The organism is Porphyromonas sp. COT-052 OH4946 (assembly GCF_000765965.1).
GTDB classification, from domain to species: Bacteria; Bacteroidota; Bacteroidia; order Bacteroidales; family Porphyromonadaceae; genus Porphyromonas; species Porphyromonas gulae.
Window position 1 is genome coordinate 1 of sequence record NZ_JQZY01000014.1, and the last position, 115,343, is coordinate 115,343.

Consider the following 115,343-nt stretch of genomic DNA (forward strand, 5'->3'; position numbering starts at 1 on the left):
CTTTTGTATCTGCTCAAAATAATAAGCGAAAAGCTAAGCGAGAGACCATCGATGAATGACTTCTCTCTTGCAAATGCTTTTTAAGGGATGACTAAATACACCTTTGTCTGACGCAAGAGTGTCGAGCGTAATAAGGCTAAACTTGAAGAGAAAATTAAGGTGTTGCTTGAGCAGGTGGACGATGTCATCGCCCAAGATCAAGAGTCCCTTGAAGAGGTTGTCGAGCTTTCTCCGGAACTTCTGGGCGAGATAGCCCAAGAGCTGAATACCTCACTCGAGATCAAGCAAGCAGAGGCTAAGAGTAAAGAAGAAAAGGCAGAGGTACGCAGAGGCGTAAGAGGCAACTCAAAGAACTGAACGAACATCGCACTAAATTGGCTCATTACAATGCCCGCTTGAAGAGAACCGGGACACGTAATTCGATGTCTAAGACCGATCCCGATGCGACGTTTATGCGCATGAAGGAGGATGCGATGAACAACGGCCGGACTAAGCCCGGATACAATCTGCAGGTAGCCACCAATGAAAAATTCATCACGGCCTTTGACTTCTTCCCCAACCCCACCGATACACTGACCTTCCCAGCCTTTCTATCCTCAATACAGGAGCGTTATGGACATTACCCACAAACTGTAGTGGCCGATGCAGGCTACGGTTCGGAGGAAAACTATCATTTGATGCAGCAACTTGATTGTCAGGCTTATGTCAAGTATAATCGTTTTCATCTGGAGCAACGCCCGCGCTACAAACCCAATCCCTTCCATCCGGCAGAGAATTGCACAGATTGTCCGCTGAGAGGATTATGCTTTAAGGCCAAGGGCAACAGGATTATTGAAGTGAATCATCGCCTCAATGCATACAAAGCTCAGGCTAGAGATCGGCTTACTTCTGAGCAAGGGTTAGAGCACCGCAAGCGACGATGTATTGAGCCGGAGGCAGTCTACGGGCAATTCAAGGCCAACATGGGGTATCGCCGTTTCAGACATATGGGTTTAGAGCTGGTAAAGATGGACTTCGCCTTTCTAGCTATGGCCTTTAATCTGAAGAAACTATGTGCTAAGGTTGCTCGAAAGGAGAAAAACACTCTGAAAACACCTATATCAACCTTCAATCTCGGCCTCATACGCTTCTACCTCCTCGAAAGACACAAAAATATCCCTCAAAGGCTAAAACCGGTGGCTTAACCAACCCCAAACCAAAATAAATGGGGCTGCGCCAAAAATGAATTTTGACACAGCCCCTTCATTTCTTTGTTTGAAGCAATAGATTGGGTTATACGATTGTACGACTTAAAGCAAGAATCTATTGCCCCCACCTTCTGAATAGGCTTGATTACAGAGCTGTACAAATCGCTTTACAGGGCTATCTTTTCATATTGCAGCACACGGCACTCTGCCAATACACACTTTTCGCGAGGCACTCCCAATATCTTTCCTGAAATCGGCAAGAGGAGAAAAAACAAGAGAAGAGAACTGAGGCTGCAGTTTGAGCAGAAACAAATGAATACGTGTAGAAACAGTAGAGGCTGTGTCGCTAAGGATGGAATCCTTGCTGCACAGCCTCGATTTTGTTATGAGGACGTATTTTATACGCTTAGTTCTCGCGGTCTTTCTCTTCCTTGATGTCCTGAACACCGAGAGGCAATGACCAGTCTGCCGCACTCATACGCATGTAGTTACGATAGCGCCATTGGGCATTTTCGAACGCAGCGTCGAAAAGCTGTTCGGCATCCTCGGGGAATTCCTTGTACAGCGAAGCATAGCGGACTTCGCCTTTGAGGAAGTTCTTGAATTCGCTCCAGTTCGGTTCTTTGCTATCCATCTGGAATGGATTCTTGCCCTCTTTCTCGAGTTCGGGATTGTAGCGCCAGAGGTGCCAGTAGCCACATTCAACGGCTCTCTTACCTTCGGCCTGAGTCTTGCCCATACCGCTCTTGATACCGTGTGAGATACAGGGCGAGTAGGCGATAACGATAGAAGGCCCATCGTAGGCTTCCGCTTCGCGGATAGCTTTGAGCGTCTGTGCCGGATTGGCTCCGATAGACACTTGTGCCACATAGACATAGCCGTAGGTAGCAGCAATCATGCCGAGGTCTTTCTTCCTGATACGCTTACCGGCTGCGGCAAACTTGGCTATAGCTCCGATCGGAGTACTCTTGGACGACTGTCCTCCCGTATTGGAATAAACCTCTGTATCGAGAACGAGGATATTCACATTCATGCCGGAGGCAATCACGTGATCCAAACCACCGAAACCAATATCGTATGCCCAACCGTCTCCACCTATGATCCACTGTGCACGCTTGATGAAGAATGAATCGACACGGCCGATTCTCTTGCAGATGTCACAATCACAAGCAGCGACAAGAGGTTTGATCTTATCGGCAAGAACTTTGCTGGCGGCAGCATCCTGACGCTTTTCTACCCATTCTCTCAAGAGAGCTTTCAGCTCGTCCGAGCAGCAGGGAGACTGCTGAGCTTCTTCTGCAAGATTCACAAGGCGACGACGCATCTTCTTATATGCCAAGTGCATACCGAGACCAAACTCTGCATTGTCCTCGAACAATGAATTGGCCCATGCCGGGCCTTCGCCGCGCTCGTTTTTCGTGTAAGGAGTAGAAGGAGCCGAAGCAGAGTAGATGGAAGAACAGCCTGTAGCGTTAGCCACCGTCTGGCGGTCTCCATAGAGCTGGGTGATCAGCTTCACATAGGGAGTCTCACCACAACCGGCGCATGCACCCGAGAACTCAAAGAGCGGGGTAGCAAACTGCGAGTTTTTCACATTGGCCGCGATGTCCACCAAGTGTGCCTTGCTGGTCACGCCGGAGATCATCTTATCCCAGTTCTTTTGTTCTTCGTACTGCTCCTCGATAGGCTGCATGGTCAGAGCCTTGCCATTCTTATTGCCCGGACATACATCCACACAGTTGCTACAGCCGAGACAATCCATTACGTTCACCTGGATGCGGAAGCCCATGTCGGGGAACTGTTTTCCGACAGCCTTGAGCACCTTAACGCCGGTTTTCTCCTCTTCTTCCTTGGTGAGGACGAACGGACGAATCGTAGCGTGAGGACAAACGTAGGCACATTGGTTGCACTGTACGCAGTTGTCAGCTTCCCATACAGGAACGAATGCTGCCACACCGCGCTTCTCTGAAGCAGCTGTACCGGCATCCCATGTACCGTCTTCACGTCCGAGGAATGCAGATACGGGGAGGTCGTCACCGGCCTGCGCATTGATCGGACGTACCACATTGTGCACAAAGTCCGTGTCACCTTCGTGGCGTACCACAGGATCATCGGGCAGGTCAGCCCATTCGGGTTTCACCGTTATCTCTACCACATCGCCACCTCGATCCACTGCGGCGAAGTTCTTATTGACTACGTCTTCACCCTTCTTGCCATAGCTCTTGACAATGAATTTCTTCATCTGCTCTACAGCCAGATCGTACGGGATCACGTTTGCAATCTTGAAGAATGCCGACTGAAGGATGGTATTCGTCCTGTTGCCTAGTCCGATCTGTTGTGCTATGGCGGTAGCGTTGATCGTGTAGAATCGGATGTTGTTCTTCGCCAAATAACGCTTTACCTTGTTGGGCAGATGTTGTTCTATATCCTCCGGAGCCCAAATCGAATTGAGTAGGAAAGTTCCTTTTTTCTTCAGACCTTTCAGCACGTCGTACATACGCAGATAGGCGGGCACGTGGCAAGCCACGAAGTCCGGTGTCACCACAAGGTAGGTAGAGCGTATGGGTGTATCGCCGAAACGAAGGTGCGAGCAGGTGAATCCACCCGACTTCTTCGAGTCGTAGGCGAAGTAGGCTTGACAGTATTTATCCGTATTGTCACCGATGATCTTCACCGAGTTCTTGTTGGCACCGACCGTACCATCGGCACCAAGACCGTAGAATTTGGCTTCCACCAATGAAGGATTGTCGAAGATCAGATCTTCTCCGAGAGGCAGAGAGGTGAACGTAACGTCATCCACGATACCTACCGTGAAGTGGTCCTTCGGAACGTTCAACTTCAAGTTGTCGAACACGGCCTTCATCTGTGCCGGAGTAGTATCCTTGGACGAAAGACCGTAGCGACCTCCGACGATCAGCGGAGCATTCTCCATACCATAGTAGCAATCTCTCACATCGAGGTAGAGCGGTTCACCCGTTGCTCCGGGCTCTTTCGTCCTGTCGAGTACGGCTATACGCTTCACGGTCTTCGGCATAGCAGCCAAGAAGTGCTTGGCGCTGAAAGGACGGTACAGGTGTACGCTGAGCAGACCGACTTTCTCCCCTTTGGCACGGAGGAAGTCTATCACCTCACGAATAGCCTCCGTCACCGAACCCATAGCGATGATCACATGCTCGGCTTCGGGATCTCCGTAAAAGTCGAAGAGGTGGTAATGACGTCCCGTGACCGTAGCCAGCTGATCCATATAATACTGAACAGCTTCGGGCACGGCATCGTAGAAGCGGTTGCATGCTTCGCGGTTCTGGAAATAGATGTCGCCGTTCTGTGCCGTACCGCGAGTTACGGGCGACTCAGGATTGAGAGCTTGCTTGCGGAAACGCTTTACATCGTCCCAATGGATGAATTGGGCTAAGTCCTCATTGTCGAGAGCTTCGATCTTCTGGATCTCGTGAGAGGTTCGGAAACCATCGAAGAAGTGAATGAAAGGGATTCGGGTACGCAGCGTTGCCAAGTGTGCCACACCGGCCAGGTCCATGACTTCCTGCACGGATCCGGTACAGAGCTGAGCAAAGCCGGTCTGACGTGCAGCCATGACATCCTGATGGTCGCCGAAGATGGAGAGGGCATGAGAGGCAATCGTACGTGCCGAAACGTGGAAAACACAGGGTAGCAACTCTCCTGCAATTTTGTACATATTCGGAATCATGAGCAATAGGCCCTGTGATGCCGTAAAGGTTGTGGTTAGTGCTCCTCCCTGCAACGAACCGTGAACTGCACCGGCTGCACCGGCTTCGCTTTGCATCTCCTGGACTCTTACCGTTTCGCCGAAAATGTTTTTACGGCCGGCAGCAGCCCAATCGTCCACGTACTCAGCCATCGTAGACGAAGGTGTAATCGGATAAATGGCAGCCACTTCGCTGAACATATAAGCTATATGTGCAGCGGCTTGGTTCCCGTCACAAGTTAGGAATTTTTTTTCTTTAGCCATTTTGGTTTTTAGTTATAAAAAGTAATAATTCGGTCTTGTATTCTAATTAGCAACTCTGAAACAGAGTCGGTTGTTGCGGATGCATCGGCTCTGTCCATATTCTTCGTCTGCACACTAAGGAATCAGAGCAAAGTGAGGACAAGCGGATGCCCCGATCGACCTTCATAGCCCGTTGCCCTGCTTTTAGTACAGGAATCCGAAGAGCCAGAGGGGGATCATGTTGCGCGTACCGCTGCGCATGTTCTGGATGGCATAGTAGCGGTCGGGTCTGTAGCGACGGCTCATCTTCTCATCTATACAGAACTGATATTGGCGATTCACGCAGAATGCGATTTGAGATCGAGAACCCAAACATACTTCGTTGCGACTCTTGACCTGATTGAGGAAGAATGTTTTGAGTACGTCTATATAGTTGAGAGGTTCCGGCTGGATTACGTATCCCACATTGGTATTGTCCAGATAGATCATAGCCGGCTTCTTGGCACCCGTCTCCTCTTCGCGGTGAAGCTCCTTGATCAGTCTGGCTTCGGACAGATACTTCAGATAGTTGGTTATCGTCGTGCGAGAAGTGTCTACTTCCTTCGCAATGTTCGATATGTTGAGCGATCCGGGAGCACGTTGTCCCAGCAGGTAGAGCAGCTTGCGCAGTTTGTGCAGGAATCGCTGTTCGATCTGTCGGATGAAAAGCACATCTACTTCAAGCGTCATATTGAGCGTTTTCAACAGATTCTCCGAATAGTTCTTATCCTCCATGAATATGGGATAGTATCCATGGTGAAGATAGTCCTGAAACCAGTCAAGAGGATTCACCTGCTCGAGGATTCGTGGAGCTATCTGTTCGTGGTTGGACACGATCTCATCGAAGCTGTAAGGCTGGAGCGACAGCCCTGTTTTGAGATTGAGAAATTCGCGGAATGAAAAACCGTTCAGAACGTACGATGTAACCAGTCCGTTCAGCTCGGGATTTTCTTCTTTCAGGCGCATCACCGTAGATCCTGTAAAGACAATGCGCAAGTCCGGATATAGCTCCATACACTGACGCAGCTCTACAGACCAGTTGGGATATTTGAATACTTGGTCGAGTAGCAGTGTCTCTCCACCCTGTTTGACAAACTCACCGGCGAATTTCACCAAAGATTCTGTAGTGAAGTAGAGTTGATTCAGATTGATATACAGGCATTTTCTATTGCCTATACCGAAGTTTTCGCGTGCATAGTCGAGGAGGAACGTGGTCTTCCCCATGCCTCGTGCACCCTTGATACCGATCAGTCTGTCGTTCCAATCGATCTCATCCATCAATCCCCTACGCAGCGAAGGTGATAGGTTGCGTAGCAAGTTGTCGTGTATTTTGAAAAAGTTATTCATGATTGGGTATCGCAATGTTTAGGTAACAAAGATAGTATAGTTTTTCTATTTTGCAAAACAGACTTTACAAAATAGGCGCAAAATCCCCGATCGAGACCTTTTTATTACAAATAAAAGGTGATAGCCGCACTGCGAGCCACAAATGAACCGACAATACCCATAGCCGAACGGAGTATCGAAAGAAGAGGGCGATGGATGGCAGACGAATTCTTTCAATACGTATAACAAGCTTATTTGACAAAGGATGCAAGAGGCAATGTTCTATAATCTCGCTTTAGGATATTTACGCACCAAAATTTTTCCTTTAATTCGTTCTGAAAAACGTGGCGCGAGAAAATTTTCGTTCCGCATGGAAACAAAAAAATTCTCGCGCCACGTTTTTACGAACGACAATAGAGCCGATTTTGGAACCGAGACGGCAATGTGAGCAGCATGACTCACGAGTCGTTTTTTTCCTCTCGCAGGATAGGATATTTCCTTAGCCGAATACGAAGGAAGCGACACTGCCCGATTCGTGGCAGAAAGCATGGTTTTCATTCCGGCAACGAGGTGTCGCATGATGAGGGCAAGCCCGATCGTAATGCCGCCGGCACGTTGTTCTAATCTGCACCTGCGATCAAAGATTGGCTGTTTGGGAAAAAGCATATAAATTTGGCAGGAAATTTCAGAGTTTCACACCTAACACCACATCAGAACATGGCTGTCTTCATCAATGAAGTTTCCAGGACGTTCGGCGAATATCTTCTTATTCCCGGCCTCACTACAGAACAGTGCACTCCCCAAAACATCTCTCTTCAGACTCCTCTCATTAAGTTCGATCGCGATGAGAGTCCCCGTATCAAGCTGAATATCCCATTCGTTTCGGCCATCATGCAGTCGGTCTCCAATGATACACTGGCTATCGAATTGGCACGCAACGGGGGACTTTCGTTCATCTTCGGATCGCAGAGCATAGAGAGTCAGGCCGAAATGGTTCGTCGTGTGAAGAAGTTCAAGGCCGGATTTGTCACCAGCGACTCCAACCTCAGGCCGGACAATACGCTGGCCGATGTATTGGATCTGGTCAAAAGGACAGGACATAATAATATAGGTATCACTCACGACGGTTCGCCCAACGGCCGCCTGATGGGTATCGTCACGAGCAGAGACTATCGTGTCAGTACGGACTCGCCCTCGAAGCCGGTCAAAGATTTTATGACGCCGTTCGAGAGACTTACGGTGGGCAAGCTCGGCATTACGCTGAGCGAAGCCAACGATATTATTTGGGAAAACAAGCTCAATACGCTACCGATCATCGACGAAAATCAGAATCTGCAGTATTTCGTTTTCCGTAAAGACTACGACAGCCACAAGAACAATCCGCTCGAACTCTCCAACTACACGGACAAGACCCTCCTCGTAGGTGCCGGTATCAATACGCGCGACTATAAGGAGCGCGTGACTGCACTGGTGGAGGCCGGTGTGGATGTGGTGTGCATCGACTCTTCGGACGGCTATTCCGACTGGCAGAGCAATACGATCCATTGGATCAAGGAGAAATACGGAGACAGCCTGCCCGTAGGTGCAGGGAATGTGGTCGATCGCGATGGTTTCAACTTCCTGGCCGAGGCCGGTGCGGACTTCATCAAAGTAGGGATCGGAGGAGGCTCCATCTGTATCACACGTGAGCAGAAAGGGATCGGTCGCGGTCAGGCAACGGCTGTAATAGACGTAGCCAAGGCTCGTGACGACTACTACCAACGCACCGGTACTTACGTTCCCATCTGTAGCGATGGAGGACTCGTACATGACTACCACATGGTACTGGCATTGGCCATGGGTGCCGATTTCCTGATGATGGGACGCTATTTCGCTCGATTCGACGAGTCGCCGACCAAGAAGATGAAGATAGGCAGCAATATCGTCAAAGAATACTGGGGCGAAGGCTCGAACCGCGCTCAGAACTGGCAACGCTACGACAGCGGCGGCACCGAGACGCTCAAGTTCGAAGAAGGGGTGGACAGCTATGTCCCTTATGCCGGTAAGATGAAGGACAACCTGCTCATCACACTCGGCAAGATCAAGGCTACGATGTGTAGCTGCGGTGTCATTACCATTCCGGAGCTGCAAGAGAAAGCCAAGATTACCCTCGTGAGCAGCACCAGTATCGTCGAAGGCGGTGCTCACGACGTCATACTCAAAGACCGCGGATGATAACGATCCTGGGGCCTACGGCATGCGGCAAGACACGTCTGGCCGTAAGCCTCGCATATCGGTTGGGAACCGAGATCATCAGTGCCGACTCGCGACAGATATACCGCGGCATGGACATCGGCACAGGCAAAGACTTGGCCGACTATCAGGTGGGAGGGATTACGATCCCTTGCCACCTGATCGATATAAGACCGGCAGGGGACAAATACAATCTCTTCGCTTACCAGCACGACTTTCACCAAGCCTACGCATCGATCCTCGCTCGCGGCATGGATCCGATCCTCTGCGGAGGTACGGGTATGTATATCGAAGCCGTGCTCAAAGGCTACCACCTCCCCGATGTTCCGCCCAACCCCTCGCTTCGTGACCGCTTGCAGGGGAAGACTTTGGCAGAGCTGACTCATATACTGGCTGCATACGGCCCTCTGCACAATAAGACGGATGTGGACTCGGCGCAGCGGGCTATCAGGGCTATCGAAATAGCCGAATTCATCAAGAACAATCCGGTCGAAAGCACCGAGTTTCCTCCTATCGACAGCCTGATCATCGGTCTCGATCTGGATCGTGACACCCGACGCAAAAGGATAACGGACAGGCTCCATGCCCGTATGCGCGAGGGTATGATAGAAGAAGTCAGGGGTCTTCTCGACAGTGGTATTCCGGCCGAAGATCTGATTTATTACGGGCTTGAATACAAATTCGTCACCCTGTATCTGACAGGGCAGACAGACTACGAATCCATGTTTACCGGACTCGAAACGGCCATTCACCAATTCGCCAAACGCCAGATGACATGGTTTCGTGGCATGGAACGTCGCGGATTCGTCATTCATTGGATAGATGCCCTGCTTCCTGCGGACGAACAGTGCGAAGCCGTCATGAAACTCTACGAAGCCGGAGAGTAACGGCTTTTTCTGACAAGCTCCTCTTTTTTCTGCCACGTGCAAATGACAGTTTGCACAATCCTGCCATTCTGACAGCGAAACCGGCATATTCCGACAGGAATCCGTCAGGAAATCGGCATTGGTATGCCTATTGACGTAAAAAATTGCGGAGCTACATAAGAGGCTTCCTATTGTACAAGCAAACAATCAACTAACAATAACAAACTAAGCTACAATGAACATCAAACCATTGGCAGACCGCGTACTTGTAAAGCCGGCTGCCGCAGAAGAAAAGACAGTGAGCGGTATCATTATTCCGGATTCGGCCAAAGAGAAACCTCTCAAGGGTGAAGTAATCGCTGTCGGGAACGGCACGAAAGACGAAGAGATGGTACTCAAAGCAGGAGACACCGTACTCTACGGCAAATATGCCGGCACTGAAATAGAGCTGGAGGGTGAAAAATATATCATCATGCGCCAAAACGATGTCTTGGCAATCATCTAATTCTCAGAGACAATAACCTACAATAAAGAATAAAGACTATGGCAAAAGAAATCAAATTCGATATGGAATCTCGCGACCTTCTGAAGAAGGGCGTGGATGCACTGGCAAATGCCGTTAAAGTTACCCTCGGACCGAAAGGACGTAACGTTATCCTCAGCAAGACGTACGGCGCTCCGCACATTACCAAGGACGGTGTGAGCGTAGCGAAAGAGATAGAATTGGAGTGCCCGTTCGAGAACATGGGTGCCCAGTTGGTGAAAGAAGTAGCCTCCAAGACCAATGACGACGCCGGTGACGGTACGACTACGGCTACGATCCTCGCCCAGAGCATTATCGGCGTGGGTCTGAAGAACGTGACGGCAGGAGCCAATCCGATGGATTTGAAGCGTGGTATCGACAAGGCCGTAAAGGCTGTGGTAACCCACATCGCAGGTATGGCCAAGGAAGTGGGCGATGACTTCCAAAAGATCGAGAACGTAGCCAAGATCTCCGCCAACGGAGACGAGAATATCGGTAGCCTCATTGCCGAAGCCATGCGCAAGGTGAAGAAAGAAGGCGTTATCACCGTAGAAGAAGCCAAGGGAACCGACACTACGGTAGAAGTAGTGGAAGGTATGCAGTTCGACCGCGGCTATATCTCTCCCTACTTCGTGACGAATACGGATAAGATGGAAGTGCAAATGGAGAATCCTTTCATCCTCATCTATGACAAGAAAATATCCGTACTGAAAGAGATGCTCCCGATCCTCGAACAAACGGTTCAGACGGGCAAGCCCCTCCTCATCATTGCAGAGGACATCGATAGCGAAGCACTGGCTACCTTGGTTGTAAACCGTCTGCGCGGCAGCCTCAAGATCTGTGCCGTGAAAGCTCCCGGATTCGGCGATCGTCGCAAGGCTATGCTCGAAGACATTGCTATCCTGACGGGCGGAACAGTCATCAGCGAAGAGACCGGCCTGAAGCTCGAAAATGCTACGATGGACATGCTCGGTACGGCTGAGAAAGTAACGGTGGATAAGGACAATAGTACTATCGTTAATGGAGCCGGAGACAAAGAAGGCATCGCTTCACGCATCACGCAGATCAAAGCTCAGATCGAGAATACGACCAGCGACTACGACCGCGAAAAACTGCAAGAACGCCTGGCCAAGCTCGCCGGCGGTGTAGCAGTTCTTTACGTGGGTGCCGCCAGCGAAGTGGAAATGAAGGAAAAGAAGGATCGCGTAGAAGATGCTCTGAGTGCAACGCGTGCTGCGATCGAAGAGGGTACAGTACCCGGTGGCGGTACGGCATACATTCGCGCCATAGCTGCTTTGGATGGTCTCAAGGGAGAGAACGAAGACGAGACCACCGGTATCGAAATCGTAAAACGCGCCATCGAGGAGCCGCTTCGTCAGATCGTAGCGAATGCCGGTAAAGAAGGTGCCGTTGTGGTACAGAAGGTGAAAGAAGGCAAGGACGACTTCGGCTACAATGCCCGCACGGATGTCTTCGAAAATCTCTACACCACCGGTGTTATCGACCCAGCCAAAGTAACGCGTGTAGCATTGGAAAATGCGGCTTCTATCGCAGGTATGTTCCTGACTACGGAGTGCGTTATCGCTGACAAGAAAGAAGACAATCCTGCCACACCGGCCATGCCCGGAGGTATGGGAGGAATGGGCGGCATGATGTAAGCATGAGTCCAAGAAGGATGCTTTTTTGATTCCTTTCGAAAAAACATCCTCATTACAAGCCGAAGGCTGTGCAGAGGGTTCTCCCTCACTGCACAGCCTTCATTTTTGCACACTTAACGCACGGTCTTCTCAAGACATTGCAACGAACAAATCCGGCACAGCTGCTCCGAGAGAGGAGGCTCCCATCCGAGCATACATGGATACAGATAGGGATAAAAGACTGTGCAATCTCTTGGGCTATCGCTCAGAATCTGCTCCTTTCAAGCTCTTTAACTAAAAATTCGAGAGAAATTACACGCCTGCAAGGGTTGTGTAAATCAAAAGATGTAGTATCTTTGCGATTGTATTCGGGCAACCCCTTGTACTACGGAAGTGTGGGTGAGTGGCTGAAACCAACAGTTTGCTAAACTGTCGTACGGGTAACTGTACCACGAGTTCGAATCTCGTCGCTTCCGCATTAGAGAGAGAAAAGGTCGGTTTTTATCGGCCTTTTCTCTTTTTTTAATCTGCCTTTTCCTTGTGTTTTCCGTCAAGCGAAGCACTAATAATGTCCCTTATTTCTCTGCTATCGGCATCGATCTATAGCCATTGGTCGTATTCTTACCGAGAAATGCTTTTTCCGAGGCTTTGGCTTTGTTGAGTTTCCATCGTATTTTTGTAAGCAATGAAAAAGGCTCTTTTTAAGGATTGGGCTATACTCAGTCATCTCGCTCTGATACTCATTATTGGCTATCTCCTGATCTCTGTGCTTCACTTAGCCCCTACTCTGTTCGGGTACGGACAGGAAGGCTTGCCGTTGCTATTGGCGACAAGCTTATTCAGCGTTGTGGTATTCGGGGGAGGGGCTGTATGGCAAGCCTTTTTATTTTCAGACAGGCCTGCATCTTTTTTGGGCTTACAACCGTATCAGATCGATTGGCACAAAATAGTATTGCTGTTACTCTCTTATGCCGGATGCCTTTTGGCCGTAGTATTAACGACCAAAGGCATAAAGCTCCTTCTACCCTTTCTCCCTCCGGCTTGGCAAGAAGAAATCGACCGTAGCGGTACCCATTATACAAGTCTGATAAAGGAGATGATGCAGGGAGGCAAAGGATGGGCTTTGCTTGCTATCGCAATAATACCGGGCATTACGGAAGAATTGTTTTTTAGAGGAGCCGTATTGCGCTGGATGCGTCGTGTTACTCGCAATAGATGGCATGCTGCCGTTTGGCTGACTGCCATCGTTTTCAGCATTGCGCATCTCGAACTGATGGGATTTTTTCCCCGAATCGTCTTGGGTGCTTACTTGGGTTATGTCTATTATCATACGCGCAGTATATATGCTCCTATGGCTCTACATGTTTTGAATAATGCTATCGCCTTATGCTCCCTTTCCTTAGACAGATAGCTGCCCACTACTACGAAGAGTACGGCGAAGATATTCACCGACTTTGTTTCGTCTTTCAGGGAAGACGAGCCAGCCTTTTTTTCAAACGCCATTTGTCGGAGATTAGCCCAAAGCCTTTGTTTGCACCTCGTACCACGAATCTGAAGGATTTGCTGCTGGGGCTGTCTCCCTACAAAGAGCTTGACAGAACGGCCTTGCTATTCGAGCTATACAATACTTACAAAGAGATATGGCCTGAGATGGAACCTTTCGATCAGTTTATTTTTTGGGGCGATATTATCCTGAAAGACTTCAATGAGATAGACAAACACCTCGTATCGGCCAAAGCCTTGTACAGCAATCTGAAAGACTTTCGGGAGATGGAGAACGATTTCTCCTTTTTGAGCGAAAGACAGGTAGCAGCCATTCGCAGTTTTTGGGAATCCTTTTCTCCGGCAAGCGGCAAAATGGAGAATGGATGTCAGCAGAGCTTTCTGGACTTCTGGAAGCTATTATCTCCACTTTATACTCGGTTCAACCAACGCCTTGCAGACCAAAGCAACGGATACCATGGGATGATCCTTCGTCATACTGCTGATCGCCTCCGGCAAAGAGAAACATCGGTACGAGAGCTGCTCTCATCCGCAGACAGAGGGGGGAATATGCATCCTGATAGATATGTCTTTGTCGGTTTGTTCGCCCTTTCTCCTGTCGAGGAATATATTCTCGTTCGTATGAAAGCGGAAGGGATATGTGATTTTTGCTTTGATGATGACCTCTCTCTATTGCATTCGGCAGGTAATCTTTCCCGCACTATTCTGGATCATAACAAAGAGATTTTCGGGCAACAGACTCCGTGGCGAGAGTCTTCCGAGAACGGTCGAACAGGCTCATCGGAAGACAAACCGGCTCCTGATATCAGGATCATACGTACCGCCTCCGAGATTGTTCAGGCCAAACTTTTGCCGCAGCTGATCGAGGAGTTATACCCTGAAGGCTATTCTGACAAGGAAGGAATAGAAACAGCTATCATTCTTCCCGACACACGAATGTTGATGCCCGTATTGAGCAGTCTGGCTGAGACTGTAGGACGTATCAATGTGACTATGGGCTATCCTCTCTCTCAGAATGCCATTTCCATTCTTGTCGAGAAGTGGATCAAAGTACAGGCAGAAATCCGTCTTATTCAAAAAGTTCCTCATTTTCGGACGGATGCTGTTCTTGACTTGCTCAATAGTGTTCTTCTCGCTCCCTTATTGACTGATCATTCGCGTGCTCTTCTCTCGGATCGGGAAGTAAGCAAGCAGTACTACGTACCGGAGGAGAGACTTTGGGGCGATGAACTGACCGATCTGCTTTTTAGCCGACCGGATAGTGGACAGCAGCTACTCGACCGGTTGTTCCTGCTCCTTGAAAAAATTGCCGAAAGCATGCTCTTCCAACTAACCGATTCGGAGTATGACCAATCGGAACAGACCAATAATATGGAGCTGGAGCAGATCTATCACTATCGCAATATGCTGAACAGGCTCAGAGGACTGGTCGAATCCTATGCCATGGATATGTCAGTTCGTTCTGCGGCTCTTCTGTTGCAAGGATTGGTATTCGGAGTGAGCATCCCGTTCGAGGGAGAACCTCTGGTAGGCCTGCAAATCATGGGAATAGATCAAACGCGAACTTTAGATTTCAAACACCTGATCATTCTCTCTGCCAACGAGGGTAAACTTCCATCGCGTGTCTATGAAACGACAATGATACCTTACACATTGCGAAGAGGATATGGACTTCCGGTCAATGAGGTAAACGAAGCCACCCAATCTTATGATTTTTTCCGTCTCATTCAGCGAGCCGAAAGTGTAACGATGCTGTACGATGCTCGTTCGGACCAGCTTGGAGGAGGAGAGGAGAGCCGTTATATCCGACAGATGCGTTTCCTTTTCGATATGTCTCTAAAGGTACAGGAATTGCACCTGACAGGTTCGCTTCCACATACTCCTGCTATATGTGTCAAGAAAGAGGGAGATGTACTGACGAGACTGCACCGATTCCTCGAATGCGAGGACGAAGAATCATTCGATCCGGAAGAACGTCTGTCTGCTCTTTCGGCCAGCAGCATCAATACATATGTGGCTTGTCCTCTTCGTTTTTATTTTGAAAACGTCAGAGGGATACGAGAGGAGAATGCTTCCGATGAACTGATGGCTGCCAATGATTTCGGCACCGTGGTGCATCGTGCCATGGAGTTGATCTACAAGCCTTGTTGTGGTGGTGGGATAGTTTCTTCGGATATTTTATCTCGGTGGTTGGATCCGAAGAATGCTACTATCGCGAGGATAGTAAGGCAAGCATACACAGAAGAATATCTCCGATCGGCCGATACTCAGAGAGCTTTGTCGGGATTGAATCATCTTTATTGCATCATGATAGAGAAGTATGTGCGACGGATCTTGGAGCATGACAAATCATTGGCTCCCTTTCGCTACATAGACTCAGAGCGCAAAGTCAAAGGCAGCTTCTCTCTTAGCAATGGTAGCCGAGTGCAGCTACACGGAATCATAGATCGCATTGACGAGTTGAATGAGGAATATCGTCGTATAGTGGACTACAAAAGTGGAGATACTACCACAGAGCTTGGCTCATGGGACCTTATGTTCGAACACCCGATGGCAGGAAAAACTAAAAAACATCCAACAGCCATAACTCAAACACTCTTATATGCCCTCATGGCCAAGATGCAAATGGAGAACGAGGGAGAGGGTGCCGAACTCCCCCTGTGTCCGACGATATATGGCTTTAAGGAGCTGTACAAGCAGAAAGAGGATTACACGGGCGTGGTCGTTCTCAAGGAAGTGGGGAAAGCAGTTGAGCAGATTACGGATTTTGATCAAATTTGCGAAATGTTCGAAGAGAGGTTGCGAACTTGTTTGGACGAATTGTTCGATCCCGATATTCCTTTTACAGGAACTGAGGACATACGGACTTGCAGCTATTGCCCGTTCGCAAGCTTATGCGGAAAATAATACGAAGTACTCTCATAATTGGCAATTCACGATGGTAAAAAAATATCTAAGCACACTGAAGGTTTCGGCCGGACTATTCTCCGTCATCTTGACTGTCTTATTGGGCAGCGGACTTCCAGCCAATGCACAGACAGATAGCACAGAGATGAAAGATCAAGGCCTGCAGATGAGCCTCTTGATCTCTTCTCCTTCCACAGAAGCGGTATATACTCGCTACGGTCATGTCGCATTCAGGATTCTCAATCCTGTACAAGGAACGGATATTGCTTACAATTATGGCATGTTCGACTATAACGAACCTAATTTCATGCTTCGATTTGTGCAAGGGGAAACGAATTACTACGTTGAAGCTCTTTATACATCCTATTATGCAGAAGAATACCTTCGGAGCGGAAGAGGAATTGTGGAATTAGTATTGAATCTCACACAGGAAGAGATCGAGAAAGCCGAGCAGTATTTGACATGGAATATTCGCCCCGAGAATAAACGATACCGCTATAATATCTTTTATGACAACTGTGCTACTCGCCTCATCGAGATCATAAAAGAAACCACAGGAGCTACCTTGCAAATCCCTCATGAGGGTGAGGAGAGAAAGTGGAGACAGCTGATCGACGAATGCTGCACCGATGCCCCTTGGGTCAAGTTCGGCATCGATCTGGCTCTCGGAGCGAAAACAGATACTTATGCCAATCCGGAGGAGCAGCTATTCCTGCCGAATAGAATGTTGGATCTGCTACCACGTACCGCTCTACTCTACTCCAATGGTCGATCAACGCCACTCATCAGGGATACCAAGGAATGGTTCCCGGCTAAGCCGGCCAGTATGGAGCCTGCAGAGGAGGGTTGGCCTACGCCTTTATTGGCTTCTATAGCTTTGCTGATAGTTTCTATTGCAGTAGCCGCTTGGGATGTCCGCCGCAAGGATATATGCTATCTATATGACTCTGTTTTATTAACCATTATGGGACTATCAGGATGTGTTATTTTCATTCTGTCATTTTTCTCAGAACATCCGCATACCAACCCGAATTACAATCTTTTCCTGCTTCATCCCCTTCATCTGCTTATCGGGGTGCCTCTGACTGCGGTACCACGCTTTCACCGAGCAGGCTTTGTCTATCATTTTATTAACTTTGCGGAGCTAAGTTTGATCGGTTTGGCAATATGGTTTCTGCCCCAACAAGTAGTGCTTCCTCTCTATGTGTTCGGCATTGCTCTATGGTTGCTTTCCGCTCGCTGGATATTGGTAAATAGATGGAAAAAGAACGTTCGGTGAAACGACTGGTAACGACCCTTTTGGCCGTATTGGCTATAGGGAGTGTTACGGTACAGGGGCAATCGGTTCATCCCAAGCTGGTGGTGGTAATTACCATTGACCAATTGAGGGGTGATCTCCTCTCGTTTTGTCGCTCGCAATATGGCACAGGTGGATTCAATCATCTGCTGCAGAATGGACTTGTTTTTAGCAATGTAGACTTCGGATTCGATGGCGTAGACGAAGCATCGGCTATTGCAGGCATATATACCGGCACCTATCCCAATCGTCACAGTATTACAGGTAGTACTGTATTTGAAAGAGAAAAGAATAGGCGGGTATCCATTTTAGAAGACAAAAACTTTTTAGGCAATTATACCTCCGAACATCTATCTCCACTCAGGCTTACATCCGGCACTATCGGTGATGAGCTACGAGCTGCAACCGATGGCAGAAGCAAAGTATATGCGATAGCTCCGAATGCCGTTGCAGCAATTATAGCTGCCGGCCAGTCCGGAAATGGTGCTTTTTGGCTCGAAAACCGTAAAGGGATGTGGGCTACGACTACCTACTACAAAGATTTCCCTTGGTACATCGATAAGTTCAACTCCTCGGCGGACTCTCCCTCTTCTAAATTGAGCAATGTCGTATGGACTCCTATGTCCTCGCCCCAATCTTTGCCTGTGGGTGGAGATCCCGTTGCTTTCTCTCACAGATTCAGCCATTCCAATATCAGTCTTTTCAAACAATCTGCCCCGATCAATGAAGAAGTCACGACTTTGGCTCTCCGACTGATCGAGTATGGAGGATTGGAACTGGCCAAACAGCCCAATCTGCTATCGCTCACTTATTATGCAGGAAGATACCCTGCCAAACATCAGAGTGAGCATCAGGCCGAAATGGTGGATACGTACCGTCGCTTGGATGCCCAACTTGCTCGCCTGTTCACGGCTTTGGATAAGAAGATTGGCTTGACAAACTGCATAATAGCCCTGAGTGGAACAGGCTACTTCGATAGTTCGATCCCGGAGGAAAGCATATTCCTCCATAAGCGCCGTCGCTACTTCAGTCCCAAGCGATGCAAAGCTTTGATCAATATGTATTTGATGGCTCTGCACGGACAGGGACAATGGGTGTTGGATTATGCAGATGGCCGATTGATTCTGGATAAAAAACTGGCAGAAAAGAAGCAAGTCGATATGCGCCGGCTTCAATCAGAAGTGGCAGAATTTGCCCGACAGATGAGTGGTGTACGACTTGCATTGCCGGCACATGAAATAGGTTCGGGAGCAATTAACGAAGAAGCGAATCGTTTTGTCCGTTCGTTCCGATTGGGGCAATCCGCGGATGTATGTTTGCAATTGCAAGGAGGATGGATAGAAGGAGAAGAGGAGGCATCCCCGAATTCAGGTCAAAAACAAATACGTTATAATGCCGTAGCAGCTCCTTTTATCTTGGTGATACCCGACATAAAAGGACAAAGAGTGCAGCGAACTATCTCTTCGACAGAGATAGCTCCCACCTTGGCGTATATCCTCCGGATACGTCCTCCGACAGAGGCTCGCGCCTTGCCATTGCCCGAAGTGGCTCTCTGAAAATATATTCTTCGGGAAGAGAAGAATAGGGTCTGCCTTTAAGCCGGACTTTATATATCATAACAGCTACAAAAAATATAATAAGATAAATGGGATTCAACGAATTCATGTCGAAGATTTTCGGCAACAAATCACAGCGCGACCTCAAAGAGGTAAAACCTTTTGTGGACAAGATCAAAGCTGCATATGGTGAGATCGAACGACTGTCGGACGATGACCTTCGCGAGCGTACGATTGTCTTGCGCCAAAAGATACAAGATTACGTCAAAGACGAGAGAGCTGAAATCGACAGATTGAAAGCTGAAGTAGAAGGCAAGGATCTGGACGAAAGAGAAGAAATCTGGACGAAGGTGGATAAACTGGAAAAAGAGATTTTGGACAAAATGGAAGTCGTTTTGGATGAAATTCTCCCAGAAGCATTTGCTATTATCAAAGATACTGCTCGCAGATTCGCCCAAAACGAAACTATTCGAGTTAAAGCCACTGATCTTGATCGTGACCTTGCCATCAATCATGACTTCGTCTCGATCGAGGGAGATACCGCAATCTACCAAAACCACTGGGTAGCAGGAGGCAATGAAATCTTGTGGGACATGATTCACTATGATGTTCAGCTCATCGGTGGTACAGTATTGCACAAAGGGAAAATCGCCGAAATGGCTACCGGTGAAGGAAAGACACTGGTAGCTACCCTACCTGTATTTCTCAATGCTCTCACCGGTAATGGGGTGCATGTGGTGACGGTCAATGACTACCTTTCCAAACGTGACTCGGAATGGATGGGGCCATTGTATATGTTCCATGGTTTGACCGTGGATTGTATAGATAAGCACCAGCCCAATTCGGATGCCCGCCGCAAGGCCTATAATGCAGATATTACATTTGGCACCAATAACGAATTCGGCTTCGACTACTTGCGCGACAATATGGCCACGAGTCCTAAGGATTTGGTACAGCGTAAGCACAACTACGCCATTGTCGATGAGGTCGATTCCGTATTGATCGATGATGCCCGAACGCCGTTGATCATTTCTGGTCCTACTCCCAAAGGTGAAGATCAGTTGTTCGAGGAGTTTTTGCCCAATGTGGAGAAAGTTGTCGAGGCACAGCGCAAACTTTGTTCACAATTGCTTATTGATGCCAAAAATAAGATGGCATCTGAAGACAAGAAAGAACAGGAAGAGGGTTCTTTGCTACTTTATCGCTCGTTCAAGGGTCTTCCCAAGAATAAACAGTTGATCAAGTATCTGAGTGAACCCGGCATCAAGAGCTCTATGCTGAAGACCGAAGAAGCATACATGGCCGAAAACATGAGGAATATGCATTTGGTCACAGACGAATTGTATTTCATCATAGACGAAAAGCGTAATAGCGTAGAGCTTACCGAGAAGGGTATCGACCTTCTGACATCCCGTACAGATGACCCGAAGTTCTTCGTCTTGCCTGATATCGCAGCTGAGTTATCTACTTTGGACAATATGGAATCCGATGCAGAAAAACGTCGAGAAGCCAAGGATGAGATCATAGCCAACTATTCGATCAAGAGCGAGCGTGTACATACTGTCAATCAGTTGCTCAAAGCCTATGCTCTCTTTGAGAAAGATGATCAATACGTGGTCATGGACAATAAAGTGCTCATCGTAGACGAGCAGACCGGACGTATCATGGACGGACGTCGCTATTCGGACGGTCTTCATCAGGCTATCGAGGCGAAAGAGCGTGTAAAAGTAGAGGCCGCGACACAGACTTTTGCAACCATTACTCTCCAGAACTACTTCCGCATGTATCATAAGCTGGCAGGGATGACCGGCACAGCTGAGACTGAAGCAGGAGAGCTTTGGGACATCTACAAGCTGGACGTTGTAGTTATTCCGACGAATAAGCCTATCGCCCGTAAGGATATGAATGATCGTATCTATAAGACGGCGCGTGAAAAATATGCGGCGGTCATCGAAGAGATTGTACGCCTTGTCGAAGAGGGCAGACCTGTACTTGTCGGTACGACTTCTGTGGAAATATCTGAATTGTTGAGCCGAATGCTACGCTTGCGTGGTATCCAACACAATGTGCTCAATGCCAAATTGCATCAGAAGGAAGCCGAAATTGTAGCTCAGGCCGGTCAAAAAGGAACTGTTACCATCGCAACGAACATGGCCGGTCGTGGTACCGACATCAAGCTCTCTGCCGAGGTTAAGAAAGCCGGAGGTTTGGCCATCATCGGTACAGAAAGACACGAATCCAGACGAGTGGACAGACAGCTTCGTGGTCGTTCCGGTCGTCAGGGAGACCCCGGTTCGTCCATATTCTATGTTTCGCTTGAAGACCATCTGATGCGTTTGTTCGCCACGGAGAAGATCGCAGCATTGATGGATCGCTTAGGTTTCAAGGAAGGCGAAGTGCTCGAAAACAACATGTTGAGTAAGTCCGTAGAGCGTGCCCAAAAGAAGGTGGAAGAGAACAACTTCGGTATCCGTAAACATCTGCTTGAGTACGATGATGTAATGAATTCGCAACGTGAAGTCATTTATACCCGTCGCCGTCATGCTTTGATGGGAGAGCGAATCGGTATGGATGTACTCAATACCATATACGATGTATGTAAGGCTCTGATTGACAATTATGCAGACGCCAATGATTTCGAAGGCTTTAAGGAAGATCTGATGCGTGCACTTGCGATAGAGTCTCCTATCACGGAAGAAGCATTCAGAGGCAAGAAAGCAGAAGAGCTGACCGATATGCTTTTCGATGAAGCTTACAAGTCTTTCCAACGTAAGATGGACCTGATCGCAGAAGTAGCTTATCCTGTCGTTCATCAGGTGTTCGAGACCCAAGCTGCCGTGTACGAGCGAATTCTAATCCCCATTACGGATGGTAAGCGTGTATATAATGTTGGATGCAATTTGCGTGAAGCAGACGAAACTCAAGGGAAAAGCATCATCAAAGAATTTGAGAAAGCTATCGTACTGCATACTATCGATGAGTCTTGGAAAGAGCATCTGCGTGAGATGGATGAACTTCGCAATTCCGTGCAGAATGCGAGCTACGAAAACAAAGATCCACTACTTATCTATAAGCTCGAATCTTACGAACTGTTCCGCAAAATGGTAGAAGCCATGAATCGTAAGACCGTAGCGATCCTAATGCGTGCTCGGATACCGGTACCGGATGCTCCTTCTCAGGAAGAGCTGGAGCGTAGGCGGCAAATTGAGATCCGACACGCGGCCGAACAGCGTACGGATATGAGCAAGTATCGGACACAGAAAGACGATATAGAAGCCCAGCAGAAAGCACAAAGAGATGCGGCAAGCAGACCTCAGGGCGCAGCTGCTCCCCAGACACCGATAAGAAACGAAAATAAGATCGGGCGGAACGATCCTTGTCCTTGCGGAAGCGGCAAAAAGTTCAAACAGTGCCACGGGCGTAACCTGTAAGATAGATTTATGAGAGAATCACCGACTATATATAGATGATAGTCTGTGATTCTCTTTTTATTTTCTCCCCTAACCGCATATAAAAAAGACTATGATTCTATCTATGACCGGATTCGGCAAGCATACAACTCAATTTGCCGATAAAAAAATAACTGCGACCATCAAGTCGCTCAATAGCAAACAGCTCGATCTGTCAACGAAGATTTCCAGCCGTTACCGTTATAGAGAACTACCTCTCAGGGCTTTGGTTTCGGCCGACATAGGGCGGGGAAAAGTGGATTTCAGCCTGTTTCTCGAAGAATCCGGCAGTACAGATGTTGTATCTCAGATATTCGATACAGAAAAGATGTCCTCTTATTTCTCCCAACTCAAGGAATTTGGCGAAAAGATGGGAGTGGAAGTACCTGCAGGAGGATGGTTCGAACAGCTGCTTCGGATCCCCGGAGTCATTCGGGTGGATGAAGAAAAAGAGGAAGAAATCCCAGAAGATGAATGGGCTGTCATGATTGAAACTTGTCGGAAAGCTCTTGATCAGCTAATCGAATTCCGCAAACAAGAGGGTGCTATGCTGGAGCAGGTGTTCACGGAGAAAATATCTAATATTTCTTCTTTGCTTTTGCAGATCGAGCAGTATGAACCAGAGAGGATCCAACGAATCAAAGAGCGGATAGAGGAAAACCTGACCAAAATATCAGAGAAGGACTACGACAAGAACCGATTCGAACAAGAGATGATTTATTACATCGAGAAATTGGATGTAAACGAAGAGAAGCATCGCTTGCGGAATCATCTTTCCTATTTTATCCAAACCATGCAAGGCGAACCCGGACAAGGGAAAAAGCTCAGCTTCATTGCACAAGAAATCGGTAGAGAAATCAATACGCTCGGATCCAAAAGCAATCATGTGGAGATGCAGCAAATCGTCGTACAGATGAAAGACGAATTAGAACAGATCAAAGAGCAGGTACTGAACGTATTGTAACCATTCCACTACATATTTAGACAAAATTACCCATGACCAAACTAATCATCATCTCGGCCCCATCCGGAACAGGCAAGAGCACCGTCATCGAACAACTTCTTACGGACAGAGAGCTTAACCTTCATTTCTCTATTTCGGCGACCAGCCGTGCACCCCGAGGAGAAGAGCAGCATGGACGAGAGTATTACTTCTTATCTCCGGAAGAATTCAGACGCAGAATAGAAGCCAATGAATTCGTAGAGTACGAAGAAGTGTACAGAGACAAATACTATGGCACACTCAAAAGCGAGGTGGAGCGTATCCTGAAGGAAGAGAAAAACGTCATTTTCGATGTTGATGTCGTTGGAGCACAGAACATCAAGAAGTATTATGGAGATAGGGCATTGGCCATCTTTATCCTGCCTCCTTCTATAGAAGAGCTGCGTTCTCGTTTGCAAAAACGAGGCACGGACTCAGTGGAAACTATTAAGCAGCGCGTGGACAAGGCCGAGAAAGAAATCGGTTATGCACATCTTTTCGACCTGCGCTTTGTAAATGATGATTTGGCTACCTGTGTAGAGCAGATCAGGAAGGCTATAGCCCAATTCTTGGCCAAATAATAGTTTCTCTTCCTACAAGATGGTTCTTAATTACATATTCGTAGCTTTTTTCCTCGTTTCGCTCATTGTGGCACTCGTTCGATTCATAGTTTTCGGCGATGTGTCCGTATTCGATGAGATGGTGCAGGCTTCTTTCAGCCAGTCGAAGAATGCCTTTGAGATAGCACTTGCACTGACCGGCGTACTCGCTCTGTGGCTCGGTCTGATGAAAATAGCAGAAAGAAGCGGTCTTATTGGCAAGCTGGCACAGGTCAGCTCCCCGATCCTTAGCCGATTGTTCCCTTCCGTACCTAAGAACCATCCCGCGCTGGGCAATATTTTCATGAATATATCGGCCAACCTGTTGGGCCTCGACAATGCTGCTACCCCCCTCGGTATCCGTTCGATGGAGAGTTTGCAAACGATTAATCAGCAAAAAGATAAAGCCAGCGATGCCATGATTATGTTTTTGGCCATCAATGCCAGTGGGCTTACGCTGATACCCTCTTCCATCATGGCCTATCGCCTACAGGCCGGAGCGGCAAATCCGGCCGACATCTTTGTCCCGATACTGATCGCTACGTTTGCTTCCACATTGGTAGCCATCCTTGCCGTAGGGATCAGGCAGCGCATCAATTTCCTCCAAAGACCTCTTCTTCTTTTTCTTCTTTCTTCTCTTCTTTTCATCGGAGGGATAATCTATGCAGGACGTACTCTTCCTCCGGAAACATTCAGCAGCATCAGCACTGCGTTTGCGTCCATTCTTCTGTTTGGAATCATGTGCGGATTCGTCGTCAGCGGACTACGTGCACGCATCAATGTGTACAATGCCTTTATCGAAGGGGCAAAAGATGGTTTCGGTACGGCAGTGACCATCATTCCCTATCTGCTAGCCATGCTGGTCGGCATCGGTATATTCAGAGCTTCCGGGGCCATGGATCTGATAACGGAAGGATTGCGCAAGCTGATAGACTTTTTCGGAGGGGATATGAAGTTTGTGGAAGGAATCCCGACCATGCTGATGAAACCGCTTAGCGGAAGCGGAGCCAGAGGGCTCATGGTCGATGCCATGCAGACGTACGGAGCCGACAGCTTTGTCGGTCGGCTATGCAGTATTGTGCAGGGCTCCAGCGATACCACATTCTACGTGGTAGCCCTCTACTACGGAGCCGTCAAAATACGCAATACGCGTTATACGGTGAGCTACTCCCTTTTGGCCGATTTGGCCGGAGCACTGACAGCCATCGCTGCCACTTATATTTTCTTTGGTTGAGAGTGCGGAAACCGAGCAAAATGATAATCAAGACAATGGCAAAAATCAATTTCTATGCTGAAGGCATCGGCCTCCCTCGGATCAGAAGACGGATCGTCAGTAAGTGGATAGCCGAAGTATGTAGCCAATACGGCAAAGCGGTGGGAGAAATCTCCTATCTCTTCTGTGATGACGAATATATCCTGAAAGCCAATCGAGAATTTCTCGATCACGACTACTACACCGACATCATCACCTTCGATTCCTGCGAAGCGGATACTATCAATGGCGACCTGCTTATCAGTCTCGATACCGTACGCTCAAACGCACGTACTCTTGGCATCCGATACGAAGACGAGTTGCATCGTGTTATAATCCACGGCATACTGCATCTTTGTGGGCTGAAGGATAAGAGCAAAAAGGACGAGGCCCAAATGCGAGCAGCCGAAGAGGAAGCCCTCGTCATGCTGCGAGAGACCATCGGACCGGAGCTTTCCCTATTACATACATAATCCGGACTTCACACTCGCCCCCAAAGAGAAAAAATCTTTCCCGGGAAGCACGCATTATTCGATAAGCCCTTATGCCCGATAGCCCCATAGCCATATTCGATTTCGACGGGACACTGACCCGTTGCGATTCCCTACTTCCCTTTCTACGGCAATCCCAGCCGACTATTCTCTTTTGGATCAGGCTGCCTTTCTATCTCGCCATGTGGATGTGCTACAAACTTCGGCTGGCCTCGGCCGACCGGACAAAAGCGGCCATCCTTGTCACGGTCTTGAAAGGAAAAAAGGATGCAGAATGTCGAGCAATGGGGCAGCGATTCGTAGCTGCGATCGAAAGCCTTCTTCGTCCCGAAGCTCTTCGCTGTTTGGAATGGCATCGCAACGAAGGACATCGGCTAGTGCTACTGACAGCTTCACTTCTGCCTTGTGTGGAGCCGTGGGCCGAAAAGATGGGCTTTCATACCGTCATTGCCACCCTTCCGGAGATAAAATCCGGCATTCTGACAGGTCGATTCGAAGGCAATAACTGCAAGGGAAAGGAGAAAATCCGCAGGTTGGACCGCGCCCTGCCGCACTGGCGGGATGCGATCTCCTACGGCTACGGCGATAGCCCTTCCGACCTCCCCTTGCTCAGTCTCTGCACACATTCCTACTATAGAAACTTCCCTGCCCTATAGCTTGCTGCTACGTCCATTTCGTTTGGAGATTGGCAATGATCAGTATCCCGATGGGTACCGATTTTCTTTTCCACTGCTCGCCCACGAATCGCCATCAAAGTAGAAAAAACCTTCCTACAAGGCTCCACACAAATGGCTGTATTATAACGATTTGCGAATTTCTGTTTTGAGCATAAATTTTGCCGGCCGGCAAAATATTTCTTCTCGGCCGAGAAAAAATCTTTCTCTCACAAACAGGATATATTTCCTTGATAACAGAACCACATCTCTACCTAAAACGAGGCTATGGCACATAATCTCAAGCGTATGGCCCGTGACTCATACGCACCTTGGCATAAGATAAAGGAGCCACATCGTTTTGAGCCGCTATTTACTTCCTTTAGCATACTCTTTTCTCGCCTGCTTTCTCCCCCCTCTTGCGTGTACACCTATAAATCAAATAGGGCTGTACCGAATAGTTTCTTCAGCACAGCCCTATTTATTTTAGGGAATTGCTGTGTGAATTACTTCACAATAACCTTTTCTGTATATGTCTTGCCTTCAACAGCGATGCGAACGGCATAAACACCATTTTGTGCTTCGAATACCATGCCATTCTTGGCAGCAGCCACACGACGACCGTTCATATCGAAGATCGTCAGCTCAGCAGCAGGGCTTTCAACGGTTATCGTCTTACCCGATACAGCTACAGTATAAGGCTTGTCATTGGCTACGTTGGCAACAGATGTACCTTGTACTTTCACTTCCTTTATCACAGTAACCTTATTGTATCCTAATACGGTCAGGGTCAGTTTCGTTTCATCAGAGATGTCCTCATCTATTTTGATGATAGCCTTACCATCTTTCACCTTAGCAGTACCAACCATATCACCATCGTCAGAGAGCGTAGCGATAGCACCATCATAGTCGCAAGCTACTTCGAATGTCTGGGCAGATGGAGAGATGTTGGCCGGAGCTGTAACCTGCATTTCGGTCGGAACAAGCGTACGAACGAGCAGTGAGGGGTCACCGAATACGGTCCAAGTGTCAAGCATATTCTCACCATCCTTCTTGTACTTCTCAACCATAGCAAACATACCGTTCATCGTAACGCCACCGAAAGTACGCTTGATATTAGAGGGATATTGTTCGCACAAGATACTATTCATTTCGTCCTGACCACGCATAGGAGATGCCCAAGACTGGTTGATCGTAGAAGCGATAATAGCAACAGTACCTTTGGGTTTACCATCTTTCTGCGCACGCATAAGGGCTTCAGCAAAACAAGTCTTAAACAAGAAGTTACCATTTACACATGCTACATCAAAGATGAAAGGAAGCTGATTGTAATTGGTCAAATCCTTCATGTGCTGTACTCCAAAATGAGAGGTTACCCAAAATGTATCAGATCCGTGCCCCGTATAATTGGCCAGCGAGATGCCTCCGTTGAAAGCATCAATAATATTTTGGGGCTTCACCCCCGGATCGTAGCATTTGATAATCTTGGTATAGCCATACTTGGTAAGCAGATTGGCAATTACATTTTGATGTTGTATGTCACTTTCGCCATTGTCACCTTGACCTCCGGCACCTTCATTCGAAGCAATACAAAGAGCCTGACCGAGCCATTTATCTTCAGTTGTTATATTACGCTCATAGTGAATAGTCCGATCGATTTGTGTCTTCAGATCTTCTTTGCTCTCACAAGAGAAACGACCGATGAAAACCTCGTTGTAGTGGTCATTACCTACAATCTGTCCATATACCTGATCGGATTTGATTCCCGGGAGAATTTTTGCAGGAATATCTTTGTGATCACCAATCAAGAGAACATAGGTCAGATTATTGCCTTCCTTCTGATATTCTTCCTTAACGAACTTCTGAATAGCTTCTGCTGTAATGGGAGTAGCGATTTCTTCTGCGACTTTTACATCAGTCTCCAAACCACGCTGCTCTTTCCACTTAACAAACTCTTCGATGTCATCTTTATATTTTTGAGGTACGATTACGATCATACGACCATTCTCCTTTTCTTCAACGGGAGTATAGCGCGTAGCTTCATAATTCATGAAGACACTCTTATAAATATCTTCGAAACCTGTGAAAGTGCTGTTCTTAACCAAGCTAATCGCATTCTGGCCTGCTTCGGCAGTTTCGCTCACCGCCACAACGATTTCGGTATAGATACGGAGCGTCTTTGTCACAGGGTTATATTGGAGTGGAGCAAAGTTTACTACCTGACCGCGCACATCGCGCAAGATGAAAGGATCGCTAAGCGTAGCGATTTCACCTGGGAAAAACTTGTCTTCGTTATAGCTCTGTCCGTAAACGTAGGGGATTTGATCAGGATTTTCAGCACGAGAGATAACACCTTTGGAAGGAGCGATCAGTACATTCTTCTTTTCGATGAATTTGGAAGAAACCACCTCTACCTTCATCGCACGCGTTTCAGAAACAGCGAGAGAACGAGAAAGGATAGGCAATGTGGGCATCCCTTTTTCTGAAATATTGACGCCTTCAGTGAAGGTAGGCACTTGAGCTACTCCTTGGGCTGTCTGAACGTCAGTCAACTGAAGATTGTCCATACGGAATTGAACCTTGGACATAGACCGCTCAGCGGAGAGCAGTCGCACTTGCGGGTTCCGTCCACGCTCTGCAGGCTGTGCAAAGACCATACCTCCCAACAAAGAGGAGAACGCTACGATCGAAACGATCCTGTTAAAATTCTTTTTCATCTGCTTGAGTTAGTTTTATTTTAAAAGAAACAACTTAATGCTATCAATCACAGTCCGATACTTGACCGAAACAGAACTTCTCTGTGTTTACGCGCTTTCAAGGCTATTGAAGCGCAACAGATTACATTAGAAAAGGTCGGCAGCAAATATAGAAAAAATAGTCAGAGACAATATCTTTTCGATAGATTTCTCTCATATCTGCTAAACTCTATATCATTTTTCTATCAAAATGGCATATTTTCGACTTCGCAGAATCCGCTATAAGTGCCGTTCGGCATGGTAAGAACTGCGAACGAGCGGGGCACTCTCTATCGTACGGAAGCCTTTTTCGATACCCACGAGCCGAAGATGCTCGAACTGTTCGGGCGTGATGTATTCCACCACAGGAAGATTCTTTCTCGACGGTTGCAGATACTGTCCTATGGTAATAACTGATACTCCCACTGCAAGAGCATCATCCATCAATTTCAGTATTTCTTCTTCAGTCTCGCCCAAGCCGAGCATCATTCCTGTTTTTGCAGGCATTTTTCCGGACTGAGCTATGTGACGAAGTACGGCAAGGCTTGTATCGTAAGTGGCCACACTGCGTACCGATGGCGTAAGCCGGCGTACCGTCTCCAGATTATGTGAGATGACATCCGGACCGGCCTCGATAATCATATCCACCAAATCCATTTGTCCTTTGAAATCGGGGATCAAGACTTCGAGCGTTACCCCAGGATTGATCCGCCTGATTTCCTGAATAGTCTTAACCCAGTGTGCGGCACCATAATCCGGCAAATCATCGCGGTCAACGCTTGTCACCACTGCATGATTAAGCCCCATCAGCTTGATACTCAATGCGACGTGGGTAGGTTCTGCTTCGTTCAGCGGTTTGGGACGTCCCGTCAAAGTGTTGCAAAATCGACAGGCACGCGTACAAATATCGCCACCGATCATAAAGGTAGCAGTACCCCTACTCCAGCACTCTCCCATGTTAGGACATTTGCCGCTCGTACAGATCGTGTGCAGACAATGTCCCTCGACAATGCTTTTGGTCTCGGTAAACTTCTCATTCCCTGCGAGACGAATTTTCAACCATTCGGGTTTCTTGACGTGTTGGGCCATAGTTTTTTCAGCAAAGAGCTATTAGAGATGGATGTCGAATGGAACAAGCCAACAAGGTCATCCCGTTCGCCACATTCGGCACTCATCCCATTACAGCTACTGAGATACTATTATTAAAGATTGTCGAACAAAAACTTTGCCTTGCGAGTAAAGAGATGATAGCGAGTATTCCCTCCGTATATACTATGATTCTTGTCCATATAGATCGCCATGTCGAAGGGGATATTGGCCTGAACCAGTGCCTCCGTAAAAAGCATCGTGTTCTGAAGATGAACATTGTCGTCCGCCGATCCGCTTACGATCAAGAGGTTTCCTTGCAGTTGGCTTGCCACATCAAGAGCAGAAGACTTTTTGTATCCGGAGGCATTCTCCTTGGGCGTACGCATGAAGCGTTCGGTATAAACCGAATCGTAGAAACGCCAATCAGCTACAGGAGCGACGGCTATGCCCGCCTTGAACGTTCCATTTCCTCTACACATACTCATCAGGGTCATATAACCGCCATAGCTCCATCCCCATATACCGATGCGAGCTGCATCCACATAGGGAAGTTGTCCTATAGCAGTGGCCGCTGCTATCTGATCATCACTTTCGAATACCCCAAGCTGCATGTAGGTACACTTGCGCCATTCTTCGCCGCGAGCACCGGTACCGCGCCCGTCCACACAAGCCACGATATAGCCTTTCGATGCAAGGTAGTGCTCCCAATCGAATGAATAGCGATCCAATACCTGCTGGGAGTTGGGGCCACTATACTGTACCATCAGGACGGGATACCGGCGAGAGGGATCGAAATCAAGAGGTTTCACGATCCAGGCATTCAGTTCAAGTCCCGATTCGGTTTTGATAGTGGTAAACTCCTTCGGGTTGTAACGATAGGCTTTCAGCCGTTCACGGAGAGCAACGTTATCCTCCAGTGTACGCAGTTCTTTGGTACCTTTGCTTCTGAATACGGAAACTACTGTAGGAGTAGCAGCACTGCTATACGTATTAATATAGTATGCATAGTTGCTACTGAAGAGAGCATCATTCGTGCCCACGTTCGGACTGAGCTTCGTTTTCCGGCCTTTGGCATCTAAGGCATAGACAGCCCGACGGATGGGACTTTCTTCCGCCGACTGGTAGAAGACCGTTCCCGAAGCATCCACTCCATACAGTTTGGTCACATCCCAATTTCCCGAAGTAATTTGGCGACGCATTACCCCCTTGTTATCGTAGAGATAGATATGGGCAAACCCGTCCTTTTCGCTCACATAGGCAAATCCGCCTCCCGCCGTAAACTTCAAGGCTTGGATCCAATCGCTGTCCACATATCGTTTGTTCATATCCTGTAGTATCAGCTTGGCGACAAGACTCTTCGGATGCACATAGTACATTTTGAAGTCGTTCTGCAAACGATTGAGCGTCATGACAGCCAGCTCGTCGGCATTGTCTGTAAAGGCGATTTGGGGAATATATCCATCCGCATCGATCGGCAGGCTTACCAACTTGGTGTTCCTATCCGCCACATTATAGAGGTGCAGGGACACGGTACTATTCTTCTCTCCTGCCTTGGGATACTTATAGGCATAGTCTTCGGGATAAAGTTTGTCCTCATACATAGGCATTCGATATTCGGGTACGGCGGACTCATCGCTGCGCACAAAAGCCAGAAAAGCATTGTCTGCACTCCAGCTCATCAGATTGGTTACACCGAACTCTTCTTCGTACACCCAATCCGTTGCCCCGTTGAGAATAGAATTGATCTGCCCATCGGTAGTAACCTGTACTTCCGTGTCGAAATCGAATTTCTTGATGAAGATATTGTTACCTCTGACGAATGCTACCATCCGACCATCGGGGCTGAATGTAGGGATCATCACTTTGCCGGCATGTTCGCTCAGAGGTTTTACCAAATTGCGACGAACATCATAGTCGTAGACGGCGGCACGATACGAATGTCGGTAGATGCTCTCCATATCCGTAAAGAGCAAAATATGATGTCCGGTACTGCTTACCTCGTAGTTCTGTATTTGTTTGAACGGGCATTCGCGCGCTCGTTCGACACTGAAAAGCGTATCTACGGCCTTGCCGGAGGCATAATTGTAGCGGACGATAGCCGTTCGTTCGCGATTCATCTCCGTATAGTGTTCCCCGTCCGGCATGGAGCGTATCCCGCCCCCTGCACTGCGAGCATAAAACATTCCACTCGTTATTTCTTTCAAATCCACGGGTTTGCGTCCCGTCTGAGCCATGGCACACATGGTTACGATGCCAAGTAGCAGAATTATTACCGGTCTTTTCATAAGAAAGCGTATTATATCTTCTCTTAAATGGTTTATTGCTTAGCGTTTCATCGCACGATCCATCTCACGGCGATCATCGCGCTCTTTGATGGATGCACGCTTGTCATATTGTTTTTTCCCTCGTGCCAATCCGATCTGCAGCTTGGCCAATCCCCTCTCATTGATGAAGAGCTTGATCGGCACTATGGTCGTACCTACACTCTTGGAAGCCTCCTCGAGCTTGCGCAGCTCCTTGCGATTGAGTAGGAGCTTGCGATCGCGGCGAGCCACATGGTTGTTATAGGTGCCATAGAAGTATTCGGCTATGTACATATTCTTCACCCACAGCTCTCCCCGATGGAAGTAGCAATAGGTATCGACCAGACTACCTTTGCCTAGTCGGATCGATTTGATCTCGGTACCGACCAATACAATACCTGCCGTGTAAACGTCCAAAATCTCGTAGTCGAAAGTGGCACGTTTGTTCTTTATGAGGATATTCTTCTGTATTTTCTCTTTCATAGCTGTGGGTATCGTTAGATCCGGAAGTCTGTCTATCGCGGAGCTTTTTTATAAAGGAAAACGGCAATGACCGTAAACACGAAGTTAGGCAGCCAAGCTGCCATAAACGGAGGCAAAGATCCGCTGACGGCAAATGTGCCGGCAACGGTCATGAACAGGATATAGGCAAAGCTCAGCCCCAGACCGATAGCGATATTGATCCCCATCCCCCCTTTTACTTTGCGTGAAGAGAGGGAAGCACCGATAATGGTGAGGATAAAGGCCGAGAAGATGGCTGCATAGCGTTTGTGCAGCTCTATCTCAAAGAGCTTGACGTTGCCCACGCCCCTTTGCTTCTGATGCGATATATAGGTATGCAGGTCGGTAGTCGTCATAGTCTCCACATCGTCCTCTGCCACGAGGAAGTCGGCAGGGCGTACAGCAATGACCGTGTCCATCTCGCTCCCACTCTCGACCGTCTCCTTGTACTTGCCGAAGTGCCTGATCCTGTAGTTAAAGATGCGCCAGTTGTAAAGCGAATCGTACTGAATCCTGTCTGCTGTCAGACGGGAGACGAGCTGTTTGTCCTTGAACTCCTCCAGACTGAACTGGTAACCGGTTCGCATGGCATCGCTGTACGATCCGAAAAAGGCAAAGACCCCTTTCTTCACTTCGAGCTGAACGCTCTCGGCATACTGTACCTTCTTGTTCTTGATGTATTTGTTCTGAAAGTCAATTCGTGTAGCATTGCCCGGTGGAATAACGAAACTATTGAGCAGGAAAGTCAGTACGGCAATCACCGTTGCCGACAACATATAGGGCACCATCAGCCGCTTGAAACTGACTCCGGCCGAAAGCATCGCGATGATCTCGGATTTCTCCGCCAGCTTCGACGTAAAGAATATCACCGATATGAAGACGAAGAGCGGGCTGAAAAGATTGGCGTAGTAGGGAACGAAGTTGAAGTAGTAATCGAATATGATACTGTGCAGGCTGACCTCCGGCTTCATAAAGTCGTCGATCTTCTCATTGATGTCGAAGACGACCGAAACGGATATGATCAAGATGATGGAGAAGACGAACGTCCCCAAAAACTGCTTGATCAAATACTTATCTAACCTGTTCAACCTCTTCATGAGACACGATGATAAGCTACAGCCTGTTGTCAAGCTGTCGCACCATAGCCGTTTTCCAAGTGCGATAGTCGCCGATCTGAATATGCTTACGCGCTTGCCGAACCAGCTCGAGGTAGAAGGCGAGGTTGTGAATAGAAGCGATTTGCAGACCGAGAATCTCCTGTGTATGGATCAAGTGGTGCAGATAAGCCTTGCTGTAGCGGCTGTCCACGTACGATGTACCGTCAGGATCGAGCGGCGAGTAGTCGTCCGCCCATTTGGCATTGCGGATATTGATGGTACCCTGCCAAGTGAAGAGCTGCCCGTTACGGCCGTTGCGCGTAGGCATGATGCAGTCGAACATGTCCACACCGCGGTCTATCGCTTCCAGTATATTGATCGGAGTACCTACCCCCATGAGGTAGCGCGGACGATCTTTGGGGAGGATCCCGTTGGTCAGTTCGATCATCTCGTACATCTTTTCCGTCGGCTCTCCCACGGCCAATCCTCCGATGGCATTTCCGGCAGCACCGACGGCAGCCACCATCTCGGCCGATTGGCGGCGCAGATCGGGATAGACGCATCCCTGTACGATGGGGAATAGCTGCTGCTCATATCCATAGAGAGGCTCTGTCTCACGCATTCTGCGCAGGCAACGTTCCAACCAGCGTCCGGTCAGGAGCATCGAGCGACGTGCATATTCGCGGTCGGCATCACCGGGGCAACATTCATCGAAAGCCATGATGATGTCCGCTCCGATAACGCGCTGGATGTCCATGACCCTTTCGGGTGAAAAAAGGTGCTTGGAGCCGTCTATATGGGAACGGAAGGTGGCACCCTCCTCTGTGATCTTCCGATTCTCCGCCAAAGAGAATACCTGAAAACCTCCGCTATCCGTGAGCAAAGGCCGCTCCCAGCTATTGAACTTATGCAAGCCTCCGGCACGCCTGAGCACATCCAGTCCGGGACGGAGATAGAGGTGATAAGTATTGCCGAGTATGATCTGAGCCCGAATATCCTCTTCCAACTCGTGCATGTGCACGGCCTTCACGCTCCCGACCGTGCCTACCGGCATGAAGATGGGAGTCTCTATAGTGCCATGGTCTGTAGTCAGCAGACCGGCACGCGCTTCGCAGTCGGCACATGTATATTGGAGATCGAATGTCATGGGCTATTCCTCTGATTACGGAAAACAAAAATAGTCTTTTTCCCCGAGCCCATGCCATCGCAGGAAGCAAGAGGAGCAGCGCGGGGGAGAGCAGGCGTAGGAAGCAGAGCGGACTGTAAGCCCCATTCACAGTCCGGCAATCGTCAGTCGGGGTAGTTCAGGTTCTCCTCCGTCGCCACATCGAGCACCTCACGCAGGTATTTCTCGGCCTCATATTTGGCCATTGGCAGGTTGTGCAGCAGGCAGTTGCCACAGTCGCGTGGCTCCGTACCCGGCACTTCTCCCTCGAAGTCTCTGATGAAGCGGAAAGTCTCTTGCATAAGGGGCAGTATATCCTTCGACACATAATCACCTCGCATCAGAAAGTAATTGCCTGTAAGGCAACCCATCGGCCCCCAGAAAACGATCCAGTCCTTATAGAGCGGATGATTGCGCAGATAAGTTGCGGCCAAATGTTCGATCGTATGCAGTTCGGGTGCTCCAAGCACCGGTTCGCGATTGGGCTCTTTCATTCGAATATCGAAAGTCGTAACCACCTCTCCTCCCACATAGTCCTTGCGAGAGACATATATGCCTCGTTTGAGACGAATATGATCTAACTGAAAACTGGGTATTTTTTCCATCTCCATATCGGGATTGTCTGATTTCTACATTGCACTGAATACTCTTTCGAGAATAGAAAAGGTCGCCGGAGAAGCCTTGCGCCAGAAATCCATATACTCCGCGAAGTTATCCCGACCTTCGCCGGCAATATCGCTGATAATACGCACGGCGATGAACGGGACTCTGTATATATACGCCGCCTGAGCCAGCGCAGCAGACTCCATATCCACGGCAATGGCATCGGGAAAAGTACGACGGACAAAGTCCTGCTCCTCCGATGACGAAAGGAAACGATCGCCACAGCAGACCACACCCTCTCGGACAGGTACCGGAAGCGAACGAAAAAGGGTGAGAAGGTCCTCCGAAACGGGATAATACAGGGGAAAACCCTGCACCTGCCCCCAAGCGACATCGGCTCCGCACGAAACATCGTGATAGCAGACAGCCGTGGACACTACCGTATCATGGACAGCCACATTCTGCCCCAATCCTCCGCTCACGCCTATATTGATGAGGTAGTCGGGACGATAGCGGTGGATCAGTTCTCCGGCACAGACAGCAGCAGCCACCTTCCCTATTCCGCTCAGGGCGTATATAACGCGGTGTCCTCCGACAATTCCGACGACGGCATGGAAAACCGCATCCCGTATTTCTTCCTTGTTTTCGAGGATGTCCGGTAGCAGGCGAAACTCTTTCTCCATGGCTACTACCACACCGATAGTCTTGTTCATTGCTGTACGGGCTTCTATTCTTCGATCGGCCAAAGGTATATCATCTGTCGCAATTATGTTTGTATGCAGAGTTGTCAGCTGCATATCCCCTTTAGAGTCGTTCGAGAGAATTCGTCCGCATGGGGATGCCGACAAAATTGCCGAACGAGAAAAGCGCAAATCGTGGTGCGCAAATTCCGGAAAAGTCGCGCCAAAAAAATTTCGATCCCACGCGTAAAATTTTCACTTCCCGAACCAAAGTGAAAAAGTTTACGAACCACGTTTTTCGGAACGTGGGAAAAGAAAATTTTGGTGTGCAAAAAGGTTGAGCAATCTCCGCGGCTATGCCTCGCCGAACGTGGGAGTTTTTTCAAAAGAGAGTTGGCCGGCGATCATAGCAGCCTGCGCATGCCCCCGGAGCGTCCCGGGCGACACTATTGGTAATGTCACAGTCTGTCAGTATCTTTGTGTCAGATTGGATTCATAGAAGACGGTAAGCCGATGCCTCCCGGCATGACTTATCATTGAAAGCCGATCCGCATATGTACGGTTCACAAAGCGGACTTTCCCGTCTGTCGGGAAGTCTGCCGAATGATTAAAAGGGAATTTGGTGCAAAGCCAAAACTATCCCCGTAGCCGTATGGTCGTACCTGTCGCTACAGAACGATGCCACTGCGCGCCGGCGCGGGAAGGCGTAGCGATTTAGGCCGAGTCGGAAGACCTGCCGTACATGGCGAAAGGATGCTGCCATTTTTTGGGGCCGGTATCATACAGTATTAATTCTTTCGGGTCGAAGAGGATTGATTCACATCGGGCACCTGCCTCCGCGAGGGTATGGCATAGTCTGCGAATCCGTTTTGTTCGTCTCGGATCATACTAACGATTCAGCTATGCCCAAGAGGTTCGGATGGCTTATCTATACGTTTATCGCCTTTGCCTTATACTCCTGTAATGGCTCTTCACGCGGGAGAGATACCCGAGTGGAAACGGTGTCGATAGATACGGCCGATTTTAATTTCCCTGTCAGATTCGAATATGCCAAAGGCATACAGGCCGTCAATCATACCGGCTACAAAACCATCTATATATTCCATCCGGACAAGTCCGACACGATGGCCGTCTATATCCTTTATCCCCGTGACGGCAAACGTCCTGCGACAAGACATCCCAAGGCCCTCTATATCCCCGTACCGGCACGCAGTATAGCGTGTCTGTCCACGACACAAATAGGCTCGCTTCCCCTACTCGATCAGATAGACAAGCTGGTGGGTTGCATCAACCTGAAAAACATTTGCAACGCCGACATCCGCAGCCGCGTAAAGAAAGGCTATGTACAGGAGATCGGCACCGGTATGACCAAAAATATAGAGCAGATAGCCGGACTCCGCCCGGAGATCCTCCTGCAGGATTTATTCCACATCTCAGACAAGGACGAAGAGCTGATCGCATCGGGCATCAACACCGTATTATACAACGAATGGAAAGAGCGGGATCTGCTCGGCCGTGCCGAATGGATGAAGCTGACGGCGATGCTCCTCGGCTGCAACCGTCGTGCTCATGAGGTTTTCGAACAGATAGAATCGGAGTATGCGGATGCTCGCAAATTGGTAGCAGATAAGACCGACACCATTGCCATCATGTACGGGCAGGATTATAGTGGGACTTGGTATCTGCCCGGAGAGTACAGCTACAGTACAGCCATGTTCAGAGATGCACGAGTATCTTTCGACTATGCAGCCGGCAAAGTCAGTAGCCAGCCGTGCAGTTTCGAGTATATTTTCAGTCGCCATCGTCACGCCGGAATCTGGATATGTACGATGATGGGAAACATCAAGACAATAGATGAATTTCTCGCTCTGAACGAACGCTACCGACATTTCGATGCCACCCAAACCGGCAAGGTCTACATCGACCGCAAGCGCGTGAACGAGAATGGGGGCAATGACTACTGGGAGAGTGGACTGTATCGTCCCGATCTTTTGCTCAAAGACATCATCAAAATCACTCGGCCGGAGCTTCTGCCCGAGTACGAGACTTCATACTGGATAGAACTGAAAAGGCCATGACGCGGTCCTCATTGATATTCGGCACACTCTTTCTACTGACTGCCGTGGCTTTCGTGGCCGACCTCATATGGGGTAGTCTGGATATATCGCCGGCCGACGTGCTGCAAGCTCTGACCAATGGATCGGATATGCAAACGACCAATGACTATGTCATTCGCAATTTCCGTCTGCCGAAGGCTCTGACCGCTCTCTTTGCCGGTGCCGGCATATCCATCGCAGGTCTGCAAATGCAGAGTCTCTTCCGCAATCCTCTGGCTGACACCTCTATCCTTGGGATCAATAGCGGAGCCGGTCTTGGAGTAGCTCTGTACATCATGTCGTTCGCTATCATTCCGGGCCTCAGTCTGTACTCCGGCTCGGCTGACACATGGGGCGTAGCCACGGCAGCCTGCATAGGTTCCATGCTGGTACTTCTGCTCATCTCGGCTGTAGCAGCGTGGCTCAGAGATATGGTCTCGGTGCTGATTGTCGGAGTAATGGTCGGCTTTTTGGCCAGTTCGTTCATTTCCATTCTCCAGTTCTTCTCCGACAACGAAATGCTCAAAGGCTATCTGATCTGGTCTTTCGGGAGCGTGGCCGGCACTACATGGCGGCAGTTATCCCTGATGATCCCCATCGTTTCGGGGGGCCTTTTGCTCTCTATGCTGATGCCTAAGTATATGAATGCGCTCAACATAGGAGAGAACTATGCTCGCAGCGTAGGTATCCATGTGGAGCGGCAGCGAATCGTCCTGATCGGCATCACGAGTATTATTACCGGCACAATTACGGCTTTCACCGGTCCCATTGCCTTTTTAGGAATAGCCGTCCCCCACTTCACGCGCATCCTGTTCAAAAGCTCGGACTACCGCATACTGCTCCCGGGCACGATGCTGTGCGGTGCTCTGCTGATGCTCGTGTGCGACATGATCACGCAGGTACCGGGCAAAGGCTTTGTACTGCCGATCAACGCCATCACCTCGATGATTGGTGCTCCCGTAGTAATCATGACGATCGCCCGCAACCGCAAAAAGCGTTTAATCTTCAACTGAACCGGCGATGATCCATACCGACAATGTGACCCTGAGGGGACTATCCACCGGATACCGAGGCAAGAAAACGGAGCGCATCGTATCGAAGCGAATCGATCTCTCCATGCTCAGTGGCGAACTGGTGATGCTGATGGGTCCGAACGGCTGTGGCAAATCCACGCTTATGCACACCATCGCAGGATTACTGCCGCCTATTGCAGGCAAGATCACCATTGCCGGACGTGATATACACGGCCTCCGTATGAGAGAAAAAGCCAAGATGCTTAGTCTGGTACTGACCGACAAGATAGCGGCCACAAACCTGACTGTTCGGGATATTGTCGTCATCGGACGCTATCCCTACGTCAATTATCGCGGCAGCCTGACTGCAAAGGACAAGGAGATTGTGAACGAATCGCTCGTAGCATGCCGACTGACGGGATTCGAGTCGCGCCAATACGGAGAGCTAAGCGATGGAGAAAAACAACGTGTGATGATAGCCCGCGCTTTAGCCCAACAGACCCCCGTGATGCTTCTCGACGAACCTACGGCACACCTCGACCTGCCAAGCCGTCTGGAGGTGATCATCATGCTGCGCGAATTGGCACGCAAGACGAACAAGAGTATCCTCGTTTCTACCCACGAAATGGATCTGGCCCTGCAATGGGCGGACACGGTATGGCTGATGAACAGCCAAGGGGAGATTTGTCGTGGGGCACCGGAGGATTTGGTACTGAACCACTGTTTTGAGAAAGTATTCGGCAACGACACTCTTTCTTTCAATATAGACAGCGGAGCCTTCTCGGTCAAACATAAAACGGCTACACCTGTTTCTGTAAAAGGACAGGGTGCAGCCTACAAATGGACACTGAGTGCTCTGCACCGGAATGGCTATGTGGAATCCGCAAATGCCTCCGGCCGCAAAATCACCGTGGAAGAGGGCTGCTGGATTCTACAGGAGGGTGATTCTTCGAAAAGCTTCGACTCCATCGGTTCCTTGCTGCAAACGCTGCACGCTCACCACGAATGAATGCTTGTGAAACAAACCATCCTATGCAAAACCCTACAATAGATTTCGACAAAGAAACGCCTCTGTTTTACAGTCCTATGGGCGATCCTCTTTACCACCTGAAGGAAAGTATGATCGTTGGCTTCGCAGGACGCAGAGGAGTCGTGAGCACCTGCAATCTCAATGGCGGCTACCGAGAAGACCTCCGATATGCCTTCAACAACAGTTGCGGGAGGGATCCCGACGTAATAGCCAAACGCTCTGTCGGGATGCGAGGAAAGACTATGACCGAACACTACGCCACCTTAGCGGAAGAATTGGGACTCCCCCTTGACAGAACCACGGGCATGGGTACTGCTGCCTTGATCGAAAATACGGCGACCGCCACTCGCCAATACCACGGAGTAACGGTCATGGCGGTTGCCACGGCAGGCATAGACGTAAACGGTGGACGGGCAGGAGAACCCGCAGCATACAACGAATTTACCCAAACCGACCTGATCAAGCCGGGCACCATCAACGTATTCCTGTTCATCGACGCCTCATTGGATGCAGGGACACTGACACGCGCTCTCGTCACCGCTACCGAAGCCAAAACGGCAGCCCTACAGGAACTGATGGCAAACAGCATGTATTCAGAAGATTTAGCCACCGGCTCCGGAACGGATTCGCTGATAGCCATCTGCAATAAGGAGTCGGAGATAGTGCTTCAAAATAGTGGCAAACACGTACTTCTGGGCGAAATGATAGGCCAAAGCGTGAAAGAGGCTATTACCGAAGCCTTATCCCGACAGACGAAGATGACCCCCACACGCCAAGCTTCGATAGAATGGCAAACCAAACGCTACGGAATAACGAAAAATGCGATCGTCTCCGAATGTCTCCGGCTGTATCCACAGCTGAAAAAAGAGCTTGTAGAAACAGAAATCGGCACTATAGACAGAGACAATCGTCTGTTAGCCGCAGTGGCTGCCATAGCTCATTTATGCGACCAGAACCGCTGGCAAATCATCTCGGACAAGAGCATGATCTGCACAGCCGAAAACATATTGCATACGATACTTTCGGAGGAAGGTATCTCCGAAGAGGCAAACAGAAAGGACATTGTATGCGGAGAAGATGTGCCGGCATATCGTCGAGTGTTGTCCCTCTGCCTCCATACTCTTGCAAGAATACTCCACAACAGAATTATTCATTCATCACTTTAACATATCAATAATTATGAAAAAGTTTTTCTTCGCGCTATTATCGATTGGTATTTCAGCGCAGGCTTTTGCCAAGACGGACAATGTCCCGACAGATTCGCTACAAGTACACAATCTTCAGACCGTCACGGTCTATTCTACACGCACGGCTGTACCTCTAAAAAAGATTCCGGCCAAGATGGAACTCATCCCATCGCGCAACATCAAGCAGTCCGGCTTCAACAACATGACCGACATCCTCAAAACGCAAAGTTCGCTCGATGTCATACAATACCCGGGCTTTAGTTCGAACATCGGTATGCGCGGTTTCAAGCCTTCCGGCAAGTATGTAACTGTATTGGTAAACGGCATCCCTGCGGGAACGGACAATATCTCTACGCTCAACACAAGCAACATCGAGCAAATCGAGATCCTCAAAGGCCCGTTCTCTTCCATCTACGGCACCAATGCCATGGGCGGTGTGGTGAACATCATCACCCACAAATCCAAGGACAAGATCCATGGCAACGTTTCTCTATTCGGCGGTAGCTACCAAACCATGGCCGGATCATTCAACTTGGGTGGCCGCTTTGAGGATATTTTCTCATTCGATCTTAGTCTGGGCTTGGACAAGCAGAACAAGGACTATAAGACCGGATCAAACAGCTTACTCTCACTAAGCAAACTGGAAGAAACGATCTTGGATGGAGATAGCATCAAAAGTTGGAAAATGAAGGCCAGTGACTATACTGTAGCAACGGGACGTCTGCGTTTCGGCATCGACTTCACACCCGAATGGTCGCTGAATCTGTATCAGAACGTATTCCTCGGAGATGCTATTCCTACAGGAGGATCTATATGGGGTGTTTACGGAGAATCCAAGAAAAATCTGAATCGCTCTTCGACATCTTTCGAGCTGGTCGGCAAACAAGGCTGCCACACGCTTCAGTTCTCCCCCTACTTCAACATAGAGAAATCGGAGAACTATAACAATGCGGATCCTACCGGCTTCATCAACTACAAGAGCGACTACTACACCTATGGTGCCCTGCTTCAGGACAAGATCTCATTTGGTGGACAAAATATCGTACTCGGAGTAGACAGCCGAAATATGACGATGGAGTCGGAAAGATTCGATCAGCCGGATGTAAATACAATGCCATACAACCCCGGATACGCCACTAACAATATCGGTTTGTTCGGACAAGCCAATTTCTATCTGCTGAACGATGCTCTATCGATCTCTGCCGGTGCACGTGCCGACTTTATGTTCTTCAATCTGAAAGAGAACAAGTATCTCAACAATGAAGCCAAACAGGAAACTCACAATGTGATCAATCCGAATGTAGGAATCAAATATGAATTCGTGAAAGGCCTTACAGCTCATGGCACATTCGGTAGTGCATTCACGGCTCCCGATGCTTTCCAAAAAGCAGGCCAGTACGTAGGGCCGTTAGGTACAACCTTCGGCAATCCAGATTTGAAACCAGAAAAGTCCATGACTTGGGACTTCGGTATCGGATACAGTAATGCTCGCTGTGGTATTCAAGCCGATGTAACCTACTTCCACACGGACCACAAAGACATAATCCTGACCAACACCGACTACACCACCAATATAACCACATTCATGAACGCGGACAAAGGTCGTATGAGCGGTATCGAGGCCCTTTTGTCTTATGACTTCGGAAGTCTCTTTGCCAATAAGTTCTCTCTGCGTGCATTTGCAAACGCCACATTCATGCTCAATTCCGAGATGAAGAAAAGCGAGACCGATGGCCCCTGGAGCGAAATGTACTACGTTCGCAAACAGAACATCACATTCGGTATCGAATACCGTGGTAAAGAAGGACTTGAACTGATGGTCAACGGTCGTTTCATGGGACGCCGGATCGAGCAAAACTGGTACGCTTACTATCCTCAGGTTCGTCCCAAACTTCAGCAACTACTCGCAGCAGAAGAGCCTGAACTGGCTGCTCAGGGACTGCTCCGCCATCCGCAAGCAATGGTGTTCAATGCCTCCGCTTACTACCACATGAACAAATACCTCACCTTCGGTGTGAATCTGAACAACATCCTGGACGAACTCTATACGGAGAAAGACGGCTACCACATGCCGGGACGTAACATCATGGGTAAGGTTATGGTCAACTTCTAATTCTCTTCCTGAGATGCAGATATAAAAGGGAGCCAGTCTCCCTGTACAATCCTCACAGAGCAAAGCGGATATTCCTCTCATACCGAGAGTGGGTATCCGCTTTCTGATTTATACCTCCTTCCGAACCTCTCTCGACATGGCCCTTTACGCCTGTGAAAATCGCTGTTTCACACACTGAAAAACGTGGCGCGAGAAAAATTCGATTTTGGCGCGAGAAGCAAAAAATTCCCGAACCAAAACGGAAAAAAAGTCGCGCGCTTTTTTCAAGAAACACGTTCGTAAAATCAGCGGATTTTGGTTCCTAAAATCACTTTCCTCCTCTCTCCATCAAACAAAAAGCCCGGCGAAATATACATTTAATGCCTTGTAGGAATCAGGCCTTAACGGTCTTCTCTATCGAAAAGGAAAGATCAAAATTTGGCCGCTGTCTATGCTAAATTATTCATCTTCTCCTTGCTATAACGATGAGTGATAAATCATTCGGAAAAAGCTGCTTTATGGGGAGTCTGAATATTTTGATCACTATCTTTTGCGTTACTCTTTCACGTCGAAAATGACAGAAATTGGCAGGGAAAACCCGTGCGACACTGTAAATTAAATACTTACCTTTGCAATAGTGACATTAAAACGACAAAAAGACAAAATCAAATAACAAATCTGAAATGAAAGAATTTTTCAAAATGTTTTTCGCCTCGGTCCTCGGGGTTATAACGGCAGGAATCATCCTGTTTTGTATCTCTCTATTTATCTTTTTCGGCATCGTAGCCGGTATTGCCTCCAAGGCAACGGGAGGAGCTATTCCGAAAATCGAAGCAAACTCCATCCTACATATAGACAATTCCTCTTTCCCTGAGATCGTATCGGCCAATCCTTGGAGCATACTCACAGGCAAGGACGAAGCCGTATCGCTCTCACAGGCAGTCGAAGCCATCGGCCAAGCCAAAAATAATCCTAACATAACCGGTATTTTCCTCGATCTGGACGACCTTTCCGTCGGCATGGCATCGGCAGAGGAATTGCGTCGCGCGTTGCAGGATTTCAAGATGTCCGGCAAGTTCGTCGTATCCTATGCCGACAGATACTCCCAAAAGGGTTACTACCTCTCCAGTATTGCAGACAAACTCTACCTCAATCCGAAAGGAATGCTTGGGCTTATCGGGATTGCTACCCAAACGATGTTCTACAAAGATGCCCTCGACAAATTCGGCGTGAAAATGGAGATCTTCAAGGTTGGTACCTACAAGGCAGCCGTAGAGCCATTCATGCTCAACGGGATGAGCGATGCCAACCGCGAACAAATCACCACATACATAAACGGGCTTTGGGACAAGATCACATCCGATATTGCAGAGTCGCGCAAGACGGCAATGGACTCCGTGAAAATGTTTGCCGACAAAGGCGAAATGTTCGGCCTTGCGGAGAAAGCGGTGGAAATGAAGCTCGTAGACGAGCTGGCTTACCGTACCGATGTGGAGAAAGAACTCAAAAAGATGTCCCAGCGCGGAGAGAAAGATGAGCTTCGGTTCGTATCGCTTTCTCAGGTTCTGGCCAATGGCCCGATGAACAAAACGAAAGGCAGCCGGATCGCCGTTCTCTTTGCCGAAGGTGAAATAACGGAAGAAATAATAAAGAAGCCGTTCGACACCGATGGTAGTTCCATCACACAAGAACTCGCCGAAGAAATCAAGGCAGCAGCCGATGACAATGACATCAAAGCCGTAGTACTTCGTGTCAATTCTCCGGGAGGTAGTGCTTTCACTTCCGAACAGATATGGAAGCAGGTAGTGGATCTCAAGGCCAAAAAGCCTATCGTGGTCTCCATGGGCGACGTGGCAGCCTCGGGCGGATACTACATAGCCTGCGCAGCCAACAGCATCGTGGCAGAGCATACGACTCTGACCGGCTCCATCGGCATATTCGGCATGTTCCCGAACTTTGCAGGCGTAGCCAAGAAGATAGGAGTGAATATGGACGTCGTACAGACATCCAAGTATGCAGACTTGGGCAACACCTTTGCTCCGATGACGGTCGAAGATCGTGCCCTCATCCAACGCTACATAGAGCAGGGCTACGACCTCTTCCTCACTCGCGTATCGGAAGGCCGCAACCGCACCAAGGCGCAGATCGACAGCATCGCTCAAGGCCGCGTATGGCTCGGCGACAAAGCTCTTGCACTCGGTTTGGTGGATGAGCTTGGAGGCCTGGACACAGCTATCAAACGGGCTGCGACACTGGCTCAGCTCGGTAGCAACTACAGCATAGAGTACGGCAAGACCAAGCGCAACTTCTTCGAAGAGTTGCTCTCCTCATCAGCGGCGGATATGAAGTCTGCCATCCTGAGTACCATTCTCTCCGATCCGGAAATAGAAGTTCTGCGCGAACTCCGCTCCATGCCGACCCGTCCTTCGGGCATACAGGCACGTCTCCCCTATTACTTCATGCCGTACTGATAAATGAGACAACCGTAATTGCCGAAGAGATGGATGCGCCTCGTATCAACAAGTGGCTCAAACCGCTTTCCGCCCTCTACGGGGTGGGCGTGAGGTTGCGCAACTATCTCTTCGACAAGAACGTCCTGATTTCGAACTCTTTCGACATCCCTATCGTCTGTGTAGGCAATATCACCATCGGCGGCACCGGTAAGACTCCCCACGTAGAATACCTGATTCGGCTCCTGCATCCACGCTATCGCATAGCGGTGGTTAGCCGCGGCTATAAGCGGAAAACCAAAGGGATGATCGTTGCAACCGAAGGATCGACTGCATGGGATATAGGAGACGAACCCCGTCAGATCAAACGAAAATATCCGGACCTGACCGTCATCGTAGATGCTGACCGGAGCAGAGCCATCGGCTATCTATGCGATCTGGCAGAAGAACAAAGGCCGCAGCTCATCATTCTGGACGATGGTTTCCAACACCGTAAGGTGAAAGCAGACCTGAACATAGTACTCACAGACTACAACCGTATTCTGACCAAAGACTATCTGCTTCCGGCCGGTCGTCTGAGAGAGCCTGCCGGCTCTATACAGCGAGCCGACATGGTAATCCTGACCAAATGCCCCGACGATCTTGCTCCCATAGATCTTCGAGCAGCCAAACGCGACTTGGCCTTATATCCGCATCAGAAGCTGTTTTTCTCCAAATTCCTGTACGGGCAGGGACTGAAGCCTTTGTTTTCCGATCAGCCTCCTTCGGCAGAAGTACACTCTGTGCTGGCTATCGCCGGAATAGCAAGTCCGAAACTGTTCTTCCGAGAGATCCGTACCCGATTCCCTTCCGGAATGGATCGCAGCTATCCGGATCATCATGAGTTCACCGCCAGAGAGATCGGTCTGCTCGTCGAAGATTGGCAGGAACTGTGCCGGAAAGATGCCGATGCCATAGTGGTATGTACCGAGAAAGATGCCATGCGACTGGCCCTACGGCGATCTTCTTTTCCGCAAGAGATGCAGGAAAGATTTTATTACCTGCCGGTAGAAGTAAAGCTGATGTTCGATCAGGAAAAAGTATTTGTCGATAGGCTGCTGGGAGTCATCCAACACAAAAAATAAGCGTAATGAAACGTACTGAAATATCTTCTCTGGGTGAGTTCGGACTCATCCGGCACCTCACCGATTGCGTCCGACTGAAAAACCCCGGCACCCTCAAAGGCATAGGGGACGATGCTGCCGTCATCTCATTCGATGAAGGCATGAAAGCACTTGTCACCACCGATATGCTCCTCGAAGGAATCCACTTCGACCTCACTTATACCCCTCTCAAACATTTGGGATACAAGAGTGCGGTAGTAAACTTCTCCGACATATATGCCATGAACGGCACACCGCGGCAGCTGACGGTCTCCATCGGCGTATCGGCACGGTTCTCGGTAGAGGATATAGAACAGATCTATCAGGGTATCCTCACGGCCTGCGATGTCTACGGCGTAGACCTCGTAGGAGGCGATACCTCGGCGTCGCTTACCGGATTGTGTCTGAGCCTGACCTGCATCGGGGAGGCACGAGAAGAGGAAATAGTGTATCGCAGCGGAGCCAAACCGACCGATCTGATCTGCGTGAGCGGAGACCTCGGCGCAGCCTATATGGGACTCCAGCTACTGGAGCGTGAGAAAGCGGTTTACCGGGGAGAGAAGGACTTTGCACCGGATTTCGCCGGTCATGAGTACATACTCGAAAGACAACTGAAACCGGAAGCGCGCAAAGACATCGTGGAGAAGCTACGCTCAGCCGGCATCAAACCGACAGCCATGATGGACATATCGGACGGGCTATCGTCCGAACTCCTCCATATAGCGCATGCCGGAAAGGTCGGCATCCGTATATATGACGACAAATTGCCCATCGACTACCAGACGGCAGCCATGGCGGAAGAGTTCAACATGAATCTCTCCACAGCCGCTCTGAACGGGGGTGAGGACTACGAATTGTTGTTTACCGTACCTCTCGCCCGTCTCGATGATATTCAGCGAATAGAGGGCATCCGCCTGATCGGCCATATTACGGAAGAGGCCGACGGTCACGTCCTCGTGGCACGAGACGGAACGGAGATTACCTTGGTGGCACAAGGATGGAATGCAGCAAAGGCTCTGAATGGGTAGTATCCGACTGCAAAACCTCACAGAAGGGGAAATAAAAGGACGTCTGCTCCGACTGGCTCTGCCCATCATGGGTACTTCTTTCGTGCAGATGGCCTATAGCTTTACCGATATGGCCTGGTTAGGCCGGTTGGGGAGCAAATCCGTAGCAGCCGTAGGTATTGTGGCGGTACTGACGTGGCTCTCCAGCTCCATATCGGCTATCAATAAGACCGGCAGTGAAGTGACGATAGGCCACAGCCTTGGCAAGGGTTCCATCGAGGAAGCACGGCGATACGCTTCGCACAACGTTTCGATGTCCCTGCTGATCTCCTCCGTCATCGCTCTTCTGTTTTTCCTTTTCCCACACCTTTTCCTCGGCATATATCATTTGGAGGACGATGTACACGCTTTGGCTCTTACCTACCTGCGCATAGTGGCATGCGGCCTGCCTTTCACCTTTGCAGCCACCGCATTCAGTGGCATCTACAACGGAGCCGGCCTCAGTTCTATACCCTTCAAGGTCAGTAGCACGGGGCTGGTACTCAATATGATTCTGGATCCGTTGCTGATATTCGGACTGGGATGGGGGACGATCGGAGCGGCCATAGCCACGCTGATCGCTCAGATATTCGTATTCGTTCTGTTCGTTTACAGGCTCAGATGGCAGGACAAGCTGTTGGATTGCTTCCCGTTCTTCGTCCGACCGGACAATATACATAGCGGTCGCATCTTGCGTATCGGTCTGCCTGTAGCTGCTCTCAACTCTCTCTTCGCCATCATCAATATGATGCTTGGCCGTCTGGCTTCGCAGCAAGGAGGACATATCGGAGTGGCAACGCTGACTACGGGCGGACAGCTGGAAGCCATCACTTGGAATACTTCGCAAGGATTCAGCACGGCACTAGCTACTTTCGTGGCTCATAATTACGCTGCCCGTCAGGGCAAACGTATATTTTCTGCCTATCGTTATACCCTACTCTACTGCTCCGTTTTCGGCATTCTCGGCACAGTGCTTTTCGTTTTCTTCGGTAATGAAGTCTTCCGGCTCGTAGTACCGGAAAAAGAAGCCTACCTGTCGGGAGGTATCTATCTGCGCATCAGTGGCTATTCCCAGCTACTGATGATGTTGGAAATAGCCACTCAAGGCCTGTTCTACGGGACGGCACGGACGGTTTTCCCTGCCGTTATCAGTATCGGGGGGAACCTCCTGCGGATTCCGCTGGCTTTGCTGCTTATCGGTATGGGCTTCGGACTAGAATCCGTATGGTGGGCAATCAGCCTCTCATCCATGCTCAAAGGTGTAGCCATCGTGTGTGGACTGCCCTATCTCAACAGACGCATCAAACGACATAGCCAACCCCTACCTGCTTCGCAATGAAATACATCGCATACACATTCGAACTCACATGCCGACCGAACGAACTGACTTTGGAGACGGCATACGACCTGCTTAGTGCCGAACTTGCCGAAATAGGATTCGAGAGTTTCGAGCAAAACGAGACTTGTCTTCGTGCCTATATCCCTGCCTCCACCGATATAGTATCCAACATTCCTGCACTATTGGAGCGGTTTCTGCTGCCGGATCTTCTGTGGCAATACTCATCCGAGATCCAGCCCGACATCAACTGGAACGAACAGTGGGAAAAGAACTTCTTCCGCCCCATTCGGATCGAAGACAAATGCCTCGTACGAGCACCTTTCCATCCGACCGATCCAGATATACCACTCGAGCTGATTATTTCTCCTCAAATGGCCTTTGGGACAGGGCACCATGAGACTACTTCGCTGATGATGAGCTATCTTCTCGATATGGATTTGCGTGGATTGAGAGTTCTGGACATGGGTTGCGGTACGGGGATCCTTGCCATCTTAGCTCGCAAGCTCGGAGCCTCTTCTGTCACAGCTATCGACATAGACGACTGGTGCATACGCAACACGGGCGAGAATGCAGCTCTCAATGGAATTCGGGATATTGATGTTCGTATAGGCGACGCATCTCTTCTTGCCGATTGTCCGATGTTCGATCTGATTATCGCAAACATCAATCGTAATATTCTGCTGAACGATATGTCCGCATACAGATCCCGACTCGGTAATGGTGGCACCCTGCTGTTAAGCGGTTTCTATACGGAGGATATACCGATCCTTACTGAATGCGCCGAAACGCTGGGTCTGACTCATTCGGAAACACGCTCACGTAACAACTGGGCTGCACTGCGGTTTACCGCTGGCTCCTAAAAGACAAAAGGGGCGAGAGCTTCGGGAAGCATAGGAAACTAAAAAGAAAGTGTCCCACACCTTGCAGTACGGGACACTTTCTTTTTGTGAGGTATAGGATATTCGATTTATCTGAAGAGTGTGCCGGCGGCGATCTCATCGGCTACCTGATCACCGCATAGGTAACGAACCACTTCTATGGCAAATGCAAAGACACAGGCAGGGCCTTTGCCTGTAATAACATGTCCGTCACGTGTGGCAGCCTCACCCGTATAATCGGCACCTTCGAGTTTGGATTCAAAGCCCGGATAGCAAGTAGCTTTTCTGCCACAGACAAAACCCAAACCACCGAATACCAGAGGAGCGGCACAGATAGCTGCCACAAGCTTTTGGGCGGCATAATGTTCGCTTAGAAGTCGGCGAAGAGGTTCGCAGCTATTCAGATTATCCGCTCCGGGGAATCCTCCCGGCAAAACCAAAGCATCCACTGCCGGCAAATCGGTCATCAGACGATCGGCCTTAACGGTGATCCCATTGGCTCCCTCTACATAGAGCGAATCCGTAATGGAAACAAATTCGGCGGCTACGCCTCCCCGACGAAGAATGTCGAGCGTGCCTACGGCTTCGGTCTCTTCGAAACCGGGAGCCAGAAATACTAATGCTGTCTTTTTCATATTCCTTATGTTTTTTACTTGATGTCGAAATGATAGGTGATCACTCCCTCCTGATCTCCGCCCCCTGCTATGGCATTGAAACGAGTAGTCTTGGCTGCCTCTATAGCCGCTCGCTGAGCGGCAGCATCCGTGATATTGGTACCGCGCAGACGGATGGAAGCATCGGTTACTCGTCCGGCATTGTTCACGACGATGTTTACCCGTACCGTTCCACGAATAGGTTTGCTGTAGCGAGGCTTTTCCGGATAGCCACCATTGCCCACGATAGTACGGCCGGTGAGCGAGTACGAAGAACCGCTACCTCCGGGATTGCCCTGATTGCCATTGGCCTGTGTGCCCGTACCTTGTGTATTGCCTTGCTCGGCACCTCTTCCGAATGCTCCGGCCACATTATTATTGATAGCCTTGCCTGCTTCGGCCTTGCGCTTACGCTCGGCTTCCGCAGCTGCCTCTGCCCGTTTGCGAGCCTCTTCAGCTTCACGCTTGCGTTTCATTTCAGCTTCTTGACGGGCCTTTTCGGCTTTGGCCAAGTGAGGAGCCGGCTCTACGTCCTGATGGAGGTCGGACTCGGCCGGTGCCTGTGGCTTTTTGACTGCGGGCTGTTTCTGCGTTGGAGTTTGTTCCGTCTGTACATCGGGATTGGATGCCGTTTCCTGTGGTGCCGGCTCGAAAGCTCCGGACGAAAGCTCCGTGATTCCGAAATTGACGAGTATCAGCTCTTCCGGTTCTTCGCGCGGAGCGGCACGAAGATGCAGCACGAACAAGAGGGCGATCAGTGCGACATGTGCCCCCACCGATACGGCTATGGCAACGGCATTGCGTTTGACTTTCTCTTGTTGCATGAATTTACTTTTTACTTTGGGCTTTGGTGGCCAGCACCACCTTCATCTTATTCTCCCCGGCCATACTCAGCACCTTCACGATCTCGCGATACGGGACATTCTCGTCGGCGTATATGGCTACGTACATTTCGGGATTGCGACTCTGCTCCTGAAGCAAGAGGGGAAGTATCTCCTCGAAAGCGACCTCATGCCCTTTGTCCTGACCGAAAGCGGCGAAATAGCGCATATCTTCTGAAATAGTGATCCGTGCCAAAGGAGCTTCGGGGGCAGGTTGTTTGTTGGCAGAGGGAAGAGATACGCGCAACGCATTGGGTACGATGAGCGTACTGGTCACCATGAAGAAGATGAGCAGCAGGAAAATCACGTCGGTCATAGAAGCCATGCTAAAGACTTCCGTGACCTTGGTTTTACGTTTCAGACTCATTTTTTGATGGGTTCGTTAAGGAGATCCATAAACTCAAGAGTCTTGGTTTCCATCTTGTTGACCACCTTATCCACCTGAGCTACGAGATAGTTGTAGGCGAAGAGCGTTACGATACCGACCACAAGGCCGCCTACAGTCGTTACCAAGGCTTCGTAAATACCACCCGACAGGAGCGCTACGTCCACCCCACCGTTGCCGGCATTGGCCATATCGAAGAAAGCACGCACCATACCCGTTACAGTACCCAAGAACCCGATCATGGGTGCTCCGGCTGCAATGGTGGCAATAATGGGCAGTCCTTTTTCCAGCTTACCGATTTCGATGTTTCCGGTATTCTCTACGGCTACCAGTATGTCGTTCATCGGTCGTCCCAGTCGGGTGATCCCCTTGGCTATCATACGGGCAGAAGGGGTAGCCCTGTCCTGACAAAGACGCATGGCCGATTCTATCTTACCCTCGTGGATATAGTCCTTGATCCGATCCATGAACGAATTGTCCTCCCTGCCGGCAGCCCTGATCTCCATCACCTTGCGAACGAATATGTAGATGGCCAAGAGCGAAAGGACTGCCAGTACGACCATGATCCAACCGCCTTTGAGAGCCAGATCCATAATGGACAGGGTAGCTTCTGCCGGTGCGGCAACGGGAGTATTGACAGTAGCGAGGGAGTCGATAGGAGTCCCTGCCGACTGAACGGGGATTTGCAGAAAAGGAATGCTTGGGATATTCATTGGATTATCAATGTGATTGTTACTGTTTCGATTTTTATTTATAACGCGAGTTGGTCTCGATATTGTCTGATGGTCTCCTCCAGTCCCAAATAGAGAGCATCGGCAATCAGTGCATGGCCGATGGAAACTTCGTCCAAATAGGGCAGTCGTTCGGCAAAGTAACGGAGGTTGTCCAGATTCAAGTCGTGTCCGGCATTGATACCGAGACCGAGCGAATGAGCGTGTGCCGAAGCCTTGACATAGGGCTGTACGGCAGCAGCCATGTCCTTATGATAGGTGGCTGCATACGGCTCGGTGTATAGCTCTATCCGGTCTGTGCCTGTCTTGGCAGCCCACGAGATATTGTCCAAGTCGGTATCGATGAATATGGAAGTCCTGATACCCCAGGTATGGAACTGCTCCACCAGACGACAGAGATGGTCGTAGTTCCGGGCTACATCCCATCCGGCATTAGAGGTCAGGACATCGGGGGCATCGGGTACCATGGTCACCTGCTGGGGACGGATTTCCTCGATCAGCCGGATGAAACGCTCGTCGGGATTGCCCTCTATGTTGAACTCTGTGGTCAGTGCCTTTTTCAGGTCGTACACATCCGACCGACGGATATGGCGTTCGTCGGGACGCGGATGGACGGTAATCCCCTGTGCGCCGAACCGCTCACAGTCGAGAGCCACTTGGAGGACATCGGGGACATTGCCTCCGCGTGCATTGCGGAGGGTAGCTATCTTATTTACATTTACGCTTAGCCTTGTCATTCTGATTATTACTAATTTTGCGAACCATGCAAATGTAACGTTTATTTGCTGATCCCTACGAGAAGAGAAAGAGACTCATGAAGAAAATAGCCATATTCGGCAGCCATCACAAAAGCGAACAGGGAGCTTCCATCAAGGCTTTGATCCTGAAGCTGGAAGAAGCCGGTACACCTCTTTACATAGAGCGCAAATTCCTCTCCTTTCTTGAGCAGGATCTGGACTTCCATCCGGCCATTTGCGGAGTGATAGACACCCTGCCCGAGCATATCGACTACGTGATCTGTATGGGCGGTGACGGTACATTCCTGCGCACGGCACATCAGATCGGCGTTTCGCAGATCCCTGTCTTGGGCGTGAATACCGGCCGACTGGGCTTCCTCACCGATGTCGATTGCCACGAAGCCTCGGAGCTGATCACACGCCTGCTGGATGGCGACTTCACCATCGAGACCCGTTCCCTGCTGGAAGTGACCGAAGGCAACGGCTCCTCTCCCTCCTACGCCCTGAACGAAGCAGCCATACTGAAACGCGAAACTGGCTCGATGATTCGGGTAAATGCCTACCTCAACGACGACTATCTGGCGGCTTACGATGCCGATGGTCTCGTGGTGGCCACGCCCTCCGGCTCCACGGCCTATTCTCTGAGCGGAAATGGCCCTATCATCATGCCTGCCTGTCGGAACTTCGTCCTTACGCCCATCGCTCCCCACTCGTTGAATATGCGTCCGCTGGTCGTTCCGGACGATACGGCGATCCGCCTCGAAGTGGACTCGCGCAGTCGGAATTACCTCTTGGTGCTCGACGGACGAACCAGAACGCTCCCTTGTGACACATCCATCCTGCTCAAACGTGCTCCTCACACGCTGCGAATGATCCGTCTGCGTCCGCACTCCTTCGCCGAGACCCTGAGGCGCAAGCTCATGTGGGGAACAGCCGTAAGATAAAGACACTGAGGACAGCGGACACGAGCCAACAGACACTTACCATAGACTACTCCCATAATGGAAGAAAATACAACCATGGTGCTGCGCACCGAAGATCTGGTCAAACGCTACCGAAACCGCACGGTCGTGAATCACGTGTCGATAGAGGTTCGGCAAGGAGAGATCGTAGGGCTGCTCGGGCCGAACGGAGCCGGCAAGACGACGACTTTCTACATGGCCACGGGGCTGGTCGTCCCCAACGAAGGACGGATATTCCTCAATGATCAGGACATCACCCAATACCCCGTCTACAAACGAGCACGCGCCGGCATCGGCTATCTGGCACAGGAGGCATCCATATTCCGCAAAATGTCCGTGGAGGACAACATCCTCTCCGTCCTCGAAATGGCCGGATTGCCCAAGACCTATCAGCACGAAAAGCTGGAGAGCCTGATAGCCGAATTTCACCTTGAGAAAGTACGCAAGAATCTTGGCGACCGCCTCTCCGGCGGCGAGCGGCGTCGTGCCGAGATAGCCCGCTGTCTGGCCATATCGCCTCGGTTCATCATGCTGGACGAACCCTTTGCCGGTGTCGATCCTATCGCCGTGCAGGACATTCAGGCCATCGTGGCCAAACTCAAGGACAAAAACATCGGCATCCTCATCACCGACCACAACGTCCACGAAACGCTCAGCATCACGGATCGCGCCTATCTCCTCTTCGAGGGCAAAGTGCTGTATCAGGGCACGGCCGAAGAGTTGGCTGCGAACGAAGTGGTGAGGGAAAAGTATCTAGGACGCGACTTCGAACTCCGCCGCAAACGATTCGACTGATTTCGCTGCACCTGCCGTCTGCCGGTACCTTATAGCTGTTTTTCGTCATTTCAGGCATGCTGTCCGCTTGTCCAATCAGTTTATTTGATTTCCTTTGCGTTCAGTGAAAGCAGTAATGCAGAGTGAATGGTTTAGCAGGAACCGGTAGATTTCTTTATTTCTTTGGTACGGATATGAAGATATGACACACAGATCGTTAACCGAATTCGGCAATTTCTCTTTTACCTTGTTTCATTAAAAAACCAAAGATGAGTATGAACATCTACGTAGGGAATCTGAACTATCGGGTTCGCGAAGAAGACCTCACAGGTCTGTTGCAACAGTATGGCGTCGTAACGAACGCAAGAGTAATCACAGACAGAGAGACCGGCCGCTCTCGCGGATTCGGCTTCGTCGAAATGGAAGACGAGAACGATGCACGCCGTGCCATCGAAGAGCTGTTCGATCAGGAATTTCAAGGTCGTAAGCTGATCGTCAAAGAAGCACTGGAACGTCCCGAACGTGCTCCTCGCCGTACTTTCCGTCACGAAGATCGCTATTGATCCTTCTCCCACTTCCGGCAAGCCGTATCACAACGCCGATACGGCTTTCTCTCCGAGAGGTCTCCCTCTATTATTCTGACGACACGAATTACAAGACAGGCCGCAGGCACACCATCATACGGTGTTCACCTGCGGCCTGTCTTGCATCTGCTTGCACCCTGACGGCCCCTGTCCCAAGCCATCCCAACCGCAACGAAACACACCTCGCACCGAACATTCCACCCCCCGAACTTGCCATCCGATACAGAGTAGATAGTATCCTCTATCAATGGACCATAGTATCCTCCCATGTGAGACCATAGTATCCTCTTGTATAAATCTACCTTTATTAGATCGAAACATAACACCTGATCAATGCACAGGAGGGAAAAAGAGAAAGACAGCCACCGGTATACGCAGCACAAAGCGACACAAGCATGGAAAAATCAGTCGCCACCATACAGCCTCCTACATCGGGGAGAATAGAAAAAGGGTGTATCGACAACTCCAATCCACCGAGACTTAAGCTCGAATTTGGGTTGTACGATACACCCTCTTATTGTCATAGAAGTGCGTTCGGGAAAGAACCCACCCCCGAAGCGTTCGAAAGGCTTACTCTTTTGTGATCAGTCGGCTGATTTTTCTATGCCCCTTATACTGCATATCCACAAGNGTTCGGGAAAGAACCCACCCCCGAAGCGTTCGAAAGGCTTACTCTTTTGTGATCAGTCGGCTGATTTTTCTATGCCCCTTATACTGCATATCCACAACGTAATTGCCTCGTACCAAATGAGAGACATCGATATTCAGCATCGAATTACCCGAATTAGCGGTCGCAATCATCTGCCGGCCATGCATATCGATAATGCGAACAGCTACTACATCCGCAGCATTCTCCAGCATGAGTACATCCGTGACAGGGTTCGGATAGACGCGAATACCCACTTGGTCTATCTCCTGTAGCCCCTGATAGTTCACGATCCTGACGTCGTCCATAGCCAATTGGTAGGTACCGTTTTTCACAAAAGCCACCTTGATGCTTTTTCCTTTCCATTGAGCCAAATCGAAGGNGTTCACGATCCTGACGTCGTCCATAGCCAATTGGTAGGTACCGTTTTTCACAAAAGCCACCTTGATGCTTTTTCCTTTCCATTGAGCCAAATCGAAGGTATATTCTTCCACATAGTGGAATGGGGAATTGAACTCGTTGGCCAACAGATAACCCTGCTCCCAAGCCTCTTTGGTATAGTCGTATATCATGATATAGAACCTATTCACATAGTTGGCTTCGGAGTGGTACCACAACCAGTATTTAATCAGAGTTGAGCCGCCGTTAGGCACCTTGAACTTCGGAGTCATCAGCCAGTCATGCTTGGGCTGCCACTGAAGCGTACCACCGATCCATGCGGCAGAATCACCTGAATGAACGAAGCCAAAACCGCCCTGCGGGTCCGTCAATGCCCACATTTCCCATGCTTCCAGACCGCTGGAAGGATAGGGTTGAGGCTTTTTCGTAATAGCACTTGAGACTCCTGTAGTCCAACCCTCATCAAAACCGGGTCCTTCGAAACTTGTAGAAATCAAGGCCTCCTGAGAAAATCCGATAAGATGGAAGCAGAAACTCAATATCAAAACAGCGAATATCCTTTTCATAATACTAATATCCAAAATTGTCTATTGATTCGACATTGTAAAATGAGACACTACTATATTAGATCGCAAATTTTCCCGTGAAGACATGATCTTTGCCGATCTCGACACGATACATATACGTACCTTTGGGATAGCGCCCCAAGAGCACCTGCTCCGATGGGGCGATGGTCTGACGGCAGATGAGCTTGCCGTCCATGCTGTACACAGCTATCTGAGCTTCAGCATATTCACCCGACAAGGTCAGAGTGGCTGTATTCTTGTCAAAGAGCACCTGATACTGCATATCGGAAACAAACTCTACAGCAGTATCTGTGGCAACTTTCCGCTTGAAGACACCACCATAATCGACATGGAATCCCGACAAGAAAACCTCATCTCCGATAAAGGCAAAATTGAGAGGTGTGATATAAAAATCCTGGAAACTGTTGGGGAAGTCTTCGTTGAAATCCACCCACGTTTTACCTTCGTCGAGGGTATAGAAAACACCGTTGGTCGTACTACCTACATACAATACATCCCCATTGGAAGCCATAGCTCGGGCATCGTTGGTAAGGATTTCTGCAGGAGCTGCAACCGGTTCCCAATTCTCGCCATCGGATGTCTTTAGGATAAAGAAGAGTCCGTTGGGCGCGCTGTGTCCCACATACAGATTACCCTTGTGAATAGCCGTGCAGGAAGGATAAAGAGTCTCCCTTATAAACACCCACTTAGTAGCGGCTTCGTCATACTTGAATATGCCTCTGACCGTAAAAGCATACAATACTTCCTTATAAGCCTTCATGGCATACACATAGCATGCTTCATCGAGAGCTACAAGAGCCGAAACATCCGTATTCTTCCACGTCTCGCCCATGTCATCCGAATAGGCTATACCGGCACCAAAACCCGAGGCAAAGAGTTTGCCCTTAAAGAACTCCAATCCATAGCAGTCCGTGATCTCCACACCCGAAGGGAAGACGGTACCGAAATTAGAAAGGCGCCAATTCTGACCGTTATCGTCCGAACGTGCAATAGAGCCTCCGAATCCACCTAAAAAGATAGTCTGCCCCACCTGACAGCTACTCGTATAAGCAACATCCGACAGCGCGAGAATCTCTGTATAGGTATCTCCCTTATCGGTAGATATGCGCACTCCCAGCGGAGGCACATAAGCACCTGCCAACAGATTGCCATTGGGTGTACTACAGACCAGCCAAGGCGTTTTCGACGGATACTGCGTTGGTTTCCACTGCGCATAAGAAGTCAGTTGCAAACCGAAGAGCAATGAACAAAATGCCCCAAGCCTCAAAAGGCTTTGCCATTGAGGGCGAAATTTGACTGTAAAATTTCCAATCATAATGGTTTTATGTTTTTAAAAAAGAGAAAATGATGTGCTTCGTTGATATTTTAATTGAAATACATGCCCAAAAGATCTTCACAAACCATAGATCTCAATTTTAGAGATATTATGGTAGGACAGCAAGTATTATCAATTACATTTTTGACCAGTCAAAGATAAGAATGTTTTCCGATTAAAATCTAACAAAATCTAATAATATAGAGGAAATATCTCGCAAAATGCACGATCCACTCCCATCTAACAAACAAAAACACCAATCACAAACAAATCGAGATGACAATATGACAAAATACAGGGCAGAGGTTTTCTCAACATGGCATTACTGATTCAACGCACATTAATCTTTGAGATTAAACCAATTATAACATTTATAAAAAAGATAAATACAAATAAAAATAACAACTACAGCCGGAAAATAAAATAAACGCATTTAGCACAACAATTAAAAACACCCACCTAAATGTCCGGCCATAGTCGATCTGAGTATGTAGAGAACTTTATCGGGCATCCACGACAGACAAAAATGAAAGACTACAAACTCATCATTAGGAAACATTTTCGATTCTCCGGGTATAAGCATTCTTGTTATATTTGTCACCGACGAGGAGCTGGAAGATAACTCCAAATACACTTTCCAATATCTTATCAGCCAAACACAAATAGATCAACATAAACAGCTAAATGACAACCAGACATGCACAGCACCTATTCGCGCATCCCATCCATATGCTATGAGAGCAGCTACAATAGATATCCTATTCAGACCATCTTACCCGCACCACATTAGAAAAGAGCGTATAGTCAATCATGTATAGGGGCGGGTTAGACCTCCGATAATCCCCCAAAAAGCAAAGGCACCCGCTGAGTTTGCAGTAAAACTCGGTGGGTGCCTTTGCTTTACCTTCCGACGAACGAGCCCCTTCAATGCTCCGATTTATATACAAATCACTTACGATCTATATATTTATCGAAAACGATTTGTATACAAATTTGAAACGTTTTATATATAAATCGTTTTCGATTTATATATAAAACATTACACCAACTCCCCAAAAGTAGATTCTCATCTGCAATCGTTCGTTTTCTTGTCTTTTTTGCTTCAATTTTCCCTCCATATCGGATGCTTATTTAGAATGATTCCAAACTCAGCTTCGTTGTTGAAAACTTTTTTGGCGCGTATTTCTGCTATGACGGAGAGGTTTTCAAGCTCTTTTTGTTGGACTTTTTTCCGGTGCATCCACCTCCTTAGATTTTGCTGCTACCGTTGTATAGGACAAACAAAAAAGTGTATCGCACAACTCCAATTCGACGAGACATAAGCTCGAATTTGGGTTGTACGATACACCCTCTTATTGTCATAGAAGTGTGTTCGGGAAAGAACCCACCCCCGAAGCGTTCGAAAGGCTTACTCTTTTGTGATCAGTCGGCTGATTTTTCTATGCCCCTTATACTGCATATCCACAACNGTTCACGATCCTGACGTCGTCCATAGCCAATTGGTAGGTACCGTTTTTCACAAAAGCCACCTTGATGCTTTTTCCTTTCCATTGAGCCAAATCGAAGGAGTATTCCTCCACATAGTGCAATGGGGAATTGAACTCGTTGGCTAACAGATAACCCTGCTCCCAAGCCTCTTTGGCATAGTCGTATATCATGATATAGAACCTATTCACATACGTAGCTTCGGAGTGATACCACAACCAGTATTTGATCAGGGTAGAACCGCCGTTAGGCACCTTGAACTTCGGAGTCATCAGCCAGTCGTGTATAGACGTCTGGTCGAGCGTGGCACCTATCCACGCAGCAGAATCACCGGAGTGCACATAGCCGAACCCACCCTGCGGATCTGTCAGATCCCACTGTTCCCAAGGTTCCAGACCGGTGGTAGGATAAGGCTGGGGGCTTGTCGTGATAGCATCGGAGACTCCCGTCGTCCAACCCGGATCAAACCCCGGCCCCTCAAAGCTTGTAGAAATAAGAGGATCTTGCGCCCCACCAATGAGATTAAAGCACAAACCTAATACCAAAAGAAATAACAACTTCCTCATAACATTTCGAATTAAATGACACATTTATTGTTTTACAATACTTCTCGACTTATATATCACACCACCCAAAGGTATTATCGCAAATTTAGCATAAAAGAGATAAGAAGTAGCAGGTACAAACACCCAAATGAATCGTAAAACCGATATGGATAGCCACAACGAGAGTTAAAGCCTCTTCATTTTAAGCATGAGAAGGTCACTATGCTTGCAAAGAATATGCAGCATTCTATCCAAGTCACCTCGGACAGTCCGCTATAGATATTATATATGTGGGGAAGAGGAAGTCAGAGTTAAAAAAGAAAAGGCCTTTTAACCTGTGCGCTTCATTCGCAGAATCAAAAGGCCTTCTTAAAAGCTAATACAACCAAAAGGACAATGGACTGTCTTTGGGATCTTGGCAACCTCAGGCTGGGAGTCTTATCTACAAATCAGTCTTTTTTCATCCCAAGAAATTGTTCCTGACGAGATGCTATCGGAGGTAGTCAATGAAAATCAGGGGGGATATCCCCCCTCCTACCACAAAAGCAGATAACTTCCGACGGGAGATAGTCTTATCTCCTGCGACCGATCAGGTTAAGAAACTCTTCGCGAGTGGTAGACTCCTCAAAAGCTCCTGTAAAGTCGCTGGTAGTGGTCAGAGAGTTCTGCTTCTCCACACCACGCATCTGCATGCACATATGCTGTGCTTCGATAACAACGATAACACCCAGAGGGTTTAGCGTATTCTGGATGCACTCCTTGATCTGGGTGGTCAGACGCTCCTGCACTTGCAAACGACGAGCAAAGACATCGACTACTCGGGGCAATTTGCTCAGTCCCGTTATATACCGATTGGGGATATAGCCCACATGGGCCTTACCAAAGAACGGCAACATGTGGTGCTCGCACATCGAAAAAAAATCGATGTCCTTGACGATGACCATTTGCTGATAATCTTCTTCGAACATGGCTGCACGAAGAATAGCTTCAGGATCCTCGTTATATCCTTTGGTCAAAAACTGCATGGCCTTCGCCACACGTAGCGGAGTTTTGAGTAGCCCCTCGCGCTTAGGGTCTTCGCCGAGCAACGACAGTACTTGGGCGTAATGCTGTTGCAAGCGGCTGCAAGCTTCTTCTTTTTCTATTTCTGTCATTTGTCAGTAACCTTGACGAATCTTATCTCGTACGATGTAAATCTCTCGTGCGTATGAAGGGAATGATTTTTTCAGTAGCTGTTTGGCTTCCTCTGCTTCTTCCCGAGAAGAGAAATCTCCTACAAGAAGACGCCAAAAGGGTGCACGGTAGGTCAGGTAGCAACGCATCTCAGGATGCAACTGTGCGATCTGTGCCGCCCGGTAATTTGCCTCCCGCTTAGAGGTAGCCACATTACCATTATATACCTGTACCCGATAGCCATGCACCAGACGAATATTGCTCTCGCCCTCGATCAGACCGGCTAAACGCCCGGACACCTTGCCCACAGCAGCTTTTACCGATGCAGGCTGGTAGATGATAATGGTGCCTTCGCCTTCGCGTTCTGCACTAAGAGCTTCAAAGATACTGATCGGAGCTTTGCTATGCGCCGATGTAGAAACCTGAGCTTCTGATGACGAATAGCAAATCAACGAAAGCAATAGGAGACTGAAAAAGAAAATCGGTTTCATCTCGTTTGTTTTTCCTTTTGAAATAAAACTCGCCCAAAAGGGTGTCAAAAACAATATGCAATCTTAGAATGCTTCTATGATAGGCAGGAACTTATCCACAGAGAGAGAAGCTCCTCCAATAAGGCCGCCATCTACATCCGGACGGCTAAAGAGCTCTTTGGCATTAGCAGCATTGCAGCTGCCTCCATAGAGAATGGAACAACCGTCAGCGACTTCTTTCCCATACTTGGCAGCGATGCTCTTGCGGATATGTGCATGCATCTCTTGAGCCTGGTCTGACGTAGCTGTCTTGCCCGTACCGATAGCCCATACAGGTTCGTAAGCAAGGATCAATTTGGCAAAGTCCGCCTGATCCAGTGCAAAGAGAGCTTCCTCTATCTGACGGGCTACTACCTCGAAGTGCTTGCCGGCTTCGCGCTCTTCCAGGACTTCACCGACACAGAAAATAGGAGTCAGATCGTTAGTCAAAGCCAACTTTACTTTCTCCATCAGGATTGCAGACGTTTCGTGGTAGTATGCACGGCGCTCGCTATGTCCTATGATCACATACCGAGCACCGGTACTGGCTACCATGGCCGCAGATACTTCTCCCGTATATGCACCCGATTCTTTATCGGCACAGTTCTCTGCTGCAACTGCGATACGTGTGGTATCAATAGCTGCTGCAATACTTGCCAAATGAATAAACGGGGTTCCGATAATCACGTCACAGTTGATCGTACGCCCTTTCAAAGCGGCGTCCAACTCCTTCGCCAATGCAACTCCCTCCTGAAGGGTTTTGTTCATTTTCCAATTGCCTGCTACGATGTTTTTTCTCATACTGATAATGGTTTTACAGGATTAGTATATGTCAAAATTTCAATACTTTGCTATTTTATTTCTGCTCGGCCCTACTGTTTTTCTGTTTCATTGCGGCGTGGTCCGATATTGAGAACGATCTTCCGGACAATTCCGAACAAAAGGAGGGCAACCCACAACACTAAAACGGATAAACGGCCCCAATAGGAAGGTTGATAAAGTTCCTCTCCTATATATCGATCGAAAAAAGCTTGGGCTTGTCCCACACCGGGGAAATTTGCATCGCTAATCTTACCCTTGATAATGCCATCCTGCAGGATAACCAAAGAGGGATTGCCCCGTGTAATGGTCTTAACGGTAACGGCATCAAGGAAAAGCATCGGGTAATCGGCTCCGGTATTGTATCGCCACGTAGAAATATCGTCCGAACCAGAAGCCGACACCCCATAGAAATCCCAACCATGTGCACGAGCATAATCATACATCTCGGCGATATTGTCCATTTTGTCGTCACTTGCTTTCTCCCAGTTAGGCGATAGAAGCAAGAGGGTTATGCCCTTTTTATTGACGATCTCGGAGGTCACGTCTTCGCCCCCACGAAGCAAAAGGAAATCGGTGACGGGAGGAGTATAACCCTTTTTTATCAGCTTCTCATGCCTATCTACGTATGTCCAACTATCGTCAGGCAAATGATTCATATCGAAATCCTGTCGCTTGCCATTCTTTTCGTAGACAAAGACGTATTCATATTCATCCTCCGGAGCACCGGCCGGTACTTGTGTAAGCTCACGTAGTGATTTGCCGACCTTGAAAGGTCTGAAATCTACCATTGGCAGATGGATCTGATTGGCGATGGTAAAGATTACGATACCAGCAACCGCCAAAATGGCTGGAAGCCAACGACCGTTGGCCGAATACAACGTTTGTATCCGGCGGGGTTTCTTGAGCAAAAAGGCGGCTGCTACAAAGAGAACCACATTTTTCAAAAAAGTGTGCCAATTAGTCAATAGGAATGCCTCTCCGAAGCATCCGCAATCAGCCACCGGATTGAATATGGCCAGATAGAGTGTAAGCGGAGTCATGACGGCCATGAAGATAAAAATGAATCGTGCCGCCATACGCCTGTATATACCCATCAAGAGAAATACACCCAGAATGAACTCGCTACAGCAGAGCAAAATACTGAGGGTAAGGGATAAGCCTTCGGATTTAGGCCAACTGAAAACAGTAAAGTACTCACCGATTTTAATCGCCCCACCCTGCGGATCGATAGCCTTCAATAAGCCTGAAACGATGAAGGTCAGACCTAATATGATTCGAGAAAGTTCAGCGAGGAAACGTTTCATCCGTTCAACTGTATCAATGCAAAGATGGCATAGTTGATCATATCCATGTAGTTGGCATCCACGCCCTCGGATATATATGTCTCACCGCCAAGATCTTCGATCTCTTTAGTACGGAATACCTTAGTCAGAATCAAATCGGCGAATGAAGACACACGCATCTGCCTCCACGCCTCTCCGTAGTCATGATTCTTGTCGAGCATCAGCGACATGGCCCCACGAATCTTGAGGTCGTACAGACGTAGAGCTTCCTCTGTCTCCATCTTAGGTGTGTCAGCTACTCCCAACTCCAATTGGATGAGGGCTATTACACCATAATTGACGACACCGATAAACTCAGGCTCCACTCCTTCATCCACCTTACTCAAACCTTTCATCTGAATATTTCGAATGCGGTTGGCCTTGATATAAAGCTGATCGGTCAGAGATGACGGACGCATCACCCGCCACGAAGCTCCATAGTCGTGCAGTTTTTTCTGAAAAACCTCACGACAAATACCGATCACATGCTCGAACTGCTCTGCTGTATTTGGCATGACTATAGTTATTTCTTTGTTTGTTTCTTCTCCGTTTTTTCCACTTGTTCGACTTTTTCCTCTTCGGCTTTCTTGCCAAAGGAATATATATCGGTAGTATCGACAACTTTTTCTTCGAGCAAAGCTTCTTTCAGTACCTCGTTGATATTGGACACATAGTGGAACGTCAGACCCTTCAGATAGATATCGTTTATCTCCTCAATGTCTTTGCGATTCTCTTCGCACAGGATTATCTCTGTGATCCCCGAACGCTTGGCGGCCAATATCTTTTCCTTGATTCCGCCTACCGGCAATACCTTCCCTCTGAGAGTGATCTCTCCCGTCATGGCAATACCTGCGCGCACCTTACGACGAGTAAGGGCCGAGACCAGCGAAGTTACCATCGTAATACCTGCACTCGGACCGTCTTTCGGGATAGCACCTTCTGGAACGTGTACGTGTACCTGCCAATTATTGAAAATCTCCTGAGAGATGCCCAACTCATCGCTATGGGCACGAATATAATCTAAGGCTATTACGGCCGACTCTTTCATCACATCGCCCAGATTACCCGTAAGAGTAAGCTTCGGTTCGCGTCCGCGGTGCAGACTCGTCTCAATGAACAGAATCTCTCCCCCCACCGAAGTCCAAGCCAATCCGATCACAACGCCTGCATCGCCATTGCCTTGATAGCGATCGCGCGTATAGCGAGGTACTCCCAAGAAAGTTACCAAGTCGGACGGTTCCACCTTGGTAGTATGTGCCACATTCATGGCAGCCTCCTTTGTTATCTTACGGATCACAGCTGCGATCTGCTTCTCCAACGTACGCACTCCACTTTCTCTCGTGTAGTCGTCGATTAGCTTTTCTATGGTTTTTTTGGAGAACTTGATGTCATTCTTCCTGAATCCATGTTCCACAAGTTGCTTTGGGATCAGATGGCGGGCAGCGATCTCCACTTTTTCTTCTATGATATAACCGCTCACATCGATCAGCTCCATTCTATCCAAAAGAGGACGAGAGATACTGCTCAGACTGTTGGCTGTAGCGATGAAAAGAACATGACTGAGGTCGAAGTCTATATCCAGATAATTGTCATGAAAAGCATTGTTCTGCTCAGGATCAAGGACTTCGAGCAAAGCAGAAGAAGGATCGCCCTTGTAGTCGCTGTCGATCTTGTCTATTTCGTCGAGGACAAAGACGGGATTAGATGTACCTGCTCGCTGCAAGCTCTGAATGATCCGTCCGCACATAGCACCGATGTAAGTACGTCGGTGACCACGAATCTCGGCTTCGTCATGCAAGCCCCCTAAAGAAATGCGTACATATTTACGCCCCAAGCTCTCGGCAATGCTCTTGCCAAGAGAAGTCTTACCGACTCCCGGGGGGCCATACAAACAGATGATGGGCGACTTCATATCGCCTTTCATTTTGAGGACAGCCAGATGCTCTATGATTCTCTCTTTTACTTTCTCGAGGCCGAAATGATCTCTATCCAAAACGGATTGGGCACGCTTCAGGTTGAAATTATCTTTACTGAATACGCCCCAGGGCAGACTGATGATCGTCTGCACATACTGCATCTGTACCGAGTAGTCCGGCGATTGAGGATGTAGCCGTTCCAGTTTGCGGAGTTCTTTCTCGAAAGTCTCTGCCACCTCGCTGCTCCACTTCATCGTAGCAGCTTTGGTACGCAGCTCTTGCACCTCAATATCGTTTATATTGCCACCCAGTTCCTCCTGAATCGTCTTGATCTGCTGTTGCAGGAAGTACTCTTTCTGCTGCTTGTCCATCTCCTCACGGGTCTTCATCTGAATGGAAGCTTTCAGTTCCATTACCTGAAGCTCTTTGTGCAAGAGATAGAGGAGGCGATAGCCACGATCCTTCATCTTGCTGATTTCCAGCAATTCTTGCTTGACGGCTATGCTCGTGGATATATTGGCCGATGCAAAGTTGATCTGATACATCGGATTCTTGTTCCGTCTCATCGAGAGAATAAGCTCACGAGGGGGCCTCTCGACCATCAGCTCCATCATCTTCAGACTCATATCCTGTATGGTGGAGACGAGTGCTTCGAACTCGTGATCTTTGTTCTTCCCGGGGAGAATGTCGGGGAGTAGCTTCACGCGCCCTTTCATAAAAGGCTCCGTAGCGATTATCTCCTGCAGCGCAAATCGCTGGCGGCCTTGTACGATAGCCGTGGTAGTACCATCGGGCATCTCCAGCACTCGGATAATCTCGGCCACAACACCCACATCGTACAGATCGGCACGATCCGGTTCCTCCACATCCATATCACGCTGGGAGACGGCACCGAAATATACACCCTTCTTCTCCACATAGCGGATCAGCTTGAGCGATTTTTCGCGTCCGACCATGATAGGCATGGCTACACCGGGAAAGAGAATCATATTGCGGAGAGCCAAAATCGGCATCTCCTCCTGCATATGATCTTCTTTCACCTTGAAATCCTCATCTTCTTCACAAACGGAAAGCACCGGAAAGAACACGGGGAAACCATCATCCTCATCGTCATCTCCCAGGCGTATATATTTTCTATCAATCATCTTTTGTCTTCGTTTATACGGCTCAAAATACTGAGTTACAAATATACGAAATCCCGTTGGGCTTCCGAAAAAACGAGCCAAAGCGTCAGGGCAACCGCATCAAAAATTTCGAGAAAATACAAGTTGCTAATTTTCAAATGATTGCACTTCGGAGATTATACTCAAAGATAAAGAATGCACTCAAAACTATGATTGATAATCAGGCACTTACATTTTGATGCGGTTGCCTTGCCAAAGCGTCAGAGCTGACGCATTAAAAACAGCTTTCTAAGTATTTTTATAGTCGTTAAAACTCTGTTAGTTATGTATTATTCTCTATTGGAAAGCCTCTGCATGGTCCCGGACCCACGTATAGAGCGTAAAAAAAGTTTATCCTCTTGATTTTTTACTCCTGATCGTTTTCCTCTCTACACTCTCAGGGGCAATACCTCCTGGTATGAGATTGAAGATTATGTCGAGGAATACGAAGAAGAATTGAAAAATCTATACGAAATGCTTACCGGCCATCAGCTTACGCATACCATGCCCTCTCATGATACGCTCAACAGGAGCATCAGTCTGTTGGATGTAGAAGCCTTTGAGGGGGCTTATAAGCAATGGATTGAAGGTTTTATCTCGGCCACTTCGGGTAAACATATNTTACAAGCCCTTTTATCCCTTGCTTCCTCCCAAATTATTCGCTCCTTGTATCCGAAGAATGCCTCTTTCATACATCTCCTTATTTTTCAAAGGTCTCATACCATGCCTTCTCATGATACTCTCAACAGGAGCATCAGTCTGTTGGATGTAGAAGCCTTTGAGGGGGCTTATAAGCAATGGATTGAAGGTTTTATCTCGGCCACTTCGGGTAAACATATNCTCAACAGGAGCATCAGTCTGTTGGATGTAGAAGCCTTTGAGGGGGCTTATAAGCAATGGATTGAAGGTTTTATCTCGGCCACTTCGGGTAAACATATTTGCATTGATGGCAAGACGATGCGGGGAGTGAAGAAACTCTCTTTCGATGCCCAATCCCATGTCGTCTCTGCCTTTTCACCACAAGATATGTGCAGTCTTGCCCAACTCTACATCGACCGAAAAACAAACGAAATACCGGCTATACATCAACTTCTTCATTTGCCGGACTTGAACGGGGCTGTCGTCTCCATTGATGCCATAGGCACACAAACAGCCATTGCCGAACAAATCATCGATAAGGGCGGAGACTATGTATTGTGTGTTAAAGCGAATCAAAGTTTGAGTTTGCAAGAGATTGAAGCCTATTTCTGCCCTCTGTTTCAGAAACATATCCTCCTTGACGAGCAGACGGAACTATCTCACGGACGCATAGAAACACGTCGCTATGAAAGTATTCTCAATCCCTTGGAGATAGAAGCCAACGAGGTATTAACTCGCTGGAAAGGCTTGAGGTCGATACACAAAGTTGTACGCAAACGAAGGGATAAAAAGAGNTCTCAATCCCTTGGAGATAGAAGCCAACGAGGTATTAACTCGCTGGAAAGGCTTGAGGTCGATACACAAAGTTGTACGCAAACGAAGGGATAAAAAGAGCGATAAAACGAGCGCAGAAGCGGCCTACTACATTTCGTCATTAACAGATGTATCCTTATTGAAACAGGCTATTCGTGGACATTGGGCAATAGAGAACAAGTTGCATCACTGTTTGGATGTCTATTTCGGACACGATACCTCGCACAAGAGAACGAGGAATGTGGCGCAGATTATGGATATCATTCAAAAGATCAATTTACTCATTATAGAGCGACTGAAGACAAATATGAAATCTTCAATCCCTCGCATCCAAAAGAAACCGGCTCGAATGAAGCCACAACAACTAATCACAATACAATTTTAATGCGTCACCCTTGGAATTTCTAGGGGTTCCGAAGGCCAGGTATTATTTTTTCACTATCTTTGCAGTATAGAAAGCTGCTTAGGAATGCAATCTCGGGCGATTTTTTAGCCTGTAACCGGTTCCTGATCAGTTTTTTTCTTTTTGAGGCAAGTGATACTGAGTCCGTATACTTTTTGTCACTTTCACAGCGTTCCGGCAAGCCTTGACCTCTCTCCTCCCTCTTTCTCCTTTCCACTAAAAAAATTCGCACCAAAAAAGTTTTCAACAACGAAGACGAGTTTGGAATGATTCCAAATAAGCATCCAAAAGGGAGAGGCATCCAAGGTAAAAAAGGATAGAAATCTGTCCGCCGAAGTTCGAAATTTGTTTTCCGAGGAGTCGAATAACGATCTGTATATAAATGATTTTCAATTTATATATAAATGGTTTTCGTTTTATATACAAATCGTTTTCAATAAATATATAGATCGCAAGAGATTTGTATATAAATCGCAGGCTCGAAAATGCCTTTTTCGAAGCCGATATAAAAGAAGCACCCGTCGAGTTATCCGTAGAACTCCGGCGGGTGCGATACAGGTGCGTAGGAGCTTGTCCTATGCTATGATACTATTGGTCGATCTATGATTTGCGTATCTGATGGATTCGTTCTTTACAATCCCGACCGGGATCGAAGTCTATTGCTACAGTATATTCGATCGAGAGGATATTCCGATTGGATGTAAAGCAGTGGGTTATGAGTGGTAGCATTTCGATGTTTTGAATTCTATTCAATTTTCTCTTTTTCAATTCATTACCGGCTCCCTGAATATAGGAAAACCATTTTGTGGAGCAGTCCTTCTGCGAAGACAAAAGTAACCAATTCTTTTTTCTCCGTAACGACTGTTTCATTTACCCTTTATACAAGCACACAAAATTAGTTGCCAGTTTGGCGCGGATAATTTACTTTTGTAAGGAAAAGGATTATTCTATGACCGGAGAAGAGGAACTCGATCTTTCGAAGCTGGAATATAACGTCCGCAAGCTGATGGAGCTGGTGGAAAATCAGCAAAACGAAATTTCGTCTCTTCGGGCCGAACTGGCTGCGAAAAATAAAAAAATCGCACAGCAGGATTTGGCCTTGGGCATAGCAGAAACCAAGAACAAGACGTTGCTGACATCGAGGGTGATCGTAGCCAATGAGGACGAAGCCCGCCAGTCCAAACAACGTCTGGAAAGTTTGATAAGAGAAATAGACAGGTGCATCGCCCTGTTGCAAACGGAATAAAAGAAGATGACAAAGGATCCGGACTCGCTGAATATCACGCTCAACATTCAGGGGAGCCGGCTGAGGCTTGCCATACCACGTAATGATGAGGCCCTCTATCGGCAAGCTGCCGACAGACTCAACTTCCGGATCATACGTTATCGCGAATCATATCCCAATATGGCCCAACTGCCCGCAGGCGGACATTTGCTTCTGGCTGCAGTGGATACGGCTTTTTATTTGGCACACGAGCGCAAACAGGCCGATCGTACCCCGATCAATGACCGCTTGCGCAGGCTCAATACCGAATTGGAGGCTTTTCTAAGTCGCTATTAGTCGGGAGAGGGCTATTACCGTTTCTTTTCTTCTCATTCCTTTCAGTCTTTGTTTCTTTCCTTTTATAGCTTCGAGGTCTTTGCTGTGATCGGCCTCGGACACGTGTGTGTGTTGTAATACTGCTACTTACTAATTTCAAAGAATACAAACGAAAATGGGAATAGGAACACTTTTATTATTTACTTTTTTGGGGCTTATAGCCGGTGCCGCTGCCGTATGGCTGATCACGCGGACACTGCTCAAGCAAAGGACAGAGGGGATTCTCGCCGAAGCTCGCCGTGAAGCCGAGGTGATCAAGCAAAAGAAGCTCCTCGAAGTGAAGGAGAAGTTTCTCCAACTCAAGAGCGACCTGGAAAAGCAGGTGGCACAGCGCAATAGCAAGCTCCAATCCGTGGAGAGCAAACTCAAAAGCCGCGAACAAACTCTCAACCAACGTCAGGAAGATATAACGAAGAAGGGGCAGGAAATGGATTTGATGCGTGAGAATCTGACTGCCCAGCTCTCTGTGATAGAAAAGAAAAAGACGGAACTCGACGAGCTGAAGGCTCGCGAACAGGCTCATCTGGAATCTCTGAGCGGACTCTCCGCAGCCGAGGCTAAAGACAGGCTGGTGGAAAGCCTCAAAGACGAAGCCAAGGGGCAGGCCTCTGCATACGTCAATGAGATTATCGAAGAGGCCAAGATGACTGCCAACAAAGAGGCTAAGCGAATCGTCATCCAATCCATCCAGCGCGTGGCTACGGAGACGGCCATCGAAAACTCCGTGACCGTCTTCCATATCGAAAGCGATGAGATCAAGGGGCGCATCATCGGCCGAGAGGGCCGCAATATCCGTGCATTGGAGGCTGCTACCGGCATCGAGATCATCGTGGACGATACGCCTGAGGCCATCGTCCTGTCGGGATTCGATCCGGTGCGTCGTGAGATAGCACGTCTGGCACTCCACCAGCTGGTACAGGACGGACGTATCCATCCGGCACGCATAGAAGAGGTGGTATCCAAAGTGAGAAAGCAGGTAGAGGAGGAAATCATCGAGACGGGTAAACGGACGGTGATCGACCTTGGAATCCACGGCCTGCACCCAGAGCTGATCCGCCTGATCGGTAAGATGAAGTATCGCTCTTCCTATGGGCAGAATCTCTTGCAGCATTCGCGCGAAACGGCCAATCTCTGTGCCATCATGGCCAGCGAATTGGGGCTGAACCCGAAGAAAGCCAAACGCGCCGGTCTGCTGCACGACATCGGCAAGGTGCCCGACGATGAGCCGGAATTGCCACATGCTCTCTTGGGTATGAAGCTTTGTGAGAAGTTCAAAGAGAAACCCGATATATGCAACGCCGTAGGAGCGCACCACGATGAGGTGGAAATGATGTCGCTGATAGCTCCTATCGTACAGGTGTGCGATGCCATCAGCGGCGCCCGTCCGGGAGCACGTCGTGAGATCGTGGAAGCCTATATCAAGCGTCTGAACGATCTGGAGCAGCTCGCCATGTCCTATCCGGGCGTTATCAAGACCTATGCCATCCAGGCCGGTCGCGAACTCCGTGTGATCGTCGGTGCCGACAAGACGGACGATGCCTCGGTGGAAACGCTCTCGAACGAAATAGCCAAGAGAATTCAGGATGAGATGACCTACCCCGGACAAGTGAAGATCACGGTGATCCGCGAATCTCGCTCCGTCAGCTACGCCAAATAATCTCGCATACGGGTGGAGAGTACCTGCTTGCATAGTGCGGCGGTTGTGCCTTATACCTCCTATCAGCAGCAGTAGAGAACTACACCGGACAAAGCAAAAGACGGATGGACTACCGATTAGACAATACGACCTCCCTGACGAAGGATGCCTGCAAGGGGTGTCATAGCCAGCCGCTCAGCACTTATGACTGGCTGAATGACATCCCCGATTTGCCCGAAGATGGCGGATTCGTGGAGGTACAATTCAAGAATACGCGCAAAGGGTACTACCTCAATAGCGAGAAAATAGAGCTGCACAAAGGGGATGTGGTGGCCGTAGAGGCCAATCCCGGCCATGATATCGGGACGGTGACACTGACCGGTAAACTGGTGAAGCTCCAGATGCGCAAGCATCGGTACAGTACGAACAACGGCGAGCCATTCAAGATATACCGCATAGCCAAACAGGGCGATCTGGATAAGTACCGCGAAGCAAAGGCGCGAGAGTACGATACGATGATCCAGTCCCGCCAGATTTCGGCCGATTTGAATCTGGATATGAAGATCGGAGATGTGGAGTATCAGGGCGATGGCAATAAGGCCATTTTCTACTATATCGCCGATGAGCGCGTAGACTTTCGCCAACTGATCCGAGTACTGGCGGAGACTTTCCACATTCGTGTGGAGATGAAGCAGATCGGTGCAAGACAGGAGGCCGGCCGTATAGGCGGTATCGGCCCTTGCGGCCGCCAGCTGTGCTGCTCGGCGTGGAAGATGAATTTCGTGTCGGTGAATACGAGTGCAGCTCGCTATCAGGATTTGGCTCTCAATCCTCAGAAACTCACGGGCCTCTGCGCCAAGCTCAAATGCTGCCTCAATTATGAGGTGGATGCCTATGTGGAAGCTCGTAAGAAGATGCCGAGTCCGGAGATCGTCTTGGAGACGAAAGAGAGTGTGTACCACTATTTCAAGGCGGATGTATTCCGTCGGGAGGTTTCGTATTCTACCGTTCCCAATGCTCCTGTCAATCTTACGACCATATCGGCTCGGCGCGCTTTCGAGGTGATCAGCCTGAACAAGCAGGGGATCAAACCGGTATCGCTGGAGTATGACGACAAGAAGCAGTCGTCCGGACACGAATTGTCCGACATCCTTACGGACAATAGTCTGACTCGGTTCGACGATGCCTTGTCTCGCCGCAGGAGGCGCAACGGCAACGGTGGTAGAGACTTCTCTGATAGAGAGAAAAACGGCGAGCCTCGTCGCACGCATGAATCTGTACAGCCTACACCTCGCGTTCGCAGCAGTAGCAGAATACCATCACGAGAGAAAGCTCCCCGACCGGAGGGAGGTGATCGTCGGGAGAATACGCGAGAGCGCAGTCGAGGCGATGCTCGTTTTGCACGTCCCTATACGAACGAGGCCGGCTCCGAACGAGTGGAAGGAGCCAGACGCGTGGCGGGCAGTGGTCGCAGACCACCGCGTCAAAGTACTCCTCGTCAGGAAGGCCGACAGGGAGAGAGAAAGGAGGAATAGAGGGGAAGATGGGTGCTGCCACACAAAAGCAAGTCCGAGGGGCAATCAGTTTTTTTCTGGTTGCATTGGGGATATGCTTGGCTGTGTCTTGCACATACCGTAAGGACGAGCGAATACTCTATCGTCAGGTGCCTCATGGAAGATGGCAGAAAAGTGATGTGCTCGACTACGAAATCCTCATACCGGACTATACTCGCTCATATTCTTTGGAGTTGCTGATCCGCCACGACAATCGGTACGAATATCGCGATCTGGCATTGGCGTACGAGGTTTCAGTGGGAGAGCGTCTGATCTTTGCGGACTCGGTGGATCTGACTTTGGCCGATAAGCCACAACAGTGGAACGGAAAAGGGGTTGCCAAGCAGCAAAACCGGTTTCGCCTGCCGATCTCCGCACGTTTTCCCTATTCGGGCCTTTATAAGATAGAGTTGAAGCACAATATGAGGGTGCCGACTCTTTCAGGTATAACGGAAGTAGGTATTCGCTTGACAGAAGGACGAGACAATCCTCCACCCTCTATCTTACCCCAACGAGAATGATCATAGAAGAACTCCATATCGTCAATTTTAAGAGTATCGTAGCTGCCGATTGTCGGTTTTCGCCCAAGGTGAACTGTCTGGTGGGAAACAATGGAATGGGCAAGACCAATCTACTGGATGCGCTGCATTTCCTCTCTTTCTGTCGCAGTCATCTTTCCGTACCGGACAATATGGTAGTGAAGCATGGTGAGGAAATGGCCCTGCTGCAGGGACTGTATCGAGATGAAAGTGGCGATGCCGTAGAGCTGCTTCTCTCTATTCGTCCTGGGAAGCACAAGGTATTGCGCCGGAACAAGAAAGAATATGAGCGGCTGAGCGATCATATCGGTCGTTTCCCGCTGGTAATAGTTTCTCCACAGGACTATCAGCTCATCCTCGGAGGTAGCGATGAGCGCAGACGGTTCATGGATCAGCAGCTTTGCCAGCAGGATCCTCGGTATCTGTCGGCCCTCATTCAGTACAATCGGCATTTGCAACAGCGCAATACAATGCTCAAGCAGGACCGTCACGATGATGCTCTGATGGATGTTTTGGAGCTACAGATGGAATCCTATGCAGCAGAGATCTACAACAAGCGTCGCTGTTTTGTCGAAGATTTTCTTCCTGTTTTCAATGATCTTTATTCCGATATTAGCGGATCTGCCGAGGAGGTCAGCCTGTCCTATCGCTCGCATTTGGCGGACGGAGTACCTCTTGGGGAATTGCTTCGCAGGAGCCGCCCGAAGGATTATCTACTGGGGTTTTCTTCTTGTGGTGTACACAAGGACGAATTGGAAATGCTTCTCGGTGGAGTTCTTATTCGGAAAATAGGTTCGGAGGGGCAGAACAAGACCTTCCTGATCAGTATGAAGTTGGCACAGTTCCGCCATCAGCAACTGCACGGTCATGAGACGCCCATTTTGCTGCTCGATGATATATTCGACAAACTGGATGCTACTCGTGTGGAGCGGATTATCCGCCTTGTCGGTGGTAACGGTTTCGGTCAGATCTTCATCACAGACACGAACCGAAAATACTTGGACGAGATTATCGCCTCTTGGAGTGAGGATTACCGCCTTTTCAAAATAGAAAACGGACAGATATTCCAACAATAGGTATCCCTCGGATGGAAAAAAGCGAAATACAGAAAGTGGATCAGGTAATTCGGGCTTGGCTGGAGGACGAACCGCTCATGTATGAGCGACTTCTCGAGGTGGAGGCTTTGGATGCTCTGCCACAGGTGTTGGGGCCTCTCTATAAATTCCTCGGTCGTAGCCGGATTCATGACGGTGTACTGTACCTGACATTCAATTCTTCCGTTGTACGCAGCCAGCTGAGCAACAACAAAGCAAAGTTGCTCCTCAGACTGAATACGGCCGTAGGTGCAGAACTGATTCGACAAATAGTTTTCTTATAGGTCTTTGTCGATCACTTCCTCAATGACTATCGAAAAAGGGGGGAGGGAGGCTTTAGCCGGAGCGTGCGGTTTTTTGCAGACGATCGCAGTCGATAATCTTGATCCTTTTGCCATCAAGTGCCAGCATTCGCTCGGAAACAAATGTAGAAAGGGTACGTATGGCATTGCTTACTGTCATGTTGGAAAGGGTGGCCAGTTCCTCTCGACTAAGGTAGATACTCAGGGTAGCTCCATCGTTCTCAAATCCGAAATTTTCTTTCAGTATCAGCAGTGTTTCGGCCAGTCGGCCACGAACATGTTTCTGCGTGAGCGTTACGGTTCGCTTTTCTGCATAGCCCAACTCTTTGGCCAAAGCTTTGAGGAAGTATCTACAGAATGAGGTGTTTCCTTTCAGCAATGCTTCGATAGCTTCGACCGGTATGGCAAGGACTTTGGAGTTTTCAACGGCAATGGCTGTGGACGAACAGGTTTCTTCGGCAAAATAGGGACGCATACCGAAGAACTGCCCCGGCTTAACGATGCGAGAGATGTGGAAGCGTCCATATACGCCTTCCCTCAGGATCTTTATTTTTCCTTCGTACAGATAAAAAAGACTGTTGGGGATGTCTCCTTCAGAGAAGACAGTAGAGGCTTTCTTACAAGGGAAAGACCGTATCTCCCTGTCTAATAGCTCTCGCTCCTCTTCGTTCAGCAGAGGCCAGACATCTCTAAGCAAGTGTCCCAATCCTTTATCCGAAGCTGTCTTCCACATATAAGTGTTCAGAGAATGTCTATTTGGTCGAATCCGTACAACGAGGTAGAAAGCCTGTCGGACTATTCCGAACCGATGAAAAAAAGACAAAAGTGCTTCTCTATCAATCTTCTAACCCGTATTTTGCAAATATAGGCCTGAAAGTCCGAATAACCACAATATAAGGAGGTTACTTGTCCTAAAACCAGCTAAAGACAAAAATCAGGACTGTATCGGTTTTTTTCACCCTAACACAGTCCTGATATATCGTTTCAAGGGTGTTTAACCCTATGAGAGCTATTCCGATGGAGCTTCTTCCATTGCTGGCTCTGTAGTGGGTACAGAAAGGAAACTCTTACGTTCGGCTGTCGCCTTTTCGTAATCGTCACGATGCATAACGACGAGCTTCTCGTAATCACGCAAACCGGTACCGGCAGGAATGAGGTGACCGCAGATAACGTTTTCTTTCAGTCCTTCCAGATAGTCGGTCTTACCACAGATAGCTGCTTCATTCAGCACCTTGGTTGTCTCTTGGAAAGAGGCTGCGGACATAAAGCTCTTGGTCTGCAGTGCCGCACGGGTAATACCTTGGAGTATCTGACTGGCGGTAGCTGACTTGGCATCGCGCACTTTCACGATCTTGAGGTCCTTACGCTTGAGCATACTGTTCTCATCGCGGAGCTTGCGTGCCGTAACGATCTGTCCGGCTTTCAGCACTTGGCTGTCTCCGGCCTCGATAACGACTTTCTTGCCCCAGATGCGATCGTTCTCTTCCATTACTTCGAACTTATCGACTACTTGCTGTTCGAGGAAGAGCGTATCACCCGGATCGACGATTTCAACCTTACGCATCATCTGACGAACAATGACTTCGAAATGCTTGTCATTGATCTTCACACCCTGAAGTCTATACACATCTTGTACTTCGTTCACGATGTACTCCTGTACTGCCGTAGGGCCTTTGATTGCCAGAATATCAGCCGGCGTAATGGCACCGTCTGAAAGCGGTGTCCCGGCACGCACGAAGTCGTTTTCCTGTACAAGAAGCTGCTTGGACAAGGGGATCAGATACTTTTTCTCTTCACCCAACTTAGAAGTAACAGTGATCTCACGGTTTCCTCGTTTCAGCTTGCCAAAGCCGATCTCTCCATCGATTTCAGAGACGATAGCGGGATTAGACGGATTTCGTGCTTCGAACAGCTCAGTAACACGTGGCAGACCACCGGTAATGTCACCGGCTTTACCTACAGACCGAGGAATCTTCACTAAAATCTCTCCGACTTTGACTGCGTCGCCATCGTCTTTCACTACGTGAGCACCCATCGGTAGACTGTAGTTCTTGAGCATCTCTCCATTCTCGTCTATTATTCGAGCATAAGGAGCCATGGTCTTATCCTTGGATTCGATGATGATCTTTTCTTTCAGACCGGTAGTCTCGTCACTTTCCATCTTGAAAGTTACATTCTCCACTACACCTTCAAAAGAGAGTGTTCCCGCTACTTCCGATACGATGACTGCATTGAACGGGTCCCATTCGATGATTTTGTCACCTTTCTTGACCGTATCACCTTGGCGGAAGAACAATTTTGCACCGTAGGGGATATTGTGATTGGCCAAAATGATACCGGTATTCGGATCGGCAATACGCAATTCAGTCATTCGACTCACTACGACCTGATGCGATTCGTCAGTAGCATCTACAGCACGCAGTTCTTCAAACTCGAGGATACCATCGTATTTGGACACCAAACTATTCTCTGTCGCCACATTGGAGGCAATACCTCCGACGTGGAAGGTTCGCAGCGTAAGCTGTGTACCCGGCTCCCCAATAGACTGAGCTGCAATAACGCCTACGACCTCACCACGCTGTACCATGCGGTTGGTAGCAAGATTTCTACCATAGCACTTGGCACATACACCTTTCTTGGATTCACAGGTGAGAACGGAACGGATTTCAACAGCTTCGATCGGAGAATCTTCGATAATCTGTGCTGCTTGCTCTCTGATCTCTTCTCCTGCCCTAACGATAATGTCGCCCGTGGTAGGATGAACAATATCGTGAACGGAAACGCGCCCAAGTATGCGTTCGTACAAAGAAGCAACTACATCTTCGTTTTGCTTGAGTTCGGTAGTAAGAAGTCCTCGCAATGTGCCGCAATCTTCTTCTGTGATAATAACATCATGAGAAACGTCCACAAGACGACGGGTAAGATAACCGGCATCAGCCGTTTTCAATGCGGTGTCGGCAAGACCCTTACGAGCACCGTGAGTAGAGATAAAGTATTCAAGTACCGAAAGCCCTTCCTTGAAGTTTGAAAGAATGGGGTTCTCGATAATCTGACCACCCTCGGCTCCGCTCTTTTGGGGCTTAGCCATCAATCCACGCATACCGGACAGCTGACGAATCTGCTCTTTGGAACCACGGGCTCCAGAATCCATCATCATGAAGACAGAATTGAATCCGTCATTGTCTGAGCTGAGTTGCTTGATCAAGACATTTGACAAGCGGCCATTGATATGCGTCCACGTATCAATAATCTGGTTGTATCGCTCGTTGAACGTGATGAATCCCATGCTATAGTCTTGCATAATCTGCTCGACCGCAGTGTAACCCTCTTGAATCAATTTGTCCTTCTCTTCAGGGATAAGCACGTCTGCCAAATTGAAAGACAAACCACCCTTAAATGCCATGTAGTAACCCAAGTTCTTGATATCATCCAAGAATTTGGCAGTTGTAGCTACTCCACAGACCTTGATTACACTGCCGATAATGTCGCGTAGAGCTTTTTTGCCAAGTACTTCATTGACATAGCCAACTTTCTTCGGCACATATTCGTTGACCATCAGACGCCCAACGGATGTCTCTACCATACGGCGAACCGGCTCTCCGTTCTCGTAGTCTTCTACATAGACTTTAATAGGGGCATGAATATCAACTTTGCCTTCGTTATAGGCTATTGTCGCTTCTTCAGAGCCGTAGAATATCAGGCCGTGCCCTTTCGTGTTGGGGCGTAACTTCGTGATATAATACAGACCCAATACCATATCCTGCGAGGGAACAGTAATCGGTGCCCCATTGGCAGGGTTAAGAATGTTATGCGAAGCCAGCATAAGCAACTGGGCCTCAAGAATAGCTTCGTTGCTCAGAGGAAGGTGCACAGCCATTTGGTCTCCATCGAAGTCCGCATTAAATGCAGTACAGCTCAATGGGTGCAATTGTATTGCTTTCCCCTCGATCAGCTTAGGCTGGAACGCTTGAATACCCAATCTGTGAAGGGTTGGGGCACGGTTGAGAAGAACCGGATGTCCTTTCATCACATACTCCAAGATATCCCAAATAACAGGTTCTTTGCGATCTACAATCTTCTTGGCACTCTTAACAGTCTTCACTATACCACGCTCAATCAGCTTGCGAATAATGAAGGGTTTGTAAAGTTCGGCCGCCATGTCTTTCGGAAGTCCGCATTCGTGCATCTTGAGCTCCGGGCCAACAACGATAACAGAACGGGCAGAGTAATCGACACGCTTACCGAGCAAATTCTGACGGAAACGGCCTTGCTTACCTTTGAGACTGTCTGAAAGGGATTTCAGAGGACGGTTGTTGTCAGACTTAACCGCACTCGACTTCCGTGAGTTGTCAAAAAGTGAGTCAACTGCTTCCTGAAGCATACGCTTTTCGTTACGTAAGATAACTTCAGGAGCTTTGATCTCGATCAATCGTTTGAGACGATTGTTACGGATAATGACACGACGGTACAAGTCGTTCAAATCAGACGTGGCAAAACGCCCACCATCCAAAGGCACCAAAGGGCGAAGATCCGGCGGGATAACCGGAATGACTTTCATAACCATCCACTCAGGACGATTCACACCTTTCGATGCACGGAAGCTTTCAACGACTTGAAGACGTTTGAGTGCTTCGGTTTTACGTTGTTGCGAACCATCTGTATTGGCACGATCTCGCAATTCGTAGGAAATGGAATCCAGATCCACACGACATAGAAGATCATAAATAGCTTCTGCTCCAATCTTCGCAATAAATTTGTCTGGATCAGTATCCTCCAAATTTTGGTTGCCCTTGTGGGTACGTTCTATTTCATCGAGCTTGTCGAGGTATTCTTCCTCCGACAATAGATCAAGTTGACTCAGCCCTTCGGCAACACCCGGTTGAATGACAACGTAGCGTTCATAGTAAATGATAGCATCCAACTTCTTGGTAGGCAGACCTAATAGATAGCCGATCTTATTCGGGAGAGAACGGAAATACCAAATATGAGCAACGGGCACGACCAAGTGGATGTGTCCCATACGCTCACGGCGAACTTTCTTTTCCGTCACCTCGACTCCACAACGATCACATACGATACCACGGTATCGAATACGCTTGTATTTGCCGCAATGACATTCAAAATCCTTAACCGGACCGAAGATGCGTTCACAGAATAAACCATCTCGTTCCGGCTTGTACGTACGATAATTGATCGTCTCCGGCTTCAATACTTCTCCAAATGAGTTCTCAAGAATCTCTTCAGGAGAAGCCAAGGTGATACGAATCTTCGAGAAGTTGTTCTTTATCTTATTTTCTTTTCTAAAAGCCATAGTTCACTTTGCTTGAATAGGAATGGATGAAGGCAAAAATAATTGTACAGACTCTCGATTAGGAGTTAGTCCAAAGAAAAACTTAAACCGAGGCCTTTCAATTCATGCAATAGCACGTTAAGCGACTCCGGAATACCCGGTGTTGGCATCGGATCTCCTTTGACTATCGCTTCGTATGCCTTTGAACGTCCAACAACATCGTCAGATTTCACAGTAAGAATTTCTTGCAAGATATGCGAAGCTCCAAATGCTTCTAGAGCCCAAACCTCCATCTCTCCGAATCGTTGTCCTCCGAATTGAGCTTTACCACCGAGAGGTTGCTGGGTGATGAGTGAATACGGTCCGATGGATCGAGCATGCATCTTGTCATCGACCATGTGTCCAAGCTTCAAGAAATAAGTTACACCAACGGTTGCAGGCTGGTCGAAACGTTCGCCGGTACCACCATCGTACAGATATGTCTTTCCATCACGAGGTAGCCCTGCCTTGTCTGTCCACTCATTCATATCTTTGAGGGAAGCTCCATCGAAGATAGGTGTAGCGAACTTGACATTCATCTTGCGTCCTGCCCATGCAAGTACAGCTTCGAATATCTGTCCCAAGTTCATACGTGAGGGCACACCAAGAGGGTTCAGGCATATATCCACTGGAGTACCGTCTGCGAGGAACGGCATATCCTCTTGACGCACGATTTTGGACACAATACCTTTATTCCCATGACGTCCGGCCATCTTGTCGCCAACTTGGATCTTCCGTTTCTTGGCTATGTAGACTTTGGCCATTTGAACAATACCGGCAGGCAGCTCGTCTCCGATCGTTTCATCTAATTTGCGACGGCGTAGCTCAGCTTCAATTTCCTTGGAGTGCTTCAGATAATTCACCGCGACAGCCTTTATCAGCTCGTTCGTATGTGCATCATTTGTCCAATCACTTAATTGGATCACATTGAAATCAAGAGCTTCAAGATCTTTTTTGGTGAATTTGCTGCCGGCCTTAATCAACTCAACATTCAAGTAGTCCTTTACGCCACAGCAGGTTTTGCCTTTGGTCAGTTCTGTTAGCTTTTCGATCAGACGCTCATGAAGTTGTTGCTGCCTTTTCGCATATGTATCGTCAAGTTTGTTTACGGCTTCTTTGGTCGATGTCCGACTCTTTTTCTTGGCAGCTTTTGAGAACAATTTCGTGTCGATTACCACCCCTCGCAGAGAGGGAGTTGCTTTCAATGAAGCGTCCTTAACGTCGCCGGCTTTGTCGCCGAAGATTGCGCGCAGCAGTTTTTCTTCAGGAGTCGGATCCGATTCACCCTTAGGCGTAATTTTTCCAATAAGGATGTCACCGGGCTCGATATGTGCCCCGATTCGCACAATCCCATTTTCATCCAAGTCCTTTGTCGCATCCTCGCTGACGTTGGGGATATCGGAAGTGAGTTCTTCAAGACCTCTTTTGGTCTCTCTAACCTCAAGAATATACTCGTCAACATGAACAGACGTGAAGAAGTCCTCTCGAACCATTCGCTCGTTCAATACGATAGCATCCTCATAATTGTATCCTTTCCAAGGCATGTATGCTACCTGAACATTGCGGCCGAGGGCTAATTCTCCCCCCTGAGTTGAATAGCCTTCCGTCAAAATTTGGCCAGCCTCTACTCTATCCCCTTTAGAACAAATAGGATGCAGGTCAATGGTCGTGCTTTGGTTCGTTTTGCGGTATTTGGGAAGATAGTAGGTAACGATGGCATCGTCGAAACTTACAAACTCTTCATCAGCTGTCCTGTCATAACGAATCTTGATGCAAGAGGCATCCACAAAGACAACCTCTCCGCCTCTCTCCGCCACGATCTGTGTACGTGAATCCTGTACCAATTTACCTTCTATACCGGTACCGACGATCGGAGATTCAGGCCTTAGTAGGGGAACAGCCTGACGCATCATGTTAGAACCCATCAACGCACGGTTGGCATCGTCGTGTTCCAAGAAAGGAATTAAAGCTGCTGCGATTGAAGCAATTTGAGTGGGCGAAACATCCATCAGATCGACCTCATCCGGTGTAACCAACGGGAAATCCGACTCGTAACGTGCTTTTACTCGTTCTCTGACAAATCGACCATTTTCGTCAAGAGGCGCATTTCCTTGTGCTACGGTCTTCTCTTCCTCTTCTTCTGCCGTGTAGTATTTCAGTCCATTGTCGGAAAAATCTACCTTGCCGTTCTTTACTTCACGGTATGGTGTTGTGATAAAACCCAAATCACTGATTTTGGCGTATACGCAGAGGGAGGAAATCAGACCGATATTGGGTCCTTCAGGCGTTTCAATAGGACATAGACGACCATAATGCGTGTAGTGAACGTCCCGGACTTCAAAGCCGGCCCGTTCGCGCGATAGACCTCCGGGGCCCAATGCCGACAGACGTCGCTTATGCGTTATTTCAGCCAATGGGTTTGTCTGATCCATGAACTGCGACAAGGCATTGGTACCAAAGAAAGAATTCACGACAGAGGAAATAGTCTTAGCATTGACCAAATCAATAGGAGTGAAAACTTCATTGTCGCGAACATTCATTCGATCGCGTACCGTCCTGGCCATACGGGCCAAACCAATACCAAATTGGTTGTAAAGCTGCTCTCCGACAGTCCGAACACGACGGTTCGACAAGTGGTCTATATCGTCTACCGATGCCTTGGAATTTACTAACTCGATAAGATACTTGATGATCTCAATGATATCCTCATTTGTCAGTACTTTGATATCGGGATCGATATTCAAGTTCAGCTTCTTATTGATACGATAGCGCCCGACATCGCCTAAGTCGTACCGTTTATCAGAGAAGAACAGATTCGTTATTACCTCTCTTGCACTTGCATCATCAGCCGGCTCGGCATTACGGAGCTGTCTGTATACATAATACAGGGCTTCTTTTTCCGAATTACATGGATCCTTCTGTAAAGTGTTGAATATGATGCTGTAATCAGAAGTATTCGAATCACTTCGGTGTAGCAGGATCGTTTGTGTATTTGAGTTGAGGATTGCCTCGATATTATCCTCTGTCAGTTCAACCTCTCTGTCCACCACGACAGTGATTCGCTCCATGGAAACAACTTCCCCGGTGTCTTCATCACTAAGATCATCGATATACGTATTGATGACACGAGCTGCTAATTTGCGTCCGATACATTTCTTCAGGTTGGTCTTCGTTACTTTTACCTCTTCGGCAAGATTGAAGATGTCGAGAATGTCTTTGTCTGACTCGAAACCAATGGCACGAAGAAGAGTTGTTACAGGAAGTTTCTTCTTTCTATCGATGTATGCATACATGACATTGTTAATGTCAGTAGCAAATTCAATCCACGACCCTTTGAATGGGATAATTCGTGCTGAGTAAAGTTTGGTGCCATTCGTATGAAGGCTTTGCCCGAAGAACACACCCGGAGAACGGTGCAACTGGGAAACGATGACACGCTCGGCTCCATTTATAACAAATGTGCCGGAACTTGTCATGTAAGGTATGGGCCCAAGAAAAACGTCCTGAATTACAGTAGCAAAATCTTCGTGATCAGGATCTGTACAATAAAGTTTCAGCTTAGCTTTCAGAGGGACGCTATAGGTGAGCCCCCTGCTGAGACATTCATCGATGGAATATTTTGGGGGATCGATATAGTAATCAAGGAATTCCAAGACAAAGTTGTTGCGGGTATCTGTTATTGGAAAATTCTCCGCAAAAACTTTATAAAGACCTTCTTTCTTACGTCTCTCGGGTGGAGTATCTAATTGAAGGAAGTCATGGAACGACTTGAGTTGTACTTCAAGAAAGTCCGGATAAGAAAGCGGATTCTTTATCGAAGCAAAGTTGATTCTTCTGTTGTTTGTAGTCGGCGTCATCTAAAATTCAGGACTATTTTAACTTGGGAAAACTATAGACACGAAATGGTTAAGATCCCCCAAAATGGGGGGCCTTAACCATAATAACCTGATAATCAGGCCTAAAATGCGTTATTTCAGTTCTACTTCAGCACCTGCTTCTTCGAGAGCCTTTTTCAGAGCCTCAGCAGTAGCTTTGTCTACACCTTCCTTCACGGTAGAAGGTGCTGCGTCTACGAGATCCTTTGCTTCTTTCAGGCCAAGACCGCATTGTTCTTTAACAGCTTTTACTACCTGCAATTTTGCAGCTCCAGCACTCTTAAGAACTACATCGAAAGAAGTTTTCTCCTCTTCAGCTGCAGCACCGGCAGCACCAGGAGCAGCGGCTACAGCAACAGCAGCAGCTGCCGGCTCGATGCCATATTCTTCTTTCAGGATAGTAGCGAGTTCGCTAACTTCTTTTACTGTCAAGTTAACCAGTTGTTCAGCAATAGCTTTAATGTCTGCCATTTTATTTTTGAGTATTAAAAGTTTTCAATTATACTGTTGAATTATTTTTCTTCCAAGGTCTTCAACACACCATGGATCGTTTGACCTGCTGACTGCAAAGATGCAATAACGTTCTTGGCCGGAGACTGCAGCAATGCCACAACATCTGCGATAAGTTCGTTTTTGCTCTTGATCGAAACCAAAGCATCCAGGTTTTCCCTTCCAATGTAGAAGCTTTCCTGTACGTACGCAGCTTTTAGCCAAGGTTTTCCTTCTCCTTTGGTATCCTTTGTAAACTGCTTGATTACTTTGGCGGGAGAATTAGCCACTTCACAGAACATGACAGCGGTATTCCCTTTCAGACAGCTGTACAATGAAGAGAAATCTACATCACTCGCTGCTAAGGCTGCACGCAAAAGCGTGTTTTTCACCATTACCAACTTCACTCCGTTTTTATTGCAGTTGCGACGGAGCTCTGATGTTTTCTCAGCATTTAATGCTTCTATGTCAGTCAAGTAGAAGTGGGGGTATTGGCCGATATATTCGGTCAACTGCCTTATAACTGTACCTTTATCTTCCTTTCTCATCGTTTCTACCCTTTCTTAATTTTCATCCACTGTCTTAGGATCAACTTTGATACCGAAACTCATAGTACTTGAAAGATAGATGCTTTTGATATAAGTACCCTTAGCTGTAGTAGGCTTGAGTTTAATAATCGTATTAATAAACTCACGTGCATTATCGCGGATTTGGTCCGCAGAGAATGACACTTTACCTATCGACGTATGAACGATACCGGTTTTATCAACTTTAAAGTCAATCTTACCGGCTTTCACTTCTTTTACAGCAGCACCTACATCATTGGTTACAGTCCCGCTTTTAGGGTTAGGCATCAATCCGCGAGGACCTAAAACACGTCCCAATGCACCGATTTTACCCATAATGGCAGGCATGGTGATGATGACGTCGATGTCAGTCCAACCGCCCTTGATTTTTTCTATGTATTCATCAAGACCTACATAATCAGCACCAGCTTCTTTAGCTTCAGCTTCTTTATCAGGAGAGCACAATGCCAAAACGCGGATCTGCTTTCCAGTTCCGTGCGGAAGCGTTACAACGCCACGCACCATCTGGTTAGCCTTGCGGGGGTCTACACCCAAGCGCACATCAATATCCACAGATGCATCAAAATTGGTCGTGGTGATCTCTTTCACCAAGGCCGATGCTTCCGATATTGTGTATGCTTTCCCGGGTTCAATCTTGCTAAAGGCCAACTTCTGTTTTTTTGTTAGTTTGCTCATTTTGAGTAAGATTAAATTATTTATTCCGGGAAGTCCCCTTTAACCGCGATACCCATGCTTCGAGCAGTACCGGCTACCATTTTCATGGCAGCTTTAATATCGAAGCAATTCAAATCGACAAGCTTGTCTTCTGCGATCGCACGTACTTGCTCCCATGTGATTTCTGCTACCTTCTTACGATTAGGCTCTGCAGAACCGCTCTTCTGTTTGCTGGCTTCAAGGAGTTGAATAGCAACAGGAGGAGTTTTTACGATAAAATCAAAAGACTTATCGGCATAGTACGTAATTACTACAGGCAATACTTTGCCAGCTTTGTCTTGGGTTCTGGCATTAAATTGCTTGCAAAACTCCATGATGTTGATGCCCTTTGCACCAAGTGCAGGCCCAACAGGGGGTGAGGGATTAGCTGCACCACCTTTTATTTGCAATTTGATTTGTCCAGCAACTTCTTTAGCCATTGTTCTAAAATTAAAAATTCAGACACACACTATATCAATGTGAGAGAGAAAAGATCCGTAACATAACCTTATTCTTTCTCAACCTGCACATAAGAAAGCTCCAGTGCCGTTTTTCTTCCGAAAATCTTCACCATCACCTTGAGCTTCTTCTTGTCGGGATTGACCTCTTCCACTATCGCATCGAAACCGGCAAAAGCACCATCTGATACTTTCACGGTTTCACCCACCATAAAGCTGAGTTCATATTCTTCGTCTTCGCTGTCCAGTTGGTCTACTTTTCCTAAGATTCGACTAACCTCGGATGGATGAAGAGGTGCCGGACGACCGTCACCCAAGAACCCAATCACATTAGGTGTACTGCGGAGTCGGTGCTCTACTTCACCAACCAGAACAGCTTCGACCAATACGTATCCGGGTAAATAAGGGCGTTCTTTTATAACCCTTTTACCGGCACGCTGTGTCATCACTTTTTCAGTGGGAATGAGAACCTGAAAGAGATAATTACCTAAATCGGAGTGCTTCATTTCTGCTTCCAGATATTCACGCACTTTGTTCTCCTTACCACTAATGGCACGGAGAACATAGAATTTTCTCTCTGCGTTTGTCATATCTTGATAAGCAAGAAATGGTTAGAACACCAATTTGTATACCAGTTCCATGATCCGCTCGAAAGCAGTATCGACAACAAACACAAAAAGAGCAATGATTAAGGAAGCAATCATCACTACTACAGCACTGTTTGTCAGCTCGGATCTGGTAGGCCAAGAAACCTTATGTACAAGCTCATTATAGGAATCCGTTATCGAAGTCCCTATTTTATTGAATAGTTTCATTGATTGAAAATTTTGCACGGGTTGAGAGACTCGAACTCCCGACACTTGGTTTTGGAGACCAATGCTCTACCAACTGAGCTAAACCCGTTTGAAAAGAGCCCGATACCCACCCATTGAGAGAGGTATCGGGACCCCTTAGTATTGCTGACTAATCGAATTAGTCGATGAGTTCTGTAATCTGACCGGCACCTACCGTACGACCACCTTCACGGATAGCGAAGCGGAGACCTACGTTACATGCAACCGGGTAGATGAGTTCAACCGTAATCGTTACGTTGTCACCGGGCATAACCATTTCTGTTCCTTCGGGAAGAGTGATTTCACCGGTTACGTCAAGCGTACGGATATAGAACTGCGGACGATATTTGTTGTGGAAAGGAGTATGACGACCACCTTCTTCTTTCTTCAAGATATAAACCTCAGCCTTAAATCTCTTGTGAGGAGTAACCTTACCCGGGTGAGAGATAACCATACCACGCTTGATCTGATCCTTATCGATACCACGGAGGAGAAGACCAACGTTGTCACCGGCCTGACCTTCGTCAAGAATCTTACGGAACATTTCAACCCCCGTAACAACCGACTTCATTCCTTCTGCACCGAGACCGATGATCTGAACTTCGTCGCCGGTCTTCACAATACCGGTTTCGATACGTCCTGTAGCAACCGTACCACGACCCGTGATAGAGAATACGTCTTCAACCGGCATCAAGAACGGCTTGTCGATGTCACGCTCAGGCAGGGGAACCCAGTTGTCAACAGCTTCCATAAGCTCCATCACCTTGTCTTCCCACTGAGGCTCTCCATTCAAAGCACCCAGAGCAGAGCCACGGATAACAGGAGTATTGTCGCCATCGAAATCGTAGAAAGAAAGGAGTTCGCGCATGTCCATTTCAACAAGCTCGAGCATCTCTTCATCGTCTACCATGTCGCATTTGTTCATGAAAACAACCAGACGAGGAACGTTTACCTGACGAGCCAAAAGGATGTGCTCGCGAGTCTGAGGCATAGGACCGTCTGTGGCAGCTACAACGATGATAGCACCGTCCATCTGAGCAGCACCGGTAACCATGTTCTTCACATAGTCGGCGTGACCCGGACAGTCTACGTGAGCGTAGTGACGATTAGCTGTTTGGTATTCAACGTGTGAAGTATTAATCGTGATACCACGTTCCTTTTCTTCGGGAGCGTTATCGATTGAATCAAATGAACGGAGCTCTGAAAGACCCCTCTTTGCCAACACGGTTGTGATTGCAGCCGTCAAGGTAGTCTTACCGTGGTCCACGTGTCCGATCGTACCTACGTTAACGTGGGGTTTCGATCTGTTAAAATGCTCTTTTGCCATAACCTTAAGTTCTTTGTTTTATTTAAGTTGTTTGTTTGTGCTTATACAAAACGCTAACCACAATCAGAGCCGATGCCGGGACTTGAACCCGGGACCTCTTCCTTACCAAGGAAGTGCTCTACCGCTGAGCTACATTGGCAATCCGATATTCCCTCATTTTGTCAGAGAGGGTGGGCAGTGATGGATTCGAACCACCGAAGGCGTAAGCCAGCTGAGTTACAGTCAGCCCCATTTGGCCACTCTGGTAACTGCCCCTCGCGCTCCGGTGTCCGACTTATTACTGCTAAAATCACAGCCTTAGCCTCATTGCGGATTAAGGGGAGGCGAATCGGCTGCAAATTTAGTGACATTTTCTAATTCGCCAAACATTCGGCGAATCTTTTTGGCCTTTGTCCTATTTTCTCTGTTCTTTCCTTTTTTCGATTTGTCTCTTCAGCGCATCGACCGTCAGATCAATAGCTTCCTCAAAGGTGTCTGCTGTCTTTTCTGCAAACAAGTCGTCGCCGGGGATATAGAGCCTGATAGATGCTTCTTTGTTTTGTACGGTCTCAGGCTTGACGAGCTTGAGGACTACTTCGGCTCCCGTTATTCCATCGGACAAGCGATTCAGCTTGGATATTTTCTTCTGTGCAAATTCTTTGAGTTGGTCGGTAGCATCGAAATGCAGAGCCTGGATTCTTACATCTGTCATGGTCGTTTCTTCTTTTTTTGCTCTTGGATGAGCGTTATACATCTGTTTAAGTTGCTCGAACGAAATATGCGTGTACTGCACCGTCGTAGAAAGACTGTCGTGCCCTAAGAGTTCTTTGACCGACATCAGATCTGCTCCGTGGTTGAGCATTTCGGTGGCGAAGCTGTGTCTCAGAACATGCGGACTCCTCTTGGTCAGGTGCGGTACATTTGCCAATGCCGTACGAACTATGTTGTAGACCACTTCACCTGTCAGTGGCCTGCCATCCAAAGAAACGAAAAAAAAATCAGATTTCCCTACTTTTTCTTCACGAATATTCCGATAGTTGTCTATCATATCATGCAGACGTTTTCCGAAAGGTACTATTCGCTCTTTGTTCCTTTTGCCGATGACACGTATGCAGCCGGCCTTATCTTCTACCGCGCTGTCTTTGAGAGTGGCTATTTCGGAACGCCGCAGCCCCACTTCATACAGTGTTTCCAGAATCAATCTGTCCCGTACGGCCTCGAAATCATCTTCACGGATGGGCTGATTCAGCACTTTTTCCATTTCATCGTTCGGGACGAAAACAGGTAGTGGCCTCTCTTTCTTCGGCCCCCTCAGCATTCGGACAGGGCTTTGCCCTATAAGCCCGATTTTGACCATGTATCTGTAAAAGCTTTTCAGCGCGCTCAGCCTGCGCTGGACGGAAGAGCTTTTTTGTCCGGATTCCATCAAAGAGAAGAGCCAAGCGCGCGCGACATCCTTGTCGCGTTCGCTTGGCTCGAATACTTCTCCCGTGTGTTCACTGAAGAAAGCGGCATAGCGATTCAAATCTTGCGCATAGTCACAAATAGTTCGTTCTGACGCGTGAACTTCGTAGCGCAGATAATAGAGGAATCTTTCGATGGTGTCGGGTGTTTCATTCATTGTCGCGAAAGAGGTCGGTCTCGATCATTGCACCCGTCTTGAGCGCCGCAAAGAAAATGCGGCAATAGCTATCCTTCTTACTCTTCGGCAACCTGAAGCTGCTTCACGTAGATGGCTTTCTGCATCTTCTTGCGCTTGGTTACCGAGGGCTTTTCAAAAGCCTGACGAGCACGCAACTCGCGTACTGCTCCGGTTTTTTCAAACTTTCTTTTGAAGCGTTTCAGTGCTCTTTCGATGTTCTCGCCTTCTTTAACTGGAACTACGATCATAATCTTCTTCTGTTTTTTATTTTGTTTTTGTTATTCTTCGTTCGTGATCATGAAATTCGGTGCGCAAAGTTAGAAATACTTTGTTGATTGCCAAAAACTTTGCTGAAGATCTATTTCGAAAAGCGGATGATTTCGGCCATTGGAGATCGTATAGAAAGCTGTCATCCCAATTCGACGACAGTGATACCGGCTCCTCCGAACTGGACATGTTCGTCAGCAAAATGCCTTACCCCATCGACTGTGGCCAAATACTCCCTGATCACCGTCCTGAGTGCACCTGTTCCTGTTCCATGAAGTATCCGTACGCGTGGCATTCCCAGTTGGATAGCATCATCGATAAAATACATGACAGCTTGGACGGCTTCGTTCACACGCATGCCGCGCAGATCGATGTCTTGCTTGAAATCCAAACGCTTCTCGTGGATCCGGTCTATGATCATTCGGGCAGATGCTCCGGAGGCAGGGGCGGACTTCCGCTCTTTGACGGGCTTGGCCGGTTCCAACCGATCGATCGGTACAGTCGTTTTGATCATTCCGAGAGCGATGGTAGCCTCCCGATCATTCATATCTATAATACTGCCTATAGCCGTCTGTCCTTTGATTCGTACCGTATCGCCCACTTGCATGACAGGGGATTGGGGTACTTCTTGCGGCTTTGGCTCTACAGGTGTTTCGGTCGAACGGGGTGCTGCTTTCTCTTGCTTCCGTTTTTTTCTCCGTTTTATTTTCTCTATCTCCCGATTGATTCGCTCTTCTTTTTCGACCTCTTCTTTGTTGATCGTTTCCCTGAAGTCGCTCAGCTCTTGTCGTGCTCTCCGCGTTTTCTCCCTTTCGGCTTGCGCCTCTTTGATGTCGCGGATCGTTTTCTCTATCTGAGCAGACGATTGGGACAGCATCTCGGATGCTTGTTGGCGAGCTTCGTCCAGTATTTGTTTGCGTTCTTTTTTGATAGACTCCAGACGCGATTCATATTCGGCGGCAGCCTCTTCCAGCCGTTTTTCCTCCTTTCGGATATTGGTACGCTTAGTCTCCCAGTATCGTTTGTCCCGTACGATATCCTGAAGATACTTATCCATGTCGATGTAGCCCGTGCCCACCTTGTCTGTGGCTTCGGCTATGACCTCCTCGGGCAGCCCGATCTTGCGAGCGATCTCGATGGCAAACGAACTTCCCGGCCGACCGATGGAGAGACGGAAGAGTGGGCGCATCTCATGGCGATCGTAAAGCATGGCTCCGTTTACAAGCCCCGGTGTCTCTTCGGCATAGGCTTTCAGATTATGGTAGTGAGTAGTTACCACTCCGAATCCTTCCTGTTCGTTGAAGCGATGTAGTAGTGCTTCGGCGATGGCTCCGCCTATCTGAGGTTCGGTACCGCCACCGAACTCATCTATTAGTAATAGTGTACTCTTATCCGTATGGCGGGCAAAGTGTTTCATATTCCTCAGATGCGAACTGTAGGTGCTGAGGTCATCTTCTATCGACTGTTCATCTCCTATATCGATGAAGAGCTTGCCAAATATTCCTGCCGTAGAATCGGGGGACATCGGTATGGGAAGACCACTTTGGAGCATGTATTGCAACAGCCCCACCGTCTTTAGACAGACAGATTTGCCCCCTGCATTGGGACCGGATATGATCAGGATACGTTTGTCGGGAGCAGTAAGCGATATATCCAGCGGAATCACATCTCTACCATGTGCTCTGAGACTGCGAAGCAGCAGCGGATGTACGGCTTTCACCCACCGGATCTCCGGCCTCTTGGACAAAATGGGACGGATAGCATTCCATTCGACGCTGAGACGAGCTTTCGCTGAGATGAAGTCAAACAGTCCTATCCATTCGTAGCAGTCGATCAGATCATGAATGTGCGGACGAAGTGCATTGCATACCTCTATCAGTATGCGAATGATTTCTCGCCTTTCGGCTGCCTCCAGCTCGCGAATACGATTGTTCGCTTCTACTATCTCTGCAGGTTCGATGAAGACGGTCTTCCCCGTGCCGGATTCGTCATGGACGATACCTCTTACCTTCCGCTTATGTGCCGGAGGTACCGGAATCACCAGCCGTCCATCGCGCACCGATGGCTGTACACCCTGATCCACCCAGCCTTCGGACTGAGCCAAACGAAGGATGCCTTGGAGAGTGCGCGAGATATTCTTCTCTATGGAGGAGAGTTCGCGGCGGATATTCATCAGTTCGGGCGAGGCATTGTCTTTCATTTTCCCGAACCGATCGAACAGGCTGCTGATACGCTTCTCCAGATCCGGAAAGGCAACGGCTTCGGACAAAAGAGCTTGAAGGTGGGGGTACGGTGTATCCTTAGCCTCCGTTTCTTCCCCCACATGGAAGAAACGGATGAGGGCTTCGATTGTCCTCAGTGCAGTAGCCACATCCAGCAACTCTCGCTCTTCCAGATAGGTGCCGGCAGGTCGGATACGGTTTAGTGCTTCTCGTACATCGGCCAGACGGAGATCGGGAAACAAGTCTTCTTCTCTCAGGATAATCTGCATTTCTTCCGTCTCGGCGAGCAAACGGCTGACTTCGTCATGCCTTGCAAGAGCATGCATCTGTACCACCCGATCGCTGCCCATCGGACTATGACAATGGCCGATGAGAAGGCGACGAATCTCATCGAAACCCACTTTCTCCTCGAAGTTGTGGGGGTAGGTTTCCATCCCAATCATAGCAGTCTGTCAGCGAAAAGCCCTGAGCAAATCATTGCCATTGGCATAGAGAACGAGAAGAATCAGAATAGCCATCCCGATCAATTGTGCACGGATAAGGACTTCCTGGCTGACTTTCCTGCGCGTGATGATTTCTATCAGGAGGAAGAGGATGTGGCCGCCATCCAACGCTGGGATAGGCAGGATATTCATGACTGCCAGCATAATGGAGAGAAGTGCCGTCATAGCCCAGAATTGAGGCCAGTTCCAAGAGGCCGGAAAGAGGCTGCCCAATGTGCCGAAGCCACCTATCTGTCCTGCCCCTTCTTTGGTGAAGACGTACTTCATGTCGCTTACATAGCTGCGCAAGGTGCCCACGCCTTGTGCTATTCCGGCCGGTATGGCTTCGAACAGCGAATATCGGATATGATCGATGGTATAGATGGCATCTAACGGTCGGAGGCTCACTCCGATAAGTCCACCGGTATCTACCGGCAGCGTTATAGTCAGCTCTTCGCCTGCACGGGCTATAGTCAGGGCTATACTATCGCCTGCATGACTGCGAATGGCTCCGATCACATCGCTTGCATCAGGCATCAACTTGCCATTTACGGCAGTGATGCTGTCGCCCACTTTCAGCTGATAGGCATAAGCTGTCCCTTGGGGCATGACGCTATCGATGACGAATGGCACCTGTATGGACATAAAACCACTGTTGGCTTTGAGCACACGCTTCATCATATCGTGCGGAACGTGTACGATCTCTCGCCGGCCTTGTCTCAGGACTTCCACTTGGCGAGCCTGAATCACCGATCGCATGAACCCCGAAGCCAAAGCATCCACCGGCCGGCCATCCACAGTGAGGATAATATCATTGTCTTGAAAACCGGCCTCCTGCGCCACGAAGGAGAAGGCCATGCCCGAACTGATACGCTCCGAAGGCATCCGCATGCTACCCCATTGCAGGACAATACCGGAATAGATGACAAGAGCCAACAGGAAATTGAACAGCACTCCTCCCAGCATGATCAGAAGCCGCTGCCATGCCGGTCGGCTGCGAAATTCATAAGGTTTCGGCTCTTGTTGCAAGTACTCGGTATCCATGGATTCGTCTATCATCCCGTTGATCTTGCAATAGCCGCCGAGAGGAAGCCAACCGATGCCGAATTCCGTTTCACTCCGTTTGGGCTTGTAACGGAAGATGGCACCTCCCCAATCGAAGAAAAGGTAGAACTTGTCCACCCTGACTCGGAAGAGACGAGCAAAAAAGTAATGTCCCAATTCATGGACGAAAACCAGAATGGCGAATGCGAGGATCAACTGCGCGGCCTTAATGAGGAAAACTATCATGCGAGAGTCTTAATATTATGTAAGAGGGCTGATTGCATGTGCCTCTTTCCTTCAATAACATGCGGCAAAGATATAGGTTTTCGTTCTCTGCTCCCCCCTTGCAATTATATGAGGGCAGGATAATAGTAGAGCAATCTGGAACGAAAAAAATGGATTTCTACAGTTCAGAAAAACGTGGTCTGAGTTCGTTTTCGTTTTGGTTCGCAAATTTTTTCTTTCCCGAACCAAAACTAAAATAATCTCGCGCCGCATTCTCAAATTCTTGGAACCGCAATCTTGCCATATTCGGTTCGAAAAAAACGCGAACCATTCTTCTGTTTCTCATTCTTTTGAGCAGGGCGAAAGACACAGATGCCACACGCACTACGTGTAAATGTCAGACGTAAAATGAGTTTTGCTTATCTTTGCAGAGCTTGCTCTGTGAGCCAAAAACGAATCTTTCTCCTACAACATCTTCGTATAACAAGCATAACTGAAAGCTGATGTTATCTACTGAACACTTCCTCCTCTTTGCTTCTATTGTCCTATTTGCAGGTATTATGGCCGGAAAGGTAGGCTATCGTTTCGGTATCCCTACCCTTTTGATCTTTCTCTTCACCGGCATGCTCTTCGGAGTGGATGGATTCGGGTTTCAGTTTTCTAATGCCGATGTGGCACAGTCGGTAGGGATCATCGCTCTCTCCATTATTCTCTTCACCGGTGGTATGGATACGCGGATCAGAAAGGTGCGTCCGGTCATTGCACAGGGGCTTACGCTGTCCACTTTGGGTGTCCTGCTGACAGCTCTTCTATCCGGTTTCTTTATCTTTTGGCTGAGCGGTTCGGAGTTTGGCCCTTACCGGTTCGCTCTTTCTACCTCTTTGCTGCTGGCTGCCACGATGGCCAGTACCGACTCGGCTTCGGTATTCGCTATCCTCCGTTCGCAAAAGATGCAGCTCAAAGAGAATCTGGCTCCCACACTGGAGATGGAGAGCGGTAGTAACGACCCCATGGCATATATGCTGACCATTGCACTCATCGATTTCATCACCACCGGTCAGAGCGGAATAGGGCCTATTGTTCTGACTTTCATCCTACAGTTTGTCGTAGGCGGTGCATTGGGTTTCCTGATGGGGCGCTTGGCCGTCTTTATCCTCAATCGGATGAATATCCACAACGATACGCTCTATCCTATCACCCTGCTGTGCATGGTGTTTTTCACCTTTTCGGTGACCGCTCTTTTGCAAGGGAATGGTTATTTGGCTGTTTATATCGCCGGTATTGTGGTCGGAAACAATCGGGTTATTCACAAGAAGAGCATCAACACCTTTTTCGATGGTATCACCTGGCTGGTACAGATTATCCTGTTCATCCTCTTAGGCTTGCTCGTCAATCCGAGAGAAATGCTGGATGTGGCACCGTTCTCCCTCGTGGTAGGTGCTTTCATGATTCTCATAGCTCGCCCGTTGGCCGTCTATTTCTGCCTGATTCCCTTCCGCAAAATGTCATTCAGGGGTAAGACCTTTCTCAGCTGGGTCGGATTGCGCGGAGCCGTGCCTATCATCTTTGCCACCTATCCCATGATCGATAATATCCCCGGAGCGGATCAGCTTTTCAATGTCGTCTTCTTCATTACCATACTCTCTCTGCTTGTACAGGGAAGTACGATCTCCCAGGTAGCACGTTGGCTCGGACTGGATATTCCCTCGCCACCGATAGGTAGCCTGTTCGGTGTGGAAATACCGGAAGAGACGGGAACCAAGTTGGAGGAGAGAGTGGTGGACGCTTCCATGCTGTCCCATGGCGATCTGCTGATGAACCTTTCTCTTCGTGACGAAGAGCTTGTCATCCTGGTACGAAGAGGCGAGGGTTATCGGGTACCGAAAGGGCGTATGCACTTGCAGGTGGGAGACGTGCTACTGATCGTATCCGAAAAGAATCTTTCCCAGACACCGATCTCAGGCGATCCGGAGAATCATCCCGGTCTTCTGCAACGTCTCAAGCACAGACTCCTGCGCCGTTAGGCTGTGAGTTGCTCCAGCTTCTTTTCCAATCGTGCAGCTTCGTCCCGAAGTCGTGCTGCTTCCAGAAAGTCCAGCTCTTTGGCTGCTGCCAGCATTTGCTTCTTGGTGGAAGCAATGAGTGCTTCCAGTTTGGGTTTGCTCAGATAGTCGGCCAAAGGATCGGCAGCAATCATGCTGCTCTCCTCTATGTACGCACCGGATTCTGTGCCGGATTGCAAGACTGAGACATCGCCTTCTCCCCAGATGGCAGCACTGTTCTTCACTATCTGTTGGGGGGTGATGCCGTGCGCTTCGTTGTAGGCCAACTGCTTGGTACGCCGGCGTGCAGTCTCGTCCATGGTGAGCTGCATACTGTCGGTGATCTTGTCCGCGTAGAAGATGACTCGCCCATGAATATGTCGGGCGGCACGTCCGGCAGTCTGCGTGAGCGAACGATGTGAGCGGAGGAATCCTTCCTTATCCGCATCCAAAATAGCCACAAGCGAAACTTCCGGCAAGTCCAATCCTTCGCGGAGCAGATTCACCCCGATGAGCACATCGTACACCCCCTTGCGCAAGTCTTCCATGATGCGCACACGCTCCAGCGTGTCCACATCGCTGTGTATGTAGCTGGTACTGATGCCGTGGCGTAGCAGGTATTCGCTAAGCTCCTCCGCCATACGTTTGGTCAGGGTCGTTACCAGTACGCGCTCTTTCTTTTCTATGCAGCGTGCTATCTCCTCCATCAGATCGTCTACTTGGTTTGCTGTTGGCTTGACTTCGATGATGGGATCCAACAGTCCGGTCGGACGGATCAGCTGTTCGACGATCACACCTTCGCTTCTGTTCAGCTCATAGTCGGCAGGCGTGGCACTGATATAAAGAGTCTGGGGTGTAAGAGCTTCGAACTCATCGAAGCGAAGTGGCCGATTGTCGAGGGCGGCAGGCAGGCGGAATCCGTATTCGACCAGATTCTCCTTGCGCGAACGGTCGCCTCCGTACATGGCACGTATCTGCGGTATCGTTACATGGCTTTCGTCTATGACCAACAAGAAATCCTCCGGAAAATAATCCAACAGGCAGAAAGGACGTTCCCCTGCATCACGACCGTCGAAGTAGCGCGAATAGTTCTCTATACCGGAACAATAACCCAACTCACGGATCATTTCCAAATCATACGTGACCCGTTCATACAAGCGTTTGGCTTCGTACGGTTTGCCGATTTCTTTCAGAAAATCCACCTGAGCACCCAGATCCACATCGATTTTCCCCACTGCCCGATCTACCTGCTCCTTGGTCGTCACGAACAGATTGGCGGGATATATCTTCAGCTCCGACAGCAGGCCGTATTCCCGTCCCGTGCGTGGATCGAAGGTACTCAGTCGCTCGACCTCTCCGTCCCAAAATTCCACTCTGTATGCCACGCCGTCATATCCTTCTACGGCAGGAAATATATCCACACTGTCGCCTTTGACGCGGAAGTTGCCGCTCTCGAACTCTACTTTATTGTTCGTGTAGTAGCTCTCTACCAGCAGCCGGATGAAATGATCTCTATCTACCCTTTGTCCCGTATGCAGGCTGATCACTTTTTCGGAAAAAGCTTCGGGATTGGCCATACCGTAGAGACAGGATACGGAGCTGACCACAAGGACATCCTTCCGCCCTGACAGGAGCGAAGCCGTAGCCCTCAATCGCAACTTCTCGATCTCCGCATTGATGGCCATGTCCTTTTCGATATAGGTATCTGTGACAGGGAGGTAGGCCTCGGGCTGGTAGTAGTCGTAGTAGCTGACGAAATACTCTACCGCATTCTCGGGGAAGAAAGCTTTGAACTCTCCGTATAGCTGTGCCGCCAAGGTCTTATTATGACTCAGGACAAGGGTCGGACGATTGACCGCTGCCACCACATTGGCCACCGTAAAGGTTTTGCCCGATCCCGTTACGCCGAGCAGCGTCTGTGCCGGCATCCCTTCATTGATGCCCTCCACGAGTTGGCGGATGGCTTCCGGCTGATCGCCCGTGGGCTTGAATCGCGAAGTGAGTTTGTAGTCCATTGCTTGTCTTTTCTGATTGTCGTCGAGCTTATAACTTTCCTCGGACAAAGATAATAGGAGATCATTGTATAGATTTTCAAGACCCTGAATTTCGAGAAAACCGCTTCCGTATCCCGAGCGATTCGGACAAATAAAAAACGGTTATGCTCTGTGGAATGAGCATAACCGTTCAGGAAGACGAAAGCTACTGTTGCGTAGCTGTTCGATTAGTCGGCGTTGAGCGTGAAGCGCTTGAAGCCTACTACAGTCAGCGTCTTGCTACCGGTATGGAGGTATTGTTCGATGGTCAGCTTGCTGTCCTTCACGAACTCCTGCTGCAAGAGCGTGTTTTCCTTGTAGTACTTCTGCAAAGCTCCCTGAGCGATACGATCCAGCAGATTCTCCGGCTTGCCGGCTTCGAGAGCCTTTTCGCGAGCGATCTGCAATTCCTGATCGATGATGTGCTGATCAACCTGCTCGGGCAGCACTGCCACAGGGTTCATAGCAGCAATCTGCATAGCTATGTCGCGAGCCATCTGGTGTTCTACAGCTTCGTTGAACGCAGCCACGGTAGCCAGCTTGTTACCGGGGTGGATATAAGAAATGCTGGAGACACCGCTGATGTATTCATAAGCGCCCAGTTCCATCTTCTCACCCGTCACACCGATACGATCGGTAATGTGGTCGGCTATGGCACGTCCGTCTGCCAAAGGAAGGGCGAGCAGCTCTTCTTTATTGGCAGGCTTCTTGTCCATAGCGGTATTGAGGATATTTTGTGTAAGCTCGATGAATTCGGCATTCTTTGCCACGAAATCAGTCTCGCACTTGAGTGCTACGATAGCAGCAAATCCGTCTTTGTCGGCTGAGAGTACGCAGCCTTCTGCCGCTTCTCTGTCCGAACGCTTGGCAGCTACTGCTTGTCCCTTCTTGCGAATGATTTCCATTGCTTTCTCGAAGTCGTTGTTGGACTCTTCGAGCGCATTCTTACAGTCCATCATGCCGGCACCGCTCATCTTACGCAGTTTGGCAATGTCTTGAATTGTTACAGCCATTGGTTTGTTCTATAATGAATGGGTTATTGGTATTCTGTAAAAAAGTTATGAGCCATGAATCATAACCCCTGAGTTTGGAACCTGCATGCTGAGGCCACTCATGGATTATAACCCATAGCTCATAATTCCATGTGTGCTGTTTATTCTGCCTCTTCGGCTTCGGGAGCTTCTGCTACCTCTGCGGCAGCTTCTACCGTAGCTTCGTCCTGATTCTGACGAGAGCGACGAGCTCCTGAGCGAGCGCGACGTTCGCGACGGGGAGCTGCTTCTTCCGTCTCCTCCTCTTCGGGCTTTTCGGCCTTGCGCTCCATCAGACCTTCGTTGATAGCCTGGCACATCGTGCCCACGATCAGTTCGATAGCCTTCAGGGCATCATCGTTAGAGGGGATCACATAGTCGATAAGCGAAGGATCGCTGTTGGTATCCACCATAGCGAATACGGGGATGCCGAGACGGTTGGCTTCGCGTACGGCGATGTGCTCTTTCATCACGTCCACCACGAACAGGGCAGAAGGCAGACGGTTCATATCGGCGATAGAACCGAGCGTCTTCTCCAATTTGGCACGTTGGCGAGTGATTTGCAGCTTTTCGCGCTTGGAAAGATTATCAAATGTGCCGTCAGCCGTCATTTTGTCAATCTGGGTCATCTTCTTAACCGCCTTACGGATGGTGGGGAAGTTGGTGAGCATACCGCCCGGCCAGCGTTCTACCACGTAGGGCATTCCCACTGATTTGGCCAATTCGGCGATAGGTTCTTTGGCCTGCTTCTTCGTGGCAACGAAGAGGATCTTCTTGCCATTTTTGGCCATACCCTTAATAACTTCGGCTGCTTCGTCTACTTTAGCAACTGTTTTGTGCAGGTCGATAATATGAATATCGTTGCGCTCCATAAAGATATACGGAGCCATAGCCGGATTCCACTTTCTCTTGAGGTGTCCGAAGTGAGCACCGGCTTCCAATAATTGATCAAAAGAAATTCTTGACATTTTCGTTTACGTTCTTTGTAATGATTACTGTTTGCAATCCAAATCGGTAGAGCAGACTCGAAAAGAAATGGAATACTCCCGATTGCAATCCGATGGATTTAGATACTAAACGCGAGAAATATCCTCTAAGGACATTAACGCTTACTGAATTGGAATCTCTTGCGAGCTTTGGGACGTCCCGGTTTCTTACGCTCTACGACACGAGGATCGCGAGTGATGAAGCCTTCTGAACGCAAAGCAGGTTTATCGTCCGGATTGATCTTGACCAATGCACGGGCGATAGCCAAGCGAGCAGCCTCGCTCTGACCTTTGAAACCACCTCCACGCAGATTGATCTTGATATCGTATTTCTCAGCAACTTCAAGCTTGAGAAGCGGTTGCTTAACGATATACTGCAAGATTGAAGACGGGAAATACTTTTCGATTTCGCGCTTGTTGATGACGATCTTGCCGGAGCCTTCGCTCAGATAAACACGAGCTACAGCAGCCTTACGCCGGCCTATTGCATTGATATAGTCCATAGCTGTCGATTATTTGAGTGAATTAATGTCCAATTGCCGGGGTTGCTGAGCCTCATGTTTGTGCTCGGTGCCGGCATATACATACAGATTGCCAATGATCTTGGCACCCAAGCGATTCTTGGGAAGCATACCCTTTACCACCTTACGGAAGAGGAATTCGGGGCCTTTGTTCATCAAGTCACGAGGTGTGAACTGACGTTGTCCGCCGGGATAGCCCGTGTGGCGGAGATAAATACGACCGTCCCACTTATTACCGGAGAGAACGATCTTGTCTGCGTTGATAACGATCACATTATCGCCACAATCAACATGCGGGGTGAAGTTGGGCTTGTATTTGCCGCGCAGGAGCTTTGCCACTTTGGCACACATACGGCCAAGTGTCTGTCCTTCAGCATCTACAATGACCCATTCCTTCGTAACAGTTGCTTTGTCCGCAGAAATGGTCTTGAAGCTTAAAGTATCCACTGCTTGTTTTTTTGTTGTTAGTAATTTGGTGAACGATCATCTTTTCTGTCGATTCGGCCGGTGCATCAGGAGCTTTACGCACGGACACTGGGCTGCTCCTCTCGGACAAAAACGCACTGAAAATCAAACCGTTCGGCACTATTTGATAATAATCAGCGCGGCAAAGGTACATTATTTTCAGCAAATTTCGGACATCTCGTTACTCTTGTGCATTCAGTTTTTCAAGCGCAAGCACAGCAGCCGTTGGGCAAAGAAAAAGATTTGGCTAATTTTGTCTTCCGAAAAGCATTGCTCCGAACCGTGAATTTCCCCTGTATTGGAGGCGAGCAATTAACTGAAAAAGAGAGTATTATATAGTATGCCACGCATCGACAAACTGCCGGCTACGCCCCATCGTCTGACATCAAGCCCGAATAAGCTCCTATTCGGATATTCCACTACAGCGACAGCCCTCGATCCGATCCGAGATTGCAGAGCGGAATCGTGCAGCTACATCGAATCACATGCAAAAGGATAGCATCTTGACATAGACCGATCACACACATATACATACTGCACCCGTTGGAGTTCTCCGTAGAACTCGGCGGGTGCTTCTTTTATATCAGCTTCGGAAAAAGCATTTTACGAGCCTGCGATTTATATACAAATCAATTACGATCTATATATTTATTGAAAACGATTTATATATAAAACGGAAACGATTTATATACAAATTGAAAACGCTTTATATACAGATTGTTGTCCGACTTGTTTTAATTCGTATTTCAGTCCGTGAAAGTTCATTTCCTCGCTACTTTTGCCTCGCTTTTCTCTTCTCCACAGATGCTTATTTGGAATCATTCCAAACTCATCTTTGTTGTTGAAAACTTTTTTGGCGCATGTTTTTTGAACAGCTTATCACATTCAGAATCTCTCTTTTGCCCCTTCATTGAAAAGCCGGCAAAGTATCGTGAGCTGAATTTGAGGTACAAAAAAAGCCTTGCAGTAGAGACTTCTGCAAGGCTTTTTGTTTTGATTTTCTCAATCGAGGACAAATCCCTCCGGCAGGAAATCCGAGACGTCTCGTCCAAAGGAGATCAACTCGCGTACGGCACTTGAGCTGATGAAAGAGAGACGCGTGTCGGTACAAAGCAGAACGGTATCCACACCCGAAAGATGACGATTCAGGTCGGCCAAAGTACGCTCGTACTCAAAATCAGATCCAGAACGAATACCTCGCACCAAAGCAGTGGCTCCGGTTTGGCGCACGAGATCGACTGTAAGCCCACTATAAGTAATCACCCCGATAGCAGGACGGGAAGCGTAGTAGCGAGCTATCTGCTCTTGTCGCCGTTCTGCGGAGAAGAGCGTACGCTTTTGTTCATTGATACCGATAGCGATGATCACCTCATCGAATATGGCTAGCGAGCGTTCGACGATGTCGGCATGCCCGCGCGTGAAAGGATCGAACGAACCGGCAAAGAGGGCGATATTCTTTTTCATATTTGATTCTTGGGATATTAAGAAAGTCTGTTCAGAGCACATCCTCATCCACGACTAAGTTGTCAATGATAAACTCCTGACGCTCGCTCGTATTCTTTCCCATATAGAAAGTGAGCAGCTCCTTGATCTTATCCTCGCGCTTGAGGCTGACCGGCTCGAGACGGATATTCTCCTCGTCAATCAAATCCTTGAATTGCTCCGGAGAGATTTCTCCCAATCCTTTGAAGCGAGTGACATCGGCTTTCTTGCCCAGCTGTTTGAGTGCGGCTTGCTTCTCGGCCTCACTATAGCAGTATATATCCGTTACCTGCTTAGGCGTATCGGATTCCTGTTTCTTGCGTCCTCGTTTGGGAGCGGCTCCGAAGGTTTGTTTTTTGGATTCGGGCGGGAGGAAAACGCGGAAGAGTGGCGTTTCGAGGACATAGACATGCCCCTTACGCACAAGGTCAGGGAAGAACTGAAGGAAGAAAGTGATGATCAGCAAGCGAATATGCATGCCATCATCGTCGGCATCAGTGGCAATGATCACACGATTGTAGCGCAGGCCGTCCAATCCTTCCTCGATATTCAAAGCTGCCTGCAAGAGGTTGAACTCTTCGTTCTCATAGACCACCTTCTTGGTCAGACCGAAACAGTTGAGCGGCTTACCACGCAAGCTGAATACGGCCTGATAGTTGGCATCCCGACACGTAGTAATAGAGCCGCTGGCCGAATTGCCCTCAGTAATGAAAATGCTGGTACGTTCCGGTTCCTTAGCCTTGGGATCATTGAAGTGAACGGTGCAGTCACGCAGTTTTTTGTTGTGCAGATTGGATTTCTTAGCTCTTTCGCGTGCCAATTTGGTGATGCCGTTCATCGCTTTGCGCTCGCGCTCGCTCTGCTGGATCTTGCGCAGCATCTCTTCTGCCGTTTCGGTATGGATATGCAGATAGTCGTCCAGTTCTTTCTTTAGGAAGTCGCCCACGAATTTTTGGATCGTAGGGCCGTCCGGCCCCATATCACGGCTGCCGAGTTTGGTCTTGGTCTGACTCTCAAAGACGGGCTCCTCCACTTTGATACTGATAGCCGCGGCCATGCCGCTACGGATGTCACTGTATTCGAAATTCTTGGAGTAGAACTCTTTGATCGTGCGTGCCACGGCCTCACGGAAAGCACTCAGATGCGTACCGCCCTGCGTCGTATTCTGACCGTTCACAAAGCTGTAGAACTCATCGCCGTACTGCTGCGTATGGGTGACGACGATCTCAATATCCGTATCGCTCAGGTGAATGATCGGATACAGTGCATCGCCCGTCATATTCTCGGCCAGGAGATCTTCCAATCCTTTGCGACTGAGGAATTTCTTCCCATTGTAGAAGAATGACAACCCCGTATTCAGGAAAGTATAGTTCTTGATCATCGAAACGACGAACTCCTCCTGATACCGATAGTTGCGGAAGAGACTATCGTCAGGGGTAAATCGCACCTCCGTACCGGAAGGTTCATCAGAGGCGACAGGATCGGTCTCCTCCAAGAGTTCGGCGCGACTGTATCGTACGCGTTTGGTTTGTCCATCGCGCCATACCGTAACGACAAATTCGGTGGAGAGAGCATTGACAGCTTTGATACCGACACCGTTCAGTCCGACGGACTTCTTGAAAGCTTTGGAATCGATTTTGCCCCCCGTATTCATCTTACAAGTGGCATCAACCAGCTTGCCCAGGGGGATACCGCGCCCGTAGTCACGAACGGTAACGGTGCCATTCTCCATGGTAATATCGATGCTCTTGCCAGCCCCCATGACAAATTCGTCCACAGAATTGTCCAGCACCTCTTTCAGCAGCACATAGATACCGTCATCGGCATGAGTGCCATCACCCAGCTTACCGATATACATTCCCGGACGACGGCGAATATGTTCGTCCCATTCCAGCGTCTTGATGTCGCTCTCGATATACTCTGTCTGCAACTGTTTTTCTTGCTCCATAGCGTTCCAAATGAAGCCTAAAAGTACAATAAAAATGGGGAGGCGTTAAAAAAATTGCACGCCCTCCCCTACTTTTGTAGATCGAATCAGAAATCGGAGCATTTGCTCTGCCTCGCACTTTTCTTTTCTCATTTTCGGCTTCAATAGATAGTACACATCTTCGAAGAAGTAGAGTAATTGATTGCTTACAAAAGTGCTCTCTCCCGTCATTCCTAAGTTTGATTTTACTTTTGTCCTGTGGCTGTGCGACCAAGGCGATGTCAGGGAGTCGATCTTTGCTCAGGTCTCCGGTGGCATGGCTGACTTTCCAACCTTGTGGGACAAGGTTCTTCAAGGTTACCTTCCTCTTTTGCCAAGCTTTGTTGTGGTGTTTTTGGGGCTGTAGCCCGGTATTCACTCAAAAGGAAAGACAGAGTGGTAATGGTCGATAACGAGTGGAACTCTGTACTTGCTTATCTTTTTCATCCGGAATATTATGCTTCATAGTTTTAGCTGCAAATGCGAATAAAAATCCGACAATGAATGGCAGTTTTCCGCTGATTTTTCGAAACAGATACCAATTCCGAACTAAATAAATATATTTGCCCGAAAGCATTTCTATGCATACCAGGGCAATCGCATTTGAACTGTTAACACACTTATAAACCTAACGATTGCTACGTTCGGTTATCAAAACAAGTACGAATTAATGTGCTAGAATCCCAAATTATACAAGAAAGAGGCCAAGTATGCAGTATAAACTTTCAAATGCGATAGCCCTGCTATGCATACAGGAGAGAGGATGTTATAGTCCGGCTTTTGTCAGCTTTGCACTTTATCACCGGAATCAACAAGGTCTATTCCCTCACGGACAAGCTCTTTGCCATGTGGATCAATACGCTCTACGACACCTAAGACTTTTGGCGAATGACCTCCCGGCCATAATCAGACCATTATTCATAACCTCCAAATAACAAAGTATGATGAGCACATTTTTACTGAAGAGAGTGATGATCGCTGCATGGGGGCTCGCCTGCCTCACGATGACAGCACAGTCGCAAACACCCCTTACCGGCAAAAACATCGCAACAGGCTCGGAATGGAAAGGTGCGGACAAGAGCTTCGTCGAGACACCTCCTCCGGCAGGCCCCGTTCGCAGTATAGCAGAGTTCGAACGTTCTGCCGGAGCTCTTATCGCTTTTCCGCTGTGCATTCCGATGGAGTTGGTCATAGAGCTATCCAAGGACGACACCGTCTATACCATCGTAGGGAATGAGAGCGAAAAGGCTAAGGCTATATCCGAATACACATCGGGTGGAGTCAATATGGCCCACTGCCGATTCATCACCGCGCCGGTTAATCACCAGTCCAACTGGACCAGAGACTACAGCGGTTGGTTTATCATGTACGACAACAACAAGGTCGGGTTGGTCGATTTCCTCTTCGATCGGTCGCCGGAAGTAGAAGATGACTTCCCCCAATACGAAGCCAAGTACTTCGACATAGAGCTTTTCGGCATGAAACTGATGGAAAGCGGTGGCAACTATATGTCGGATGGATATGGCAGGGCCATGCAATCGGATATGACTTACAAACAGAATAAAGGTTTTTTTGGCCTGACTCCGGAGCAGGTGCAGGAGAGAAAGAAGCAATATCTGGGTATCACGGATTTACAGGTTTATGAGGATGTCAATCCCGATTTTACCCACCACATAGACTGCTGGGCAAAGTTCCTCTCCCCGAACAAAATAATGGTACTGCAAGTCCCTGAAGCCGATCCCAGACACAAGAAGCTGGAGGCTTTCGTTCAGGAAATAGAGAAACAGACTTCCCCTTGGGGCACCAAATACGAAGTATACAGGGTAAAGACAAACAGCAAAGATCCCTTTACAAACTCGTTGATACTGAATAAAAAGGTTTACGTCCCTATCCTTAACAATGGAGCAAGCACTCAGGCCGCACTCGAAGTATATACCAAGGCTATGCCCGGCTATGAGATCAAGGGTATCATCAGGAATTTCTGGAGTCATCTGGATGCACTTCACTGCCGCACCCACCAAATAGCCGACAAGGGGTATCTCTATATCAAGCATTATCCCCTGTTGGGCGAGCAGAAAGGCCCCGACTTCGAAATCGAGGCGAATGTGGTGTCCTGTGCCAATGCCGCCATCACAGGTGTCAAGTGCTTCTACAGGGTCAATGGTGCCGGTGCCTTTGTCGCTGCCGACATGACCGCTTCCGGAACGGCCGGCCATTATACCTACGCCTTTACCAACCTGAAAGAAAACGACAAGGTGGAATATTACCTCCATGCCGACGATGCCGGCGGACGAAAGGAATGTTTCCCATTCATCGGCGAACCGGATCCTCTTCGATTTACAGCTGTGCAAATACAGAGCATCAGCACTGTCGAAGAGCAAGATGCCGGTTTGAGAACATGGTTCAACGGCAATAAATCGGAGCTTGTCGTATCGGTTCGGGTGGATAAGTCGGGCCAATATCGCTCCAACCTCTACAACCTTAGCGGACAGTCGGTGAAAACCGTCACAAAGACTCTCGTCAGTGGCACCACAGTCTATAGCATGGACATACACGACCTGCCACAGGGCACCTATATTCTCCGGATCGAAGGAAACGACAGAACGCTTACGACAAAAGTCCTCAAATAAGATCTGCCCGAACAACGGGAGAGGATCTTATATCTCCCACACATATACTCTGCCGGCGCGGGCTATCCCTCCGTGTCGGCAGAGTACATTATAATATATATGGGGGTTGCTCTCCGTTCGCATTATGTAGTAAATTTGCGACATGAAAGAAACTAATGCGGGAAGCGTATATAGTCCGGAGTTAATAGAATTTGCCACAGTGGGCGTTGAATTCTGTGCTCTCGTCGAACAGGCAGCAGCTCACCGGACTACGGATTTCATCGACAAAGCTTCCAAAGTACTGCCTCTTCTCTATCTCAAGACAGCCCTTTTGCCTCCATACGAATACAGCGAAGAGATGGACTTCGTGGAGGAATACATCACGGAAGAATCCTACGAACAGGTACGCTCTGCCGTAGAGTCACAGCTGGGGTCGTACGACTCTTTCCTCGATGCGCGACACAGCGATATGCAATACAGCGATACTCCCGTAGGAGCGAGTATTGGGGAATGTTTGGCCGACGTATATCAGCAGGTGGGCAATCTGCTCGGAGTCGTACGCCAATCGAACGACAGTGCCATTCCTCAAGCCATCGGTCGCTGCCTTACCTACTTCGGCGAATACTGGGGCAATCGGCTCTTGGCTGCTGCCGGTGCTCTGCACGAACTGCGCTACAGCGAGGCCTATCGGACGTGGGAAGAAGAGGAGAGGGAAGAAGCTGAGGACTTATAGTATATAGGACAATAAAATCATGGTAGCCAATATAGATAAAGAAGCTGTTGCCGGCATGGAAGCAGAGGTATTCCCCGGGAGCATCCACCTGATCGACAAATCTGAAGCCATACCTGAAGCCATAAAGCTACTATCGGCCAGCCGCACGATCGGCTTCGATACAGAGACCCGCCCTTCTTTCGTACGTGGTGCCCGTCCGTCGGTAGCTCTGATGCAGATGTCCACAGAAACGGACTGCTTCCTCTTCCGACTCAATATGATAGATATACCGGAGGAACTGCAACAGCTACTGGAGAATCCCGACATACTCAAAATAGGACTGAGCCTGAGCGATGACATGACGGTGATCAGACGGCGCAAACCGATCGAACCGGCAGGATTCGTCGAGCTACAACGCCTCTGCCCTGCATACGGCATCCGCGATGCCAGCCTTCAGAAAATATACGCCATCCTTTTCGGCAGACGCATCAGCAAATCCCAACGGCTCACCAACTGGGAGGCACGTACGCTGACTGCGGCTCAGCAGTCCTATGCTGCACTCGACGCCTGGGCTTGCCTGCGTATATTCAATCAGCTTATGACACTTCCCACCCCTACCCCTGTACAATTCGCCCTCTTATGACAGCCTTACCCTCCATTACGCTACTCCCGAACAAAGAGGAATCCGTCAGACGATTCCATCCGTGGATCTTCTCCGGTGCCATAGCATCGATCAGCGGCAATCCTGCCGAAGGAGATCCGGTTCGTATCTTTTCCTCCAAACATGAACCTCTCGGAATCGGCCACTATGAGAAAGGAAGCATAGCCGTGCGAATGCTTTCCTTCGATATTGATATGGTACTCGATGTTTCCTTCTGGGAAGAACGGCTATCTGCCGCTTTCCGACTGCGTTCGGCTCTGGGACTGATCCGCTACGATGATACGAGATCCAAAAATACGGCCTATCGCTTGGTGCATGGAGAAGGAGACGGACTTCCCGGTCTTATTATCGATGTATATGGGCATACAGCCGTGATGCAGGCGCACAGCGTAGGTATGCACCACGCGAGAACGGATATTGCGAAGGCTCTTATAACGACGACTACAGGCTTGGTAGATGCCGTCTACTACAAGTCGGACAGCACTCTACCGTTCAAGGCCGGACTGGAATCGGCCGATGGCTTCCTGATCGGTTCAGGACAAGCCGAAGCAGAGTATGAAAACGGACTTCTCTTCCTGCCCGACTGGATCAAAGGACAGAAGACGGGGTTCTTCATCGACCAACGAGAGAACAGAGCCTTGCTGGAGGAATATGCCTCCGGACGTAAGGTGCTCAATATGTTCTGCTATAGCGGTGGTTTCTCCCTGTATGCAATGAGAGGAGGAGCCTGTAGCGTACACTCGGTGGACAGCTCAGCCAGAGCCGTACATCTGCTGGAAAAGAATATGGCACTGAATTTCGCGGGAGACAGTCGTCATCACTCCTATGCCGCCGATGCTTTTCGTTTCCTTGATGAGATGGAAGTCGGAGCTTATGACCTGATCGTGCTGGATCCGCCCGCTTTTGCCAAGCATCGCAAAGTGCTTCGCAATGCTCTGATAGGTTACCGCAAGCTGAATGCGGCAGCCTTTCGCAAGATCGCGCCGGGAGGTGTGCTCTTCACCTTCAGCTGTTCACAGGCAGTCAGTCGGGAGGAATTCCGTTTGGCAGTATTTACAGCAGCGGCATCAGCCGGCAGAAAGGTGCGCATACTGCATCAACTTACCCAACCTGCCGATCACCCTATCAACATCTATCATCCGGAAGGCGAATACCTGAAAGGGCTTGTTCTCTACGTAGAATAGGGACTTCGTCAGGATACGCCCACCAACCATTGCGATCCTTTTATTGAGAGAGAGAGAGAGAGAAAGGGTCAATGGTAGTGATCGTAGAGGCGCTCCAATTCACCGGACAGACGAAGACGATCAAACCAGTTATTCAGGCTGTCCGAGAGAGAAACTGCACTCCGACGTACCAACCAGGCCTGTCGCAGCTCAAAAGAAAGCGGTATGCTGCAATCCAAAGCAGGGAGGTGTTGCTCCAGTTTCTTGGCTTCATGTCGGTTGCAGATGGTAAGGTCGATGTCGCCCGATGCGACCATCATGGCCAATTGCTCCGCAGAATAAGTGGGATCCGTCTGTATGTATATGCTATCCCCGATTTCCTCGGATAGATGCTTAACAAAAAGTCTCGCCGGAGAGCCTTCTGGAATAGTCACCGTCCGTCCGGATAGATCGATCTGCCGACGGATCAGGGCCGTATCCGATCGACGCTGGACCAGATAGAGGCGTCCAAGATGCATCGGACGGAGGAAACGGTAGCGGACAGTATCTGTTAGGGCTGTCAAGGGTATGTCCTGTGCTATGATATCACATGCACCCCGATGCAGTCTTTCAAGACTCTCTTTCCAATTCTTTTCGAGACTGATTTCTATCCGAATACCACTGATTTCCGATAAACGCCGTGCCACATCATAAACAAAACCGGCGGTGGAATCCTGTCCCACATAATAGTCTCTGTCATTGTATCGGGCGATGATCCTCAGTACTCCTTCTCGGTGAATATCAGAATAATCCCGCAACGAATCCACAGCGTCCCCACCGGTAGAGCTCCCTCTACCACAGTGGCGCAAAGCAACCATCACGATAAGGACAGAGATCAGCAAAACGCCGTAGAGAGCAATCTGTTTCTTCATTTTCATTTATTTATTGAAGTCGATGGCAATACCCATACGCAGACCACGAGGGTTGTACGGCGTATGCACCAAGGAGAAACGCTTGCTATCCATGAAAGCCTCGGCTAGATTGTACATTTCAAAGAAGAAACGTGATCGTTTGAGGTGAATATTCACATAAGCATTCATCAGAGGGAAAGATCCTCCTACCTTTATCTCTTGTTGCGTGGTGAATTGCTGTACCGCAGGTTCATAATACGGAGCATAGTAGGAGGAATGAATACGAGCATCCACTCCCGTCTGTATACGCATCACCTTGGTACTGCTCGGCAGGCGGAAGTCCAAATAGAGATTGCCATAAGCCGCCAGCTTCGGTAATGGCAAAGCCGTACGGTTGCTACTCGTTTGATAAGCCGCTTCCACTTCCCAACCCAAAGCACCCCATCGGTAGGCATGTGCTATCCGCCCTTCGAGAACTTGTATGGGAGAAGAGACCTGTTGGGGGAAAGCCGTATGGTCGAAGTATATATAGTTCTTGAGCGTAGCGGATTGCAATGTCAAGGTCGTGCCCAAGTCCTTCAAGCGAAGAGAGCCACCCAGTCTGAGTTGCTGGATGAAGTCGAACGATTCGTCCCACCAGTGCACAGTACCATGATGATGACGCAGGAAGTAACCCGGACGAGTATTGAGGAGCTGTCCCCAGGCTTCCATTTCCGTCCTCCGACGAAAGAGATTGAACGCTGTACTTAGTCGTCCTCTGAGTTTGAATGCTCCGGCATCGCTCCCGACAACCGAGAGCTCTCCATCTGCTGCGAAGTTGAGATATTTCCCCCCTCTTCGGCTGATCTCTCCCCCGATATAAGTGCTGAACTCCCTGTCCGTAGGGGGTACGCCGACCACTGAATCTTGTAGCGTATAAAACCGATTCTCCAATCTGACATAAGCCGTCAGGCCGAACTTAGCCCAGCGATGGAAACCTTCCCGCAAAGAAAGTGCCACCGTATTGTGGTATTCTTCCATTCGCGTGGTATCGTTCGGCAGCACGATCACTTCTCCGGCATCGTTCAGTCGTTTGATGAAAAGATTGGGATAGACGGTACTGTCCAAAGGGCTTTTGACCTTGAAACGGCGGCGACTCTTAGTATAATTGAAAGTATGGGAGATACTGCCCACGGGTACGAATACCATCGTATCGATCATATGGGGAGCCTCGAATTCATTACCATCATAATACTCGGCCTTTCCCTCGCGATAGAATCCGAGGTTGTAACGATGAGTCAGACGAGCTGTTCCTTGCCGAAGCGAATTGAACATATTATTGCCCGGAAACTTCACCGGAATATCCGTGGATACGAATTCGTTCGTCCCATTGGCAAAGTTACCCGGATGGATTACGTAGTCATCATTCGTAATCCCTCCGTTCTCCGTCATCAGGTAGTAATTATTGCCCACATAAGCATACGCCTCGTAGCGATCGGAACGGTAGCTACCGAAAAGGCGGTAAGAGATGGCTTTCGTCTTGTTGGAGTTGTAGAAACCGTTGCTGTAGATATAATCCACATCGTTACCGATGTTGATTCGCTTGCCTATATTCAAAGCCAAAGTAGAACGCAGCTCTTCCTCTCGCGTCTGATTGTCGCCATGCCGGAGATAGAGCACCTGAGTAGTAGGACTCTTGGTATCGTAGAATCGGGCTGTAAAAGGATCTATCAACATACCGTGAAGCCCGTACATATACATGAACTGCGGATGATAGAGCGGACGATCGAAGAACATTTTGCTCTCCCACGGAGAGTTCAGATTGCCCAAATAACCAATGGCAAGCGAACGTCCCTCGGCTTTCACTCGATTGTAGAAACCGAGCATAGCCGTATCGATGGGAGAGCGCAAGAGATCACCCGTATTGGGATTCAACGTATAGACCTTGAGTTTATCCCCCCGAGCGATCTGCTCCTCTTCGGTAGGCTCCTTTACTTCTTTACCTTCGAAATCAAATTGATAATCATGTTGTGCAAGAACGGGAACCACTGCAAACCACAGTGATACCACAGCACCGACAATTTTCCTGATACTTCCAGCCATCAACATAGTTACATTACCAGCCACCGGAGGCTCCACCTCCACCAAAGCTGCCACCACCGAAGCCACCGCCGCCAAAGCCGCCTCCGAAACCGCCGCTACGGCCTCCACGACCAAGCAGCGAACCCAGCAGGATACCTGCAGCAGCAACTTCGGCATCATTATTGTCTC

93 protein-coding genes, 4 tRNA genes, 3 pseudogenes and 1 riboswitch (1 of these 101 running past the window's edge) are annotated in these 115,343 nt (G+C 48.7%); of the genes and pseudogenes, 47 read left to right on the forward strand and 53 right to left on the reverse strand.

From position 1 onward, the window contains the following. Positions 1–93: 93 nt before the first annotated feature. Positions 94–1,184 (forward strand): annotated as a pseudogene (locus HQ50_RS05035) (transposase); the annotation flags it as partial. Between the two features lie 409 nt (positions 1,185–1,593). On the opposite strand, the gene nifJ reads toward HQ50_RS05035, so the two are convergent. Together nifJ and HQ50_RS05045 are read right to left on the reverse strand one after the other, a co-directional pair. Continuing rightward, entirely contained in the window at positions 1,594–5,175 is a 3,582-nt protein-coding gene (gene nifJ / locus HQ50_RS05040) for a pyruvate:ferredoxin (flavodoxin) oxidoreductase (RefSeq protein WP_039428830.1), read from the reverse strand. A 183-nt stretch (positions 5,176–5,358) separates the two neighbouring features. Then, complete coding sequence (locus HQ50_RS05045) at positions 5,359–6,540, reverse strand: AAA family ATPase (protein WP_039428832.1); 1,182 nt, start codon at positions 6,538–6,540, stop codon at positions 5,359–5,361. A gap of 696 nt (positions 6,541–7,236) precedes the next feature. Here HQ50_RS05045 and HQ50_RS05055 point away from each other — a divergent pair. The 15 genes from HQ50_RS05055 (at position 7,237) to HQ50_RS05125 (ending at position 26,469) form a co-directional block, all read left to right on the forward strand. Beyond that, positions 7,237–8,733, forward strand: coding sequence for an IMP dehydrogenase (locus tag HQ50_RS05055; protein ID WP_039428837.1), 1,497 nt, complete (start codon positions 7,237–7,239; stop codon positions 8,731–8,733). Next, complete coding sequence (gene miaA / locus HQ50_RS05060) at positions 8,730–9,638, forward strand: tRNA (adenosine(37)-N6)-dimethylallyltransferase MiaA (RefSeq protein ID WP_018965006.1); 909 nt, start codon at positions 8,730–8,732, stop codon at positions 9,636–9,638. The genes HQ50_RS05055 and miaA overlap by 4 nt, the downstream gene beginning before the upstream one ends. Before the next feature lie 214 nt (positions 9,639–9,852). Then, on the forward strand, positions 9,853–10,122 hold the full coding sequence (locus HQ50_RS05065; protein WP_004585060.1) for a co-chaperone GroES: 270 nt from the start codon (positions 9,853–9,855) through the stop codon (positions 10,120–10,122). A gap of 38 nt (positions 10,123–10,160) precedes the next feature. After that, positions 10,161–11,798 carry a chaperonin GroEL gene (gene groL / locus HQ50_RS05070; RefSeq protein WP_039428839.1) on the forward strand — a complete coding sequence of 546 codons (1,638 nt, stop codon included), beginning with the start codon at positions 10,161–10,163 and terminating at the stop codon, positions 11,796–11,798. A 368-nt stretch (positions 11,799–12,166) separates the two neighbouring features. Beyond that, positions 12,167–12,253, forward strand: a tRNA-Ser gene (locus tag HQ50_RS05075). 209 nt (positions 12,254–12,462) lie between these two features. Then, on the forward strand, positions 12,463–13,188 hold the full coding sequence (locus HQ50_RS05080; RefSeq protein WP_039428841.1) for a CPBP family intramembrane glutamic endopeptidase: 726 nt from the start codon (positions 12,463–12,465) through the stop codon (positions 13,186–13,188). Beyond that, positions 13,164–16,187, forward strand: a complete 3,024-nt coding sequence (locus tag HQ50_RS05085; protein ID WP_039428843.1) for a PD-(D/E)XK nuclease family protein — start codon at positions 13,164–13,166, stop codon at positions 16,185–16,187. The genes HQ50_RS05080 and HQ50_RS05085 overlap by 25 nt, the downstream gene beginning before the upstream one ends. 31 nt (positions 16,188–16,218) lie before the next feature. Continuing rightward, on the forward strand, positions 16,219–17,466 hold the full coding sequence (locus HQ50_RS05090; RefSeq protein WP_039428845.1) for a DUF4105 domain-containing protein: 1,248 nt from the start codon (positions 16,219–16,221) through the stop codon (positions 17,464–17,466). Next, positions 17,445–19,040 (forward strand): alkaline phosphatase family protein, encoded by a 1,596-nt coding sequence (locus HQ50_RS05095; RefSeq protein ID WP_018965013.1) that lies wholly within the window; start codon positions 17,445–17,447, stop codon positions 19,038–19,040. The genes HQ50_RS05090 and HQ50_RS05095 overlap by 22 nt, the downstream gene beginning before the upstream one ends. Before the next feature lie 89 nt (positions 19,041–19,129). Further along, a complete protein-coding gene (gene secA / locus HQ50_RS05100) occupies positions 19,130–22,471 on the forward strand; it encodes a preprotein translocase subunit SecA (RefSeq protein ID WP_018965014.1) in 3,342 nt (1,113 codons plus the stop codon). Positions 22,472–22,562: 91 nt separating this feature from the next. Beyond that, positions 22,563–23,453, forward strand: a complete 891-nt coding sequence (locus HQ50_RS05105; RefSeq protein WP_018965015.1) for a YicC/YloC family endoribonuclease — start codon at positions 22,563–22,565, stop codon at positions 23,451–23,453. A 32-nt stretch (positions 23,454–23,485) separates the two neighbouring features. Beyond that, positions 23,486–24,052: a guanylate kinase gene (gene gmk / locus HQ50_RS05110; protein ID WP_018965016.1), complete on the forward strand. Its 567-nt coding sequence runs from the start codon at positions 23,486–23,488 to the stop codon at positions 24,050–24,052. Positions 24,053–24,071: 19 nt separating this feature from the next. Continuing rightward, the gene (locus tag HQ50_RS05115; protein ID WP_039419747.1) at positions 24,072–25,304 is read left to right on the forward strand and encodes a nucleoside recognition domain-containing protein; all 1,233 of its coding nucleotides are present in this window, start codon (positions 24,072–24,074) and stop codon (positions 25,302–25,304) included. 35 nt (positions 25,305–25,339) lie between these two features. Then, positions 25,340–25,795 (forward strand): rRNA maturation RNase YbeY, encoded by a 456-nt coding sequence (gene ybeY / locus HQ50_RS05120; RefSeq protein WP_039419771.1) that lies wholly within the window; start codon positions 25,340–25,342, stop codon positions 25,793–25,795. Between the two features lie 71 nt (positions 25,796–25,866). Next, complete coding sequence (locus tag HQ50_RS05125) at positions 25,867–26,469, forward strand: HAD-IB family hydrolase (RefSeq protein ID WP_039419748.1); 603 nt, start codon at positions 25,867–25,869, stop codon at positions 26,467–26,469. Positions 26,470–26,972: 503 nt separating this feature from the next. Here the strand turns inward: HQ50_RS05125 and HQ50_RS05130 are convergent. The 8 genes from HQ50_RS05130 to HQ50_RS05165 all read right to left on the reverse strand — a co-directional run bounded on the left by HQ50_RS05130 (position 26,973) and on the right by HQ50_RS05165 (position 36,672). Continuing rightward, positions 26,973–29,183 carry a C25 family peptidase propeptide domain-containing protein gene (locus tag HQ50_RS05130; RefSeq protein ID WP_039428847.1) on the reverse strand — a complete coding sequence of 737 codons (2,211 nt, stop codon included), beginning with the start codon at positions 29,181–29,183 and terminating at the stop codon, positions 26,973–26,975. 258 nt (positions 29,184–29,441) lie between these two features. Next, positions 29,442–30,290: a lipoyl synthase gene (gene lipA, locus HQ50_RS05135; RefSeq protein WP_018965023.1), complete on the reverse strand. Its 849-nt coding sequence runs from the start codon at positions 30,288–30,290 to the stop codon at positions 29,442–29,444. A 113-nt stretch (positions 30,291–30,403) separates the two neighbouring features. Further along, positions 30,404–32,575 carry a S9 family peptidase gene (locus HQ50_RS05140; protein ID WP_039428849.1) on the reverse strand — a complete coding sequence of 724 codons (2,172 nt, stop codon included), beginning with the start codon at positions 32,573–32,575 and terminating at the stop codon, positions 30,404–30,406. Between the two features lie 39 nt (positions 32,576–32,614). Next, positions 32,615–33,076: an SsrA-binding protein SmpB gene (gene smpB, locus HQ50_RS05145; RefSeq protein WP_018965025.1), complete on the reverse strand. Its 462-nt coding sequence runs from the start codon at positions 33,074–33,076 to the stop codon at positions 32,615–32,617. A 32-nt stretch (positions 33,077–33,108) separates the two neighbouring features. Further along, positions 33,109–34,191, reverse strand: a complete 1,083-nt coding sequence (locus tag HQ50_RS05150) for an LptF/LptG family permease (RefSeq protein ID WP_018965026.1) — start codon at positions 34,189–34,191, stop codon at positions 33,109–33,111. 16 nt (positions 34,192–34,207) lie between these two features. Continuing rightward, complete coding sequence (gene tgt / locus HQ50_RS05155) at positions 34,208–35,338, reverse strand: tRNA guanosine(34) transglycosylase Tgt (protein WP_039420727.1); 1,131 nt, start codon at positions 35,336–35,338, stop codon at positions 34,208–34,210. A 143-nt stretch (positions 35,339–35,481) separates the two neighbouring features. Beyond that, positions 35,482–35,961 carry an S-ribosylhomocysteine lyase gene (locus HQ50_RS05160; protein ID WP_039429222.1) on the reverse strand — a complete coding sequence of 160 codons (480 nt, stop codon included), beginning with the start codon at positions 35,959–35,961 and terminating at the stop codon, positions 35,482–35,484. A 24-nt stretch (positions 35,962–35,985) separates the two neighbouring features. Beyond that, entirely contained in the window at positions 35,986–36,672 is a 687-nt protein-coding gene (locus HQ50_RS05165; protein WP_039428852.1) for a 5'-methylthioadenosine/adenosylhomocysteine nucleosidase, read from the reverse strand. Between the two features lie 524 nt (positions 36,673–37,196). Beyond that, a riboswitch (cobalamin riboswitch) is annotated at positions 37,197–37,390 on the forward strand. A gap of 151 nt (positions 37,391–37,541) precedes the next feature. On the opposite strand from HQ50_RS05165, the gene HQ50_RS05175 reads away from it, so the two are divergent. Genes HQ50_RS05175 through HQ50_RS05195 form a run of 5 tightly spaced genes read left to right on the forward strand, consistent with a single transcriptional unit; the run spans position 37,542 to position 44,078 of the window. Beyond that, positions 37,542–38,717 carry an ABC transporter substrate-binding protein gene (locus HQ50_RS05175; RefSeq protein ID WP_039428855.1) on the forward strand — a complete coding sequence of 392 codons (1,176 nt, stop codon included), beginning with the start codon at positions 37,542–37,544 and terminating at the stop codon, positions 38,715–38,717. Then, on the forward strand, positions 38,714–39,748 hold the full coding sequence (locus HQ50_RS05180) for an iron ABC transporter permease (RefSeq protein ID WP_018965032.1): 1,035 nt from the start codon (positions 38,714–38,716) through the stop codon (positions 39,746–39,748). Before HQ50_RS05175 ends, HQ50_RS05180 begins: the two co-directional genes overlap by 4 nt. Before the next feature lie 7 nt (positions 39,749–39,755). Then, the gene (locus HQ50_RS05185) at positions 39,756–40,757 is read left to right on the forward strand and encodes an ABC transporter ATP-binding protein (protein ID WP_039428857.1); all 1,002 of its coding nucleotides are present in this window, start codon (positions 39,756–39,758) and stop codon (positions 40,755–40,757) included. 23 nt (positions 40,758–40,780) lie between these two features. Beyond that, the gene (locus HQ50_RS05190) at positions 40,781–41,944 is read left to right on the forward strand and encodes an adenosylcobinamide amidohydrolase (protein WP_039429223.1); all 1,164 of its coding nucleotides are present in this window, start codon (positions 40,781–40,783) and stop codon (positions 41,942–41,944) included. 13 nt (positions 41,945–41,957) lie between these two features. Then, positions 41,958–44,078 carry a TonB-dependent hemoglobin/transferrin/lactoferrin family receptor gene (locus tag HQ50_RS05195; protein ID WP_018965035.1) on the forward strand — a complete coding sequence of 707 codons (2,121 nt, stop codon included), beginning with the start codon at positions 41,958–41,960 and terminating at the stop codon, positions 44,076–44,078. 144 nt (positions 44,079–44,222) lie between these two features. Here HQ50_RS05195 and HQ50_RS12540 read toward each other — a convergent pair whose 3' ends face one another. Next, on the reverse strand, positions 44,223–44,315 hold the full coding sequence (locus tag HQ50_RS12540; protein ID WP_160216972.1) for a DUF1661 domain-containing protein: 93 nt from the start codon (positions 44,313–44,315) through the stop codon (positions 44,223–44,225). Here HQ50_RS12540 and HQ50_RS11260 point away from each other — a divergent pair. The 6 genes from HQ50_RS11260 to prmA all read left to right on the forward strand — a co-directional run bounded on the left by HQ50_RS11260 (position 44,284) and on the right by prmA (position 50,894). Continuing rightward, entirely contained in the window at positions 44,284–44,448 is a 165-nt protein-coding gene (locus HQ50_RS11260; RefSeq protein WP_152566877.1) for a DUF1661 domain-containing protein, read from the forward strand. The genes HQ50_RS12540 and HQ50_RS11260 overlap by 32 nt on opposite strands. A gap of 292 nt (positions 44,449–44,740) precedes the next feature. Continuing rightward, positions 44,741–46,528, forward strand: coding sequence for a signal peptide peptidase SppA (sppA, locus tag HQ50_RS05200; RefSeq protein ID WP_039428861.1), 1,788 nt, complete (start codon positions 44,741–44,743; stop codon positions 46,526–46,528). A 29-nt stretch (positions 46,529–46,557) separates the two neighbouring features. Continuing rightward, positions 46,558–47,631 (forward strand): tetraacyldisaccharide 4'-kinase, encoded by a 1,074-nt coding sequence (gene lpxK, locus HQ50_RS05205; RefSeq protein WP_039421836.1) that lies wholly within the window; start codon positions 46,558–46,560, stop codon positions 47,629–47,631. A gap of 5 nt (positions 47,632–47,636) precedes the next feature. Continuing rightward, positions 47,637–48,677, forward strand: a complete 1,041-nt coding sequence (thiL, locus tag HQ50_RS05210; RefSeq protein WP_018965038.1) for a thiamine-phosphate kinase — start codon at positions 47,637–47,639, stop codon at positions 48,675–48,677. Further along, positions 48,670–50,034: an MATE family efflux transporter gene (locus HQ50_RS05215; protein WP_039419758.1), complete on the forward strand. Its 1,365-nt coding sequence runs from the start codon at positions 48,670–48,672 to the stop codon at positions 50,032–50,034. The genes thiL and HQ50_RS05215 overlap by 8 nt, the downstream gene beginning before the upstream one ends. Continuing rightward, positions 50,031–50,894, forward strand: coding sequence for a 50S ribosomal protein L11 methyltransferase (prmA, locus tag HQ50_RS05220; RefSeq protein WP_039428863.1), 864 nt, complete (start codon positions 50,031–50,033; stop codon positions 50,892–50,894). The genes HQ50_RS05215 and prmA overlap by 4 nt, the downstream gene beginning before the upstream one ends. A gap of 107 nt (positions 50,895–51,001) precedes the next feature. On the opposite strand, the gene HQ50_RS05225 is transcribed toward prmA, so the two are convergent. The 5 genes from HQ50_RS05225 to pdxJ are packed head-to-tail and all read right to left on the reverse strand — an operon-like array spanning position 51,002 to position 54,299. After that, the gene (locus HQ50_RS05225; RefSeq protein ID WP_039428865.1) at positions 51,002–51,547 is read right to left on the reverse strand and encodes a DJ-1 family glyoxalase III; all 546 of its coding nucleotides are present in this window, start codon (positions 51,545–51,547) and stop codon (positions 51,002–51,004) included. Positions 51,548–51,561: 14 nt separating this feature from the next. Next, complete coding sequence (locus HQ50_RS05230; RefSeq protein ID WP_018965042.1) at positions 51,562–52,389, reverse strand: energy transducer TonB; 828 nt, start codon at positions 52,387–52,389, stop codon at positions 51,562–51,564. A gap of 4 nt (positions 52,390–52,393) precedes the next feature. After that, on the reverse strand, positions 52,394–52,813 hold the full coding sequence (locus HQ50_RS05235; RefSeq protein WP_010956094.1) for a biopolymer transporter ExbD: 420 nt from the start codon (positions 52,811–52,813) through the stop codon (positions 52,394–52,396). After that, entirely contained in the window at positions 52,810–53,544 is a 735-nt protein-coding gene (locus HQ50_RS05240) for a MotA/TolQ/ExbB proton channel family protein (protein WP_018965043.1), read from the reverse strand. Before HQ50_RS05240 ends, HQ50_RS05235 begins: the two co-directional genes overlap by 4 nt. A gap of 38 nt (positions 53,545–53,582) precedes the next feature. Next, entirely contained in the window at positions 53,583–54,299 is a 717-nt protein-coding gene (gene pdxJ, locus HQ50_RS05245; RefSeq protein WP_039428868.1) for a pyridoxine 5'-phosphate synthase, read from the reverse strand. Between the two features lie 77 nt (positions 54,300–54,376). Between pdxJ and HQ50_RS05250 the strand changes: the two genes are divergently transcribed. The 4 genes from HQ50_RS05250 (at position 54,377) to HQ50_RS11265 (ending at position 57,203) form a co-directional block, all read left to right on the forward strand. After that, on the forward strand, positions 54,377–55,243 hold the full coding sequence (locus HQ50_RS05250) for an NAD kinase (RefSeq protein WP_039428871.1): 867 nt from the start codon (positions 54,377–54,379) through the stop codon (positions 55,241–55,243). A gap of 57 nt (positions 55,244–55,300) precedes the next feature. Further along, positions 55,301–56,056 (forward strand): LPS export ABC transporter ATP-binding protein, encoded by a 756-nt coding sequence (gene lptB, locus HQ50_RS05255; RefSeq protein ID WP_039428873.1) that lies wholly within the window; start codon positions 55,301–55,303, stop codon positions 56,054–56,056. A gap of 248 nt (positions 56,057–56,304) precedes the next feature. Then, entirely contained in the window at positions 56,305–56,598 is a 294-nt protein-coding gene (locus HQ50_RS05260) for an RNA-binding protein (protein WP_039419762.1), read from the forward strand. 416 nt (positions 56,599–57,014) lie between these two features. Further along, positions 57,015–57,203 (forward strand): hypothetical protein, encoded by a 189-nt coding sequence (locus HQ50_RS11265; protein WP_152566879.1) that lies wholly within the window; start codon positions 57,015–57,017, stop codon positions 57,201–57,203. A gap of 85 nt (positions 57,204–57,288) precedes the next feature. On the opposite strand, the gene HQ50_RS05265 is transcribed toward HQ50_RS11265, so the two are convergent. The 9 genes from HQ50_RS05265 to lon form a co-directional block, all read right to left on the reverse strand. Further along, positions 57,289–58,230 carry a T9SS type A sorting domain-containing protein gene (locus tag HQ50_RS05265; RefSeq protein ID WP_039428877.1) on the reverse strand — a complete coding sequence of 314 codons (942 nt, stop codon included), beginning with the start codon at positions 58,228–58,230 and terminating at the stop codon, positions 57,289–57,291. Positions 58,231–58,288: 58 nt separating this feature from the next. Beyond that, positions 58,289–59,566, reverse strand: a complete 1,278-nt coding sequence (locus tag HQ50_RS05270; RefSeq protein WP_152566880.1) for a T9SS type A sorting domain-containing protein — start codon at positions 59,564–59,566, stop codon at positions 58,289–58,291. Positions 59,567–61,014: 1,448 nt separating this feature from the next. Further along, positions 61,015–61,617, reverse strand: a complete 603-nt coding sequence (locus HQ50_RS05275; protein WP_235317936.1) for a choice-of-anchor J domain-containing protein — start codon at positions 61,615–61,617, stop codon at positions 61,015–61,017. A 551-nt stretch (positions 61,618–62,168) separates the two neighbouring features. Continuing rightward, entirely contained in the window at positions 62,169–62,750 is a 582-nt protein-coding gene (gene folE, locus HQ50_RS05280; RefSeq protein ID WP_004585175.1) for a GTP cyclohydrolase I FolE, read from the reverse strand. Between the two features lie 3 nt (positions 62,751–62,753). Further along, positions 62,754–63,260, reverse strand: a complete 507-nt coding sequence (locus HQ50_RS05285; RefSeq protein ID WP_018965052.1) for an SPOR domain-containing protein — start codon at positions 63,258–63,260, stop codon at positions 62,754–62,756. Between the two features lie 63 nt (positions 63,261–63,323). Beyond that, positions 63,324–64,079 carry a triose-phosphate isomerase gene (gene tpiA, locus HQ50_RS05290; protein WP_039428882.1) on the reverse strand — a complete coding sequence of 252 codons (756 nt, stop codon included), beginning with the start codon at positions 64,077–64,079 and terminating at the stop codon, positions 63,324–63,326. 71 nt (positions 64,080–64,150) lie between these two features. Further along, a complete protein-coding gene (locus HQ50_RS05295) occupies positions 64,151–65,404 on the reverse strand; it encodes a BT_3928 family protein (protein ID WP_039428886.1) in 1,254 nt (417 codons plus the stop codon). Continuing rightward, positions 65,401–65,937 (reverse strand): DUF1599 domain-containing protein, encoded by a 537-nt coding sequence (locus tag HQ50_RS05300; RefSeq protein ID WP_018965055.1) that lies wholly within the window; start codon positions 65,935–65,937, stop codon positions 65,401–65,403. Before HQ50_RS05300 ends, HQ50_RS05295 begins: the two co-directional genes overlap by 4 nt. A gap of 8 nt (positions 65,938–65,945) precedes the next feature. Then, entirely contained in the window at positions 65,946–68,483 is a 2,538-nt protein-coding gene (gene lon, locus HQ50_RS05305; RefSeq protein ID WP_039428890.1) for an endopeptidase La, read from the reverse strand. 303 nt (positions 68,484–68,786) lie between these two features. Here lon and HQ50_RS12545 point away from each other — a divergent pair. The 9 genes and pseudogenes from HQ50_RS12545 to HQ50_RS05355 all read left to right on the forward strand — a co-directional run. Further along, positions 68,787–69,107: pseudogene (locus HQ50_RS12545) on the forward strand (transposase family protein); the annotation flags it as partial. 234 nt (positions 69,108–69,341) lie between these two features. Next, a pseudogene (locus HQ50_RS05310) lies at positions 69,342–70,338 on the forward strand (ISAs1 family transposase); the annotation flags it as partial. Between the two features lie 967 nt (positions 70,339–71,305). Next, on the forward strand, positions 71,306–71,602 hold the full coding sequence (locus HQ50_RS05325) for a hypothetical protein (RefSeq protein ID WP_018964334.1): 297 nt from the start codon (positions 71,306–71,308) through the stop codon (positions 71,600–71,602). A 6-nt stretch (positions 71,603–71,608) separates the two neighbouring features. Then, complete coding sequence (locus HQ50_RS05330) at positions 71,609–71,917, forward strand: cell division protein ZapA (RefSeq protein ID WP_039426517.1); 309 nt, start codon at positions 71,609–71,611, stop codon at positions 71,915–71,917. Positions 71,918–72,071: 154 nt separating this feature from the next. After that, a complete protein-coding gene (rny, locus tag HQ50_RS05335; protein WP_039419774.1) occupies positions 72,072–73,613 on the forward strand; it encodes a ribonuclease Y in 1,542 nt (513 codons plus the stop codon). A gap of 104 nt (positions 73,614–73,717) precedes the next feature. Continuing rightward, the gene (locus HQ50_RS05340; RefSeq protein ID WP_039428895.1) at positions 73,718–75,127 is read left to right on the forward strand and encodes a regulatory iron-sulfur-containing complex subunit RicT; all 1,410 of its coding nucleotides are present in this window, start codon (positions 73,718–73,720) and stop codon (positions 75,125–75,127) included. A gap of 8 nt (positions 75,128–75,135) precedes the next feature. Then, positions 75,136–75,666, forward strand: a complete 531-nt coding sequence (gldH, locus tag HQ50_RS05345) for a gliding motility lipoprotein GldH (RefSeq protein ID WP_018964330.1) — start codon at positions 75,136–75,138, stop codon at positions 75,664–75,666. After that, positions 75,663–76,760 carry a DNA replication/repair protein RecF gene (locus tag HQ50_RS05350; RefSeq protein ID WP_018964329.1) on the forward strand — a complete coding sequence of 366 codons (1,098 nt, stop codon included), beginning with the start codon at positions 75,663–75,665 and terminating at the stop codon, positions 76,758–76,760. Before gldH ends, HQ50_RS05350 begins: the two co-directional genes overlap by 4 nt. 11 nt (positions 76,761–76,771) lie before the next feature. Next, the gene (locus HQ50_RS05355; protein ID WP_039428897.1) at positions 76,772–77,062 is read left to right on the forward strand and encodes a DUF721 domain-containing protein; all 291 of its coding nucleotides are present in this window, start codon (positions 76,772–76,774) and stop codon (positions 77,060–77,062) included. A 52-nt stretch (positions 77,063–77,114) separates the two neighbouring features. Here HQ50_RS05355 and HQ50_RS05360 read toward each other — a convergent pair whose 3' ends face one another. The 18 genes from HQ50_RS05360 to HQ50_RS12550 form a co-directional block, all read right to left on the reverse strand. Next, positions 77,115–77,813 carry a Crp/Fnr family transcriptional regulator gene (locus HQ50_RS05360; RefSeq protein WP_039428901.1) on the reverse strand — a complete coding sequence of 233 codons (699 nt, stop codon included), beginning with the start codon at positions 77,811–77,813 and terminating at the stop codon, positions 77,115–77,117. Positions 77,814–78,089: 276 nt separating this feature from the next. Beyond that, the gene (gene rpoC, locus HQ50_RS05365) at positions 78,090–82,391 is read right to left on the reverse strand and encodes a DNA-directed RNA polymerase subunit beta' (protein ID WP_039419776.1); all 4,302 of its coding nucleotides are present in this window, start codon (positions 82,389–82,391) and stop codon (positions 78,090–78,092) included. A gap of 65 nt (positions 82,392–82,456) precedes the next feature. After that, positions 82,457–86,266, reverse strand: a complete 3,810-nt coding sequence (rpoB, locus tag HQ50_RS05370; protein WP_039428904.1) for a DNA-directed RNA polymerase subunit beta — start codon at positions 86,264–86,266, stop codon at positions 82,457–82,459. A gap of 111 nt (positions 86,267–86,377) precedes the next feature. Next, the gene (rplL, locus tag HQ50_RS05375; protein ID WP_010956001.1) at positions 86,378–86,755 is read right to left on the reverse strand and encodes a 50S ribosomal protein L7/L12; all 378 of its coding nucleotides are present in this window, start codon (positions 86,753–86,755) and stop codon (positions 86,378–86,380) included. 41 nt (positions 86,756–86,796) lie between these two features. Continuing rightward, complete coding sequence (gene rplJ / locus HQ50_RS05380; RefSeq protein WP_018964324.1) at positions 86,797–87,321, reverse strand: 50S ribosomal protein L10; 525 nt, start codon at positions 87,319–87,321, stop codon at positions 86,797–86,799. Between the two features lie 15 nt (positions 87,322–87,336). Then, the gene (rplA, locus tag HQ50_RS05385) at positions 87,337–88,035 is read right to left on the reverse strand and encodes a 50S ribosomal protein L1 (protein ID WP_018964323.1); all 699 of its coding nucleotides are present in this window, start codon (positions 88,033–88,035) and stop codon (positions 87,337–87,339) included. 20 nt (positions 88,036–88,055) lie between these two features. Beyond that, on the reverse strand, positions 88,056–88,493 hold the full coding sequence (gene rplK, locus HQ50_RS05390) for a 50S ribosomal protein L11 (RefSeq protein WP_018964322.1): 438 nt from the start codon (positions 88,491–88,493) through the stop codon (positions 88,056–88,058). A gap of 68 nt (positions 88,494–88,561) precedes the next feature. After that, positions 88,562–89,101 (reverse strand): transcription termination/antitermination protein NusG, encoded by a 540-nt coding sequence (gene nusG / locus HQ50_RS05395; RefSeq protein WP_018964321.1) that lies wholly within the window; start codon positions 89,099–89,101, stop codon positions 88,562–88,564. 21 nt (positions 89,102–89,122) lie between these two features. Beyond that, a complete protein-coding gene (gene secE, locus HQ50_RS05400; RefSeq protein WP_004584915.1) occupies positions 89,123–89,326 on the reverse strand; it encodes a preprotein translocase subunit SecE in 204 nt (67 codons plus the stop codon). Between the two features lie 15 nt (positions 89,327–89,341). After that, positions 89,342–89,414, reverse strand: a tRNA-Trp gene (locus tag HQ50_RS05405). A 69-nt stretch (positions 89,415–89,483) separates the two neighbouring features. Further along, positions 89,484–90,671: an elongation factor Tu gene (gene tuf, locus HQ50_RS05410; RefSeq protein ID WP_039419777.1), complete on the reverse strand. Its 1,188-nt coding sequence runs from the start codon at positions 90,669–90,671 to the stop codon at positions 89,484–89,486. Between the two features lie 67 nt (positions 90,672–90,738). After that, positions 90,739–90,810, reverse strand: a tRNA-Thr gene (locus HQ50_RS05415). A 32-nt stretch (positions 90,811–90,842) separates the two neighbouring features. After that, a tRNA-Tyr gene (locus HQ50_RS05420) sits at positions 90,843–90,925 on the reverse strand. 140 nt (positions 90,926–91,065) lie between these two features. Then, positions 91,066–92,271: a ribosome hibernation-promoting factor, HPF/YfiA family gene (gene hpf, locus HQ50_RS05425; RefSeq protein WP_018964319.1), complete on the reverse strand. Its 1,206-nt coding sequence runs from the start codon at positions 92,269–92,271 to the stop codon at positions 91,066–91,068. A gap of 77 nt (positions 92,272–92,348) precedes the next feature. Then, a complete protein-coding gene (rpsU, locus tag HQ50_RS05430; RefSeq protein WP_018964318.1) occupies positions 92,349–92,540 on the reverse strand; it encodes a 30S ribosomal protein S21 in 192 nt (63 codons plus the stop codon). A gap of 161 nt (positions 92,541–92,701) precedes the next feature. Further along, the gene (locus HQ50_RS05435; RefSeq protein WP_039428908.1) at positions 92,702–95,224 is read right to left on the reverse strand and encodes an endonuclease MutS2; all 2,523 of its coding nucleotides are present in this window, start codon (positions 95,222–95,224) and stop codon (positions 92,702–92,704) included. 9 nt (positions 95,225–95,233) lie between these two features. After that, positions 95,234–96,553 carry an RIP metalloprotease RseP gene (gene rseP, locus HQ50_RS05440; RefSeq protein ID WP_039428910.1) on the reverse strand — a complete coding sequence of 440 codons (1,320 nt, stop codon included), beginning with the start codon at positions 96,551–96,553 and terminating at the stop codon, positions 95,234–95,236. Positions 96,554–96,604: 51 nt separating this feature from the next. Beyond that, positions 96,605–96,805 carry a DUF1661 domain-containing protein gene (locus HQ50_RS12550; protein WP_152566882.1) on the reverse strand — a complete coding sequence of 67 codons (201 nt, stop codon included), beginning with the start codon at positions 96,803–96,805 and terminating at the stop codon, positions 96,605–96,607. Here HQ50_RS12550 and HQ50_RS12555 point away from each other — a divergent pair. After that, positions 96,750–96,926, forward strand: coding sequence for a DUF1661 domain-containing protein (locus HQ50_RS12555; RefSeq protein WP_161781837.1), 177 nt, complete (start codon positions 96,750–96,752; stop codon positions 96,924–96,926). The genes HQ50_RS12550 and HQ50_RS12555 overlap by 56 nt on opposite strands. A gap of 109 nt (positions 96,927–97,035) precedes the next feature. Continuing rightward, positions 97,036–98,556: a potassium/proton antiporter gene (locus tag HQ50_RS05445; protein ID WP_026292065.1), complete on the forward strand. Its 1,521-nt coding sequence runs from the start codon at positions 97,036–97,038 to the stop codon at positions 98,554–98,556. Here the strand turns inward: HQ50_RS05445 and uvrB are convergent. From uvrB to HQ50_RS05485, 7 genes are all read right to left on the reverse strand, one after another. Beyond that, a complete protein-coding gene (gene uvrB, locus HQ50_RS05450; protein ID WP_039429226.1) occupies positions 98,553–100,589 on the reverse strand; it encodes an excinuclease ABC subunit UvrB in 2,037 nt (678 codons plus the stop codon). The two genes, HQ50_RS05445 and uvrB, sit on opposite strands and share 4 nt — an antisense overlap. 206 nt (positions 100,590–100,795) lie before the next feature. Beyond that, positions 100,796–101,620, reverse strand: a complete 825-nt coding sequence (tsf, locus tag HQ50_RS05455; protein ID WP_039419780.1) for a translation elongation factor Ts — start codon at positions 101,618–101,620, stop codon at positions 100,796–100,798. Positions 101,621–101,760: 140 nt separating this feature from the next. After that, complete coding sequence (gene rpsB, locus HQ50_RS05460) at positions 101,761–102,606, reverse strand: 30S ribosomal protein S2 (protein WP_039419781.1); 846 nt, start codon at positions 102,604–102,606, stop codon at positions 101,761–101,763. Positions 102,607–102,740: 134 nt separating this feature from the next. Further along, a complete protein-coding gene (gene rpsI / locus HQ50_RS05465) occupies positions 102,741–103,127 on the reverse strand; it encodes a 30S ribosomal protein S9 (RefSeq protein WP_039418886.1) in 387 nt (128 codons plus the stop codon). Between the two features lie 9 nt (positions 103,128–103,136). Further along, positions 103,137–103,592 carry a 50S ribosomal protein L13 gene (rplM, locus tag HQ50_RS05470; protein WP_039428912.1) on the reverse strand — a complete coding sequence of 152 codons (456 nt, stop codon included), beginning with the start codon at positions 103,590–103,592 and terminating at the stop codon, positions 103,137–103,139. A gap of 1,020 nt (positions 103,593–104,612) precedes the next feature. Further along, positions 104,613–105,074: a pantetheine-phosphate adenylyltransferase gene (gene coaD / locus HQ50_RS05480; RefSeq protein WP_005873821.1), complete on the reverse strand. Its 462-nt coding sequence runs from the start codon at positions 105,072–105,074 to the stop codon at positions 104,613–104,615. A gap of 31 nt (positions 105,075–105,105) precedes the next feature. Continuing rightward, on the reverse strand, positions 105,106–107,040 hold the full coding sequence (locus HQ50_RS05485) for a DNA topoisomerase IV subunit B (protein ID WP_039428917.1): 1,935 nt from the start codon (positions 107,038–107,040) through the stop codon (positions 105,106–105,108). A gap of 181 nt (positions 107,041–107,221) precedes the next feature. On the opposite strand from HQ50_RS05485, the gene HQ50_RS05490 reads away from it, so the two are divergent. The 5 genes from HQ50_RS05490 to HQ50_RS05510 all read left to right on the forward strand — a co-directional run bounded on the left by HQ50_RS05490 (position 107,222) and on the right by HQ50_RS05510 (position 112,224). Beyond that, a complete protein-coding gene (locus HQ50_RS05490) occupies positions 107,222–107,425 on the forward strand; it encodes a hypothetical protein (RefSeq protein ID WP_039428920.1) in 204 nt (67 codons plus the stop codon). Positions 107,426–107,999: 574 nt separating this feature from the next. Beyond that, entirely contained in the window at positions 108,000–109,688 is a 1,689-nt protein-coding gene (locus HQ50_RS05495; RefSeq protein ID WP_081960051.1) for an agmatine deiminase family protein, read from the forward strand. A 142-nt stretch (positions 109,689–109,830) separates the two neighbouring features. Beyond that, a complete protein-coding gene (locus tag HQ50_RS05500; RefSeq protein ID WP_018964304.1) occupies positions 109,831–110,400 on the forward strand; it encodes a DUF5063 domain-containing protein in 570 nt (189 codons plus the stop codon). A 19-nt stretch (positions 110,401–110,419) separates the two neighbouring features. Further along, the gene (locus HQ50_RS05505) at positions 110,420–111,022 is read left to right on the forward strand and encodes a 3'-5' exonuclease (protein ID WP_039428922.1); all 603 of its coding nucleotides are present in this window, start codon (positions 110,420–110,422) and stop codon (positions 111,020–111,022) included. Continuing rightward, entirely contained in the window at positions 111,019–112,224 is a 1,206-nt protein-coding gene (locus tag HQ50_RS05510; protein WP_039428924.1) for a class I SAM-dependent rRNA methyltransferase, read from the forward strand. The genes HQ50_RS05505 and HQ50_RS05510 overlap by 4 nt, the downstream gene beginning before the upstream one ends. 68 nt (positions 112,225–112,292) lie before the next feature. Here the strand turns inward: HQ50_RS05510 and HQ50_RS05515 are convergent, their stop codons facing one another. The 3 genes in view from HQ50_RS05515 to HQ50_RS05525 are tightly spaced (at most 7 nt apart) and all read right to left on the reverse strand, a layout consistent with a single transcriptional unit that may run on beyond the window. Next, positions 112,293–113,114, reverse strand: a complete 822-nt coding sequence (locus tag HQ50_RS05515) for a transporter substrate-binding domain-containing protein (RefSeq protein ID WP_235317937.1) — start codon at positions 113,112–113,114, stop codon at positions 112,293–112,295. A gap of 6 nt (positions 113,115–113,120) precedes the next feature. Further along, a complete protein-coding gene (locus tag HQ50_RS05520) occupies positions 113,121–115,181 on the reverse strand; it encodes a putative porin (RefSeq protein ID WP_052074905.1) in 2,061 nt (686 codons plus the stop codon). 7 nt (positions 115,182–115,188) lie between these two features. Further along, positions 115,189–115,343 carry the end of a YgcG family protein gene (locus tag HQ50_RS05525; RefSeq protein WP_235317938.1) on the reverse strand. The gene runs 1,096 nt beyond the window's last position, so only the last 155 of its 1,251 coding nucleotides appear in the window; the start codon falls outside the window, past its right edge; the stop codon is at positions 115,189–115,191.

Coding starts and splice junctions, on each gene's coding strand:
- nifJ (WP_039428830.1), bottom strand. CDS start 5,175: ATGGCTAAAGAAAAAAAATTCCTAACTTGTGACGGGAACCAAGCCGCT.
- HQ50_RS05045 (WP_039428832.1), bottom strand. CDS start 6,540: ATGAATAACTTTTTCAAAATACACGACAACTTGCTACGCAACCTATCA.
- HQ50_RS05055 (WP_039428837.1), top strand. CDS start 7,237: ATGGCTGTCTTCATCAATGAAGTTTCCAGGACGTTCGGCGAATATCTT.
- miaA (WP_018965006.1), top strand. CDS start 8,730: ATGATAACGATCCTGGGGCCTACGGCATGCGGCAAGACACGTCTGGCC.
- HQ50_RS05065 (WP_004585060.1), top strand. CDS start 9,853: ATGAACATCAAACCATTGGCAGACCGCGTACTTGTAAAGCCGGCTGCC.
- groL (WP_039428839.1), top strand. CDS start 10,161: ATGGCAAAAGAAATCAAATTCGATATGGAATCTCGCGACCTTCTGAAG.
- HQ50_RS05080 (WP_039428841.1), top strand. CDS start 12,463: ATGAAAAAGGCTCTTTTTAAGGATTGGGCTATACTCAGTCATCTCGCT.
- HQ50_RS05085 (WP_039428843.1), top strand. CDS start 13,164: ATGCTCCCTTTCCTTAGACAGATAGCTGCCCACTACTACGAAGAGTAC.
- HQ50_RS05090 (WP_039428845.1), top strand. CDS start 16,219: ATGGTAAAAAAATATCTAAGCACACTGAAGGTTTCGGCCGGACTATTC.
- HQ50_RS05095 (WP_018965013.1), top strand. CDS start 17,445: ATGGAAAAAGAACGTTCGGTGAAACGACTGGTAACGACCCTTTTGGCC.
- secA (WP_018965014.1), top strand. CDS start 19,130: ATGGGATTCAACGAATTCATGTCGAAGATTTTCGGCAACAAATCACAG.
- HQ50_RS05105 (WP_018965015.1), top strand. CDS start 22,563: ATGATTCTATCTATGACCGGATTCGGCAAGCATACAACTCAATTTGCC.
- gmk (WP_018965016.1), top strand. CDS start 23,486: ATGACCAAACTAATCATCATCTCGGCCCCATCCGGAACAGGCAAGAGC.
- HQ50_RS05115 (WP_039419747.1), top strand. CDS start 24,072: ATGGTTCTTAATTACATATTCGTAGCTTTTTTCCTCGTTTCGCTCATT.
- ybeY (WP_039419771.1), top strand. CDS start 25,340: ATGGCAAAAATCAATTTCTATGCTGAAGGCATCGGCCTCCCTCGGATC.
- HQ50_RS05125 (WP_039419748.1), top strand. CDS start 25,867: ATGCCCGATAGCCCCATAGCCATATTCGATTTCGACGGGACACTGACC.
- HQ50_RS05130 (WP_039428847.1), bottom strand. CDS start 29,183: ATGAAAAAGAATTTTAACAGGATCGTTTCGATCGTAGCGTTCTCCTCT.
- lipA (WP_018965023.1), bottom strand. CDS start 30,290: ATGGCCCAACACGTCAAGAAACCCGAATGGTTGAAAATTCGTCTCGCA.
- HQ50_RS05140 (WP_039428849.1), bottom strand. CDS start 32,575: ATGAAAAGACCGGTAATAATTCTGCTACTTGGCATCGTAACCATGTGT.
- smpB (WP_018965025.1), bottom strand. CDS start 33,076: ATGAAAGAGAAAATACAGAAGAATATCCTCATAAAGAACAAACGTGCC.
- HQ50_RS05150 (WP_018965026.1), bottom strand. CDS start 34,191: ATGAAGAGGTTGAACAGGTTAGATAAGTATTTGATCAAGCAGTTTTTG.
- tgt (WP_039420727.1), bottom strand. CDS start 35,338: ATGACATTCGATCTCCAATATACATGTGCCGACTGCGAAGCGCGTGCC.
- HQ50_RS05160 (WP_039429222.1), bottom strand. CDS start 35,961: ATGGAAAAAATACCCAGTTTTCAGTTAGATCATATTCGTCTCAAACGA.
- HQ50_RS05165 (WP_039428852.1), bottom strand. CDS start 36,672: ATGAACAAGACTATCGGTGTGGTAGTAGCCATGGAGAAAGAGTTTCGC.
- HQ50_RS05175 (WP_039428855.1), top strand. CDS start 37,542: ATGCCCAAGAGGTTCGGATGGCTTATCTATACGTTTATCGCCTTTGCC.
- HQ50_RS05180 (WP_018965032.1), top strand. CDS start 38,714: ATGACGCGGTCCTCATTGATATTCGGCACACTCTTTCTACTGACTGCC.
- HQ50_RS05185 (WP_039428857.1), top strand. CDS start 39,756: ATGATCCATACCGACAATGTGACCCTGAGGGGACTATCCACCGGATAC.
- HQ50_RS05190 (WP_039429223.1), top strand. CDS start 40,781: ATGCAAAACCCTACAATAGATTTCGACAAAGAAACGCCTCTGTTTTAC.
- HQ50_RS05195 (WP_018965035.1), top strand. CDS start 41,958: ATGAAAAAGTTTTTCTTCGCGCTATTATCGATTGGTATTTCAGCGCAG.
- sppA (WP_039428861.1), top strand. CDS start 44,741: ATGAAAGAATTTTTCAAAATGTTTTTCGCCTCGGTCCTCGGGGTTATA.
- lpxK (WP_039421836.1), top strand. CDS start 46,558: ATGGATGCGCCTCGTATCAACAAGTGGCTCAAACCGCTTTCCGCCCTC.
- thiL (WP_018965038.1), top strand. CDS start 47,637: ATGAAACGTACTGAAATATCTTCTCTGGGTGAGTTCGGACTCATCCGG.
- HQ50_RS05215 (WP_039419758.1), top strand. CDS start 48,670: ATGGGTAGTATCCGACTGCAAAACCTCACAGAAGGGGAAATAAAAGGA.
- prmA (WP_039428863.1), top strand. CDS start 50,031: ATGAAATACATCGCATACACATTCGAACTCACATGCCGACCGAACGAA.
- HQ50_RS05225 (WP_039428865.1), bottom strand. CDS start 51,547: ATGAAAAAGACAGCATTAGTATTTCTGGCTCCCGGTTTCGAAGAGACC.
- HQ50_RS05230 (WP_018965042.1), bottom strand. CDS start 52,389: ATGCAACAAGAGAAAGTCAAACGCAATGCCGTTGCCATAGCCGTATCG.
- HQ50_RS05235 (WP_010956094.1), bottom strand. CDS start 52,813: ATGAGTCTGAAACGTAAAACCAAGGTCACGGAAGTCTTTAGCATGGCT.
- HQ50_RS05240 (WP_018965043.1), bottom strand. CDS start 53,544: ATGAATATCCCAAGCATTCCTTTTCTGCAAATCCCCGTTCAGTCGGCA.
- pdxJ (WP_039428868.1), bottom strand. CDS start 54,299: ATGACAAGGCTAAGCGTAAATGTAAATAAGATAGCTACCCTCCGCAAT.
- HQ50_RS05250 (WP_039428871.1), top strand. CDS start 54,377: ATGAAGAAAATAGCCATATTCGGCAGCCATCACAAAAGCGAACAGGGA.
- lptB (WP_039428873.1), top strand. CDS start 55,301: ATGGAAGAAAATACAACCATGGTGCTGCGCACCGAAGATCTGGTCAAA.
- HQ50_RS05260 (WP_039419762.1), top strand. CDS start 56,305: ATGAGTATGAACATCTACGTAGGGAATCTGAACTATCGGGTTCGCGAA.
- HQ50_RS11265 (WP_152566879.1), top strand. CDS start 57,015: ATGGAAAAATCAGTCGCCACCATACAGCCTCCTACATCGGGGAGAATA.
- HQ50_RS05270 (WP_152566880.1), bottom strand. CDS start 59,566: ATGATTGGAAATTTTACAGTCAAATTTCGCCCTCAATGGCAAAGCCTT.
- folE (WP_004585175.1), bottom strand. CDS start 62,750: ATGACAGAAATAGAAAAAGAAGAAGCTTGCAGCCGCTTGCAACAGCAT.
- HQ50_RS05285 (WP_018965052.1), bottom strand. CDS start 63,260: ATGAAACCGATTTTCTTTTTCAGTCTCCTATTGCTTTCGTTGATTTGC.
- tpiA (WP_039428882.1), bottom strand. CDS start 64,079: ATGAGAAAAAACATCGTAGCAGGCAATTGGAAAATGAACAAAACCCTT.
- HQ50_RS05295 (WP_039428886.1), bottom strand. CDS start 65,404: ATGAAACGTTTCCTCGCTGAACTTTCTCGAATCATATTAGGTCTGACC.
- HQ50_RS05300 (WP_018965055.1), bottom strand. CDS start 65,937: ATGCCAAATACAGCAGAGCAGTTCGAGCATGTGATCGGTATTTGTCGT.
- lon (WP_039428890.1), bottom strand. CDS start 68,483: ATGATTGATAGAAAATATATACGCCTGGGAGATGACGATGAGGATGAT.
- HQ50_RS05325 (WP_018964334.1), top strand. CDS start 71,306: ATGACCGGAGAAGAGGAACTCGATCTTTCGAAGCTGGAATATAACGTC.
- HQ50_RS05330 (WP_039426517.1), top strand. CDS start 71,609: ATGACAAAGGATCCGGACTCGCTGAATATCACGCTCAACATTCAGGGG.
- rny (WP_039419774.1), top strand. CDS start 72,072: ATGGGAATAGGAACACTTTTATTATTTACTTTTTTGGGGCTTATAGCC.
- HQ50_RS05340 (WP_039428895.1), top strand. CDS start 73,718: ATGGACTACCGATTAGACAATACGACCTCCCTGACGAAGGATGCCTGC.
- gldH (WP_018964330.1), top strand. CDS start 75,136: ATGGGTGCTGCCACACAAAAGCAAGTCCGAGGGGCAATCAGTTTTTTT.
- HQ50_RS05350 (WP_018964329.1), top strand. CDS start 75,663: ATGATCATAGAAGAACTCCATATCGTCAATTTTAAGAGTATCGTAGCT.
- HQ50_RS05355 (WP_039428897.1), top strand. CDS start 76,772: ATGGAAAAAAGCGAAATACAGAAAGTGGATCAGGTAATTCGGGCTTGG.
- HQ50_RS05360 (WP_039428901.1), bottom strand. CDS start 77,813: ATGTGGAAGACAGCTTCGGATAAAGGATTGGGACACTTGCTTAGAGAT.
- rpoC (WP_039419776.1), bottom strand. CDS start 82,391: ATGGCTTTTAGAAAAGAAAATAAGATAAAGAACAACTTCTCGAAGATT.
- rpoB (WP_039428904.1), bottom strand. CDS start 86,266: ATGACGCCGACTACAAACAACAGAAGAATCAACTTTGCTTCGATAAAG.
- rplL (WP_010956001.1), bottom strand. CDS start 86,755: ATGGCAGACATTAAAGCTATTGCTGAACAACTGGTTAACTTGACAGTA.
- rplJ (WP_018964324.1), bottom strand. CDS start 87,321: ATGAGAAAGGAAGATAAAGGTACAGTTATAAGGCAGTTGACCGAATAT.
- rplA (WP_018964323.1), bottom strand. CDS start 88,035: ATGAGCAAACTAACAAAAAAACAGAAGTTGGCCTTTAGCAAGATTGAA.
- rplK (WP_018964322.1), bottom strand. CDS start 88,493: ATGGCTAAAGAAGTTGCTGGACAAATCAAATTGCAAATAAAAGGTGGT.
- nusG (WP_018964321.1), bottom strand. CDS start 89,101: ATGACAAACGCAGAGAGAAAATTCTATGTTCTCCGTGCCATTAGTGGT.
- secE (WP_004584915.1), bottom strand. CDS start 89,326: ATGAAACTATTCAATAAAATAGGGACTTCGATAACGGATTCCTATAAT.
- tuf (WP_039419777.1), bottom strand. CDS start 90,671: ATGGCAAAAGAGCATTTTAACAGATCGAAACCCCACGTTAACGTAGGT.
- hpf (WP_018964319.1), bottom strand. CDS start 92,271: ATGAATGAAACACCCGACACCATCGAAAGATTCCTCTATTATCTGCGC.
- rpsU (WP_018964318.1), bottom strand. CDS start 92,540: ATGATCGTAGTTCCAGTTAAAGAAGGCGAGAACATCGAAAGAGCACTG.
- HQ50_RS05435 (WP_039428908.1), bottom strand. CDS start 95,224: ATGATTGGGATGGAAACCTACCCCCACAACTTCGAGGAGAAAGTGGGT.
- rseP (WP_039428910.1), bottom strand. CDS start 96,553: ATGATAGTTTTCCTCATTAAGGCCGCGCAGTTGATCCTCGCATTCGCC.
- HQ50_RS12550 (WP_152566882.1), bottom strand. CDS start 96,805: ATGCGGCGCGAGATTATTTTAGTTTTGGTTCGGGAAAGAAAAAATTTG.
- HQ50_RS05445 (WP_026292065.1), top strand. CDS start 97,036: ATGTTATCTACTGAACACTTCCTCCTCTTTGCTTCTATTGTCCTATTT.
- uvrB (WP_039429226.1), bottom strand. CDS start 100,589: ATGGACTACAAACTCACTTCGCGATTCAAGCCCACGGGCGATCAGCCG.
- tsf (WP_039419780.1), bottom strand. CDS start 101,620: ATGGCTGTAACAATTCAAGACATTGCCAAACTGCGTAAGATGAGCGGT.
- rpsB (WP_039419781.1), bottom strand. CDS start 102,606: ATGTCAAGAATTTCTTTTGATCAATTATTGGAAGCCGGTGCTCACTTC.
- rpsI (WP_039418886.1), bottom strand. CDS start 103,127: ATGGACTATATCAATGCAATAGGCCGGCGTAAGGCTGCTGTAGCTCGT.
- coaD (WP_005873821.1), bottom strand. CDS start 105,074: ATGAAAAAGAATATCGCCCTCTTTGCCGGTTCGTTCGATCCTTTCACG.
- HQ50_RS05485 (WP_039428917.1), bottom strand. CDS start 107,040: ATGGAGCAAGAAAAACAGTTGCAGACAGAGTATATCGAGAGCGACATC.
- HQ50_RS05495 (WP_081960051.1), top strand. CDS start 108,000: ATGATGAGCACATTTTTACTGAAGAGAGTGATGATCGCTGCATGGGGG.
- HQ50_RS05500 (WP_018964304.1), top strand. CDS start 109,831: ATGAAAGAAACTAATGCGGGAAGCGTATATAGTCCGGAGTTAATAGAA.
- HQ50_RS05505 (WP_039428922.1), top strand. CDS start 110,420: ATGGTAGCCAATATAGATAAAGAAGCTGTTGCCGGCATGGAAGCAGAG.
- HQ50_RS05510 (WP_039428924.1), top strand. CDS start 111,019: ATGACAGCCTTACCCTCCATTACGCTACTCCCGAACAAAGAGGAATCC.
- HQ50_RS05515 (WP_235317937.1), bottom strand. CDS start 113,114: ATGAAGAAACAGATTGCTCTCTACGGCGTTTTGCTGATCTCTGTCCTT.
- HQ50_RS05520 (WP_052074905.1), bottom strand. CDS start 115,181: ATGTTGATGGCTGGAAGTATCAGGAAAATTGTCGGTGCTGTGGTATCA.